This window comes from uncultured Haliea sp., from assembly GCF_963973825.1.
GTDB lineage: Bacteria > Pseudomonadota > Gammaproteobacteria > Pseudomonadales > Halieaceae > Haliea.
The window spans coordinates 1-115,343 of sequence record NZ_CAXBAE010000007.1 but is presented as its reverse complement, the minus strand read 5'-3'; the positions used below and the strand labels follow the sequence as shown (position 1 = coordinate 115,343).

Here is a 115,343-nt window from a genome sequence, read left to right as displayed (position 1 = left end):
TCGTGATCAGGCCGCTGCCATAGACCACGGAGTTGGGCGCCGTTGCCACCGGCAGCATGAAGGCACAGCTGGCGCTCATCGCTGCGGGCACCATGATCAACTCTGGCGGCAGATCCGCCGCCAGCGCCGCAGCCGCAAGCACCGGCATCAGCAGCGTGGTACTCGCTGTGTTGGATGTGGTTTCCGTCATGAAGGTAACCGCAAGGCAGATCAGCAACAGCAACAACCAGACAGGCATGTCGGTCAAGCCGGCTAACGCCTCACCCATGATATCGCTGAGCCCCGAGGCCACAAAACCGCTGGCCAGGCAGATGCCGCCGGAAAACAGCAGCAACACCCCCCACGGAATCGTGCTGGCCCGCTCCCAATCCAGCAGTCGACCGCCACTGCCATTCGGCACCACAAACATCACCACAACCGCCAGCAACGCCACCGAAGCATCGTTCGCCTGGGGCAACCCCAGCCAGGACTGCCATCCGCCGAAGGGCTCACCCCGCGTAATCCAGGCCAGAGCTGTCAGGCCAAACACCGTCAGCACCCGCTTCTCTTCGCTGCGCCAGACCCCCGTGCTCGGCACCTGCACCGCGATCGGGCCGGACAGGTTGCGGGTGAGGGTCAGAGCCATCAGCGGAATCATCAGCACCACCACGGGCACCGCCCAACTCATCCACTGGCTGAAACTGATCGACTGCCCTGTCGTCTGTTCATAGACCTGCATGAAAATGAGGTTGGGCGGCGTCCCGATGGGTGTACCGATTCCGCCCACACTGGCAGCGTAGGCCACACCCAGCAGCAGGGGCACGGCCAGTTCGCGGCGCCGGTCGGTGGCCTCCAGCACGGCCAGCGCAACGGGCAGCAGCATGAGCGTAGTGGCGGTGTTGGAGATCCACATGCTCAGGCTGGCCGCGGCGACCATGAAACCCAGCACCAGCCGTGGGCCGCTGTCCGCCCCGACCAGCCGCACCATGCCCAGGGCAATTCGCCGGTGCGCACCGGAATGCTCCATCGCCTTGGACAGCAGAAAACCGCCCAGCAACAGCAATATCAGGGGAGATCCATAGGCCTGGCCCACTTCGGCGGGCGTCAACACACCCAGCAGAGGCAGCAGCGCAATGGGCAGCAGGGACGTGACCGGTATCGGAACCGGCTCGAATACCCACCACAGCACACACCAGAGTGCCACCATGGATACCACCGCAATGTCCTGACTGTGGCCGGCGCCCTGCAGCAGCAGTGCCAGGCCGACGGACAGCAGTGGCGCTGCCCACAGCAGAAAACGGCGGAAGCGGGTCATGGGCGCTGCAGCAGCGACAGGGGCACACGCAGGATGCGGTCGCCCACGTAGGAACCGATATAAACTGACTGGCCCCGCTGCAGCGCGACGGTGCCGGCGCCCATCGGCGGCCCCGAGCGCTGCAGCAGCGTAGCTGGCTCAAGCGTGACCGGATCCAGCGCAACAATGCTGAACGGCAGTTCGCTGGGTCGCTGGTGCCCCTGTGACAGACTGCGAAAAACCTGCCACAGCGTGCCTTCGTGGGAGGCCACCAGAAGCCGTCCGTCTTCCGCCCAGCTGGCGTTGTCCGGCTTCGGCACGGGCACCTCCGCCAATAGTTCGCCCCCGGGCAATGCGCGGTGCTGCACAAGGTTGCCGAGGTAGACATTGAGGTAAAACGTCTGCTCGTCGGGCGCCAGCAGAATGCCATTGGGGTGTCGCGCACGGGTGGCGGGGAGCGGCGTAAAGCCGGCGTCGCGGGTCCAGCGGTAGACAAACCCGGTATCCCGCCCCAGCGCCGCCAGCAACGCATTGACCAATTGCCAGCGCCGGTCTGCCATGTGCGTGACCAGCAGGCTGCCGTCTGACAGGCCGGCAACGTCGTTGAAATTCGCCGCCGGTGGCCCCTCGGCGCAACCGCGCCAGAGGGCACGCGGGCGATCGCCCGTTGGGTTCTGCAGTTCGAAGAATTCGACGGATTCGCGCTCCGCATGATTCACCACCAGCAGCTGCCAGCGGCCATCCGGGCGGCGACGGATGTCCAGGCCGTGTGCTTCCAGCCGCGATACAGGCCGCAGGCACTGTGGGTCGCCCCACAGCGCATCCGGCGGGGCGGGCACCGGCTCCGGCAGCAGGGAATGCACCGAGTCATCGCGGGTGTCCAGCAGGTACAGGCCGCCCGGCGCCGCCATCTGGCCGAAAATGAGATCGCGACCATTGGGCGCGGGCACCAGGTCTTCCGGCGCGGCGAGCCCGCAGATGGACTGGATACCGTCAACCGGTTCACAGGGGGTGTCGGCCGCCAGGGGCAGGACGGAAAAGCCAAACAGAGCAAGTAGCCACCGCAGGGGGACTTTCTGGAGCATGATTATTTTTCCATGGTTGCTGTTCGCATCCTGCCCAGAGCCGGGCGCTGTGTAAAGGCCAGCTGTGCCCCGTGCACCATGACTAGAGTGAACTCGCCGCAAACAGTACACTGGACACATGACCCCCAGCATCCCAGCTCATCTGGTCGACCCCTTCCAGCGCCGGATCAACTACCTGCGCCTGTCGGTTACCGACCGCTGCGACTTCCGCTGTGTGTACTGCATGGCTGAAGACATGCAGTTCGTACCGCGGGCGCAGGTGCTGTCGCTGGAGGAGCTGTACCGCGTCGCGCAGGCCGCTGTGGGCCTCGGCATCAGCAAAATACGGCTTACCGGGGGGGAGCCGCTGGTGCGGCGCAACATCCTCTGGCTGGCGGAGCAATTGGGGGCACTGCCGGGCCTTGAGACCCTCGCGCTGACCACCAACGGCTCGCAGCTGGCGCGCCTGGCGCAGCCGCTGCAACAGGCCGGTGTCAGCACCCTCAATATCAGCCTGGACAGCCTGCGGCCCCGGCGTTTTCGCGAACTGACCCGGACCGGCGACCTGCACCAGGTTCTGGCGGGCATAGACGCCGCAGTCAGCAGCGGCTTCCAGCGCATCAAACTCAACGCCGTTATCCTCAACGGACGCAACGACGACGAGGCCCTGGACCTGGTGGAGTTTGCCCGCCAGCGCGGCATCGACATCGCTTTCATTGAAGAAATGCCTCTGGGGCGCATCGACGAACACAGCAGGCGTCTGAGCTTCTGCAGCAGTGCAGAACTGCGCCGGCGCATAGCGCAGCGCTATACGTTGGCGGCGCTGGGCGACCCTGCAGGCAACGCCGGGCCGGCCCGCTATTTCAGCATGCCGGACAGCGCAACGCGGGTGGGCTTTATCTCACCCCACAGCAACAACTTCTGCCACCTGTGCAACCGTGTGCGACTCACGGTTGAGGGCCGACTGCTGCTGTGCCTGGGCAATGAACACTCAGTGGATCTGCGCCCGCTGCTGCGTCGACCGGGCAGCACCCGGCAGGAACTCGCCGAGGCGATTGTCGCCGCGCTGGCACTGAAGCCGGAAAAGCATCATTTTACTCACGACGATGAACCGGAGATTCTCCGCTTCATGAATACCACCGGCGGCTGACCGCCCTGACGAGGATACAGCGTGCACACCCAGGACTTTCCGCAACTGGCTTCCATCGAGGCCATAGAGCAGGGTTTCGAATCGTTCGGCTACATCTGCAGCCCGAAAATCGCCACGGCGGTTTACCTTGCCTTTCAGTTGCGCAAGCCCATTCTGGTCGAGGGCCCGCCGGGCGTGGGCAAAACGGAACTGGCGAAAACCACGGCGCTGCTACTGGACGTGCCCTTGATCCGCCTGCAGTGTTATGAGGGGCTCGATGAGGCCAAGGCGCTCTACGAGTGGAAATACGGGAAACAGCTGCTGTACACGCAGATCCTGAAAGAGAAGCTGGGGGATCTGCTCAAGGGAGCCCAGGGGCTGGCGGAGTCCGTGGAACGCCTGCACCAGTTCGGCGACACCTTCTATTCCGAGGAGTTCCTCGAACCCAGGCCGCTGCTCAAGGCCATGCAGCAGGAACGGGGTGCCATACTGCTTATCGACGAGGTGGACAAATCCGACTACGAGTTCGAGTCACTGCTGCTGGAGATTCTCTCCGACTACCAGGTATCCATCCCCGAGATCGGCACCATCCAGGCACAGGTGTCGCCCATGGTGTTCCTCACCAGCAATAACACCCGGGATATCAGTGACGCGCTGAAGCGCCGCTGCCTGCACCTCTATATCCCCTTCCCCAGCGTCGAACTGGAGGAGCGCATTGTCCTCAGCCGCGTGCCGGATATCGATCAGCAGCTGCGCCACCAACTGGTCGAGTTCGTGCATTCCCTGCGCGACCTCGACCTGAAAAAATCCCCCGCCATCTCGGAGACCATCGACTGGGCGCGCAGCCTGCTGCTGTTGCACGCCCGTGAGCTGGATGCGCAGGTCATCCACAGCACCCTGAACGTGCTGCTCAAATTCGAAGACGATATCAATACCGCGGAGTCTGCACTGCGGGACCTGCTGCCGCGTCACGCCCATGGCTGAGGTGGCACCCTCCCAGGCCATGCAGCGCCACCTGGTCAACTTCATCAGCCTGTTGCGCAGTCACGATGTGCGTGTGTCCCCGGCGGAAACGCTGGATGCCATGGACGTCGCAGCGACCCTGGGATACGCCCGACGCGAGCGGCTGCGCGACGGGCTCGCGGCGGCGCTGGCGAAAACGCCGGCAGAGGAGGCGGTTTTTCATCATTGCTTCGCGCGCTTCTTTGATCGCAGCCTCGCCGACTTCGCCCGCACGCGAGAAGAGCGCAGCGCCGAAGAGGACGCCGTGGGCACGGACGCCCTAAGCACGGACGCCGTCAGCACGGACACAACCACAGAGAACCACCGGGCCAGCGTCGAGCAGTTGCTGGACGAGGCTTCCCGCGATGACGCGGCGCTGGCCGAGCTGCTGGCGACACCGCTGCTGCAACAGCTGCGCAACAACGACAGCACCGCACTGAACCTGGCGCTGGGGGAAGCCGCAGCGAGTGTTGGGCTGAGCCAGATCCGCATGTTCACCCAGAAAGGCCAGTTCACCCGGCGCATGCTGGACGCCATGGGCGAGGAGCAACTGCGCCGTACACTCGCCAGGCTGGAGGAACAGGACAGCCCGGCGCTGGAACCGCTGCGCCGCTACCGCGACATCCTGCGCGAACAGGTGCGCGACTACGTCGAGCAACACTACCTGCTGCAGGCAGAGGGCCAGAACGCCCGTTTCATGGACGACCTGCTCAGCCGGACACGGCTGAGCAATCTGGAGCAACGCTACCTGCACCGGGTTCATGAGCTGGTGCAGCGGATGGCGCGCAAGCTCGCCGAGCGCCATGCGCGCAAACGGCGCGTCTACCGACGCGGCAAGCTGGATATGGGGCGGACCCTGCGCCGCGGTATCGCCAACGACGGCATCCTGTTCCATACTCACTGGAAGCGGGTGCAGAAAAACAAGCCGCAGCTGTTGGCGATCTGTGACGTCAGTGGCTCGGTGGCGGCCTATGCGAAATTCCTCCTGCTGTTTCTTTACAGCCTGCAGGATGTGCTGCCCAAGGTGCGCAGCTTCGCGTTCTCCAGCCACCTCGGCGAAGTCAGTGACCTGTTCGCGCAACACCCGGTGGACAAGGCGATTGAACTGGTCAACTGGCGCTACGGGGGCGCGACGGACTACGGCAAGAGCCTGCAGGATTTTGCCCGGCTGGCGCTGGAGGATATCAACAGCAGCACCACCGTTATCGTGCTGGGTGACGCGCGCAACAATGATGGCGACCCACAGCTGGAGATCATGCGCAGCATTTACCAGCGCAGCCGCCGGGTGATCTGGCTGAATCCGGAATCGCGACGGGCCTGGGGCACGGGTGACTCGGAGATGCTGCGCTACCTGAGCGCCTGTCACTTCGCTGCCGAGTGCAACAACCTGACACAGCTGGAACGCATTGTGGATCAACTGCTGAAAATGAATCGGTAGGGCGAACATGAGCTATCACTGCAGGCAGTGCAGTTACCGGGGGAACCGGCTGGATGAGCGCGGCTACTGCCCCGCCTGCGGCTCGCCGGACATTCACATCGGCGGCAGGGCCGCAGTCAAGCCACCGCCCAAACCGCGCAAGCGGCAGCTGGTGCTGGTCATTGCCCTGTGGGTAATATTCGCCGGACTGCTGGCCTACAAGTTGGTGTCCTGACCGCGAGCGAGGCCCTAGAAGACCTGCGGGGGCTCGTCCTCATCGCCGAGGCCTTCCACGCTGAGCTTGAAGCCACCGGCCGGGTCACGGAGCTGCCCTTCTCGGGCAAACTTGATTTTCAGGCGCACGTTGTTCGGTGAATCGGCGTTGCGCAGTGCCTCCTCCTCGGATATCAAGCCCTCCTGGAACAGCTCCAGCAGCGCGCTGTCGAAGGTTTTCATACCCTGATTTTCCGACTTCGCCATCACTTCCTTGATGCCATCGATCTCGCCCTTGAGGATCAGGTCGGCCACCATCGGGGTACCGAGCAGAATCTCGATCGCGGCGCAACGCTTGCCGTCCACGGTGGGTATCAGGCGCTGGGATACAAAGGCCTGCAGGTTCAGGGACAGGTCCATCAGCAGCTGCTGGCGTTTCGCTTCGGGGAAGAAGTTGATAATGCGGTCCAGCGCCTGGTTGGCGTTGTTGGCATGCAGGGTGGAGATACACAGGTGGCCGGTTTCAGCGAAGGCGATGGCGTGCTCCATGGTTTCGCGGTCGCGAATCTCGCCAATCAGGATCACGTCCGGGGCCTGACGCAGGGTGTTTTTCAAGGCGTTATGCCAGCTGCGCGTGTCGACGCCCACCTCGCGCTGGTTGACGATGGATTTCTTGTGGTTGTGCACGTATTCCACCGGGTCTTCGATCGTCACGATGTGGCCGGCACTGTTGCTGTTGCGGTAGTCGATCAGGGCGGCCAGCGAGGTCGACTTGCCCGACCCTGTCGCCCCGACAAACAACACCAGCCCGCGCTTGCGCATGACCACCTCGGTCAGGCTCTCCGGCAGCCGCAGGTCTTTCCAGTGGGGAATCTCCGCCACGATGTTGCGCGCGACGATGCTCACCTCGTTGCGCTGCATGAAGATATTGATGCGAAAGCGACCAAAACCGGGCAGGGAGATTGCCAGGTTCATTTCCAGCTCCTGGGCAAAATCCGCCTGCTGCGTGGCGTCCATCAGCTCCTCGGCTATCGCGCGGATTTCGCCGGGCTTCAGCGTTTCCCGCGCGATCGGGCGAAGCTTGCCCTGGAACTTGGCACAGGGCGGTGCGCCGGTACTCAGGTAGAGGTCCGAACCCTGTTCTTTCGCCAGTATCTTCAGCCATTCCGCAATACGCACGCTACACCACCCCCCGAATATCGCCGCGCGACCGGCAAACAAACCGCCTGTAATAGTGCCCTCCGCTCAGGCACCGTGCCACTCTAGCATCCCCGACGCCCCCAACGAAAACACGCCGTGCGACCCTCGCGCGCGGCCTGAGCGGCTCAGAACCGGTCCTTGACGGTAAACAGGATCTGCGGGCTGCTGACCGTGTCATCGCGTATGAAGGGAAAGGCAATATCCACGTGTACCACCGAGCTTTTTTCCGCCCGACTGGAGTTCAGGCGCAGGCCAAAACCGGCATTGGCGAGCACCCCACCGTTGGCGCCGTTGTCCTCGCCCTCAAACCACGCGCGTCCTACATCCACAAATGCCGCCAGCCCCACCTGGAACAGGCGGAACGGATGCCAGTCGGAGTAGTAACGCTGCTCCAGGTTCCAGACGAAGGCGCGATCACCCACCTGGTAGAACAGGTCGTAACCGCGTAGCCCGTTGTCGCCCCCTAGGGTCAGCTGGCGCTCACCGGTCAGACCCTCTGCCACGTCAACGCGCAGCCGACTGAAGGCAACCCACTGCCGGGATTGCTTGTGGTGGTAGCGGGTCTCACTGCTCCAGAGGAGGTTCTCGAAGCCGCTGCCTTCCACTCCCAGGAAACCGCTGAGACGGGTGTCCAGCTGCCAGAGGCGACGCTCGTCCACCAGCAGCGTATTGCTGTAGCTACCGCGCAGCACAAGCTGGTCGCGACTCGCACCCAGGGCTTCGGCCGACCAGCCCAGCGCCCAGGCGTAGCGCTCGCCGACGTAGACATCCTCGGTGCGGCCCAGGTAGTTGAAGTTGTGCAGTTCGACAAAGCGGTCCTCGGTCGACTCGTAGCCGATGTACGGGTAGCTGTACTCGCGATCCTCCGGCAGGGCGTCCGGTGGCAGAGCGGAGTCACTGAAGTCGAAACTGTGGGTTTCCAGCGTGTAACCGAACAGCCAGCGCCCCACTCGCCCTCGGGTCCTGCTGTCCGGGGCGATCCCGCCAAACACGTTGGCAAACTCGATTTCATGGTCAAACTCGGTTTGCTCATCACCCCGGAACCAGAGGGTCTCCTCAAGCTTGGTGCGGTTCAGGTTGGCTCCCGCCGACCAGCGTTCGTAGACGGAGAAAAACGGCCGCACCAGGCTGACACCCTGTTCGTAGCCGTCGTCGTTGTCGGCCACTGACAGCCGCAGTTGCCAGCGGGAACCGCCGAGGGCCGGATCGAAATAGCGCACAGTGGTTCCCGAACGCTCCTCATCACTGTCGCGCTGTACCACCACCTGCTTGCCGGTGCCGAGGAAGTTGGCGTCGCGAAAGCCGAAGGCAAAGGTGTTTTCACCCCCGCGCCGGGACACTGACAGCATCGGGGTGAAGGTCCAGATATCCCGGGTAATCACCTCGAGGTCAACGGTCTCACCGCACAGCCGCCAGGGCCGCACCCTGGCATCGTAGATAAAACCCAGATTCCGCAGGATGCGCTCGGACTCCGCGACACGCGCTGCGCTGTAGGTCTCCCCCGGCTCCACCAGCAGATGATCCTCAATCACCCACTCCCGTGTCACGCTGTGGAAGTCATTGGCCCAGCGATAGAGCGCGTTGTCCTCCCGCGGGTCCTCAACATCAAAGACGGCGAACCGCTGCTGTCGGATGCTGCCGATGCGGGCACCCTCGGGGATGCCCTCGAGGAAGTCCTCCATGTGAGGCACAGGCTCAAAGCGAAACCGGGCGGAGTCGCTCTGCGTAGGGGCCAGTACGCAGGTCGCTTGCTCCTCGTCGCCGTGAGCGCTCCCGACCTGCACGCACAGCAACCAGCTGCACCAGAACACGGGGCACAGCCTGCGCAGGCGGGTGGCAATGTCGCTGCGACGTTTCATGTACCCAAGATAGCCACAAACCGCGGGCCACGACAATCATCGACCGGGCTTTTCGCGACATCGCAGCACAATCTGTACTCGCCCCCCATTGGCGGCTACACTTTCACCGCCCTGGCGGCGGGACACACTCCCGGCGTGCCCCCAGCCATGACAAGGAGTGCCTCTTGACCCCTCATCTGCTCAGCCAATTACAAGCCCTCAATGGGCCCGGCTATGACGCCCTGCTGCGACGCATCCAACGTGGCCTTGAGAAAGAGAGCCTGCGCATCACGGCCGAGGGTCGGCTCGCCCAGACACCGCACCCCGCCAGCCTGGGTTCGGCACTCACTCACTCATCAATCACCACGGACTACTCCGAAGCGCTGATGGAGTTCATCACGCCGGTGGATACCCGCATTGAACAAACCCTGGATACGCTGGCGGACATCCACAGCTTCACCTACAGCAAGCTGGACGACGAGATGCTCTGGGCGACCAGCATGCCCTGTGTGGTGAACGGCGATGACAGCATTCCGGTGGCCGAGTACGGCAGTGCCAACGTCGCCCGCATGAAAAAAGTCTATCGCTACGGCCTCGGCCACCGCTACGGGCGGCTGATGCAAACCATTGCGGGCATCCACTACAACTTTTCGCTGCCTGCAGAGTTCTGGCAGCGCGCCTGGGATGATGCCGGCAATCCGGGAACCCTGCAGGACTACGTGACTGACCGCTACCTGGGGCTGATCCGCAATTTCCATCGCCATTCCTGGTTGCTGATCTACCTGTTCGGAGCGTCACCCGCCGTGTGCGCCAGCTTTCTGCGCGGCCGCGACAGCCACGGCCTGGAGCCCTTCGACGCCACTGGCCGCACCCTGCATCGCCCCTGGGGCACCGCACTGCGCATGGGCGACCTCGGTTACAACAGCGAAGCGCAGAAAGGCCTCAACGTCTGCTACAACTCGCTGGACAATTACGTTCTGGCGCTGCGCGATGCCATCATGCACCCGCACCCACCCTACCAGGCATTCCCTGCGGGACAGCAGGGCGACTACCAGCAGCTCAACGACAGCCTGCTGCAGATCGAGAACGAGTTCTACAGCACGATCCGCCCGAAGCGGGTGACCCAGCCGGGCGAAGCGCCGCTCGCGGCGCTGCGCCGGGCCGGCATCGAGTACGTCGAAGTACGCTGCATCGACGTCAGCCCGTTCGCGCCGCTGGGCATCGACGCCAGCCAGATCCGCTTTCTGGACACCTTCCTGCTCTACTGCCTGCTGGAAGACAGCCCCGCCTGCGACGACGCAGAGCGCGCCCTGCAGGCGGACAACCTCAGCACCGTGGTCAATCGCGGACGTGAGCCCGGCCTGCGTCTGCGCACTGCGGCGGGCGATGAGACACTGCAGGCGTTGGCCGGCACACTGCTGGGAGACATGGAAGGCATCGCCGACCTGCTCGATGCCGCCCACGGCGGCGACAGCTACCGCGGGGCACTGAACGCGCAACAGGCCAAGGTCGAGGACACCGCACTGACACCCTCCGCGCGCGTACTGCAGGAGATGCGGGACCGTGACCTGCCTTTCTTCCGCCTCGCCATGGCCTACAGCGAACAGTGGGCACGGCACTTCCGGGAGCGGGTGCTGTCAGAGAGCACACAGCAGCGTTTTGAGCAGGAAACACGCGAATCGCTGGCGGCGCAGAGGCGGCTGGAGGCCAGCGACGACCTGAGCTTCGAAGACTACCTGGCACGCTTTTTTGGCCAGTACCGAACACTGTTCTAAACGCCGGCACAGGCCGCAAAAGGAACCTGAAACCATGCTCCACACACTGACCCCACGCCTCGTCTACTTCGGGCTTGCCGCCCTGGCACTGTTCGCCATGCTGTTCGCCTGGTACCTGGAGTACCAGGTGGGGCTGAACCCCTGCCCCCTGTGCATGACCCAGCGCGTGTTCGTGATCGCCGGCGGCGTGGTTGCCCTGCTGGCAGCACTGCACAATCCGCGCGCCTGGGGCCGCCGCGTGTATGGCCTGCTGTGTGCCTTGCTCGCCATCGGTGGCGGTGCGGTGGCGGCACGCCACGTCTGGCTGCAGCACCTGCCGCCCGACCAGGTGCCAGCCTGCGGCCCCAGCCTGGAATACATGCTGGAGACGCTGCCCTTCAAGGACACGCTGAGCATGGTGCTGATGGGCGATGGCAACTGTGCGGAAACCCACTGGACGCTGCTGGGGTTGAGCATCCCCGAGCAGACACTGCTGCTGTTCATCGCCCTCACCGTGATCAGCCTCTGGCAAACACTGCGCCGAGGCTGACCCCGCGGCGTGCTTGCGACCGGCCTCCGCCTGTGCCTATAGTGGCAGCCGAAGTCACCGCCAACGCAAGAGCACGCCGCATGCCGTCACGCAACCAAGATCCCGCTGAACAGTTTCAGGCCGTCGACAGCCTGCTCACCACCTGGCTGGCGGAGCGCCGTGCCGTACTCGCACGCTACACCGCACTGGTGGTCGCCAGCGACGATGTGCCCGGCTCGGCAGCCATCACCCAACGCCAGCGCGACCTCTGCGAACTGCTGGTGGACTACGTGTCAGCCGGACATTTCGAGGTCTACAACGAGTTGCTGCACGAGGCAGAAGCCTTCGGCGACACGGGTGCAGCGCTGGCGACTGCACTGATCGCCGAGATCGCGGACACAACCGACGTCATTCTGGCCTACGAAGAAAAATACGGGAGCGGCGACCAGTACCCGGAAACCATGCTCAGGGACCTGTCGGCGTTGGGGGAACTGCTGGAATCGCGTTTTGTGTTGGAGGACCGGCTGATCGCCGGCCTCCACACCCAACACCGGCGCCAGCTGCAGTCGGCGCCGGAAGAAGCTCGCTAGCGCTTAGCCTTCAGCGCCGTCTGCAGGGGCTTCGGCGTCATCAGCCGCCTTGGTCACCGAGATCAACTCCACCTCAAACACCAGAGCCGCGTTCGGGCCAATCAGGTTGCCTGCACCGCCGGGGCCATAGGCGAGATCAGCTGGAATAAACAGCTTCCACTTGGCGCCGGGTGACATCAGCTGCAGTGCCTCGGTCCAGCCTGCAATCACCTGGCTGACACCAAAGCTGACGGTTTCGCCGCGCTTGTAGGAGGAATCGAACTCGGTGCCGTCCACCAGCGTGCCGCGGTAGTGGACTTCCACCATGTCGTCCGCACTCGGGCTTGCACCTTCACCCGCCTCAATCACTTCGTATTGCAGGCCGGACTCTGTCACCACAACACCTTCACGCTGGGCGTTTTCCGTCAGGAAAGCCTCTGAAGCTGCCAGGTTGGCTTCGCCGGCCGCCGCGATCGCGGCCTGCTGCTCGGCCATGGCGCGCTCCTGGTAGGCCTGCATCTCGGCCTGAATTTCTTCCGGCGTCATGCGCGGCTCGGCACCCTCCATGGCATCGCGCAGACCCGCGCTGAAGGCATCGACATCCATCGGCACACCGTCCGCGGCCATGCGCTGGCCCAGGCCGAAGGCAATACCGTAGCTGAGGCGCTGATTGCTGTCCTCCAGCGTCACGGTGGCGGCAGTGTCTGCAGCTTCGGGCGCAGACTGCTGGTTACAGGCCTGCAAGGTCACGGTCGCGACCAGGGCAAGCGGCAATGCGTATTTCTTCATAATGGGTTCCATGGGTAAGAGAAATGGACGTGCGGAAAAACCGACAGGCGGCAGATCATACTACCGCGGGCCACCTCTATGCCACCCCCGGCCCCGCGAGCAGCCCCGCGAGCCGCTGCACCAGCGCCTCCCGCTCCGCAACCGCACAAGCCCCGGGAGCCATCAGGCACTCCAGCGCGGCGACCAGCGCCACACTCGGAGCCGGGGCTGGCACACAGGCCGCACAGCGCTCATGCCAGGCCCATATGGCCCCCTGCTGCGTCTGCTCGGCCACCAGCTCAAGCGCCTTGACCTGCTGCCGAAGCTCGGCCGCCTGCGGCAGGTCGCGCCACTCGCGACGCAGGGCGCGCAGCGGCTGCACCACCCGCTGATTCCAGGGAGCCACACAGGCCTGCAGCTCCGGCCATTGCGCACTGGGCAGCTGCAACCCGCTGTGTGCCAGCCAGGCCGCATACAGGAGCAGATTCACATCGGTGCCACACCGGTCCTGCGCCTCGATACACGCCTCGGCCACGCCCGGCCGACCGTAGCAGTGCAGGGAGAATGTCCACAACGGATGCGTCATCGCGTCTCCGGCTGGTGAGAGCCTCAGGCTGCGCGTAGAATGCGCGTCCTGATGATCATACTACGCGATATTGAACTGCGGCGGGGCAGCAAACTGTTGCTCGAAGGCGCCGGCGTCACTTTGCAACCGGGGCAAAAACTGGCCCTGATCGGGGCCAATGGCAGCGGCAAATCCAGCCTGTTCGCCATGCTGCTGGGCACACTGCAGGCGGACAGTGGCGATATCGAGGGCATGAACAACCTGCGCCTCGCCCACATGGCGCAGGAAGTGGCCACCACCCATGAAACGGCCGGGCGCTACGTACTGCAGGGGGACACCGAGCTCGCGCACCTGTGCAGCGAACTGGAAAGCGCCGAGCGCACGGGCGACTTCCAGCGCGCAGCGGCCCTGCACACCGCCATGGAAGAGGCCGACGGCTACAGCGCCGACAGCCGCGTGCAGCGACTGCTGCAGGGGTTGGGCTTCGCACCCGATGCCGCAGCGCGCCCGGTCAGCGACTTTTCCGGCGGCTGGCGCATCCGGCTCAATCTGGCCCGCGCGCTCATGACGCCCTCCGATATGCTGCTGCTGGATGAACCCACCAACCACCTGGACCTGGATGCGACCCTGTGGCTGGAACAGTGGCTGCAGGCCTACCCCGGCACCCTGCTGATGATCTCCCACGACCGCGACTTTATCGACGCCACCTGCGAACGCATCCTCAGCATTGAGCACCAGCAATTGCACACCTGGAAGGGCAACTACTCCGACTACGAGCGTCTGCGCGCCGAGATGCTTGCCAACCAGCAGGCCAGCTTCGAGAAGCAGCAGCAACGCATCGCCCACATCGAGGATTTCGTGCGCCGCTTCCGCTACAAGGCGACCAAGGCGCGGCAGGCGCAGAGCCGGCTGAAAGAACTGGAGCGCATGCAGCAGCTGGCGCCTGCACACATCGACTCACCGTTCAATTTCATGTTCCCGCCGGCGGGCAAGAGCAGTGATCCCCTGCTGCGCATTGATGAGGCCGACCTGGGTTACGCCGGTAAACCGGTGCTGCACAGCGTCAACCTGGTGCTGCGCCCTGGTTCACGCATCGGTCTGCTGGGGAAGAACGGCGCGGGCAAATCCACCCTGCTGAAGAGCCTCATCGGTCGCCTGCCGCTGCTGCGGGGCGCACGCCAGGCCGGGGAGCACTGCCGCATCGGCTATTTCGACCAGCAACAGCTGGAAGCGCTGGACCTGCAGGCCAGCGCCGCACTGCATGTGCAGCGCCTGAGTCCGGAGGCACGGGACCAGGACATCCTGAACTTCCTCGGCGGCTTCAACTTCCGCGGCGACAGCGCCACCCAGCCCATCGCGCCCTTCTCCGGCGGCGAAAAGGCCCGCCTGGCCCTGGCTCTGGTGGTCTGGCAGCGCCCCAACCTGCTGGTGCTGGACGAACCCACCAACCACCTTGATCTCGATATGCGCAACGCCATGGAGATGGCGCTGCAAGGGTATGAGGGCGCGTTGATCCTGGTCAGCCACGACCGTCACTTGCTGCGCAATACGGCGGACGAGCTGCTACTGGTGCACGATGGCGTCGTTGAAGAATATGAAGAAGACCTGAGGGCCTACGAGAAGTGGATCCTCGGCAGCTACCGCACTGGCGACAACGCAGCCACCGCAGGAGCCCCGACTGCGCCGGAAGCCTCGGCCAAGGAACGCCGGCAGCAGGCGGCCGCACAGCGCGAGCGGCTGCGGCCACTGCAGCGTGATATCGCTCAGACCGAGAAGGCCATGGCACAGGTGGAACAGGATCTGCTCGCGCTACAGGCACGGCTTGCCGACCCGGCAATGTACGCCGCTGGCAGTACCGCTGAGGTGGCGGATCTGGTCAGACAGGAAGGCGCCCTGAAGGCAGAACAGTCACACCTTGAGGAACGCTGGTTGGCGCAACAGGAAGAGCTGGAGGCGATTACGGCCCCGGGCTGACAGCGTCGAGCTGGCACAGGGCGAGCTTGGCCTCACGCGACAGGCGTTTGATGGCGGCTTCCCGGCGCTGGGCCGTTGCCCGGTCCGCCGCCGGCTCACTCCAGAGCAACTGCACAGGGCGCCGCCCGCGAGTGTAACGGGGCCCACCGCTGCGCTCGCCGTTGTGCTGGGCCAGCCGCCGCCGCATGTCGACGGTGACGCCGGTGTACAGGCTGCCATCGACGCACTGCAACAGGTACACCACCCAGGTCGATTCAGTCGCGATCACGGGGCTCTCAGCCATACACAAGGCATAAGGTCATAACGAAAAACTCCTGAGCGCCGGTTGTGCGCACATTGCCCAATGGTATCATTGCGCCTCATCGACGGGCGGTGAACCGCGGCGGATGTGCTGCCGTACCAACGCCACAGCAACTGGAGAGCACCATGAGCGAAAACATCGTACACGTCAGCGATGCAAGTTTTGACGCCGACGTCCTCAACGCCGACCTGCCGGTACTGGTTGATTTCTGGGCAGAGTGGTGTGGCCCCTGTAAGATGATCGCCCCCGTGCTGGACGAAATCGCCAGCGAATACGCGGGCAAACTCAAGGTCTGCAAAGTGGATGTGGATGCCAACCCTGACATTCCACCGAAATTCGGTATTCGCGGCATCCCGACCCTGATCCTGTTCAAGGGCGGCAGCGCCGAAGCGACCAAGGTCGGCGCCCTGTCCAAGAGCCAGCTCGTGGACTTCATCAAGGAAGTCATCTAGGGCACAGTGGCCTGGCCCGCTCGTCGCGCTGTGCAGGACAGGCGGGCCAAAAATCCTAGACGCCTCCAGCACAGCGTGCTACATTCGGTTTCGTTGCACGGCCCCGTGCCGCGATAATAACTCTGCCACCCAACGATTTAACGCTGCATTCACGTCGCCTCTGGCCGGCCTTCCGGCAGCGCGTTCGTTTGCATTGAACGTCTTCCCCGAACAACAACTCAGCGCTCCTCTATGAATCTAACTGACCTAAAAACCAAATCCACGCAGGAACTGATCGATATTGCGAAAGAGATCGGCCTCGAAAACATGGCCCGGTCCCGCAAACAGGACATCATTTTCGCCATCCTCAAGCGCCACGCCAAAAGTGGCGAGGACATTTCCGGCGATGGCGTTCTGGAAATCCTGCAGGATGGCTTTGGTTTCCTGCGCTCCGCCGACAGCTCCTACCTCGCCGGGCCGGATGACATCTACGTATCGCCGAGCCAGATCCGCCGTTTCAACCTGCGCACGGGTGACAGCATTTCCGGCAAGATACGCCCGCCGAAGGACAGCGAGCGCTACTTCGCGCTGCTCAAGGTCAGTGAGATCAACTTCAATCGCCCGGAGAACGCGAAGCACAAGATTCTTTTCGAGAACCTGACGCCGCTGTTTGCGGACCAGCGACTGAAACTGGAGAAGGGCAACGGCAGCACCGAAGACCTGATTGGTCGCGTCATCGACCTGGTTGCACCCATCGGCAAGGGCCAGCGCGGCCTGCTGGTGGCGCCGCCCAAGGCCGGCAAGACAGTCATCATGCAAAGCATCGCCCAGGCCATCCTGACCAACAACCCCGAGTGCTACATCATCGTGCTGCTGATTGATGAGCGCCCGGAAGAGGTCACCGACATGCAGCGCACCGTGGGTGTGCGCGGCGCCGAAGTGGTTGCCTCCACCTTTGACGAACCGCCCTCGCGGCACGTACAGGTGGCCGATATGGTCATCGAGAAAGCCAAGCGGCTGGTCGAGCACAAACGCGACGTCGTGATCCTGCTGGACTCCATTACCCGTCTGGCGCGAGCCTACAACACGGTGGTGCCGAGTTCCGGCAAGGTCCTCACCGGCGGTGTCGATGCCCATGCCCTGGAGCGCCCCAAGCGGTTCTTTGGCGCGGCACGTAACATCGAAGAGGGCGGCAGCCTGTCGATTATTGCCACCGCGCTGGTCGACACCGGTTCAAAGATGGACGAGGTGATCTACGAAGAGTTCAAGGGCACCGGGAATATGGAGCTGCACCTGGACCGCAAGATCGCCGAAAAGCGGGTCTACCCGGCCATCAACATCCGTCGCTCCGGCACCCGCCGCGAGGAACTCCTTACCGGCGAGGAAGAGCTGCAGCGCATGTGGATTCTGCGCAAGCTGCTGCACAGCATGGAAGATGGCCCGGCGATCGAGTTCCTGCTCGACAAACTCCGCGACACCAAGACCAACGACGAATTCTTCATGTCCATGAAACGCAAATAAAGTTAATGCGGAGCCGGCGTTGGCCGGCTCCGCTGCGCGCTATACTGTCCCCTCGCCCGCAACACCCGCCAGGACAGCCTGTGACCTACAAAGACCTACGCGAATTCATCACAGCGCTTGAACAGCGTGGTGAACTCGTGCGCATCCACCAGGAAATCGACCCGCACCTTGAAATGACTGAAATTGCTGACCGCACGCTGCGCGCGGGTGGCCCTGCACTGTTGTTCGAGGACCCGAAAGGCAGCCGTATTCCGGTGCTCGCCAATCTGTTCGGCACACAGACCCGGGTTGCCCTGGGGATGGGCGCGGAGAATGTACAGGCGCTGCGGGAGATAGGGGAGATACTCGCCTACCTGCGCCAGCCCGACCCGCCCAAAGGACTGCGCGATGCCTGGGAAAAAGCGCCGCTGTTAAAGCAGGTGATGAACATGGGACCAAAGCTGGTTCGCAACGCGCCGTGCCAGTTCCACGCCAAGAGCGGCGACGACGTGGACCTTTACCAGCTTCCCATACAGACCTGCTGGCCCGGCGATGCCGGGCCACTGGTCACCTGGCCCCTGGTGATTACGCGCGGGCCGAACAAGACCCGCCAGAATCTCGGCATCTACCGCATGCAACTCATCGGGCGCAATAAACTGATTCTGCGCTGGCTGTCACACCGCGGCGGTGCACTGGACTACCGCGACTGGCAGCTGCAGAACCCGGGCAGCCGCTACCCCGTCGCCATCGCCCTGGGCGCGGACCCGGCCACCACACTGGGCGCGGTCACGCCGGTCCCGGACAGCCTGTCGGAGTACGCCTTTGCCGGCCTGCTGCGCGGCGCCAAAACCGAACTGACCGAGTGCTACACCGAGGGCTGTCGGAAACACGGGTTGCAGGTGCCGGCCAGCGCCGAATTCATCCTGGAGGGCTATCTGGAGCCCGGGGAAATGGCCGACGAAGGCCCTTTCGGTGACCACACCGGCTACTACAACGAGGTCGAGCGCTTTCCGGTGTTTACCGTGGAAGCCATTACCCACCGCGAAGACCCGATATACCACAGCACCTACACCGGGCGGCCGCCGGACGAACCCGCCATTCTTGGCCTGGCGTTGAATGAGGTGTTCGTGCCGATCCTGCAGAAGCAGTTTCCGGAGATTGTGGATTTCTATCTGCCGCCCGAGGGTTGCTCCTACCGCATGGCGATCGTGACCATGCGCAAGGAATACCCCGGGCACGCCAAACGCGTGATGCTGGGTGTGTGGTCTTTCCTGCGCCAGTTCATGTACACCAAATTTGTTATCGTGACCGATGAGGATGTGAACGCACGCGACTGGCAGGACGTTATCTGGGCCATGACCACGCGTATGGATCCACAGCGCGACAGCGTTTTCATCGACAACACGCCCATCGACTATCTCGACTTTGCCTCACCCGTGGCAGGGCTCGGATCGAAAGTGGGTTTTGATGCCACCAACAAGTGGCCGGGCGAGACCAGCCGTGAATGGGGCACGCCCATCGTCATGAGCAGCGAGGTGAAGGCGCGCGTTGACACCCTCTGGGATGAGCTGGGTATTGAACGCCCCGACGCCGGGCGGCGCTAGGCGCCCGGGCTAGCGCAGGGCCGCGGGGCTGGCGTCGGCCCGTTTCGGTTGCGGCAACAGCGGCAGGCTGGTTTCCCGCAGCAGCAAGCCCTCGCGGAAATACACAGCGCTCTCCCGGTCCTCCCCAAGTGCGGCCAGCAACCGGCCCAACTCCGCGCAGACTTCCGGGGTGCGTCGCTGCCGGTAGCTGCTCTCGAAGTAATCCCGCGCCTTGCCCCACAGCTCGTGCCGGCAGGAAAGTCGCCCCAGCGTCAACAGCAACTGGTAGTCGCGGGGGTGATCCGCCAGCCACGCCTCTGCCTGGGCCAGTTGGCGCCCCGCGTCCGGCAACTCCACGTAGCCGAACAACCGCGCGAGATCGCCGTCCCAATCCTGTTTCAACGCGCGCTGGATCACCTTGGCCGCACCGCTGGCATCCCCCGCGTGGATCAGGTAACCCACGTAGCTGCGCAGCACCACCTTGTCCTGCCGCAGTGCCGCAGGCGTTGCCTGCCAGCGCTGATGCAGTGCCACCGAAGCGGAGTCACCACCCGCCGTCGCGCAGGCCTCCAGCAGCTGCGTGTGTACCCTGCGCTCCAGGTCAAGCAATGCCGCTTCGTCCAGCACGGCGTGTTTGCGCAACTCTGGCAACAATTTGAGCAGCGCATCCCAGTCTTCCAGCCCCCGGTAGGCTTTGTGCAGCAACTTCAGCACGTAGGGATGCCGCCCCGCATTGCGGCGCGCGCGTTCCAGCGTGGCCACCGCCTGTTCGTACTGCCCGCCCTGCAGTTTCAGTTCGGCCTGGGTCAGCTCCACGGCAATACCGGCGTCGGAACCCGCCTGCTCTGCCATGCCCAGGTACTCGCGCATTTTGTCCGCTTCATCCAGCTGGAAACTGGCGCGCGCTGCAATCAGGTAGTTGAGCAGCGGAACCTCGCTGTGCTCGGCGCCGCCCACCAGCTGCCGCCGGGCACGCTCCCAGTTGCCTTCGATGAAATTGATCAAGCCACGGTGCGTCAACCGGGCCGCCCGTCGCGTCTTGCGCTGACCCAACCAGCCGGCAATGGATCGCTGCCCGGAAAACACTTTGCGCAGCAGTGCTATGGCGGCGTACAGCAGCAGTGCGATCAGGGCGAGCAGGACCAGGCCCACCCACAGGCTGGTTTCCACGGTGTACTGCCCATAGGCTATCAGCACATAGCCGGGGTGGTTCTCGATCAGGGCAACCACCCCGACACCGAGCAGGAGGGCGAGCAGCGCCAGTATCAGCAGCCCACGCATGGCTACTGTGCTCCGTCGCGCTGCAGGCGCGGCTCGGTATAGGTTTTCAGCGCAGCCAGCGATGCGGAGATATCCGGCAATGGCACGGCAATCACCTCATCCGCCAGGTCGTCCAGCTCACGCACTGCAGCGGCCGCCGCCGCCTCATCGGCGAGGAAAAACTCCATCAGCCAGCGCCTGGCGCGCTGCAGACTGGCGGTGTAGAGCGCCTGATTACCCGACAGTAACGCCACCTGTGCCTGCTGCAGGAGCATCACCAGGTTCTGGCGCAGCAGTCCCTCCCACTGGGGATCCACCAGCGCCTCGACAGGCACCTCGCGACGGCGCACCACGATATAGTTCGACAGCGTGGACAAGGCCTGTTGGTAGCCCTGCTGCAAACGCTGCTGCCAGGTAGCGGCGGGCGCAGCCTCGTCCTCCCCGGCGCGCTGCGGCAGCTCGAAGATCACCAAACCCGCGACCTGGTCGACCAGCGCGCCGAGGCGCAGGTAGAGACCCTCAAGATCCAGTTCGGGCAGCGCACGCAGGACCGCGAGATCCTCGGCCACGGCACGGCGTACCGGGTGCAGGCCCACGCTGTCCAGTTGCCGCAGGATACCGTCCGCGCTCTGCAGCAGGCGCTGGGCGGAGGCGGTATCGCCGGCCATGATCAGGCGCTGATTGGCCAGACGCAGCAGATACTCGACTTCTGCCAGCAACCAGCTGTCCCGGTCACCACCGCGTAACTGCGCCAGTTCCGCGCGCTGCTCCGCCAGCCGCGCCTCCAGGGCCTCCAGCCGTGAGGTCTGCTCCTGCATCGACTGCGCCTGGCTTTGCAAGCGGGGCTGCAGTGCGTCCAGCCGCTGTTCCAGCGTATCCTGTACATTGCGCTCAAGCGCGCGCAGCTCAGCGCGCAGCGCCGAGTCATCAACAGCCACCGCCTGCGAGGGTGCATCGGCCGCTTCCAGTTCCGCAAGACGCTGCAACAGGGCGGCCTCCCGCGCCTGAGCCTCCCATAAAACCCAGCCTGCGGCAGCTCCCAGGCCCAACGCCACCAGCAGCGCCAACCACGCTACCGCGCCGCCGGAACGCCGGGTAGCAGGCGCGGTCTGCATCGGCGCGGCAGGCTTGTCGGGGGTAGCACCCTGTGCCGCTGCGGTTTCCTCCACCGGCGCCTCGACAGCCGGTGTGGCGGGCGCTTCGGTCAGGTCTTTTTCTTCGCTCACGTGTTCTCTCCCTTAACCAGGGTCCAGCGCTCCAGTGCGCGCAGCATCGCGCCATCAGACGCATTGTCCGCAATCAGGCAATGCCGGAATCCCGCTGCCATCGCCGCATCCGCGACGCGGCGCGAGGGCAACAGCAAGGTGACTGTCTGTAACTTAGTGGTTTCTGCGGGGCTAAGCAACGCCAACATGGTCTCCAGGCCTTCGCCGCTGCTGATGCAGATCAGGTCCACCTGCCACCGAGCCAGCATGGCGGCGAGCTCGCCCGGCGCCATGCGCGGGCGGACACGGCGGTAGCAGGCCAGGGTGTCAACCTGTGCACCGCGACGCTCCAGTTCCACGCGCAGCGTATCGCGCCCGCCCTGACCCTTGACGATCAACACGCGTTGTCCGGCGCAGTCGCGCAGGCCGGGCAGTTCCAGCAACCCTTCGCTGCTCATATTTTCGCCCGGGGTCTGGGCCAGCACATTAAAGGCGGCAAGCGCGCGGGCTGTACCCTCACCCACCGCGTACCAGTGCAGACCGGCGGGCAGTTGCGGCCAGTAGTCCTCGATCACCGGCAGGCTGAAATTCACCGCATTCGCACTGATGAAAATCACGTGCTGCACGCGGTCGAGGTCGAGAATGCGGGCCCGCTCGACTGCCGGGAGTGGCTCTACCGGCTCCAGATCCAGAAACGGCAGGTGATGCGCTGTGAACCCGCGCGCCGTCAGCGCATTGCACAGCCTGTCGCCCTGTCCCGCCGGGCGGGTAACCAGCACCGATCTAGCGCCCATAGACCTCGGCCAGTATGGCGCCCGCGCCCTGCGCCAGGAGATCCTCGGCCACTGCGACTCCCAGCGCCTCGGCCTCAGCAACCGGCGCGCGCCCTTCGGCACGCAGCAGCCGCGCACCATCCGGCTGCCCGACGAGGCCGCGCAGCCACAGTGTTTCACCACCGGATTCGAACTCTGCGTAGCAGGCAATCGGGACCTGGCAGCCACCTTCCAGTCGGCGATTCAACGCGCGCTCCGCGGTCACCCGCTGCGCGGTCGGCGCGTGGTGCAGGGGCTGCAAAAGCGCCAGCAGCTGTTGGTCATCACTGCGCAGCTCGATACCCACCGCACCCTGCCCGCCTGCGGGCAATGAATCCGCCACAGGCATGCGCTGGCGGATCCTATCCGCCATTTCCAGACGCAGCAGGCCGGCAGTTGCCAGGATAATCGCGTCGTACTCGCCGGCGTCAAGCTTGCGCAGGCGGGTGTTGACGTTGCCGCGCAGAAACCGCACCTCGAGGTCCGGGCGCGCGGCGCGCAGCTGACACTCCCGGCGCAGGCTCGAAGTCCCTACCACACTGCCCGGCGGCAGCGCGGCGACGCTGTCGTACTGATTGCTGACAAAGGCATCGCGGGGATCTTCCCGCGCACAGATCACGCCCAGGCAGAGTCCCTCGGGGAACGCCATGGGCACATCCTTCATCGAGTGCACCGCGATATCCGCACTGCCGTCGAGCAGTGCGGTTTCCAGTTCCTTCACGAACAGGCCCTTGCCGCCGACCTTGGCCAGCGGCACATCCAGCAACTGGTCGCCGCGCGAGGTCATGCCCAACAGCTGCACATCAAGGCCGGGGTGCGCATGCTGCAAGGCGTCGCGGACAAATTCAGCCTGCCACAGTGCGAGCGGGCTTTCTCGGGTAGCGATGGTAATGGTGCGGGGCATGAACAACTTCCTGGGGCTCGAACGGCGATGATACCAGCCGCGCCCCGGCGCCGCGACTTCAGCTAGCGTGCGTTCAGCCTTGCTGCAGCCTGGCCTTCACGTCAGCGAGGTGCCGCCGGCTGACCTGTGGCCGCAGCGCCACGCCGTCCAGCTCTACTGACCAGCTACCGCCCGCATCCCGGCGCAGGCGTCGGATGTACCGCCGCGCCACAAGGGCATTGCGATGTACGCGCAGGAAGTCCGTTGCAAACTCCTGCTCCAGATCCTTCAGCGCGTCCTGAATCAGCAGCTCGCGCTCCGGGGCAACCGCCGTCACATACTTCTGCCCGGCAATGAAGCAGCGCACCTCGGCGATGGGCAGGGTCTCCAGGCCCCGGTGCCCCTGGCTGCTGACCTGGGTGCGCCCCGCCGGCTCGCCATCCGAGAGCGCAGCGAGCTGTACGCGGTTGACCCGACCCGCTGTCGCCAGAGCCCGCGCGAGCTCTGTTTCTCGCACCGGCTTCAGTAAATAGGCAACCGCCTGATGACGCAGCGCATCGAGCGCATACTCATCATAGGCCGTACAGAAAATCACTGCGGGGGGCGCGGGCAGCCGATCCAGCGCCGCAGCCACCTCGATGCCGTCCATGCCGGGCATGCGCACATCCAGCAACACCAGCGAAGGGTCCTCGCGTGCCAGCAGTGCCAGGGCATCCTCCCCCGATCCGGCCTCGATGACCTCTGCTTCGGGCCGCAGGCGCTGCAGCAGTCGACGCAGGCGGTCCCGTGCCAGCGGCTCATCATCCACCAGCAGGATTTTCATACCACAGGCCCCGCCGGATAGCGCAGCACGACCTGGAACGCCCCGCTGCCGCCTCGCTGGCGCAGGCTGGCCGCATCGCCGTACAGCGCCTGCAAACGCTGCTCGATGTTGCTCAGGGCCATGCGCTCACCGCGGCTGGGCGCGGGCGGATCCGGCCGTGGATTGTCAATCACCACCTGTACATCGCCTCCATCGCGCTGCACGGAAATCCGGATCACGCCCCCCGCCGGGAGCAGCGATACACCGTGGTACACGGCGTTTTCCACCAGTGGCTGCAGGATCAGACTGGGCATCGGCAGATCGGCAAGCGCCTCGGCAACCTCCCACTCCACCTGCAGGCGATCGCCCAGGCGCAACCGCTCGATACCCAGGTAGAGTTCACAGCGATGCACCTCTTCCGCCACGGTATCCCCGGGGCCAGCCTGGCGCAGGCTGGCGCGGAACAGTTCCGCCAGGTCCTCCACCGCGGTTTCAGCGCGCTCCGGGTGCGAGGCGATCAGGCTGGCAATGCTGTTCAGGGTATTGAACAGAAAGTGCGGGCGGATACGGGCCTGCAGGGAATCGATACGCGCCTGCAGCTCCGAGCGCTCCCGCAGGGTGAGTTGCTGTTGTAGATAGAAGTAGCGCAGCGTGATGCCTGTGACCAGCGCGGCAACCAGCATGTTGCGCAGCACCCACCAGCGATCATCCGCATCCGCCATGAGGCCGGGGTAGAAATGCAGAATCAGCTCGCCGGACAGACCCGTGACGGCGACCACCAGCACGATGCTACCCACCGCGGCCAGCCACAGGCTGTGCCGCGAGAACCAGCCGCGCAGACGGCACAGGGTCACCGCGCTCGCCAGCACCAGCCACTGTACCAGCACCGAACCGGTGGCAAGCACGGTCCATTCAAAACGCGGCAGGCTGCTCACCGCCAGGGTGTACATCAGGACCATCAGCTCCGCCAGCAACACCAGGAAGAGCAACGGCCGCGGCGCGCAGAGATCGGGGATGAAAAACGCACCCGAGGCCTGTGCCCGCGCCGCCCGTTGCTGCTCCCCTGTATCCCGCATGTACACAAACCCCTGTCCACCCGGTGGTATACTTGCACCCAAGGGCGACGGGTACAAGCGCCAGAACCCCAGTCACGGCCCGCCGCAGGCCTTCAACCAGACATGGATCAACATGAGCAAGCAGACAGACACCAACACACTTTGGGGCGGGCGTTTCGCTGAACCCACCGACCAGTTCGTCCAGCGCTTCACCGCCTCCGTGGAGTTTGATCAGCGCATGGCGGCCGAGGACATCCAGGGCTCCCGAGCGCATGCCGATATGCTGTGCGCCGTGGGTGTGCTGTCCGATGCCGAGCGCGGACAGATCCAGAGCGGGCTCGACCAGGTGGCAGCGGAGATCGCAGCCGGCGAGTTCCACTGGTCCATCGAGCGCGAAGACGTGCACATGAACATCGAGGCGCGCCTGACCGAGCTGATTGGCAATACCGGAAAGAAACTGCACACCGGCCGTTCGCGCAACGACCAGGTCGCGACGGATATCCGCCTGCACCTCCGTGCAGCCATCGATGCCATCGGCGCAGAGCTGACGCGCCTGCAGCGGGGCACTATCGGACTGGCAGCCGAGCACTGCACGACCATCATGCCCGGCTTCACCCACCTGCAGACCGCGCAGCCCGTGGTGTTCGGGCACCACCTGCTGGCCTGGAACGAAATGCTGGAACGCGATTATGGCCGGCTTATGGACTGCCGTGCCCGGCTCAACCAGTCTCCGCTGGGGGCGGCTGCACTGGCCGGCACCACCTACCCTATTGACCGCGAGATGACAGCGCGCGCGCTGGGCTTCGATCGGCCGACGGCCAACTCGCTGGATTCCGTCTCGGACCGTGACTTCGCCATCGAATTCTGCAGTTTCGCCGCGCTGCTGATGACGCACCTGTCGCGCATGTCTGAAGAACTTGTGTTGTGGACGTCAGCCCAGTTCAATTTCGTCGAGCTGCCGGACCGTTTCTGCACCGGCTCGTCCATCATGCCGCAGAAAAAGAACCCGGACGTCCCTGAACTGGTGCGCGGCAAGGTCGGCAGGGTCAACGGCCATCTGATCTCCCTGCTCACCCTGATGAAGAGCCAGCCTCTGGCCTACAACAAGGACAATCAGGAGGACAAGGAGCCGCTCTTCGATACCATCGATACCGTACTGGGCAGCCTGCGTGCCTTTGCCGACATGGTGCCTGCCATCCGGCCGCGCGCGGCGCAGATGCGCGAGGCGGCACGCCGCGGGTTTTCCACCGCGACCGATCTCGCAGATTATCTCGTGCGCAAGGGACTGCCCTTCCGCGACGCCCACGAGGTGGTGGGCAAAGCGGTCGCACACGGTGTGGCCAGCGGGGCCGACCTGGCCGAAATGTCGTTGGCTACGCTACAGGGGTTCAGTGGGGAGATCGATGCCGACGTGTTCGACGTGCTGACTCTGGAGGGTTCGGTGGCCGCGCGCGATCACCTGGGGGGCACTGCGCCCCGGCAGGTACAGACGGCCGCAGAGGCCGCGCTGCAGCGGCTGTCAGCCCGCCCGCAGTAAGCCAGGCGGGAGGTGCCGGCGGAGGCGCTGCCAGTCAGGGCACAAAGCGCAGGCTGGCCTGAAAGGTGATATCCGGCGCCGTCTCGACCCGGATATCCTCCATAAACCCGGCTTCCAGCGCCCAGCGGTCCGTCAGCTGCCAGCGCGCACCCACATTCAGCAGCAGGGCGCTGTCGCCCAGAGCCGTCAGATTGCTCTGCAGCGGAGCGGCGTGGGCATCGACCTGCGCCAGCAAGGTGACGCGCTCATGCACGGCCCAGCTCACCCCCATACCGGCAAACCAGAGATTGCGCTCCTGCGCGGCACGCAGCCCCGGAACCTGCCCCGCTCTCAGATAACCCGCCTGCCCAAACAGCTGCCAGACGCTCTGCGGGGGCAAGCCGTCGGCCCGCAACACCAGAAAAACATCCTCCGCGCCACTGCCCAGCAGCTCGCGCTCTTCTCCGGTCGCCAGCTTGTACCCCAATCCGGCGCTCAGGCGCCAGTTCCCCCCAGTGCGCAATGCGCGGTGCAGGCCCAGGGTGACATCACCCGCTCCGGAGACGCTGTCCTGCAGGGCAAACGCCGCCGTCGAGTTCAGATAGCGGAAGTCCAGCTGGTCGCGGGGCACCGCATCACGCCCCCCATCCGGCATTCCCCACAGGCTGTGCCAGCTGTCGATCAGCGCATCCAGCGAGCCGCCGCTGTGGCTCAGCCAGGGCAGCTCCACCTGCAGCTCCCAGCCGGGTGCCAGGCCATAGCGCCACTCGAGGGCGAGGCGGTGGGTTTCACCATCCAGGCGCAGTGCCTCCCCGGTGGCGCTGTCGAACACGGCGTGGCTGGCCATCGCGCCATGCACGGCGAAAGCCATGTCCTGCGCAGGCAGCAGCGCGGCACCGCGCATCGAGGGCAAGCCCAGAAGACCGCTGACCGGTGTCAGGTTCTTGCCGTACAGCGGCTCCACTGCCTGGGCCGCACCGGCCAGGAGCAGCAGGGCAGTCAGGCCGCCAATGGCACAGCGACGCAGGGACACCTTGAGGGAAACACACGCTCGCACGGGCAGGGCCTCAGTAACAAACCCCTGATCCTGCCATGATCCCGCGCGCAATTCGAGCCTTTGCCGAGGCGCCGCCCCCGGGCCTGCCCGCCCCGCGTTGTGCAACGCAGAATCCTGCGTCAATTCGGGTATACTGCGCGCTTTTATGGACGGAACCCCAGCCATGCCCATGACGCGCCCTCACTGGCTGATTGCCCCACTACTGGCCCTGCTGGCCGGCTGCGGGCAGACCGGCCCCCTGCAGTTGCCGCCGCAGGCAGAGGCGCCCGCAACCGCGCCGGTGGCGAGTGCAGTGCTGCCAGCAACGACGGCTCACGCTTCCGCAACCTACTGAGTGCCCACAGAACCATGAGTTTCTTCGAGTTTCGCGCCGGCACCCTGTACGCCGAAGAGGTCGCCGCTGACGCCATAGCCCAGCACCACGGCACGCCCTGCTATGTGTATTCACGGGCCGCCCTGGAAACAGCCCTGCGCGCCTACCAGGGCGCGCTTGCCGACTGGCCGCACCTGATCTGCTACGCCGTCAAAGCCAACTCCAACCTCGCCGTCCTCGATGTGCTGGCCCGCCTCGGTGCGGGCTTTGACATTGTTTCCGTGGGCGAACTGGAGCGGGTGATTGCCGCCGGCGGAGATCCCGCGAAGACCGTATTTTCCGGCGTGGCAAAGACCGCCGCAGAAATGGCCAGGGCTCTGGAGCTGGGCATTCACTGTTTTAACGTTGAATCGGCGGCGGAGCTGGATGTGCTCAACCGCGTCGCCGGACAGATGGGCAGGCAGGCACCGGTGTCGATCCGGGTAAACCCCGATGTGGATGCGCGCACCCACCCCTACATCTCCACCGGTCTGCGGGAAAACAAGTTCGGCCTCGGCGTCGACGAAGCCCTGCCGCTGTACCGGCGCGCCGTCGCGCTGCCGCATATCGATGTGCAGGGGCTGGACTGCCACATCGGCTCACAGCTGACGGAGCTGAGCCCTTTCATTGACGCCCTGCGGCGCCTGTTGCTGCTGGTCGACACACTGGCGGACGAGGGTATTGCCATCCGCCATCTCGACCTCGGTGGCGGCCTCGGCGTGCGCTACCGCGACGAACAGCCCCCCGCCATCGCCGACTACATCGCTGCCATCCGCCGGGAGCTGGGCGAACGCCGGCTGCCCCTGGTGTTCGAGCCCGGCCGCTCCATCGCTGCCAACGCCGGTGTTCTGCTCACCCGGGTGGAATACCTGAAGCAGACACCGGAACACAATTTTGCGCTGGTAGACGCCGGCATGAACGACATGATCCGTCCCGCACTGTACCAGGCGTGGCTGGATATACAGCCCAGTCACGCTGCGGCCGACGGCATCAACGCCACCTGGGACATCGTCGGCCCGGTGTGCGAAACCGGCGACTTCCTCGGCAAGCAACGCACACTGTGCCTGCGGGAGGGCAGCCTGCTGGCCATGTTCGGCGCCGGCGCCTACGGCTTCAGCATGAGTTCCAACTACAACACCCGGCCACGCGCCGCGGAAATCATGGTGGATGGTGACGCGATGCATGTCGTCGGCGCCCGTGAAACCCTTGACGACCTGTTGCGGCGGGAACGCCGTCTGCCCGACTGAGGAGCACCCGCCGATGCTGCTCAAATTCACCAAAATGCACGGTGCAGGGAACGATTTCGTCGTCATCGATTTGATAACCCAGCGCTTTCGCCCCTGCACAGAGGACATCAAGCGCCTCGCCGACCGGCACTTCGGTATCGGCTGTGACCAGGTCCTGCTGGTGGAAACGCCGGACAGTCCGGAGGTGGACTTTCGCTATCGCATTTTCAATGCGGATGGCAGTGAAGTGGAGAATTGCGGCAACGGCGCACGCTGCTTCGCCCGCTTCGTGCGTGACAAGCACCTGACCGGCAAGCGCGTGATCCGCGTGCAGACCGCCGGTGGCGTGCTCGAACTGCGCCTGCGTGACAAGCAGCGGGTGGAAGTCGACATGGGCGCGCCGGTCTTTGAGCCAGCGCGTATTCCACTGCTGGCCGATCACGAGGCACCGAGCTACACCCTGCAGGTGGCGGACCAGCAGCTGGACATCGGCGCGCTGTCGATGGGCAATCCGCACGCGGTGCTGCGTGTGGAAGACGTTGACAGCGCCCCCGTTGCCACACTGGGTCCGGCAATCGAACACCACCCCAGCTTCCCGAAACGCACCAACGCCGGTTTCATGCAGGTGCTCTCGGCAGGGGAAATTCGCCTGCGTGTTCACGAGCGCGGGGCCGGGGAGACCCTGGCCTGCGGTACAGGTGCCTGCGCGGCAGCCGTGTACGGCATGATGCGCGGCTGGTTGCAGGACACCGTGACAGTTCACCTGCCCGGCGGTAAGCTTGAGATTCGCTGGCCCGGCCCCGGCAACCCGGTGACCATGACGGGTCCGACCGCCGTCGTGTTCGAGGGCAGTATCAGAATATGACGCCGGCGCCGCGCGCCGGAAATGTGGAGCACAGACCATGTCAGCCAGAAATGAACAGGCAGTCGCTGCCGAGAGCGCAGCATTGACCGACGACACCGTTCGCGAGTACCTCAAGAACCACAGCGATTTCCTGCAGCGCCACCCTGACATGCTGGATTTTCTACACGTGAACCACGCCTCCGGGAGTGCCGTGTCCCTGGTAGAAAAGCAGGTGAGCGTGCTGCGCGAACGCAATACCGAAATGCGCCAGCGGCTCAACGCCCTCACGGCGAATGCGCGCAGCAACGACAAGCTATACGAGCAAACCCGGCACCTGGTGCTCGCCATGCTGGACGCCGACTCCGTCCCGGCACTGTGCGCCGCCTTCCAGCGCGCCATGCAGGCGGATTTCGGTGTTGAACACGCAAGCATCATCCTGTTCGGTGATGCGACCGCGGCGGATGGTTTACGTGTGGTGCCGGCGGAAAGCGCCCAGTCAGCCATCGGCGCCCTGCTGCGCGGACGCAAAGCCGTCTGCGGCCCACTGCGCCGGGAGGAGCTCGACTTCCTGTTCGAGAACGCCGGCAGCGTGGGATCTGCAGCAGTCATGCCACTTGCCGGAACAGAGGACCTGGGGGTCATCGCGGTGGGCAGTTCCGATGCGCATCACTATACGAGCACCATGGGCACGCTGTTCCTGCAGCATATTGCCGAGGTGATGGTGCGCCTGCTGCCCCGCCTGCAAGCACCGGCACAGGCGTGATGCCGGAGGCCACGCCGCTGCAGGTCGCCTCTGAGGCCTTTATCCGCTACCTGCGCGACGTGCGCCAGTTGTCGCCACACACGGTCAGCAACTACCAGCGCGACCTCGCCGGCCTCCAGCGTTTCTGCGCGGATCGTGGTCGCAGCGATCCGGCCCGGTTGCACGAGTCCGACATACGTGCCTGGGTAAGCCAGCTGCGCCGCCAGGGCCTCGCCAGCAGCAGCATCCAGCGTGCATTGTCGGCGCTGCGCTCCTTCTTCAATTATCTCGGTCGGGAACAGGGTCATACGCGTAACCCGGCCGCCGCGGTACAGGCGCCGCGGCAGCCCAGGCGCCTGCCGCGAGCGCTGGATACCGATCAGGTAAACCGCTACCTGCAATTCAGCGGCGATGACCTGACGGCGCGCCGGGACAGCGCCATGGCGGAGCTCTTCTATTCCTCAGGCCTGCGACTGGCGGAGCTGGCCGCTATCAATCTCGGCGACATAGACCGCCATGAGCAGTTGCTCACCGTCACCGGCAAGGGCCGCAAAACACGCACCGTACCGGTGGGCGCGGTGGCACTGGCGGCACTGGATCGCTGGCTGGAAGTGCGCCCCGCAAGCACCGACCCCGCACTGTTCCTCAGCCGTCGCGGAACGCGCGCCAGCGCGCGCACGATCCAGGATCGGCTGCGCCTGCAAGGCCGGCGGGCAGGCATGTACCAGGACGTACATCCACACATGCTGCGCCACTCGTTTGCCAGCCATATGCTGGAATCCAGCGGCGACCTGCGCGCGGTGCAGGAGTTGCTGGGGCACGCGAACATTGCCACCACCCAGATCTACACCCACCTCGACTTCCAGCATCTGGCCAAGGTCTACGACGCAGCGCATCCGCGTGCCCGGCGCCGCAAGCCCGGCGAGGAATGAGCGCATGCCGCTGCGGGTGATCACCTTCGACCTGGACAACACGCTGTGGGACGTGGAGCCTGCCCTGTTGCGTGCGGAGCAGGCACAGCGGGACTGGCTGCTGCAGCATCGCCCCGGAAGCATCGAGCACCACGACCACGACAGCCTGTGGGAATTCAAGAAGCGGGTCTGGAAGCAGCATCCGGAACTGGTGCATCACGTCAGTCAGATGCGCATACGCACACTGTTTGAGCTGCAGCGCGCGGCGGGCTTCAGCGTCGCAGAGAGCGAGGCCGGCGCCCGCGCGGCGTTCGCCGCCTTTCTGGAAGAGCGGCACAAGGTCGAGCTCTACGCGGAGGCGCTGGACGTGCTGCAGACGCTGGCCAAAACCTACCGACTGGGTGCGCTGACCAACGGCAACGCCGACATCTACAAGACCGATGCGGCGGAATACTTCGATTTTGCCTTTCTGGCAGAAGAGATCGGTGCCAGCAAGCCTGCGCCGGACATGTTTCACGCCGCACTGGCGGCGACCGGTGCCGCCGCGGAAGAGATTGTGCATGTGGGCGACAACCCCGAACACGACATACTCGGGGCACAGCGGGTGGGCCTGCGCACTGTCTGGGTGAACCTGGCAGGTGACGCCTGGCAGCCTGAGAGCTATCGCGCCGACGAGGAGGTCACGGCGCTGCGCGACCTGCCCGCGGCCATCGCCCGCCTCAACGGCAAGCCTTGACAGGAAGAACCCCGGGGGACTCGGGTTTAGATCGCGTTTTCGCCCGTCTCGCCGGTGCGAATACGGATGACCTGTTCCATCTCGGTGACAAAGATCTTGCCGTCTCCGATCTTGCCGGTATTGGCTGCCTGAATGATGGCATCAATGGTCGAAGCCAGCTGGGACTCACCGACGGCGATCTCCAGTTTCAGCTTGGGCAGGAAGTCCACCACGTACTCGGCGCCCCGGTACAGCTCGGTGTGGCCGCGCTGACGACCAAAGCCCTTGACCTCTGTCACAGTAATCCCCTGAACACCTATTTCCGCCAGTGCGGCACGGACGTCGTCCATCTTGAACGGTTTGATGATGGCAGTGACCAGTTTCATGCAGGCATCTCCGAATTTCAGCGAAGCCCGCAGTATACGCCATAGAATCGCCGGTGGGCACAGCCCCTCATGCCATTCCGCTGCCCTGCAACCAACGCCGCCAGCCACCGTGGTGCGTGATGTCCTCCGCTGCCGTCAATACACCCTGCGGTTCGCAGATGAAACCACTGACCCAGCTGCCGTCCGCCAGCTCCACTTTGCCGATCCCCAGCGGTGCGGGGATGCCGGCAACGAAGCTCCCCAGTTCGGCAGTCGGGATGGACCACACCTCCACCTCGATGTCGCGCCCCTGCGCTTCGTCACGCACCATGCCCGGGCGCAGGGGAGGCCCCCCGGCCAGCAGGTAGAGTCGGTAGCAGGCGGCGCTCTGCGTGCGGGTCAGCAGGGTGGCGCCGCGCTCACGGAGCTGCCAGTTCAGGGGCAGGCCATCGAGATGCGCACCGCAGACCGCAATCTTCGTGTGCGTCGTGTCAGCCACTGCCGGCGCCCTGCTGCCGCTCGCGGCCACCTGCAGGGCACCCAGTGGCAACGGCAGCAGGGCACGCAGGCGATTGGCCATCGACAGCAATGCGCGGTCACTGAAAGCGCTGCCTGCCAGGGTCACACCAAAGGGGCGCCCGCCCGGCGTAAAGGCCGTGGGCACCGCCACCGCTGCCATGTCCAGCAGGTTCATGAAATTGGTGTAATAGCCGAGTTGGGCGTTGTACAGCACCGGCTCGGCGAGCAGGTCGGCAATACTGAACAGACGTCCCGCCGTGGGTGTGAGCAGGCAGTCGAGGCCCGCCAGCGCCGCCTCGCACTGCTGGCGCAGGGCCGCCAGCCGGTACTGGGCCTGGAACAGTGCCGTTGCTTGCAGCGTCTCACCCTGTGCCACGATACGCCGAACCACCGGATGGATGGCTTCGGGGTTCGCGGCGAGCATGGATTCACAGGCGATGTAACGCTCCGCCACCCAGGGGCCGTCATACAGCAGACGCGCCGCCTGGTCGAAAGGCGTGTAGTCCACCGGCACCAGTTCCACCCCCGCGTCAGCCAGCGCTGCCAGGGTATGCCGGTAGGCCGCTGCATAGTCACTGTCACCAAAGAATTTCAGATGCTCTTCGCCGAGCACGCCCATTTTCAGCGGCCCCGTGCGCAGTCCGTAGTGGCGTGCGCTATTGGCGAAGACGTTGCGGCGGCTGAAGGCATCCTCCTGGTCGAACCCTTCCGCGCAGCTCAACACCCGGTCTGCGTCATCGGTATCCAGCGCAAACAGGCTGATGCAATCCAGGCTGCGGCAGGCGGGCACCAGGCCGCGGGAGGACAGGAGGCCGCGGGTGGGCTTCACGCCCACCAGGTTATTGAAGCAGGCCGGCACGCGGCCCGAGCCCGCCGTGTCAGTGCCGAGACTGAAACTCGCGAGACCCAGCGCCACAGCCACTGCCGAGCCTGAGCTGGAGCCGCCGGAGATGTATTCCGGGTCGAAGGCATTGTGACAGGCGCCGTAGGGCGAGCGGGTGCCGTTGAGCCCGGTCGCGAACTGGTCCAGATTGGTCTTGCCCACCGGAATCGCACCCGCATCCAGCAGTTGCTGCACCACCCGTGCAGACTGCGACGGCGTGTAGGCGAACTCGGGACAGCCCGCCGTGGTGGGAATACCGGCGAGGTCGATATTGTCCTTGATGGCGAAGGGCACGCCCCACAGTGGGTGGGTCGCCGGGTCGCGATCGGCGAGAGCCTCCAGCCAGCCTGCCTGCTCTTGCGCACTGAGCACATGAATCCAGATATTGTGCCCGGCATACTCGCCGGCACGCTGGCGAATGTTCTCCATCACGGACGCCGGCGTCAGTTCACCGTCCGCGTAGGCCGCCTGTAATCCCGCGATGGTCATAGTGTGGCTCATGATGCAGCTCCTGCGCTGTTCTTCGAGTCCTCAAGCACCACCAGTGCCTGCCCCGCGGCGACGCGACCGCCGGCGGTCGGCAACACCTGGGTGACCGTGCCATCGCAGGGGGCAGATACGGCAATCTCCATCTTCATCGATTCCAGCACCAGCAGCGCATCGCCGCGGCCCACGGTATCCCCCACCTGCACGCGCAGCTGCCAGACACTGCCGGAAACGGGGCTGTCCACGACGGTGGCGCTGTCGGGCCAGCTCTGCTCTTCCACAGCCGGGGGCTGCTCTTCTTCAGCGAAGTTGAACTGCCCGCTGGCGTGCCACTGCGCCAGCTCTGCCGCGAAGGCCTGTTGACGGCGGCTACGGAAGTCGTCGATGGCCCCTGCATGGTCGGCCAGCAGCTGCTCGTAGTCGGCCAGTGAGAACTGGCTCTGCTCAATGGTCAGCGGATAGCGCCCCTGCGGGAAGTCACGACGGATTTGCTGCAGCTCGTCGTGACTGACTTCATAAAAGCGAATCTGGTCGAAGAAACGCAGCAGCCAGGGCTCCTCGAAGGCGTCGGTACGTCGATAGCGGTTCCACATCTGCAGGGTGCGCCCGACGAACTGGTAGCCTCCCGGGCCCTCCATGCCATACACGCAGAGATAGGAACCCCCGATACCCACGGAGTTTTCTGCCGTCCAGGTGCGCGCGGGATTGTACTTGGTGGTGACCAGGCGGTGCCGGGGGTCTACCGGCGTAGCCACCGGCGCCCCGAGATAGACATCACCCAGCCCCATCACCAGGTACGCGGCCTCAAATACAATGCGCTTGACGGCCTCGATGTCTTCGAGCCCGTTGATGCGGCGAATGAATTCCAGGTTACTCGGGCACCAGGGGGCATTCTTTCGCACGGACTGCGTGTATTTTTCGATGGCGAGCCGGCAGGCCTCATCATCCCAGGACAGCGGCAGGTGCACGATGCGTGAGGGCACGCTGAGTTGCGCCAGTTGCGTGGCCAGCTCGCGCTCGCCGCGCTCGAGGTGCGCAAGCAGGGCATCGTGGCCCAGCACCTGGCTGTCGTAGTGAATCTGCAGCGAGCGGATCCCCGGGATCAACTCGCGCAGCCCCGGCAGCGAGTATTGCTGCAACCACTGCATGAGTGCATGGGCCCGGAAGCGCAGCCGAATATCGAGTTCCTGCTCGCCGTACTCGACCAGCAGAAAGTGGTCTCCCGCGCTGCGGCAGACAATCTCGTCACCGAAGGTCTCCGCGGGGAAGCGCGCCAGCACCGGCGACAGCGGTGCCGCCGGCTGCCACTCACAGGCAACCGGTGCAAGCGCGGCAATGGCCTCACTCTGGGCGGCCTCGAGCGCCACCGCCTGGGGCAGCGACACAGGCACAAAGCGCAGCGTGTCGCCAGCCCGCAGCTGCCCGAGCTTCCACAGATCCGCGGTAATCACCGTCGCCGGGCACACGAACCCTCCCAGTGAGGGGCCATCCGGGCCGAGAATAACGGGCATATCACCGGTGAAATCCACCGTGCCGAAGGCGTAGCCATTGTCGTGAATGTTGGAGGGGTGCAGGCCTGCCTCACCACCGTCGGCACGGGCCCACTGCGGTTTCGGGCCAATCAGGCGCACACCCGTGCGGCTGGAGTTGTAGTGAACCTCCCAGTCGGTGGCAAAGAATGTGGCGATGTCGTCATCCGTGAAGAAATCAGGGGCGCCGTGGGGGCCGTAAATTACCCTCAGCTGCCACTGCCGGTGGATGTCGGGCTGCAGTGCAGTGGGAAGCCGCTGCGCTGCCGCGGGGAGCGCAGGCTCCTCACTCAGGTGCAGCACGTCACCGGCCCTCAGCGCACGGCCGTTGTGGCCGCCGAACTGGCCGAGTGTGAAGGTGGAGCGCGAACCGAGATACGCCGGGCACTGAAAACCGCCGCGTACCGCGAGGTACGCGCGCGCCCCGGCTTCACGCACCCGTCCCAGTTGCAGTGTCTGGCCCGCGCGCACGGCAACCACCTCCCACGGAAAGACGGGTTGCTCATCGAGGGTGGCCTCGATCGCCGCGCCGGCAATCACCATTTGCGTATCGACAGCGAAGCGCAACAGCGGGCCCTGCAGGGTAATCTCCAGAGCGCTGGCATCGGCCTCGTTGTTCAGCAGGCGGTTCGCGAGGCGGAACGAGTAGCTGTCGAAAGGGCCGGAAGGCGGCACGCCAACATCCCAGTGCCCCTGCCGACCCGGGTAGTCCTGCAGTGTGGTCTGTGTTCCGCCCTGCAGCACATCAACCCGCGCCGGGCGATGACTGAAGCGGTTCAGGTAGCGGGTGGTCACCTGTCCCTGCAGCAGCGTGGCATCGCGGCTCAGGGCCCGCAGGTAACCGAGATTGGTCTCACTGCCGTAGAGTTCGATCTCGTCGAGGGTGCGCTGCAGCTTCTGCAGTGCCGCGCTGCGGTCGGCGGCGTGCACAATCACCTTGGCCAGCATTGGATCAAAGAAGGGAGGCACCTCAACGCCGGACTCAATCCAGTGGTCAATGCGCACCCCGTCGCCGGAGGGAAAACTGACGTGGCTCAGCAGGCCCGCGCAGGGCTGAAAGTCCAGCGACGGGTCCTCGGCGTAGACGCGCACCTGCACGGCGTGACCCCGTGGCCGCAGGGCGACGCGCTCGGCATCCAGGTCGGGAGCAGTGCCGGCAGCAATGCGCAGCATCCATTCCACCAGGTCTACGCCATACACTTCTTCCGTCACGCCGTGCTCAACCTGCAGCCGCGTATTGACCTCGAGAAAATAAAACGCTGCCGTGTCGGCATCGTAGATGAACTCCACGGTGCCGGCGTTGCGGTAGCCTATGCTCGACAACAGGCGTTCAGCGGTACTGTGCAGAGCGGTACGGGTCGCGTCCTCCAGATTGGGGGCGGGGCATTCTTCAACCACTTTCTGGTTGCGTCGCTGGCTTGAACAGTCACGCTCCCCGAGCGCCAGCGCCCTGCCCTGGCCGTCTCCCACCACCTGCACTTCAATGTGCCGGGCACGGCCGATGAATTTCTCCAGGAACACGCTGTCGTCAGCGAAGTTGTTGGCGCCCAGCCGACGCACAGAATCAAACGCACCGGCCAGCTCTGCTGCATCGTGGCAAAGCTGCATGCCTATGCCGCCACCGCCAGCCGTGCTCTTCAGCATCACCGGATAGCCAATACGCAGCGCCTCTGCTTCCGCCGCCGCCAGCGTGTCGAGCAACCCGGAACCCGGCAACAGTGGAACACCCGCGGCCTCCGCCAGGTCCCGGGCCCGGTGCTTGAGCCCAAAGGCCTGCATCTGCTCAGGTGTCGGCCCGATAAAGGCGATGCCCGCCGCTTCGCAGCGCCTGACGAATTCAGCGTTTTCGCTGAGAAAACCGTAGCCCGGATGAATGGCCTGCGCGCCGCTCTCGCGCGCCACCTCGAGAATGCGCTCCATGTTGAGGTAGGTCTCGGCGGCACCCCCCTCCCCCAGGCAGAAAGCCTGGTCCGCCTGTCGCACATGCAGGCTGTCGGCATCGCAGTCTGCATATACCGCCACAGAGCGGATATCCATTCGACGCAGGGTGCGCAGGATGCGGGTGGCGATCGCCCCCCTGTTGGCTACAAGTACAGTGTCAAACATCGTCAAACCTGGCGCGGGTCGTCCCGTCTCATCGTTGCCGGCTATGGTCGTCCACAGCCGGGGTTATCTGATTCAGCGATCCCAGACCAACACCTCAACCGGCGTTGGATTAAAACCATTGCAGGGATTGTTCAGTTGGGGGCAATTGGAAATCAGCACCAGCACATCCATCAGCGCCGTCAATTCGACATATTTGCCCGGCGCGGAAATACCGTCCTCAAAGGTCAGGCCGCCCTCCGCGGTGACTGGCACGTTCATGAAAAAGTTGATGTTGTGGCCGATATCACGCTTGTGCAGGCCATACTCGGGGTGTTCGGCAATCGCCAGCATCCAGCTGTCGCGACAGGAGTGCATGCAGCGTTTCTCAAGGTCGTAGCGCACCGTATTGCTCTCACTGGCGCAGGCGCCGCCCAGGGTGTCGTGACGACCACAGGTGTCCGCGACAATTTCCAGCATGGGACGGTTGCGGCTGGAACGCAGTATGGACCCCGCGCTCAGGTACACATTGCCCTGTTCGCGCAGGGTATCGGTCGCGCTGTAGCGCTCGGCGCTGTCCTCTGCGTTGAAGAACAGGGTATCAGCGGCCTGATTGCCCTCGAGATCCAGAATACGCAGTGTCTGGCCCGCGTTCAGCCGACCCAGGTAATAGTCGCCGGCGGGCACGGTGGTGCGGGAATGCGCCTCATCGGGGCGCCGTACACTTTCAGTCAACATGGTGGACTCCTCAGCCTCCCAGGTGATACAGCAGGTTGTTGTGGAAGCCGCGCCGGTTCTCATCGCAATGATTCAGGCAGATGTCGTCCTCAGCCACCGGAGCCGCCTTGCCCAGTGCGATATGCACGGGGCTACGCGGATAGGACGGCGCGCGATGCAGTGGATGGGGGCAGGCGTGGAGCAGTACCAGCGTGTCCATCTCAAAGCGCAGGGTGACGTGGCTGCCGGCCGCGCTATGCCCCTCCACCCGACGCAGATTCCCGTCCTCGTCGGTGGAAACACGGCTGAACCAGTTGATATTGGCGGCCATATCCGCCGCACCGAGCCCATACTTGGCGAGTTCGACAAGAAACGCATCGTGGCCATTCTGGTGCCAGTCGTTGCGATCGCCCTGGTAATCGCGGCCGCCCCACTGTTGCGCGACATGTTCGGCACGGGAATTGCCGCATACCGTCTCATGCCACCCCAGGGAGTCCTCCACAATGGAGGCAAAAATGCGGCCCATATCCGAATACAGGCAATGCCCCCGGGTGAGCTTGAAGGTGTGCTGGCATTTAAGCGTGTCGGGTGCGTTGTAGCGCTCCTGCAGGTTTTCGGGGTTGTAAAACAGCATCCCCAGATTGGCGTCGCCGCGGCTGTCGGTAAGCCGCATTGCTGTCCCCCTGCGCAGGCGCAGTGACCAGTGGCCACCGGGAGCGATTTCGGTTTCATACTCGCAAGCGTTCATGATGTCATTCCGTTTCTGTTGCCGTGCGCGCCAGGTCGCGATCAATGTCAGACAGGGTGTCCCGGTCAATCTTGCCTACCGGCAAGTCGTAGGTGATGGTCGCGCCATAGGCGTCGGGTGCCTGGGGATCGTGTCGTGTCTTGTCGAATACCCAGAGCCGGGTACCCAGGTAGAAACCCTCCTTGAGATCGTGGGTGACCATGAACACCGTGAGCCGGTACTGGCGCCAGAGGCGCAGCACGAGGTCGTGCATGTCGGCCCGGATACCGGGGTCCAGGGCACCGAACGGCTCGTCGAGAAGGAGAATACCGGGGCGGCCAAGCAGCGCCTGGGCGATGGCGAGACGCTGGCGCATGCCACCGGAGAGCTCGGCGGGATACTGCCCCTGCGCGTGGGACAGACCCACTTCCTCGAGCAGGGCCAGGGCCTCCTCCCGCGCCGCGCGGCGCGCGCTGCCAAACAGTGCGCCGGTAAGATTGCGGCGGGAGAAACCGCGAGCAGCCATCACGTTCTGCAAAACCGTCATATGCGGGAACACGGAGTACTGCTGGAACACGATGCCCCGGTCCGGGCCCGGTTCGCCGGGTACGGGCTTGCCGTGCAGCAGTAACTCACCGCTGCTGACGGGCTCGGTGCCCAGCAGCATGTTCAGGAAGGTGCTTTTACCGCATCCCGAGGTGCCCACCAGGGTGATGAACTCTCCTTCCTCAACCCGCAGGTTGACGCGCTCCAGCACCACTTTGTCACCGTACTTCTTCCACAGATTGCGCGCTTCAATCATCAGTGGGCCCCCTGGTGATGCCACGGAAACAGGCGACGGCTGAGGGCTGCCAGCAGCGCATCAATCACAAACGCCAGCAGGGTGATCCAGGCTACATAGGGCAGGATAACGTCCATCGCCATGTAGCGGCGCACCAGAAAGATGCGATAGCCCAGGCCCTCGGTCGCGGCAATCGCTTCGGCGGCAATGAGAAACAGCCAGCCGGCGCCCAGCGAAAGACGCACTGCGTCGACCAGTCGCGGCATCAGCTGCGGTAACAGCACCCGGCAGATGATCTGACTGGTATTCGCTCCCAGAGTTTGCGCCTTGACCAGCTGCTCCGAGGGTATCTCCTGCGTGCGCCGCTGTATGTCGCGGGCAATGAACGGTGTGATGCCAATGGCGATCAAGGCCACCTTCGACAATTCACCCAGACCAAACACGATGAACAGGACGGGAAGAATCGCCAGCGGGGGAATCAGCGACACCACGGTCAGCAGGGGACTCGCCGTCGCTGCCACCAGCGGCAGGGCACCGGTGAACAATCCCAGTGCAAGGCCGATCACCGCCGCGATCACCACCCCCAGCCCAAGCCGGGTAAGGCTGCTCAGCGTGTCCTCCCAGAGCAGGTAGTCACCGCTGCGCTTGCTCGGCTCGAAGGCCATGCGCTGTATGGCATCGCCGATCTGCGCGAAGCTGGGCAGCAGTTTGTCTGCGGGGTTTTCCGCCAATCGGGCATCCGAAGCCAGCATGTACAGCAGCACCAGTGCCACAAAAGGCAACAGGGTAAGCAGCACGCGCAGCATCGGCGCAGGTGTCTGGTTAATCAGGCGTTTCATGATCAATCCTTGATGGGGTGGAGCACGGGAGAGCAACGCTCCCGTGCCCTGCCGTGGGCCTAGAGTTCGCCGTCCAGGGCCATTTGCATGTAGGTCGGATCAAAACGCAGCTTGATGTTATTGCTATCACCGTAGACGCCCGCGGGTGTCTCCACACCGATGAACGTGGCACCAGGCGCGCCCTCACCCAGCAAGCCGTGTTTGTGCGAGAACTCCGCCACCGTCTGCATGGTGGCCTTCACCTGCTCGCTGTTGGTCAGGGCCAGCGCTTCCGCCGGGGTGTAGAACATTTCGGTGCTGGCCAGTTGCGACTCAAAACCTGCAAGGTCGGTACCGGACAGTTCCGCCAGGAAGGTCTTGGCGGCGGTCGCGCGCTCATCGCCACCGTTCATGTGTGCCATGATTTCGTACCACGCCCCGGTCAGCGCCTTGCCCAGCGCCGGGTAGGCCGCCAGCGTCTCGGTGTTGATGATCAACAGGTCGATCACCTCGCCGGGGATCTGGGAGGAGTCGAATACGAGGTGGCTGTCTGGCATGGCGGCCACTTCACTCAACAGGGGATTCCAGGTCGCGACTGCCGTCACACCGGGTGTCGCATAGACCGCCACCATATCGGCGTCCGAGGTGTTCACCACCTGGACATCGCGCTCGGTAAGACCCACGCTTTCCAGGCCGCGGGCCAGCAGATAGTGGGACACGCTTAGCTCGACCAGATTCACGGTCTGCCCCTTGATGTCCGCCATTGAGTCCTTGCCTTTGAGCACGATACCGTCATTGCCGTTGGAAAAGTCGCCGACGATCAGCGCCGTGCTGTCCACACCGCCCGCCGCCGGAATGGTCAGCGCATCCATGTTCGTCATGGTGCAGGCATCGAACTCGCCCATGCTGTACTGGTTGATGGATTCGATGTAGTCGTTGATCTGCACCACTTCGATATTGATGCCGTATTTGTCGGCCCACTTCTTCACGATGCCCTGTTCGGCACCGTAGGCCCAGGGTACCCAGCCGACGTAGATCGACCAGCAGATCTTGAAGCTGTCGCGGGCCGATGCCGTTGACGACAACATCACAAGGAGCAGGAATAGGGTAAATCGCTTCATGGTGTACCTCTCAGTCGGGTTGGGTCGGTTGATCACAGAGTACCCCCGGCATTTCGCCTTCAGTTCTCCCGGGCTTTTATCCCGCCGTGTAACCCTTCACCGAAAGGTCGAGTGCTCTCGGACCAGTCACCACCGGTACAGTGGTCGGAACCCTAGCGCTCTATTGGTTTTCATGTCACGTCATGTCAGGAGTACGGACAGGTAAGGCAAAGCAGGAACCATGCCAGAACCGTCAATCCCGCCGACAGCGGCCACACTGCGACCCTGAGCGCGGTACGCTGCACCGGAAAATGCACCAAATGCATGCCCTGCGCCATTCTGGTGCATCGCGCCAGGGCGCCCGGGCTGGCGGACGGAGTGACCCCGAACGCCGCTCGCCGCCACCGCCGCGACCTGCACCAAAAAGGACGCGGGATGCACACCTCGCGGTGCATCGCCCCGCGACACACCCGAGTCAATCTTTACCGATCCGGTATTTTTTATTATTTTTCAATAGGTTGTGATTATACATACATCTTGGCATGGAAGTTGCTCCTCGGTATAGAGCACGCTATCCAGGATCAGATCATGCAATTACGCACCTTTAAAACCCTGTGGGGCCACACAGGCAGCATCGACCAGGGCGCCCTGCTCGCCCGCACTGCAGGGTGTGCCGGCTTAGAGGCGCCGGCAATACACAGCGCGCCCGGGCACCTCGAGCAACTCGCCAGTGCGCTGCAGACACATGAGCTGGAGTGGATCCAGGAAATCTGCACCGCGGGCTCCTACGTTCCCCGGCGAGACGCCAGCGTCAGCGAACACCTCGAGGACCTGGAGGCACAGATTGTGCTGGGCAAACCTCTCGCGCCACGCTTTATCAACGTGATGGGCGGCTGCGATGCCTGGCCCGTTCAGGACAGCGTGGACTTCTTCAGGGCGGCCATGGATATCGCCGACCGGCACGATGTGCTCTGCTCCTTCGAGACACACCGTGGACGCAGCTTCTATTGCCCCTGGAACACTGTGGCGATTCTGCAGGCGCTGCCGGCACTGAAAATCACCTGTGACTTCAGCCATTGGGTGGTCGTCTGCGAACGCCTGATGGACAGTGAGTGGGACGCCGTCACCCTGGCCGCGCAACACGCACACCACATTCACGGGCGCATCGGTTATGACCAGGGGCCCCAGGTGCCCCACCCCGGCGCACCCGAGTATGCCGACGCACTGGCCAGTCACCAGCGCTGCTGGGAGGCCATCTGGCAGGCGCAGCAGGCGCGGGGCTACAGCGAAACAACACTGACGCCGGAATTCGGGCCCGATGGCTATCTGCACCACCTGCCGTTTACCAACGCCCCCATCGCAGACCTCTGGGAACTCAACCGCTGGATTGGCGCCGAGGAGCAAAGGCACTTCGCGCGCTGGTCGCATGCCAACGCCACCAAGGAGGCCCGTCATGCGTGACGCTCTCAAACTGCGCGACCCCGCGGGCGCGCACTACACGCTGCTGGTGCTCGCCTATATTGCACTGACCTATACAGGCGGCTGGGCGGCGCTGTTCCAGCCCAGTGCGGCGGTCAACGCGCTGGGCGTTGTCGTGCTGGCACACAGCATGCTGATCGCCGCCTACCTGCTGCACGATTGCGGACACAACGCGGTGTTCATGTCGGCGAAGACCAACGCGGCACTGGGCAAGGTTCTCAACTGGATAACCGGCAGCTGCTACGGGCGCTTTGAGGATATCCGCTACAAGCACATGCGCCACCATGTCGACAACTACGACCCCGTGGTGTGGGACTACCGCAGCTTCCTGAAACGCCACCCCGGCCTCGCGAGGCTGGTGCATGCCGCGGAATGGGCCTACATACCCGCCGTTGAAATCATGATGCACACCATGCTGGTCCTCGCACCCTGGGTGATCGAGTCCAAACGCGCTCAACGCGGTCGTGTGCTGCGCGTATTGCTGGTTCGTGGTGCACTGCTCGGGCTGGTACTGTTCATCAGCCCCGTTGCCTTCCTGCTGTACGCGCTGGCGCAGCTGTTGCTGCTCACTGCCCTGCGCTTCATGGATTGCTACCAGCACAACTACGAGGTGATCTTTAATCTCGACGACCCGGATACAGTGTTTCCCCACAAGGGTGATGCCAAGTACGAACAGCGCAACACCTACAGCAACCTCCTGTCACACCGCTTTCCCGCCATCAACCTGCTGGTGCTCAATTTCTGCTATCACAATGCACACCACGAGAAGCCCACGCTGGGCTGGTACCGCCTGCCAGAGCTGCATCGCAGCATGCAGCCCGACGTCGAGGCACAGACACTGGGTTTTGTGCCGCAGGCGCGTGCCTTTCACAAACACCGGGTGGCACGCATTTACGCTGAAGAATACGGCGCCGATGAGGTAAAGACCTCACTCAACGAGGGGCGCGCGGTCGGTGTCGACGCGCTCAGCTTCCTGACGGCGTTCTAGATCGCGATGCATCAGGCCAACCCGCTATTCAGTTCCGCCCGCAGAGTCGCTGCCGTCGCCGGCTCCCGAACTGTGCTGGGCATTCTGGGCTGGGCGCTGTTCATCGGCGGCTGGTGGCTTGCCGCGCATGCCGAGATCGCGCCACCGCGCCTGTTTCCCGGGCCGGAAAAAGTGTTTACCAGTTTGTATGAATTACTGGTGGAGAAGGATTTTGCCAGCGATATCTGGGCGAGCGTGAAGCGCATTCTGCTCAGTTTCGGCATCGCCGTGGCGATTGCCCTGCCGCTGGGTCTGCTGATGGGCGCCTACCGTCCCATCGATCGCGTACTGGGCCCGGTAGCCAGCGCCTTCCGCTACCTGCCGGCACCGGCGTTCATCCCACTGTTACTGATGTGGCTGGGCACCGGGGACGAGCAGAAAATCGCCCTGTTGGTGATCGGCGTGCTGTTTTTCCTCATCATCATGCTCGCCGACGTTACCCGCCAGGTGCCCAGGGTATACATCGAAACCGCCCGCACCCTCGGCCTGCGCGCGCCCCAGATTCTGCTTTCGGTCACGTTCAGGGCCAGCCTGCCAGGCTATCTGGATGTGCTGCGACAGATGCTGGCGGTGAGCTGGACGTATCTGGTAATCGCCGAAATCGTCGCCGCCACCGATGGCATTGGCGCCATGATGATGCGCGCCAAGCGCTTTGTGCATATTGACGACATCATGGCCGGCATTCTGGTCATCGGCCTGCTCGGCCTGCTTTTTGACGCACTGTTCAAACTGCTGCATCGCACTGCGTTTCGTTACCTCGAGTCCCACTAGCAGCACTCAACCGCAAAGGAGCACCACTATGCGCTATATTCGATCCGGTATTGCCATCCTGGCCCTGGCCCTGGGGTCGGCCACCCAGGCCGCTGACCCCGTGAAACTCTCACTCTTTTCCTGGCCCGGCTACGGGTTCTGGTTTATCGCCAAGGAGAAGGGCCTGACCGAGGGGTTGGAGCTCGACATCAGCATCATCGAGGATCCCTACCAGAGCTTCGCCCTGATGACGGCGGGGGAACTCCACGCCACCTCAAGCACCGCGGAGTATGGTCCCATTGCGGCCGACAAGGACGTTGGCATCAAGCTGGTGACCTACACCAATCCGTCCTACGGCACGGATAAAATCATCCTCGCACCCGGCATCACCAGCGCGGAGCAGCTCAAAGGCCAGACAGTCGCAGTGCTGGAGGGTGGCCTGACACAGATCTTCATGGCTGAATGGCTCACCGACAACGGCGTGGGAATCAATGAAGTCACCTTCACCAACCTGATCATGGACGATGCCGTGGGCGCGATGGTGGGCGGCACCGCGGCCGCCGCGGAATTCTGGGAACCCTTTGGCTCCCAGGTGCTTGAAGCCATGCCAGGCGCCACGGTGGCAGCAGACTCCACCGAGGAAAAGTACATCACCACGGCGCTGCTGGGCGACGCCCTCTACATGAGCACGGCCTTCCTGGAGCAGCGGCCTGAAGACGCGGCCAAACTCACCCGGGCCTACTTCAACGCCGTGGATTTCTGGAAGACAAACACCGCGGAAGCCAACCAGATCATCGCAGATGGCCTGCAGTTCACGGTGGCGGACGTCGAGCAGGTGCTGGGCAGCACGGGCGACATTCTCAAGGGCGGTATCTTCGTCTTCGACCGCGACCAGGCCGCGATCTTCATGGGCCTGAAAGACGGTGAACTGCCCCTCGGAATTGCCGCCGACGGCATGCAGAACCACTGGGATATCACCACGGACTGGTGGTTGAAGTTTGGCTTCATCGACAAGGCCATGCCGATGGCGGCCGGGGTCGACACGACGCCGCTGGCGGCAGCGCTGAACAAATGACCGCAGGCACACACAGCGGACTTACCGTCTCGGGCGTCAGCAAGCGTTTTCTGCTGCGCTCGGGACAAACCCTGACCGCGCTGGACAACATCAACTTCGAACTGCCAAAAACCGGGGTCGGGGTGTTACTGGGACCGTCCGGTTGCGGTAAATCCACCTTGCTGCGGATTATTGCCGGCCTGGAGACACAGGATGAAGGCGACATCACCGTGGATGGCAGCACCGTCCTCGGGCCCGGTATAGACCGCGGCATGGTCTTCCAGAACTACAGCTCCTTTCCCTGGCTGACCGTAGAGGAAAACGTCGCGTTCGGCCTGAAAGCCCGGGGCGAGGCGCTCAGCCTGCGCGAGGGGGTGGTTCCGTATTTCATCAAGGCAGTCAAGCTGGATGGCTTCGAACGCGCCTACCCCCACCAGCTCTCGGGCGGCATGCAGCAACGCGTCGCCATCGCCCGCAGCCTGGCCAGTAATCCGTCACTGCTGTTGATGGATGAACCCTTCGGCGCACTGGACCCGGAAACACGCTGGCAGATGCAGAGCCTGCTGTTGGAAATTGTCCATCAGGAACGTACCACTGTGCTGATGGTGTCCCACGACATCGAGGAAGCGCTGTATCTGGGTGACGTGGTGTTTTTTATGGGCACGCGGCCCGGGCGCCTGCTGGAGACCATCCGTCCCGGCCTGGAGAAGAGCAGCACCGATCGCGATGCCATACTGGATTTCGATGAATACCGCTTTCTTGAGCGAAAAATTCGGCAGATGATGCGTGCGCAGTCACTGGACTGTGCGTAGCAGGCGCAGAAACTCACCGACAAAGAAGTCGAGATTGTTATCCAGGTCGGTGATGCCGGAATCGAACAGCCAGCTCTGGGTCAGTCCCATCAGGTAAGCATACATGGACAGCGCCACCGTGCGGCTCGCAACACCTCCCTGAACGCCCTGCTCCCGACGGTAGCGCTCCACCCAGGCCGCAAAGGTCGCAATCAGGGAGGCCGTCAATGCGCGTTCGCGCGCCAGTGTTTTTGATACCGCCTCGGTAAACTCGGTCTTGTTGAGAAAGATCTCGAATGACTGCCGAAAATAATGATCATCCAACAGCATACGCAGCCACTGGCGAGAGAAGTCCGCTGCGGCCGCGAGCGGGTCGCTGGCCTCGTGGTGCAGCGCAACCAGCCGCTCCAGCGGCAGCTGTGAGTAGGCGAGGATTTCTTCAAACAACTCTTCTTTGCTGGCGAAATGCCAGTAGATGGGCCCGCGGGAGCACCCTGCCTCCTCCGCAATCAGTCGCAGGGTGGTGCCGCTGTAGCCTCGTTGGCCAAAGAGTTTGAGCGCCGCATCCACCAGGCTCTGCCGGGTTTTCGCTGCATCCTCCTTGGTTCGCCTCATGATCCGACCCGAGCAATGGAAAACCTACAGTGTAGGGACGCGACCGGCAAAGGCAAGTCGCGACCCCCGGTGGTAACGGTTAACCGAAGAGTCGCAGATAGCGCGCCACTTCCCAGTCCGATACGATGTTGTGGTAACTGTCCCATTCCGCCCGCTTGAAGTCGACAAAGGCCTTGTGCATCGCGGGGCCCAGCACCTGATAGGCCAGTTCATCAGCGGCGATAGCCTCTGTCGCCTCGGCGAGGGTCTTCGGCAGACACTGAATGCCGGCCTTGGCGATTTCCGCATCACTGTAATGGTACATGTTCTCCCGGTGCGGCTGACCGGGGTCAATACCCTGCTCTATGCCCTCCAACCCTGCGGCGAGCATCAGGGCCGCACCGAGATAGGGATTGCAGGCGATATCCGGCGCCCGGCACTCGACCCGTGCACCGGCACTGGGAATACGCAACATATTGGTGCGATTGTTATTGCCGTAACAGCAGAACACCGGTGCCCAGGTGGAGCCGGACATGCTGCCCTGACGCACCAGCCGCTTGTAACTGTTCACGGTGGGCGCGACCACCGCGCTGATGGCCTTGGCGTGGCGCAACACGCCCCCGATAAACTGGTAGGCGAGCTCGGAGACACCGCAGTCGTAGCGATCGGCATCCGGGCTCACTGCGAACAGATTCTGCCCGGTGTCCACACTCGCCAGGGACATGTTGTAATGGGCGCCACTGCCCGTGCGGTCAGCGAAGGGTTTGGGCATGAAACTGGCGAAGGCACCATGCTTGCGCGCAATTTCGTTGGCCAGCAAGCGGAAATACACCAGGCGATCAGCCATGGTCAGCGCATCCGCGTAATTGAAGTCGATCTCGAACTGGCCGTTGGCATCTTCGTGATCGAAGGAATAAACGCCCCAACCCATGTCAGTCAGTGCCTGTACCAACTCGTCGATAATCACGATGTTATCCATCATGCTGGGGATGTCGTAACAAGGCTTGCCCAGGGTATCGCGCTCACTGAAAGGCACCGGGCGCCCGTCAGCCCCCTTGCGCAGGATGAAAAACTCGGTTTCTATCCCCAGGTTGAAGGTAAACCCCATGGCGGCGGCTTTCGCCAGCTGACGCTTGAGAATCGTGCGGGAGCAGGCCTCGAAGGGTTCTCCCTGCAGATACAGGTCGCTGGCAAACCAGGCCAGCTCCGGGTTCCACTGGCACTGCTGCATGGACGCCATGTCGGGCATGGCAGCCACTTCATCATCGGCAATGTCCTGTGGCACGCCGTCGAGGGCCGCGCCGGTAAACAGCTCCGAGCCGGCAAACATCTGCTTGAAATGGCCGACAGGCACAAACTTGCCCTTGCTGGCGCCGTGAATATCCACGTAGCTCGCCATACCGTATTTAATACCCTGTTCCAGACAACGCTGTTTCAACTGTTCAATGTTCATGACTGCTCCATAAGCGGGAATGTTTCTTGCTAGTCAGAAGCATCCAAGAAACATGCCAGAATGCATGTTTAAATTGTTCGACCTGAACCCGGAGTCAAGTCATTGAAAAACAAGCTGTATTGGCAGGAAAACGAACATGCGCTGGGGGACCTTGTGCTGGAAAGCGGCACGGTGCTGCGCAATGCCCGCCTGCGCTACCACCAATTTGGTGCGCTGAACGCACCAAAAGACAACCTCGTGTTGCTGCCCACCTACTACGGCGGCGTTGCCGCCAGCAACCGTGCCTGGGTGGATGACCCCGACAGCCCACTCGGCAGCGGTGACTACTGCGTGGTCATTCCCTGCCTGTTTGGTGCCGGGGAGTCCAGTTCGCCCAGCAACACGCCAGCGCCACAGTCCGGACCGGACTTCCCACAGGTGAGCATCGGCGACAACGTGCGTGCACAACAGCTGCTGCTACAGGCGCGCTTTGGGGGTGCCAATCCCCGGCTGGTGATGGGCTGGTCGATGGGGGGAATGCAGGCACTGCACTGGCACAGGGCCCGCGGCAACGCCGTTGGCAGCGTGCTCGCCGTCTGTGCCACCATCGGCTGTTACCCACACAACCGGGTTTTTCTCGACGGTGTGGCGGCGGCCCTCACGGCGGATGCGGCCTTTGCCGACGGTCACTACCGCACACCGCCGGTCCGCGGCCTTGGCGCATTTGCCACAGTCTATGCCGGCTGGGCCTACAGTCAGGCTTTCTTCAGCAACGCGCGCTACCGCGAATTGGGTTTTGCCGATATCGGGGACGTACTGGACTACTGGAGAGAGGATCACCTGCAGCAGGACGCCAACAACCTGTTGCTGCAACTGCGCACCTGGCAGCAGGCTCCGCTGCCGACGGCTGACGCCGATGATGCGCAGCCGGGCTGCCCCGGCATCCTCATGCCCTGCAGCACTGATCTCTATTTCACGGCCGAGGACGCCGCGCACGATGCGACGGTCCTGGGGATGGAGTGTCGGGTGATCGAATCGGAATTTGGCCATGTCGCCGGTGGCCCTGGGCGCGTGGCCGCCGCAAGCCGCCAGATCTTCGCCGCTGCGGCCGAGCTGCTCGCCGCCAGCGCCTGAGCGCAACGCAAAAAGCGGCCATAAAAAAGGGGGCCCGAAGGCCCCCAAACACGCATTGCATCAATGCGCCCGCAAGCTGTTGCTCACTTCTGTGCCACAAACTCCGGATAGGCTTCCATACCACATTCGGAGAGGTCGACACCTTCGTACTCTTCCTCTTCGCTGACACGCACACCCATGACCGCCTTGAGGATGGCCCAGGTGATCAGGCTGGCGCCGAAGACCCAGACAAAGATCACCAGGGTGCCGACGAGCTGACCCATGAAGGTGGCATCGGGGTCAGACAGCAGGACCGCGAAGATACCCCAGATACCGACGACGCCGTGCACGGAGATGGCGCCGACCGGATCGTCGATTTTCACTTTGTCCATGGCAACGATGCTGAACACAACGATCACACCACCAATCGCACCGATGATCATCGCCAGCATCGGCGTGGGATCTGCGGGCTCAGCCGTAATCGCTACCAGGCCAGCCAGCGCACCGTTCAAGGCCATGGTCAGGTCGGCTTTACCGAAGATCAGGCGTGACAGCAGCAGGGCCGCAATCAGACCACCGGCAGCCGCAGCGTTGGTGTTCAGGAACACGTTGGCCACTTCGTTGGCCACGGCAATGCCACCCAGCTTGAGCGTGGAGCCGCCGTTGAAGCCGAACCAGCCCATCCAGAGGATGAAGGTACCCAGCGTGGCCAGCGGCATGTTGGCGCCCGGAATGGCCTTGACGGAACCGTCAGCAGCGTATTTACCCTTGCGCGGACCGAGCAGCAGAACACCCGCAAGCGCCGCAGCCGCACCAGCAAGGTGCACGATACCGGAGCCGGCGTAGTCGCTGTAGGACAGCTCACCGATGAACGGAACCGCCTTGCCACCCCAGGTCCAGCCGCCCTCGATGGGGTAGATGAAGCCGGTCATGACAACGGCAAAGGCCAGGAACGCCCACAGTTTCATGCGTTCGGCAACTGCACCGGACACAATCGACATGGCCGTGGCGACAAACACCACCTGGAAGAAGAAGTCGGATGCGCCGGAGTACACCGAGTCGCCACCGAAACCGGCTTCCGCGGAGTCCGCCAGCACCGCTGCCACCGCCGCATCATCCATCTGCGCCACGGTGGTCACACCGGACAGGAAGAAGCCGCCGTCGTACATGAACTGGTAACCGCAGATCAGGTACATGGTGCACGCAATGGCGTACAGGGCCACGTTCTTGGTCAGGATTTCCGTCGTGTTCTTGGCGCGCACCAGGCCCGCCTCCAACATCGCGAAGCCGGCCGCCATCCACATCACGAGGGCGCCGCACACCAGGAAATAAAAGGTGTCCATCGCGTACTGTAATTCAAATATCTGGTTTTCCATGGGAATCACTCTCGTAGTTAGTCTCGGTGGATTTAGATGGCGTCTTCGCCGGTCTCGCCGGTACGAATACGAATCACCTGCTCCAGCGTGGACACGAACACCTTGCCGTCACCGATCTTGCCGGTGTTGGCGGCCCGGGTGATGGCTTCGATGGTCTTGTCAGCCAGCCCTTCGGCAACAGCCACTTCAATCTTCACCTTGGGCAGGAAGTCCACGACATACTCCGCACCCCGGTACAACTCGGTGTGCCCCTTCTGGCGCCCGAAGCCCTTCACCTCGGTGACGGTGATGCCCTGCACACCGATCTCGGAAAGTGCCTCGCGCACGTCGTCCAGTTTGAATGGCTTGACGATAGCCGTTATTAATTTCATGTCAGTCTCCAGGTATCAGCAGGGCGCCCCGCAGGGCGCCGTAGGTTTCAGTCCCGAAACGCTTAGAGGCTCTTCGAGATGGAGAACACGATGCGATCATCCGCAGCGTCCACATCGTCAAGATCCGTTCCGATCAGGGCCAGCGCGAAGTCCAGCTCCATGGCGCTGTAACCGAAGGTCACGCCGTAATCCGTGTAGCTGTCGGCGCCATCTTCCCAGTAGTCGTCCTGGTCGGTGTCGGTGAAGCCGATGTTGAAGTCGACGGTGAGAACGTCGGTCAGGCTCAGGGAGTAGCCGGCGGAGTAGTACATGTACTCGGGGCCGCCGTCACCAAACTCGTCTGAGTACACAAAGCCAACGCTGAAGTCGGCGTAGCTCAGGCCCAGGGCGTATTCGATGTAGTCGAGGGAAGACTCACCCTCGTAATCGAAGTAGAAGAAGCCCACGTCGTAGCCGAAGCCGCCGTCGGTTTCACCGGCGTAGCCGAAGTAATAATCCATCTCGGTGGTAGCACCACCGAAGGCGACGTTGGAGGCCCAGATGCCGGCGTACAGGCCGGAATCACCCGACCAGTCGAAGCCGCCCTGGATGGCGCCTTTCTCGTCAGTCTGCGAGATACCGCGGAACACGTAATCCGTGGCGAGGGTCACGTTGCCGGAGATCTCTGCCTGGGCAGAAACAGCGCCTGCGAACAGGACGGCGGCGACAGAAGCGGGAAGCAGTTTTTTGTGCAGCATGTGTGGTTCTCCTTGGTTTGGCAGTCAAAAAAAATCTGTGCCAGGCACGGAACTTTTTTGCTCTGCATAATTCGCGTTTGCACCCCGGTCTTTGCAGGTGCTGTGCCAACCAGAAAAAAAACCATTATTTACAAAGCGTTAAGGGATTTTGGGGCTCGCTGCACGCGATTTCCGCCAGGGGTCAACGGCAGCGACGCGCACCATTAGGATGCACCGCACCCTATTGGTGCACCAAGATGATCTGTGCGCCGTTTTGCAATTCCTCTACACTGCGACCTGTCCTGTCTGGCAGAGGAAATGCGCATTATGGCCCTGAAACCACCGCCGATCAGTGAAGTACTGCAGCAGATGTCGGCCCTGGTCGGCAGTCCGGGCCTGCGCGCGGAAGTCGACAGGGGCGCGCGCGCCCTGGCGCAGTCCGCATTGGGCAAACTGGACGTTGTCAGCCGCGAGGAGTTTGACGCGCAGGCCGCGATACTGGCCCGCACCCGGGCCAGGGTCGCCGAGTTGGAAGCTGAACTGGAGGCCCTGACGCGAGAGTTCGAGTCGCTGAAACCCCAAACCTGACCTCTCCACTCACCGGAGAGGCTCTGTGCTCAAGGATGAGCCATGGAACTGTCTGTTGTTTACAGCCGCGCTGCAGTAGGCATTGAAGCCCCCCTGGTCCAGGTGGAAACCCACCTGGGCAACGGGCTGCCGGCTTTCCAGATTGTCGGACTACCGGAAACCGCTGTCCGGGAGAGCCGCGACCGGGTGCGTTGTGCACTGCAACAAGCCCATTTCGAGTTTCCGGATCGCCGTATTACCGTGAACCTTGCGCCGGCTGACCTGCCCAAGGAGGGTGGGCGCTTCGATCTGCCCATCGCGCTGGGTATTCTTGCGGCTTCCGGGCAGTTGCCAGCGGCTGCTCTGACCGCCCACGAATTTATTGGAGAGCTGGCCCTGACCGGTGCCGTGCGCCCGGTGCCGGGCATCATCCCTGCTGCGCTTGCCTGCAGCGCGGCAGATCGCGCCCTGGTCACCCCGGCGGCGAGTGCTGCGCTGGCCGCCGCCGTCCCCGGGAGCCGTATCATCGCCGCAGAGGACCTGCTCACGCTGTGTGCCCACCTCAACGGCCGCCACAGACTGTCAGTACAGGAACACGAGCCACAGCCGCAACCGGCGATGCCCTACCCCGACCTGGCGGACGTCGCCGGGCAGGCGCTGGCGCGGCGCGCGCTCGAAATAGCGGCCTCTGGCAATCACAATCTGCTCCTGGTGGGGCCACCCGGTACGGGAAAAACCCTGTTGGCGAGCCGTTTACCCGGCCTCCTGCCTCCGCCGGACACGCAGGAGGCCCTAACCTGCGCGGCCCTGCACAGCTTTCACGACAGCACCAGCGTGGAACACCTCTGGCGGCGGCCCTTTCGCCACCCGCACCACAGTGCCAGCGCCGCGGCACTCATTGGCGGCGGCGCGCGACCACGGCCGGGCGAGGCCAGCCTTGCCCATGGCGGTGTTCTGTTTCTCGACGAACTGCCGGAATTCAGCCGCCAGGCGCTGGAAATGCTGCGCGAGCCCCTGGAGGCCGGCGCCGTCACGCTGTCCCGCGCTGCACACAAATTCACCTATCCCGCGCGGTTTCAACTGATCGGGGCAATGAACCCCTGCCCCTGCGGCTACTATGGCGACCCGGAGCACAGCTGCCGCTGCACCAGCGAGCACATCCAGCGCTACCGGCACCGACTGTCAGGTCCACTGCTCGACCGTATCGATCTGCATGTCAGCATGCAACGACTGCCGGCGCGCCTACTGCTGGAAACACAAGCGAAAGGGGAATCGTCAGCCGCCGTGCGGGAACGTGTGCTGGCGGCCCGACAACGGCAGCAGGCACGCCAGGGGTGCAACAACGCCGCGCTGTCGGCACAGGCTCTGGCGACACAGTGCGTGATGCGGCCCGCAGCACGCCAACAGCTCGAGCAAGCGGCCGATGCGCTGCAGCTTTCGGGGCGAGGCCTGCACCGCAGCCTGCGCGTGGCGCAGACACTGGCGGATATGGAGGGTGCCGACTGTATCGACCTGCAGCACGTCACCGAGGCACTCGCCTTCCGCGAGCCCATGCCGTTGCCGTGAGCGGGGCCCTCCTGCCCTGCGCTCGCTCAGGCGCCGCCTGGCGCTGGCCCCATGAATTTACTTTGCACAATACGGAAGCGGTTGCTGACAAACGCCAGATCCGCGAGGCAGGCGTTACCTGCCGGGTTCAGGCCGGTGACATGAAAGTCTGAGTAGGCGGCGGCAAAATTGATCGGCATGCCGGTGAGGTTGCAGGCCACGGACGCGCCCGCAGCGTGATAGGCGTCCACAGCCTCGGCGAGGAATGCCGGGTCCGTCGAGTACACATGGGAGGTGATCGCACCACAGTCGCGGGCATTGCCGGTGGCATCCTGCAGACAGGCGTGCGCATCGGCATTGGCAATGATGAACGACACCGGCCCGAACACCTCTTCCCGGTACCAGTCACGATCCGCCTCGGTGGCAGCAATGACCAGCGGCGTCGCCGTACGTGCGGCCGGGTACCCCGGGTTTGCATAGGGGGCCGAGTCGCGCAGGATGCGCTGCTGCGCTTTGGCCAGCCCGCGATAGCGATCGACATTGGCTTGCACCGCCGGGTCAAACAACGTGCCACAGAGCGTCGCTGCAGCGCGCGGGTCGGCCAACCAGCCGTCCACCGCATCACAGATTGCAGCAGCAACCTCGGCGTGCGGTATGGAGTGACCGGCCACGCGCACCCCCGTGGCCGGTATGTGAATATTCTGCACGCTGGTGCACATCTGGGCCGAGGCCTGGCAGAGGGAGTGGGCGATGGCCCGCGCCGTTGCCGCCAGGTCATCGGTAGACTCCAGCACCACCGAATTGCAGCCCGCGGTTTCCGTGTACACCTGCTTCCCCGGGCAGTTCTGCTCCAGCCAGCTGCCGAAACGCGGACTTCCGGTAAAGTCGATAATGGCGGTGTCCGGATGCTGGATCAGCGGCAGGGTGGCGGGTTCGGCGCGGGTATCCGCCGCCAGCGTCACCAGATTGGGATCGAAACCCGCCTCTGCCAGCACCTCGCGGCAGACACGTGCCACCATGGCGACCGGCAGCGTTGCAGCCGGGTGGGGCTTCAACACCACCGGGTTACCCGTGGCCAGGGATGCGCACAGAGCCGGGTAGGTATTCCACAGCGGAAACGTGGCACAACAGATCACCACACCCACGCCGCGGGGCACCAGACGGTAGCGCTTGCTGAGGCTGGCGACACCGTCGCGACCGAACTGTCGCTCCCAGTACGCAGTGGCCGGCACATCCTGCATGGCCTTGTGGGCGTAGGCCAAAGCCTCCAGACCGCGGTCCAGCGCATTGGCGCCGCTGCCCGCAAATGCCATGACATAGGACTGGCCTGAGGTGTGCATGGTGGCATGCGCATTTTCAAACAGCTGTTCGCCGCAGCGCTGCAAGATTTCCAGGCACACGCCCACGCGCGCTTCAGGCGTCGCTGCCGCCCAGGCGGGGCGCGCGGCGTTGATCGCGGGGAACAGCGCGGCAGGGTCCACCCTGGGATAACGCACGCCCAGCGGCTCGCCGGTGTAGGGAGACACCTCCTCACCCACCCGGCCCGCCTCAGCCGGCTGTGACAGCGGGAAATCCTTGCCCAGCAGGGCCTCGAAACGCGCCTGACCAGCGGCAGGCTTTTCCTCTCCGTGGATCTTGCTGCTGGGGTTTTCCGGCCAGCCACTCCAGGCATAGCGGTGGGCGCAGGCATCCAGCGCCTTGGTCAGCAGATCCTGGTGTTTGGCGAACAGGGCACTCATCGGGCTCTCCCTCGGCAGTGACAGTATGACCGGGCACACTGCCACAACAAGGTCTGTTTATGCAAGCAAATGCCTAGGCTGGCTCCCCGGGCCCTATGGTGAAGTCCACATGATGCGCGCTCAGTTCTTCTCCGCAGTGGTTGCAGACCACCTCACCGTGCAGACTCTCGCCACAGAGCGTATGCGTGAGACACATCGGCCGCCCCGCCCCGTTCGGGTCGCACCAGCGGTCTCCCCATTGCAGCAAGGTCAGAAAATAGGGAAACAGGTCCCATCCCATGGCGGTGAGTTCGTAGCCGTGGCGCAGGGGCCTCTGCTGGTAGGGCCGCGTGACAAACACACCCCGCTGCACCAGAAAGCGCATGCGGTCGGACAGAATGTTGGTCGCCACCGGTAATTCCTGGTGGAACTCATCGAAACGCTGCAAGCCATGAAAAGCCAGGGCAATGACATTCGCCGTCCAGCGGTCACCGACCAGGTCGATCAGGTTGCGATACACGCTGTGTTCGCCGGGAACGTCGCTCGCCGACAGGGAAGAGCGCCGGCGCACCTTCTTGTCGCGCACATCGCGGGTGGCACCGGGGCCCGGGTGGTAGGTGACATCGCGGCCGTGTACGTCCTTCCGGCAGGTGCTGCAGCGCAGGCGCGGCTGTAGGACGTTACCGCAGGTGCGGTGACGCAGGTGCACCCGACCCGCCGTCGGCGGCGGAAAATAGCGCTCCTCCCACGCCACCGCCATCAGCGACATCTGGTACATGTCGACAGACTTGCGCGTGAGGTGATACACGGGGTGACGGGAACCGCCGGGGGCGACCCGCTTGCGCAGGCAATCCTGCGCCTGCAGCCACTTCAGACGATTGGACAACACGCCACGGGAAACCCCCGTCGCCTCCAGCATCCCGCTGAAGGTGTTGATGCCCCAGAAGACCTCCTGAATGATCAGCAGGCACCACTTGTCCCCTATCTGGTCGAGGGCCCGGTTGATGGAGCTGGCTCGGGTTCTCAATTTGTCCATACAAGGACACGAGTGGTTGGGGCGGTAACAGGCTGCGGCGTCATGAGGGCATCATAGGTGAAAGCGACGCGAGCCTCTACTCGCGTCAACAACACGGGCTGAACGTGCATGCATCGGGCGGGCCGCGGCGTGCAGTGCCGCGGCCGCCCCCTGCTCAGAAGCTCTTGGTCAGCGTGACGCCCGCTGTACGCGGCGGCATGTAGTACTCTGACGTGACGCCGGTGGGGTCGACGATGCGGCTGCTCACCTGCAGCTCGTCGTTCAGGTTCTTGCCCCACACATCGATGGCCAGGGAGCCATCGGCGCTGGTCCAGCTGACGCTGGCATCCAGCAGTTCAGTCGCCGCCTGGCGCTCCACGGGACGATTCTGCGGGCCGGTAAAGTAATCGTCTTTCCAGCTGTAGCTGACCCCGAAGTCCAGCGCCGACCCACCGGAAAGATTCACACGGTAGTTGGCCGTGGTTGTCAGCGCGGCATCTGGCGCGAAGGGCAGGTCGCGGCCAGCCAGGTCGAGCCCGTTGGAGTTGGTAAACTCCTCGAAGGTCGCGTCACTCCAGTTGTAGCTGGCGTTCAGCGTCAGGTTCTCGATCGGCACCAGGTCAATCGATGCCTCCACGCCCTTGGACTCCGCCTGAGCATTCAGCAGCACCAGCAGGAAGCGGCTGTTCAGCTCGAAGACCTGCAGGTCTTCGTAGTCCATATCGTAGTAGGAGAGGTTGAACTGCAGGCGCCGGTCCCACCAGGAGGACTTCAGGCCCACTTCCACGTTCTGCACCACTTCGGGATCAACCGCTTCGGTGGCGACACTCGGCCGGTTGGTCTGGGACTGGAAAGCACCGCTTTTGAAGCCCTCTGAATACGTCGCATAGAGCATCAGGTCGTCGGTGGGACGGTAGGCCAGCGACAGCTTGTGGGTCACCTCCGACCAGGAATCCTCCGCTGACACCGGCGCCGGGAAGGACGGCAATATCAGGGGCACGCCCGACGGGGTGGTACCCAGCAGGTCGATGGAGTTCTGGGTGATTTCCTTCTCGTCTTCTGCCCAGCGCACACCGTAGGTCAGGGTCAGCTGGTCGGTAAAGGCCCAGTCGGCCTGACCGTAGACCGCGTAGCTGGTCGTGGTGTTATCCTGGGTGAACAGCACATCGCCGATTCCGGCGAGGCCGAGTCCCTGCAGGGGCGTGCTGTACTGGGTGTAGAACTCCTCGCCCCGTTCCACATCCTCCTCCATGAAGAACACGCCCGCCAGCCAGCTCACCCGCTCGGTGTTACCGGCGAGGCGAAACTCCTGGGAAAACTGTGAGGCGTCTTCCTCGGCCCCGTTGATCACGTTGCCCGGCGTGGTAAAGAAACCGGGTGGCAGCGGCACACCGGGAGGCGACGGTGCCGCCAGATTGTTCAGCGGCAGGCTGGTGAGGTCATCCACCCAGTTGTACTCACTGGAGCGCCAGGCGGTGATGGAGGTGAGGCTGGCCCAGTCGAGGTCGGCCTCGAGGCGCGCCATGACCCCGTTCACCTCCCGTTTTTGCGAGGTGTCGAACTGGCTCGCACAATGCCGTTCATCGGCCATGTAGTCTTCCGACATGTTGAGCTCCCAGAAGGGGCCCAGACCGGCGATGGCATTGTCGATATTCTGGATGTGGCGGCAGGGACCCGCGGTTTCGTCGCGGGCGTAATCCGCGCTCAGCAGCAGGTCCACCCGCTCCGTCAGGTCGAACATCAACTGGCCGCGCACGTTGACCGAGCGCGCGTCGTCGCGGCGCTCGCCCGCGTCATCGGCGCCGATGCTGGGGCCGATAATCGGGCTCTGGGACAGATTGCCGAGTGTCGCGATCTCGCCCGGGGTGATCACGTTGCGCCCGTAGCCGTCACGGTCGCGGTAGGAGTACACGATCTTGCCGGCCACGCTGTCCGTCAGGCCGCCACTGGCGAGCCCCTGGAAATGGCGCAGCTGGTCGGTACCGGTCGAGACGCGCACGCGAACCTCGGTCTCCTGGCTGGGCCGCGAGGTCACGATATTGATGGCACCGCCGTTGGTGTTCTTGCCGTACAGGGTGCCCTGCGGACCGCGCAGGATCTCTATGCGTTCGAGGTCGAACAAATCGAAGCCGACACCGCCGGTGCGACCGATATAGACCTCATCCAGGAACACCCCCACCGCCGGGTCACTGCCTGCGGAGTCCGAGCTGTTGCCGATCCCGCGGATGTAGATGCGCGGCTCACCAATGCTGAACTGGTTGTAGGTCAGCCCCGGCGTGCGGAACGCAATATCGTTGAGGCCGCTGATTTTGCCCACCTCGATATCGTTACCCGCCAGCGCCGCCACGGACAGCGGCACATCCTGGATACTCTGTTCCCGCTTCTCGGCGGTTACCAGCACCTCTTCGAGCTGTTGTTGTGCCTGCGCCAGCAGCGGCAGGGCAAAGGGCACGGCAGCCAGTGTGTGAATTGCAATGCGGAGTCTGGAGTGGGTCATGGGAGCCTCGTACGCTGTTATGGTTATGGGGCGGGGCGGCCCGCCTTGTTACTTGCATTAACGAACTTAGTGTATCTCAACGCTGCCGGAATACAAGATCCCGGCAGCGGACGAGCCGGTCACGCCGGCCACATGTCCTCACCCCGCGCCCAGGTGGCGTGGAAGCCGTAAGGCACCCGATGCGGCATGCGCACGCGGGCAATGGGGCCGGGCTCGATGTCGCGCGCATCGAACACCAGGCAGTCGGATTGCCAGGTTGTGCTGTCGGTGACCAGGGTAATGACGTAGCCATCGTCCTCCGCCGTGCCTGCGGTGGCGCCGCGGCGCGGCGCAAACACCGCCTCACTCCCAAACACGCCCGGGCCGTAGCTCCACTGCCAGCGCTTGCCGGTGTCGTTGTCGTATTTGACCAGGCCGGTAAAGCGCAGGGTGAGGCCGCCCTCATGGTGCAGCGGAATCCGCTGGTGGTAGGCGAAGCGGCTCTCGCGACCGTGGTAAAGGGGATTGGTCTTGTTGAACTCGGTGTTGAGATCATCGATAGGCCCTTCCCGCACTTCGCCCGTGCGCAGATTGAAGCGCCAGCGATAGTTGTTGGCCTCCAACCGCATGTAGGCGAGCATCGATGCCAGCTCGCCCTCACCCGGCTTGGTTTCGGGCATCGGGTTGGTGGAGCGACAGCCATCCATGATCACCCAGTCACCCGCTTCCCAGGCGTTGCTGGTGTGCAGGATATAGCAGGGCTCACACTCGAACCAGCGCACCTCATGGCCGGCGCCGTAGCGCGGAATCAGCCCGAAGCGCGTGGGGATATCCCGATGGAAGGTGAGCACCCGGTAGCCGTGCCGGCGCAGCACGTTCATATCGTGGAAGAACGGCAGGTCGTGCAGGATCGTGTAGTGCGTGGTGAAGCCGATGTCGTGGGGCAGGCGCGGGCCCGGCAGGTCAATGGCGACTTCGTGTTTCAGCTTGCCATTGGGGTCGGCCACACCGTAGGTCATGTAAGGCGGCTGATCGCCGTAGTCGAAGAACAGCAGTTCGCCCGTTGCCAGGTCCACTTTCGAGTGGGCCGACATGCGGCGCTGCGCGCGGCCCTCGAGATCGTAGTAGCCCTTGGTACCGAGGGTGTGTGCATCCAGGCGGTAGGGATGCCCGGCGTTGTACCAGAGGCTCATCAGGTCGCCGTTGTAGATGAAGATATCGGTGTTCGAGGTGTCCTTGATACCGAAGGGCGACAGCGAGTAGTCGAAGGGCCCCATCACGCCGGGGGATATGGAGTGGCCATCGGCGCGTTCCCCCTGCAGGGCCAGGGTATCCACGTAGCGGTTGCGATAGGCGGCCTGCCCGTCGCGGAAGTACACCCCGTGGACCATGCCGTCCCCATCAAAGGGGTGATAGCGGTTCTTCGGCTCGAATACCGGGTTCGGACCATTGCGGAAATACGCCCCCTCCAGGTCTGCCGGCAATTCGCCTTCCACCGCAAGGCCCGAGACATCAAGCTCATCGGTGGTCGGTGCGTACACGCCGTGCAGGTAGGGGTTGTCGAGCCCGTAAATCCAGGACGGCGCATCCGCGAACTGGGTGACGCCCCCGATGCACTGCTCTACTGACGGATATTCGGTGAATTTGCTGAGGCTTTGCATAGGGTTCCCCCTGACGTCTGGCAGGCGGGATACCCCCGCTGCACGTGGATTTCGATTGATTATAGGTACGAAGTATTTTTATGCAAGTTTAAATTCCTGCGCCCTTGCAGCGCCCCCAACGCTTGGCTAGACTAAAAGTCTATTTATAAAAGTAACAAGGCCATGACATCTAACGCAGCGCCCGGCGGGCAAGCGACACTGGCTGGCAAGGTGGCCATCGTGACCGGTGCCGGCAAGGGTTTGGGGCGCGCCTATGCGCTGGATCTGGCGCAGCGGGGCGCGCGGGTGGTTGTCAACAATCGGCGCCACCGCGGCGACAGCGAGCACAGCGCCGACGCCGTGGTGCATGAGATCGCCGCCCGGGGCGGCAGCGCCGTCGCCGATTACAGTGACGCGGCAGACCCGCGCTGTGGCGAACATCTGCTGGCCACGGCCCTGCAACACTACGGTCGACTGGACATGGTCATCGCCAACGCCGGCGTGTCCGAGGCGTCCTCCTTTCACAAGCAAAGCCTGGACGAGTTCCGCCGCATCATCGATATCAACCTGATGGGCACCGCCTCGCTGCTGCATCCGACCTTCCGCCATCTGTATCAGCAGCGTGGCGGCGCCATCGTAGTCAGCAGCTCCGCCGCGGGCCTGCACGGTGAGCACGGTCTGCCCGCGTACTCCGCCTCCAAGGCGGGAGTGATCGGCCTGTGTCGCGCCCTGGCGCTGGAGGGGGCGCCCCATGGCGTGAGGGTGAACACAATTGCACCCTTCGCCGACACCGCCATGACCCGCAGCAGCCTGCCATCCGAGCTGGCCAGTCAACTGCCGGCAGAAGCCGTGGCGAAGGTGGTGGCCTGGCTGGCGAGTGATGACTGTACCCTCAACGGGGAGGTTGTGGTCGCGGGCGGTGGCCGCATGGCTCGGGCACGCAACCTGCTCAGCGCCCCGGCGGCGCCGGACGACACGCCGCAGGCCCTGGCGGCCGCCTGGGCCACACTCACTGCCACACCGCCGGCGCAGGATTACGACTCCGCCGTCGCCCTGTTTCTCGACTTTGCCGGAGACCTTGCCCGATGATGGATTTACTTACCCTGTTCAGCGCGACGGCAGCGGTCGCCCTGGCCTGCGCGCTGGCGCTGTGGCTGGCCAGCATCCCCCTGCGGGACGTCAGCATTATCGACATGTTCTTCGCCCTGATCATGGTTGCCATCACGCTGACGGCCTTTACCCTGGCCGCCGAACGACACACCCTGCAATGGCTGTTGCTGGCTATGGTTTCAGTCTGGGCGCTGCGCATCACTGCCTACCTGATCGGGCGCAACTGGGGTCACGGTGAAGACCCGCGCTACACCAAACTGCGCAGCTGGGTAAACGACGAACGCGCCTTTCTCTGGCTCAGCCTGCGCCAGGTGTTCCTGCTGCAAGCCGTTGTGCTCTGGCTCGCCTCGCTGCCGGTGCAGGTGGGCATGCACAGCGGCGGCGCCGCAGGCTGGCTCGCAGTGCTGGGCAGCGTCGTCTGGCTGGTGGGGCTGGTCACCGAGACCGTGGCCGACGCCCAGTTGAGGCACTTTCGCGCGCAAGCGGAAAACCGCGGCACCGTTCTCTGTACGGGGTTGTGGCGCTACTCCAGGCACCCCAATTATTTCGGCGAACTCTGCGTGTGGTGGGGCATCTGGCTGGTCGCCTGTGAAGCGCCGCTGGGTTGGCTCACCGTTATCGGCCCGCTGGCCTACAGCTATCTGGTGGTCAACGTGACCGGGCAGAAAACCCTGGACAAGAAACTGGCACGGGAGAAGCCCGGCTACGCGGAGTACATGGCCCGCACCAGCGGACTGGTTCCCTGGCCGCCCAAACGGGCCCCGTGAGGGGCGGTTGCAGCACGCGGAGGCCGCGCGTTGGATACCCACATGTCTTGTCCCCCGGCAGATTCGTGACTACCATGGTGGTCTTTTAATACAAGTAACCTCGGATACGCTCTATGCCCCGCGCTCTCGATCAGCTCAGAATCCCCGTCTTCCAGGCGCCCATGTTCCTGCAATCCGGCCCGGACATGGTCATTGCCAGCTGCCGCGCCGGTATCGTCGGCAGCTTTCCCTCGGTGAACGCCCGCAGCACGGAAGAGCTGGAGCGCTGGCTGCAGGAGATCACGGCGGCCACTGGCGGCGAGGATGACGGCCCCTGGGCCATCAACCTGATGATGCACCGCTCCAACACCCGGCGCTTTGACGACCTGGAACTGGCACTGAAGTACAAGGCACCACTGGTCATTTCCGCACTCGGTAGCCCGCGCGATGCCATCGAAGCGGTGCACAGCTACGGCGGCAAGATCTTCGCGGATGTGATCGACACCCGCTTCGCCGCCAAGGCAGTAGACGCCGGTGTCGATGGCCTGGTACTGGTAGCCGCCGGCGCAGGCGGCCATACCGGGCAGCAGGCGGGCTTCGCCTTTGTCGAGGAGGTGCGCCAGTTCTGGGAGGGGGATATCGTGCTCGGTGGCGGCATCTCCAGCGGACGCGGTGTGCGCGCCGCACAGGTGCTGGGCGCCAACTACGCCTACATGGGCACGCGGTTTATTGCCACCCAGGAGAGCATGGCGGACCCCGCCTACAAGCAGATGGTGGTGGACGCCACCGGTGCCGATATCGTCTGCTCCGATGCCCTGACGGGAGTGAAGGCGAACTGGCTGCGCGCCAGTCTGGTCGCTGCAGGCTACGACCCTGCCAACATGCCTGACGGCGCAAAAATCGATATCGCCGCCTCCACCAGCGATGCCAAGCGCTGGCGGGACGTCTGGTCGGCGGGCCAGGGGGTGGGGGCCATCCGTGATATTCTGCCGATTGCCGATCTGGTCAACCGGCTGGACCGGGAATACCGCGCTGCCTGCGAGGGATAACACATGCAAACCAGTCCACAATCACGCATCCGGGCACTGACCGAGGCCGGCTACTGGGGTGACGAGACCCTGCACGACATCCTCGCCGCACAGGCGGCCCGGGTGCCGCAACGCACGGCCCTGATTGACCAGCCCAACAAGGCCGAGCTGACCGGGCTGCCGGCCAGACGCCTCTGCTTTGCCGAACTGGAGGCACTCAGCGACCAACTGGCGGCGCAGCTGCTCGCCCTGGGACTGCGCCAAGACGACCGCATTCTGGTGCAGCTGCCGAACATTGCCGAGCTGGTCATCACCTACTACGCGGCCAGCAAGTTAGGGGTGGTGGTCTCGCCGCTGCCCATACAGTACGGCGGCCACGAGCTGACTGGTTTTGCCCACAGCCTGCAACCCGCGGCCATCCTCACACTCGGGGAGTTCCGCGATCAGGACCTCGCGGCACGCGCACGGGCCGCACTGCCCCAGCTGCCCGTCTGGCGTTTCGGGGCCGAACTCGACCTCGATGGGGCAACGCCCGACGGGGACCTCGCCGCGTTGCGCGCACACCGCGAACAGCATCCGGCGGACGCCAATGATATCCTCACCGTGGTCTGGACCTCGGGCACCACCGGTACGCCAAAAGGTGTGCCGCGCTCCCACAACATGTGGCGGGCGATGGCGCGCAACACCATGGCGGCGGGGAACTACCAGCAGGGCGAAACACTGCTGGTACCTTTTCCGCTGGTCAATATGGCCGCGCTGGGCGGGTTCCTGTTCCCCGCCATCATCAACGCCTGCCCGCTGGTGCTGCACCAGCCCATGGACCCACCCATGTTCCTGTGCCAGATCCAGGAGGAACGGGTCAATTTCACCATTGCGCCACCCGCCCTGCTCAACCGCCTCGCGCAGCAACCGGCCCTGTGGCAGCAATGCGATTTCAGTGCGATCCGCGCCTTCGGCTCGGGCTCAGTGCCACTCTCTCCGGCCATGATCCAGGTTATCGAGGGGGAGTACGGCAAACAGATCATCAACTTCTATGGCTCCAATGAGGGGATCAGCCTGTTCTCCACGCCGGAAGTGGCCGCCACACCCGAGTACCGGGCCAGCCTGTTCCCGCGTTTCGGCGCCCGCAACATGCCCTGGCAGGGCCATTCCCACGAGTCAATCACCACCCGCGTGATCGACCCGGCGTCCGGTGCGGAAATTACCGAACCGGGTGTGCCGGGAGAGCTGTGTATCGGCGGCCCCGCCGTGTTTGACGGCTACCTGGGGCACAGCGGCGAGGGCGTGTTCACCGAGGATGGCCTGTTTCGCACCGGTGACCTGGTGGAAATTGCCGGCGAGCCCCCCAATTACTACCGCATCGTCGGCCGCTGCAAGGACATCATCAACCGCGGCGGCATGAAGATTTCTCCCGCAGAGCTGGATACCTTGCTGGAGGGTTTTCCCGGGCTCGCCGAGGCTGCGGTCTGCGGTTATCCGGACGCGGACCTGGAAGAAAAAATCTGCGCCTGCATCGTGCCGCTGGAGGGCAGCGACCCGCCGGAACTGGCAACCCTGTGCAGCTGGCTGCTGGAGAAAGGCGTGGCGAAATTCAAGCTGCCAGAACGGCTGGAAGTCTTCGATGCACTGCCCCGCAATCCGGTCGGCAAGGTGGTGCGCGGTGAATTGCAGGCACTGGTGGCACAACGAGGAACCCGAGCATGAACCACGTGTATATTCTGGGCGGCACGCAAACGGATTTCAGCCGCAACTGGGCCCGTGAAGGCCTGGAGATCTACGACATGTTCGCCGAGGCGCTGGACGGCGCCATCGCGGATGCCGGCATCGAGCCCGCGCAGATCGAAGTGGGCCATGTGGGTAATTTCGTCGGCGAGCTGTTCACCGGCCAGGGCCTGATCAACGGCTTTTTCGGCCAGCTGCACCCGGAACTGGCGGCCATCCCCACCTCGCGCCACGAGGCGGCCTGCGCTTCGGGCTCCATCGCCATGCTCAGCGCCATGCGCGATATCGAGGCCGGACACTACGACATCGCCTGTGTGCTGGGCCTGGAATTCATGCGCAATGTGAACGGCAAGACCGGCGCGGAGTATCTGGGGGCAGCCGCCTGGCAGGGGCACGAGGCCACGGACTGCGACTACCCCTGGCCGCACATGTTTGACCGCATCACGCGGGAATACCAGCAGCGCCACGGCATTCGCGGCGAGCATCTGGCGCGCATCGCCGAGATCAACTTCGGCAACGCCAAATCCAACCCCAATGCCCAGACCCGCGCGTGGCAGTTCCCGCCGGGCTGCTTCAGCGACGACGACGAACTCAACCCGGTCATCGAAGGCCGTGTGCGCAAAATGGATTGCGGGCAAATTACCGATGGTGCCGCCTGCGTCATTCTCGCCAGTGAGCGCGCCGCGCGCGAGCACGCCGCCAAACGGGGCCTGAAGCTGGCCGACATACCGCGCATCAAGGGCTGGGGACACCGCTCCGCGCCCATCCTGCTGGAGCGCAAGCTGCAACTCAGCGCCGGCATGCCGCTGCTGTTCCCCCATGTACAGACCATGATGGAGGACGCGCTGCGCCGCGCTGGCTTTGCGCAGATCACCGACCTCGATGCCCTGGAGACACACGACTGCTTCTCGGTCACCGAATACATGGCGATAGACCACAGCGGACTCACCGCCCCGGGGGAAAGCTGGAAGGCCGTGGAAGACGGCCGCATCACCCGCGACGGGAGCTTTCCCATCAACCCCAGTGGCGGCCTGATCGGCCTCGGCCATCCGGTGGGTGCTACCGGCGTGCGCATGGCGCTGGACTGCGCCCTGCAGGTAAGCGGACGGGCTGGCGGCTACCAACTGCCGCACGCCGAGAACATGGCCACGTTCAATCTCGGTGGCAGCGCCACCACCTGTGTCAGCCTGATTATTGGAGTGGGGGCATGAAAGACGCGCTGATCTACGACGCCCTGCGCAGCCCGCGCGGCCGCGCCAAAGAGGGCGCCAGCCTGAACTCGCTCACCCCCCAGGCGCTGCTCAAGCAGCTTTATGCCGCGCTGGTGTCCCGTACCGGGCTGGCGCCGGGCGAGGTTGCCGATGTCATTCTGGGCTGCGTCACCCAGGCGGGCGAACAGGCCGGCAATATCGCCAAGAACTCCACGCTGTATGCAGGCTGGCCCGGCTCGGTGCCCGGGCTTACGGTGAACCGGTACTGCTCCTCCGGCATTGACGCCATGGCTCTGGCCGCCCTCAAAGTGGCCGCCGGGCAGGCCGAAGTCACGGTTGCCGGCGGTGTGGAAATGATGTCGCGTGTGCCCATGCTTTCAGACCAGGCCCGCGTGTTCACCGATCCGCAGTTCGCCGCCCAGTGCCGCATGCTGATGATGGGTAACGGGGCGGACCTCATTGCCACACTGCACGGTATCAGCCGCGCCGACGCCGACGCTGTCGCCCTTGCCAGTCAGCAGCGGGCCGCCCGCGCCCGCGAGCAGGGGTGGTTCACCTCCATGGTGCCCATCACACTGGAAGATGGCAGCGTAGTGAGCGCCGACGAATGCATCCGCGCCTCCACCACGGTGCAGCAGCTGGCGGAGATGCCCGCCGTCTTCGCCAAAGCCGGCGCCGCCGGCGTAGATGCTTTCCAGCTGGCCGGGCACCCGCAGCTGAGCGCGGTTGAGCATATCCACACCGCCGGCAATTCACCCGCCATGGCCGACGGCGCGGCACTGGTACTGATTGCCGACGAAACCTGGGGGCAACGCAACGGCCGCCGGCCGCGGGCGCGCATCGTCGCCTCGGTCACTGTCAATGCCGACCCCTTGCAGGTACTCAGCGGCTGTGTAGAGGCCACGCGATCGCTGCTCGCCCAGCAGGGCCTGAGTGCGGCGGATATCGACCTGTTCGAGATTCACGAGGCGTTTGCTGCAGTCAGCGTGGTTGCGATGCGCGAGCTGGGGATTGCCGATGACAAACTGAACGTCAACGGCGGCGTGATTGCCCTGGGCCACCCGATGGGTGCCACAGGCGCCATCATGGCGGGCACCCTGCTGGATGAACTGGAGCGGCGCGACCTGCAGTGGGGCGTGGTGTCCGCCGCCGGGGCAGCGGGCACCGGCAGTGCCCTCCTGCTGCAGCGCCTGCCCTAGCCGGCAAGGGCGCGACGGCCCACTACCCAGCGCCCACGACACCGCCGTCCTCACGCGTAATCACCAGGGTTGCCGAGCGCGGCATCGCAGGGCCTCCATCTGGCCAGTAGCTTTGCAGTCTACCGTGGGCAAAGTCTTCGGCGCCGGTTGATGCGCCCGGGTGCTGCACGTTCACGAACAGTGTGGTGCCATCGGCTGTGCCGACACAGCCGGTGATCTCGGCGCCGCGCGGCCCAACCAGGAAACGCCTGACTTCGCCGGTATCCGGGTCGGCGGCCAGCAGCGCGTTGTTGCCGAAGGAAGACCAGCCTCGTGTGTTGAGGTCCTCGTCTGAAATGTCCGTCTGGATCCACAGGCGCCGGTCGCGGTCGAACCACAGACCGTCCGGGTTGGAGAAGCGGTTGTCCAGCGTCAGCGGGTCTCCCTGGAGATTGCGGCCCTGGCGCTCGTCGCCGGCGAGCAGGAACAGCTCCCACTCGAAGGCGGTTGCGGTGTGATCATCGTCCGCCTCCCGCCATCGCACGATCTGGCCATGCCGGTTGTGGGCGCGGGGATTGACGGAATCGGTCTGCTGCGGCGTGCGCTGCTTGTTCTTGGTCAGGCTGAAATACAGCTGGCCGTTTTCCGGGTCCAGCGCTCCCCATTCCGGGCGATCCATCGGCGTTGCGCCGGCGAGGTCTGCTGCCCCGCGGGCATTGAGCAGGATATCGGCGAGCGAGGCAAAGCCCTGCACGGCTGTCAGACCGTTCTTTCCCGGTGCCAGCGCCAGCCACTCGCCGCTGCCGTCACTGGCAAACTTCGCCGCATACAGGGTGCCCTCGTCGAGCAGCGAGCCGTCCGCCAAGGCGGCGTGGTAAGGGCGACTGGACACAAACTTGTAGATGTACTCGAAGCGGGCGTCATCGCCGGAATAAAGCACCACGGGGCGGCCCTCCACGGCGGGCGCGAAGATGACACCCTCATGGGCAAAGCGCCCGAGGTGGGTGCGCTTGACCGGCTCACTCTGCGGATCGAAGGGGTCGATTTCCACGACCCAGCCAAAGGCATGCGGCTCATTGCGAAAATCCTCCTCCGCCGACTCGCCGCGGCGACTGGCATCAAAACGTGCGAATTGGCCGGGGTCCTCTTCTGCGTTGCCGGCGGCCAGATGCCAGCGCCAGCTGTCCATCGGCTCTACACCGTAGCGCGTGAGCGTTACCGGTGCCGGACCTCTGTCGCGCACAAAGTAGTCGCGCCAGTTTTCCTCACAGGCCAGGTAGGTGCCCCAGGGGGTCACACCGTGTGCACAGTTGTTCAGCGTGCCGCGGGCCCGGGTGCCGTCACGGCTCCACGCCGTGCGCATCCGCGGATCTCCGCGCAGTGGCCCGCTGATCTGCATGGGGGTGGCCGCCGTGATGCGGCGGTTGCGGGCATCGCGCTGCAGCTGCCACAGGCCCTGCGCATCGCGCCGGATACGTGCCACACTCACCCCGTGCGCATGGATCTCTTTCAATACCTGATCGGGATCGCGGCTGCCGTCTGCCCGCAGGGGCACATCGTGGACAGCGAGCGCCAGCCCGGCGGACCCGGCGTGCAGGAACCGCGGCTCGGCATACTCATGGTTGATGACCAGCAGGCCATCGGTGTCGCTGCCCTGCAGCGGGAAGAAGTGCATGCCATCGTGGTGCGAACCCACCTGCTGGGCCTGCTCCGCGGCGCCATTGCGGGCCGAGAAAGCCGGGTAGTCGCCACACAGGGGCTCCCCCCAGGGCAGGATGACCTGCACCCGGTACCCGGGGGGCAGTTCCACCGCATCGCGACTGCTGACCGGCACCGCGGCAAACCCGAGACGCGAAGACACCCCCTGCCCCGCGCCTGCGCCAAACGCAGACGCCACGCGGGGGTTCAACAGACCGCCCATCACAGCGCTCAACGCAAACCCCAGCCCCCCGCGCAGAACATCCCTGCGCTGGTAGCGAGCACTTACTACCTGCTGGAAGTCCGGCTGAGCCGGGGGCTCCCGCAACGGCTCTGCATTGGCAACGAATGACGGGTCGGCGGGACCGGGGATCAGATCATCAGGCATGGTGACTCCAGCGGGTGTAAAGGCGGCGCAGGGCAGTGTGCGCTGCGACCGGAAACCCGGAGTATGAACAAAGTCCTGCGCCGCGGGAAACCCGGCGCCCACTCGCAGCAGCGGATGATGGAAAAATCCTGCTACACTGCGCGGCCGATTGAGGCCGACCGACAGACATTTCCGTGACCCAGCTCAACCCCCGCCAGCGCGAGGCTGTGCGCTACATTGATGGCCCGCTGCTGGTACTCGCCGGCGCAGGCAGCGGCAAGACCAGCGTGATCACACGCAAGATCGCCTACCTGGTGCAGGACTGCGGTATTCGTGCCGATCGCATCGCGGCAGTAACCTTCACCAACAAGGCGGCGCGGGAAATGAAAGAGCGCGTCAGCAGCCTGCTCGGCCCACAGGCCTGTGAGGGGCTCACGGTCAGCACCTTTCACCAGCTGGGCCTGAAGATTATCCGCGAGGAGCGCAAGGCGCTGGCCATGAAGGCCGGCTTCTCGATATTTGATGGCGAAGACAGCCGCAAGCTCATCCATGATCTGCTCATCCAGGAGCACGGCGCCGAAGGGGACCAGGCCGGCCTCATCCAGCAGCGCATCTCCAACTGGAAGAACGACCGCATATTGCCCGAAGCAGCGCTGGCGCAGGCGACCTCGCCGGCAGAGATGCTCTTTGCGCAGGCCTACCAGCGCTACCGGCGTGCCCTGAAGGCTTTCAATGCGCTGGACTTCGATGACCTCATCCTGCTGCCCACCATCCTCTTCGAGCACCAGCCGGACATTCTGGAAAAATGGCAGAACCGGCTGCACTACCTGCTGGTGGACGAGTACCAGGACACCAACGCCAGCCAGTACCTGCTGGTACGCCAACTGGTGGGCCTGCGCGGCGGGCTGACCGTGGTCGGCGACGACGACCAGTCAATCTACGCCTGGCGCGGCGCTCGCCCGGAGAATCTGGCACAGCTGCAGGCGGATTTCCGCGGCCTGAAGCTGGTCAAGCTGGAGCAGAACTACCGCTCCACCGCCCGCATTCTCAAGGCCGCCAACACGCTCATCGCCAACAATGCGCACGTGTTCGAGAAACAGCTGTGGAGTGAGCTCGGCGCCGGTGAACCCCTGCGCGTGCTGCGCTGCGCCGATGAGCAGCAGGAAGTGGACCAGGTGGTTGCAGAGATCCTCGACCACAAACTGCGCAAGCGCACCCGCTTCGGCGATTACGCGGTCCTCTACCGGGGTAACCACCAGTCGCGGCTGCTGGAGCTCGCCCTGCAACAGCAGCAGGTGCCCTACCACCTGAGCGGTGGCACCTCCTTCTTCGCCCGCAATGAGGTCAAGGACATCATGGCCTACCTGCGCCTGCTGGTGAACGAAAACGACGACAACGCCTTCCTGCGCATTGCCAACGTTCCGCGGCGCAAGCTGGGACCCTCCACCCTGGAGGCACTCGGCACCTGCGCCACGCAGCATCGCTGCAGCCTGAGCCAGGCCCTGCAGCACATCGAGGCCGGTGCATTGCCCGATGCCGGGCTCAAACGGCTGCGGGAATTCAACCAGTGGCTGGGTGTGCTGCGCCGGCGCAGCGCCGGCGGCGACGGCATCGGCGCTATCCGCCAGCTGGTGCGGGATATCGATTACGCCGACTGGTTGCTGCAGATCAGCTCCAGCGAGGATGTGGCGGAGCGCCGCATGGGCAACGTCACTTTCCTGATCGACAGCCTGGAGCGGGTGACGCGCGACGAGGACATCGGCCTGGATGAGGCCGTCAGCCGCCTGCTGCTGCGCGACCTGCTGGAGCAGCAGGAGGAGGAAAAAGCGGGACCAGACAGCGTGCAGCTGATGACCCTGCACGCCTCCAAGGGGCTGGAGTTCCCCCACGTATTCATTATCGGCATGGAGGAGAACCTGCTGCCGCACCGGGTCAGCATCGAGGAGGACAATATTGCCGAAGAACGGCGTCTGGCCTACGTGGGTATTACCCGGGCACGGGAAACACTGACCATGACGCTGGCGCTGAAACGCCGCCAATATGGCGAGCAGCTGACCTGTGAGCCCAGCCGCTTCCTTGCCGAGCTACCGGCGGAGGACCTGCAGTGGCAGGGCGGCGACGCCGACACCGCGCAAGCCAATGAACAGCGCGCCACGGAGACCCTGAGCAGCCTGAAATCGCTGTTTGCCTGACGTCGCCTCAGCGCGCGCGGCGCACCGCGCGCGGACTTGCTCGCCTGGGACTAGACTTCAGCACCCAGCACACGCCCGAGCATGGTATTGCCCTCGATGGTGGTGCGGTTGATGACGCGACGCACCCCGGGTTTGGTCCCTGTGGCGCAGTGCATGATGCGCCAGTTGTCCCAGAGCACCAGATCGCCCTCTTCCCATTTGTGAAAGTAATGGAACTCCGGCTTGCGCGTGTGCGCCACCAGCATCTCGAGCAGCTCAATGGCTTCATCGTTGGACAGACCGAACTGCTGCGGAGTGATCACCCGGTCGAGGAACTGCTCAACAATGCCCAACACCTTGCGACCGGTTACGGGATGGTTGTGTGCGGCCGGGTAGACCGCGTCGGGGAAATCCGGGAAGCCGATATCTGATGGCTTCCGTGGGCTGTAGGGGCCGGGCTCGTACCCTTCGAGGTCAACATAGCGCATGTGGCGCCGCTGCATGCTGAAACTGTAGGCCACTTCCAGCTTGTCCAGCAGCGCCCTGGTGTCGTCATCCAGTGCATCGTAGGCCGCAGCGAGGTCGCCAAAGCCGGTCAGGCCGTCTTCTTCAGCCACTGTCACCGCCGTCAGCAGTGCGCCGTGGTTGGGCTTGCCGGTGTAGTGCAGGTCGATGTGCCAGTCCAGGCGGCCGACAATCTTTTCGCCCTTGTAGAACGCCGTGGAGTACTGGTCCTTGTCACCGCCATTTTCCAGCACAAAAAGCTCCGGATTGGCCTCCGATGTCTTTGCCTTGAGCGGATGCATCTCCAGCGGGCCGAAGGTGCGGCTGAAAGCGATCTGGCTCTCCGGTGTAACCTTCTGGCCGCGGATGAGCAGCACCCCGTATTCATACCACAGGGCTTTCAACTCCCTGGCCAGCGCCTCGGAAACGGGCTCGTTGATGTTCACGCCGCTGATCTCGGCGCCGATGTTGGCAAGCGGTTTTACAGTCAGGCTCATGGTCAATTCCTAATCCAGAATGCTGGGGTCCAGGCGCAGCTCGCGACGCGCCATGGCTTCAAAACAGAAGGGGAAACCGTTGCCGTCGGTGATGCTCACTTTCTCCACCACCTCGTTGCTCAGGGGCTCGGCGCCACCCAGCAGCTCTACCTCGTAGGCGCGCTTGCAGCGCCACTCGAGGGTGATCACGCGCAGATGCGCCTGGCGCAGGTCCTTGCCCACCACCAGTGCGCCGTGATTGGCCAGCAGTGCCCACTTGGAATCGCCCAGCGCTTCGGCAGCAGACAGTGTGGTTGCCTCGTCTTCGAAGGTGCCGGTGTACTCGTTGTACACCGGCAGTTCCAGGCCGCAGTGTGCGCCGGTCTGGTCGTAGATCGGCGGCGTGCGCTGCAGGTTGGCCCAGATACCGCTCCAGTGCGTGTGGTTGTGGATCACCACGTTCACATCGGGTCGCAGGTCATGCAGTTGCAGGTGCAGGCCGATGGCCGGGGTAATGTTCCACTCGCCATCAATAATGTTGCCTTTGGCATCCAGCGTCATGATGTCGCTGGCCGTCAACTCGTCCCACGCCAGTTCCCAGGGGTTGGTCAGTATGGTGCCATCACTCTGGCGCAGGGTGATGTGCCCGGCGATATGCTCGTTCCAGCCTTCCCGAAACAGCATGCGGCAGGTCAGCGCCACCTGCGCCTTGGCGCTCATCTCGGGCAGCAGCGGACGCCTGCCGGGCTGCGGTGCAAAGCGATCCAGCATGGCCTTGTTCAAGCCGTCATATTTATTCATAGCGACACTCCGTCATCTGGCGGTTTAGCGAACCTGGGGTCATCAACAACTGGTCTGGCGCAAGCGGCCTCTGGCAATGCAGACTGCGCGGGCCGGGTTTATGCAATGATAGTAGATAGGCCCGGCGCTGCCGGCATGGCGAATATGGCCAGTTGCATGGCCGATCACGCCATTGCCGCGTCAGGCGAACAACCTGGCCCTGAATTCACTGGGGGAAAGGCCGGTCCACTTCTTGAATGCGCGGTGAAAGCCGGAGCTGTCGGCGTAACCCAGCAGGTGGGCTATGTGGGTGATGCTCAGGCGCGGATGGCTGAGGTAGCGTCGGGCGTGTATCTCACGCACCTGGTCGACCAGATGCTGGTACTGCCAGCCCTGGGCCTGCAGCTTGCGACTCAGGGTGCGTACGCTGCAGTGCAACAGTGCGGCGCACTCTTCCAGCCCGGGCGGCTCTGCCGGGTTCTCCACGATAATCTGCCAGACACGCCAGGCCATATCGCCACGACTGCGGCTGATGCTGGTTTCCTCGCAGAGCCTGGCGTACAGCGCCGCACTCTGTGGGCTCGCGTGGGGCAACGGCTGATCGAGGATATCCGCGGCAAAAAACAGCTGAGTGGCGGCGCTGTCGAACTGTATGGGCGCATTGAAAACCGCCGCGTATTCGGCATGGTGTGTCGGCGCCGGGTAATCGAGCTTCAGTGCCGTAACCGGAAGCGCACGGCCCAGCACCCAGCGCGAAGTGGTGACGATGGCCGCCAGCAACTCCTCCACCACCAGTAACCGCAGGTCGCCCAGGCTATCCTGGGCATGAATCTGGTAGCAGCCCTGCCCTTCAATTTCGCTGAATGCGGTCACCAGCTGGAACCCCGAAAAGCGCCCGGGGTAATTCTGAAAGCGCAGGCCGTGGGCAATGGACTCCCTCAGCGTGGCGCTGCTCATCATCAGGTAGGCCAGCTGGTCGAGGGTGGCCATCGAGCGGTGCAGGCCCAGTTGCAGGCCCAGCGACCTGCCCGGAAAGCTCGCCTGGGCGTCGCGCAACACACCGTGGTGGCTCGCCTCGCTGATACGGGTTTCAGGACGGTGCAGCTGATCGACGCGGATACCGTGCGTGCGCGCCAGTGCGGCCGCGTCCATACCCAGGCCCGCCAGGTAATCCAGCAGCCAGGCCATATAGCGTGCGTCAGTGTTGATACCCTGCCCACCCCTGTTGCCGAGAGCGCCAGTATAAGTGGCGCTGCAGGTGGCGACCAGCGCGACCGCTACGCGTTTGTATCAGCGCGGCCTATGCCGAGACGCTGTTTAACACGCTCCCGCAGGCCCTGCACAATCGCGTAAAAACCGGGAATGAAGAACGTGCCGACCAGCAGGGCCGCCAGCATACCGCCAAACACCGTGATGCCGAGCGAGCGCTGGCCGAAAGCGCCGGCACCGGTAGCGAACACCAGCGGCAGAATACCCAGGATGAAGGACACCGCAGTCATGCACACCGCCCGGAATCGCAGCCGACCTGCCTCGGCCGCCGCCTCGATGATGCCCCGGCCGCTGTCCTCGCGCAGCTGGCGGGCAAACTCCACGATGAGGATCGCGTTCTTCGCCGCCATGGCGATCAGCAGCACCAGCCCGATCTGCGCATACAGGTTCAGCGCCTGCCCGGTGAGCAGCAGGGCGAGAATGGCACCGCCGATCGCCATCGGCACCACCAGGATAATGGCGACGGGCACCGACCAGCTTTCATACTGCGCGACCAGGAACAGGTAGACAAACACCAGCGCAAGGACGAAACCGAGTACCGCCGTATTGCCGGCTTGCTGCTGCTGGAAGGCGGCGCCGGTCCAGGCCACGCGATAACCATCGGGCAACGTGTCCGCAACCGATTCGAAGGCCCGCATGCCGTCGCCGCTGCTGAAGCCCGGAGCCACATTCCCGCGCACGGTGGCGGCGCGGTACAGGTTGTAGCGTTGCGTGACATCCGGCCCCAGGGTGAGGTTGCTGCGCACCAGTGTACTCAGGGGGACCATCTCCCCGCTGCCTGACTTCAGGTAGAAATGCTCCAGGCCCTCCAGGTCGGCACGGAAGGGCGCATCGGCCTGCATGGTCACCTGGTAGGTCTGGCCGAACTTGTTGAAATCGTTGATATACAGGGAGCCCAGCTGCGCCTGCAGGGTCAGGAACACCTCACTCAACGGTACGCCGAGGTTCTTGGCTTTCACCCGGTCAACGTCAATAAAGTACTGTGGCACGTTGGCGCGGAAGGTGCTGAAGACGCTGGCCAGTGCCGGGTGCGCGTTGCTTTCCACGATGAAATTGTTCAATACAGCGGCCAGCTCGGCGGGGCCGCGGGACAGGGTGTCCTGCAGCATCAACTCCAGGCCACCTACAGCGCCCATGCCGGGGATGGCAGGCGGTGCAATCGCCACCACCTGCGCCTCGGGCACCTGCAGGAAGGCCTGCCGGTTGATGCGCTGCGCTACATTGAACACCAACTCCTCCGCCTGCTGCCGATCGTCCCAGTGCCGGAGCACGACGAACAGGGTGGCGGCGTTGCTCGCCATGGCGCCGGTGAGGATGGAAAATCCGGTCACTTCGGTGACACTCTGCACCGCTGCGTCGGTGGCGATGATGTCCGACACCTTGCGCACCGCATCCCGGGTGCGCAGCAGCGAGGCGGCATCCGGCAGCTGGATATTCACCAGCAGCGCGCCCTTGTCCTCATCCGGCACCAGCGCGGTCGGCGTGGCGATCACGCCCACAGCCAGCGCAGCCATCCAGGCGAGAAAAACCAGCCCAACCACCACCAGTTTGCGCAGCACCCAGTCCACGCCACGGGTGTAACCGCCGGTGACACGGGCAAATGCCGCGAGGAATATCCGGTACCATCCGGCGTCGCGCTGCCCGCCACGCTTGAGCAGCAGGGCGCAGAGCGCCGGACTCAGGGTCAGCGCGTTGACGGATGAAAACACCACCGCGACACAGATGGTCACCCCGAACTGACGGTACATCTCACCGGTGATGCCGGGCAGTGCCGCGACGGGCAGAAAGACCGCCAGCAGCACCAGCGTTGTCGCAACGATGGCGCCACCCACCTCGCGCATGGTCTGCAGGGCAGCATCGCGTGGCTCCAGGTCCGGATCCTCGCGCAGGTGACGGTCACAGTTCTCGATCACCAGAATGGCATCATCGACCACCACCCCGATGGCCAGAATGAGTGCAAACAGCGTCATGGTGTTGATCGACATGCCCAGCAGAAAGAGCACGGCCAGCGATGAGACCAGAGACACCGGAATGGTCACCGCGGGCACCAGGGTGGCCCGCAGGCTGCCGAGGAAGAGGAAGGTGATGAGCACCACCAGCAGCACCGCCACCAGCAGGGACTGCAACACCTGCGCCACGGCCGTCGACACATAGCGCGTAGTGTCATAGTTGATCTGGTAGGCCATGCCTGCGGGGAAGCCCTGCGCGAGGTCCGCCACCAGGGTATCCACCGTCTCGCCGACCTCCAGCGCATTGGCATCCGAGGCCAGGTAGAGCGCCACGTTGACCGCGGGACGTCCACCAATTTCACCGTAGAAACCGTAGGTCGACTGGCCCAGTTCCACCCGCGCCACATCGCGCAGGTAAATCGCCGAGCCATCCGGCCGGGCGCGCAGCACGATGCCTTCGAATTCCGCCACATCCTGCAGGCGGCCCTTCACCCGCAGGGTAAATTCGGTCTCCATGCGCTGGTCAAAGGGCGGGCCACCTATTTTGCCCGCCGCGACCTGCACGTTCTGCTCGCGCAGCGCCGCCTGGATGTCCGTCACCGACAGGCCGCGATTGGCCATCTTGTCCGGGTCCAGCCACAGGCGCATGGCATAGTCCGCCTGACCCATCACATCTGCGCCGGAAATTCCCGGCACCCGGCTGAGGGCACCGGCTACATTGATCTTCACGTAGTTGGAAAGAAACTTGTAATCCAGCGACTCGTCCGGCGAGGTGAAGCTGATGATCTTCAGCATGTCCGGGGCGCGTTCCGCAATCTTCAGCCCGCGCGCCGTCACCTCCGCCGGCAGTGAGGGCTCTGCCAGCTTGACCCGGTTCTGCACGCGCACCAGGGCCATGTCGGCATCGGTGCCGATGGCAAAGGTAATGGTGAGGGAATAGCTGCCGTCGTTGGCGCTCTTGGAGGACATGTACAGCATATCCTCCACGCCATTCACCGCGTCCTCAATGGGCGCACCCACCGCCATCTCGACCACCTCGGCGGCGGCACCCGGATACACGGCCGACACCACGATGTTGGGCGGAGCGATCGGGGGATACTCGTTGATCGGCAGAAATCGCAGGGCCAGGCTGCCGAGCAAGGTAAGCACAATGGATATCACCAGCGCAAACTTGGGGCGCCGGATGAAAAACGCGCTGAACATCAGTTGCCCTCGTCGGCGGTGGCGCCCACCGTCGCGGTGATCACCACCGGCATGCCCGGGCGCACCTGCTGCAGGCCGCGCACGATGACGCGGTCACCCGCTGCCAACCCGTCCGTCACCAGCACCATGTCGTCAACCCGCTCACCGAGTTGCAGGTTATTGCGCTGCACGGTGTTCTGGTCCGACACCACCAGCACAAACGCACCCTGCTGGTCCGCCTGCACTGCGGCGAGGGGCACGAACAGCCCCTCTTCCAGCGCCGTGTCCTGCAGGGTGACGCGCACATACTGCCCGGGCACCAGCAGGCCATAGGGGTTGGGAATGCGGGCGCGGGCCTCCATGGTGCCGGTGGTTGCGTCAATGCGGTTGCCGAAGTAGTCAATCTGCCCCACTTCGGGGTATTCCAGACCATCGGCAAGCTCCAGGGTCACCTCGACGCCCTGCAGGTCATCCACCGAGGGATTCGCGGTTACCCGCTGGCTGATCTGGTCAATGTAGGTGGCTTCCGATACCTGGAACAGCGCCTCGATAGGGTCGATGCTGACCAGCGTAGTGAGATCGCCGCTACTCGGACCCACCAGATCGCCGGGGCTTACCTGGCTGCGCCCGATGCGACCGCTGATCGGCGCTTTAATGGTGGTAAACCCGAGGTTGACCTCCGCGGCCTTCACCTGCGCCTGGGCCGCCTCGATACGGGCATCGGCATCCAGCTTCAGTGCCGTAAGATTGTCCATCTCCACCTGGGAAATTGCACCTTTCGGCAGCAACTCCAGGCCGCGCCGATAGTTGCGCTCGGCATTGTTCTGGTTGGCTTTCGCCGCAGCGAGGTCTGCCCGGGCTATGGCCAGCGCCGCAGCATACTCCGCAGGGTCGATCACATAGAGCACGTCACCCGCCTCTACCTGCTCCCCCTCAACAAAACGGCGCTCCTGCAGGTAACCGCTGACACTGGCACGGATGGTCACATCATCGCGGGCAACCAGGCGCCCCACATACACCGAGCGCGCCTGGTAGGGCTCTATCCGGACTGTGTCCACCACCACACCCACCGGCGGAGGCGGTGGTGCGGGCTCGGAGCAGGCAATCAGCGTGAGCACGCTGAATGCGGCCGTTGCGCGAATCACTAACGTCATGCCTGACACGCCAAGCCCCCCGATGTTGTCGACAAGCCACTGTAACAGAGCCCGGGGGGCGGGGAAAAACAGATGGCACCAGAGACTGCCAGGCACAAAAAAACCGCCCGGCCGTAGCGGGGCGGTTTTTCACAACACTCGAGCTTACTGGCTCTTCTCGACCATGAAATCGACCGCAGCCATCACTTCCTCATCGGAGCAGCTCATGCAACCGCCCTTGGCGATCATGCCGGTGCCCGGAATGCCGTTGATGCCGTGGTCATGCAGCACATCCATACCCTTGGCAATGCGCTCCGCCCAGACCGTGGCGTCGCCCACTACCGGGGCCCCGCCGGCGCCGGTCATATGGCAGGCCATGCAGGCCGCGTTGTAGACTTCCTCGCCCGAGCGAGCGACCGCGGCTGCACCCGCCGCTGCGGCGCCGGCGCAGGTGGCGTCACCCTGCAGACACACTTCACCCATCGGCTTGATGCGCTCTTCAATGGCAGCCCTCTGGCTGTCCGAAAGCTCGATAGCACCTGCCGCCATGGCTGCACACAGTGCCACTACACTCACTACAAATCGGCTCATCACAACAGAGTCCTCTGGTTACTGGCCGCGCATTATAGCCAGTTATGCGCCGCGGGAAAACTCGCCATTGCGGGCCGCTGGCACGGGCGCGGGGTTTGCCCGTACCATAGCTGCAAACATCCGCACACAACCCGGAGCACCCGCATGAAACTCTACACCTACGACCCAGCCCCCAACCCACGCCGCCTGCAGCTGTTCCTCGACTACAAGGGCATAAAGCTGGACACGGTCCAGATCGACATGATGAAACAGGCCCAGTTCGAGGAGAGCTTCCGCAAGGTCAACCCGATGTGTACCGTCCCGGCACTGGCACTGGATGATGGCACGGTGCTCACCGAGGTCATCGGCACCTGCGTCTATCTTGAAGCGCTCTATCCCGAAAAGCCGCTGCTGGGTACCACCGCATTGGAGAAAGCCCAAGTGATCAGCTGGAACCACCGCCTCTTCAACAGCATGTTCCACGCGATTGCCGAAGTGTTCCGCAACGGCAATCCCGCCTTCGCCGACCGTGCCCTGCCGGGGCCGATGAAGGTGGCGCAAATTCCGGCCCTGGTTGACCGCGGCAAACAACGCCTGGAAGCCGGCTGGCGCATGGTGGACCGCGCGCTGGCGAAAAGTCCCTTCCTTGCCGGCGAGCATTTCTCACTCGCGGACATCGACCTGCTGGTATGCGTCGAGTTTGCCGGCTGGATCAAGGCCGCCGTGCCCGATGAGTGCAGCCACATCCACGCCTGGCTACCGCGCGCCAAGGCGGCCCTTGAGGCAGCCGCTGGCGAGCAGTGAACCGCGCTGGCGCCGGGGCCCGGAGCCTGTCGGCGCCCAGCTCACTGCCCCCATTTGCCTGCGGCGGGGCTGTGCAAATTCGGTTATAACAGCACCATGCAGACAGTCACCCCGCCAACCCGAACCCTGTGCGGCGCGCTCCTCGCAAGCATGCTGGCCCTGGCGGCATGCGGTGAGGCGCCGGCGGATGCCGCATTGTCGGACTACGTGCAGCGGCTGGAGCGCACTCTGGGGCAGACGGCACCCCAACCCCAACTGCCCACCCTGCCGAGGCTTCCTGCGCGCGGTGAGCTGAAGCTTGCGCTGGAAAGTGGCAACCTGGGCACGCTCGACTTTCTCGCCCTCACAGGCTGCGCCGTGCAGGTCACCATCGGCAAACGCAACAGCAGCCTGGGCATTATGTCCAGCGACTCCCAGCGCCTGCTGCTGGAGCTGGAGTTCCTGCAATTGGCGCCCGACTGTATCGCCTACCAGCGCAGCCAGGGAGAAGCCGCACTGGCCGAGCTTCTGGAAGACGCCCATGCACAGAAGCGGCAACAGCTGCCGGCGCTGATCTTCAATGCCACCCTGGGTGGCCCCGAATATCGCGCCCTGTGGCGACCGCCGGACCATCTGCGAACGTACCCGGCGAATACCAGCAGCGCGCCGCTGACCGCGCTGTCCAGCATCAATGCCAGCGTCCGGCGCTGGCTCGCTGGCGACTACCGCGCCGACAATATGGCGTTCGAGCTGCAGCTCAGTGAGATCGCGCTGGGGGATGGCGGCGCCCTGCTCCGCGCCCAGGCACTTCAGGCTGGCTGGCTGCAGGCCGGGGATGCCTTACTGGCGCAGCAACGCGCGGCGGGGCCCCTGTGCAGCGAGCGCATTCGCCCGGCGGCGGCGGATACACTGGGCAACGTGATCGAGAAGTTTTTTGTCGGTGAGGTACAGCCCTGGTCCGCGGACCTCGGCCGCCGCCAACACGAACTCCTGCCGCTGGTGCAGGCGCTCGAACAGGAGATCGATTCCGCCCTGCCCCCCGCCTATCGCGACTGGCAGCGCCAGCGAGACACCAGGCTGACAGACTGGGCAGAGGCGCCGAAACGCCATGTGGCAGCGCTGCAGGCCACCCTTGAACCCTGCGGCGGCCTGGGTCAGCGAGCCGGTTGATACCCGGCCTCGGCCGGATAATCAGCGGGAAACTCTGCCGCGCTCAGGGAGTCCAACAGGTATGGCAGACACCATTCACGCACCACAACACCCAGGGGTACCCCGTGACAAAACGACTGAACATCTTCAAAGCCGCCTGCGCAGGCAGTCTCGCGCTGCTACTGGCAGCCTGTGCCAGCGGCCCACCGAAGCCGGATGTTGACTACAACCCGAGCTATGACTTCAGCGAGGTGCGCAGCGTCGCGTTCCTTGAAGACTCCGGCACCGTGGCGGGGGACAACCCGCTGCAGCTCAGCGATATGCAGAAGGAGCGCATCGACACGGCCATTCGCCACGCCCTGTCACTGAAAGGTATCGCGCTGGTGGAAGATCCTGCGGATGCCGACATGCTGGTCAGCTGGCACCTGCTCACCCAGTTCAAGACGGATGTACAGACCTACGACCGCCCCGGCTACATGGGCATGTACTACGGCTACAATCGCTACAGCCTGTACAACTGCTGGTCCTGCATGGGCATGTCCACCGAGGTCAGCGTACGCGATTACACCGAGGGCACCTTCATCGTGGATATGATCGATCCGGCCATGAAGCGCTCCGTGTGGCGCGGCGTCACCCACTCGCGCCTGACCGGCAAACAGCTGCAGGACCAGTCGCGCTACAACGAGGCAGCGGAGGTCATTTTCGCGGCCTTCCCCCCGGGCCCGGAAGCTGCCGGCGACCAGTAGCCGGCCGCTGGGGATGCCCGCACCCGGCAGAGCACCGGCTTTTCGTCTATTGAGCGCCGTGAGCGCCTTTGCTATAGTCCGCTCCCCCCAAGCGGGGTGCGGGCTGCGGCACCAGCCACCCGCAACCGCCGTTTTCCGCCCGTAGCTCAGCTGGATAGAGCGCTGCCCTCCGGAGGCAGAGGTCAGAGGTTCGAATCCTCTCGGGCGGGCCACCAACTTGTGGTGGCTCTCCCCAATTAGCGCCATGGAACCGCCGTTTACATTGACCTTGTCGCGATCGAGGCTGAGGTTGAGGCGACGAATGAACTTCCCGGCAACCACCTCCGTCGATAATATATGCTTCAGCCTTCAGCCATGCGTCATGTCTTCAGGTTTGATTAAAACATGGGGCCGGTTACGGGTTCACGGGGAGCGTACTGTGGTCACTCAAGCGTCACGGTAATTCGGGACTCTGCGTTCGGCGAAGGCGGCCATGCCCTCGCGCGCGTCCACGGTCTGGCTGCAGAGAATCTGGTTGCGATCTTCCACCGCGATCGCCGCCTCCAGAGACCCAATATCGATATTGATGTTCAGGGCCTCCTTGGATAGACGTAACCCCAACGGGGAATTGGTAAGCATCAGTTCCAGATCTTCCTGAATCGCCGCCTCAAGCTGCCCGGGCTCCACAACCTGCGATACCAGCCCTACCGCCAGCGAACGCTGCGCATTGATGAACTTGCCGGTGAGAATCAGCTCCGCTGCCAGGGACGCCCCCACCAGGCGAGGCAGGAAGTAGGATGAACCCATGTCGCAGCCCCCCAACCCTATCCGTATGTAGGCACAATTCATCTTCGCCGAGGTGTCGGCAACACGGATATCCGAAGCCAGTGCAAGGGAGAACCCGCCGCCGCAGGCCGCGCCATTTATCAGGGAGATTATGGGCTGCGGGCATCGCCGCATGGCGATGTAGATCTCCGCAATCGAGCGCTGGAACGCGAGGCCCTGTTGCACAGTGCCCAGATCCTGCGTTTCGTCGGCCTTGAGATCCAGCCCGGCACAGAATGCGCGGCCTGCGCCTCTCAACACGACGATCCTGCGCTCAGGGCGCGTGGCAAGCCCACGGAAGTAGTCTCTCAACTCGGTGACCATCGCGGGATTCAACGCATTCAGTGCTTTCGGGCGATTAAGGGTCACCCAGTCGACTGCGCCCTTTTCTTCTATGATCAGATTTGCGGGTTCGCCTGTGTGCATGACGTCACTCTCCAGCTTCGACTCTGTTTTATCGACGGTGATTAATTCTGTAGACGGCCGGCACTCATAACGTCTCCCCTACGCTTCTCCAGCGCAGTTTTACTCACCGTCTCCGCGTGTTCGCGACTTACTTTGTCCTCGTAAACAAGCCCTTCATCCAGGCCGTGGTTCAACGAATAGTCGATAAGATGCTGCACCGCTTTCAGGGTGGCATGATCTGCAGCCTGGATCTCCCTTGCGAGTTCAAGCGCGTGCGGCATCAGCTCATCTGCCTTCAACACACGGTTTACCAGGCCCCACCTCTCTGCCGTTTCGGCATCCAGGTATTTGCCAGTGAAGCTCAGCTCCCTGGCCCTCGAGGCGCCTATCAGCCTCGCGAGACGCTGGCTGAGACCCCAGCCCGGCACCACACCCATTCTTACATGGGTGTCTGCAAAACGGGCGTGCTCAGAAGCGATCAGGATGTCGCACATGAGGGCGATCTCGAAAGCGCCCGTGACGGCGAAGCCGTTGATGGCGCCAATGAGCGGCTTGCCTAGATGACGGATGGCATCATGCATCTCCGATCCGTTAGCGGCCCCGGATTGCAGCCCGGTTTGCGCCAACTCCTTGAGATCCAGTCCTGCGGAAAAGGCGCGACCCGCACCGGTGAGAATGACTACATCGGTGGCCGGGTCGCTGGCGAGCCTTGTGAACTCCCGCGCTATCGCTGCGCGTAACTCCAGCGATAGCGCGTTCAATTGCTCCGGCCTGTTGAGGGTGAGCGTGGTCACCCCGTTGTCTGTATGACTGAGTAGTACACCCATCACTTTTCTCCGCGTGAGTAGCCGACTGAACGCACTTACCGGGCAGCCATGCGAATCGCGCCATCCAGGCGGATACATTCGCCATTCAAGTAGTCATTTTCCGCGATGTGCAGCGCCAAAGCGGCTATTTCAGCCGGTTCACCCAGGCGCTTGGGATATTCCACCTGATCACCCAGCGCCTTGACCATCTCTGGTCCATCGCCTTCGACGCAGTATACGCAGCCTGACCAATCTGGCCATCATGGGCGGCCACCGAGGCAGCATTGACTATACAGCCATGACCGCCATCATTGTTGAACGCTGGCACAGGGCGTCGTTGCTGACGCGCCAACGCCTGTACCGGCCGGAAACGTTTCCCGTCTGTGTGAGCGTGTAACCAAATGTATATTTTTCTGGGCGGTTGCATCATGGACGCGCTCCCGCATCCACCTCAGACTCAGGGGCTATCCGCACAGGTCCGAGCGTTGGTGACCGTCTGCCAAAGGAGAATAGCATGCGTCAATTTACTGAAGAGCAAATCATGTTCCGCGATGCCTATCGCAAGTTTCTTGAAACGGAGATAGCGCCCCATGTTGAGAAATGGCGCGAACAGGGCATCGTAGACCGCGAAGCATTCGAGAAAGCGGGTGCACACGGTTTTCTGATGATCTGGCCTGATGAGCGATATGGCGGGCTCGGTGACCGGGATTTTCGCTACGAGCAGATCATTATTGAAGAGAGTGCCCGTGCGGGTACCGGAGAGTGGTTCAACACGCTCCACAGCCGCCTGGTAGGCCCCTACTTCGACCATTTCGGCACCGATGAACAAAAGCAGCGGTGGCTACCTGACTGTGTCTCCGGCAAGAAAATTCTCGCCATTGCCATGACCGAACCGGATGCGGGCAGCGATCTGGCTGGCATGCGCACCACCCTCCTGCCGGACGGTGACGACTACGTTCTGAACGGGTCGAAGACGTACATTTCAAACGGCATCAACGCTGACCTGGTGATTGTCGCCGGCAAGTCAGATCCGGAGAACAACCCCCATGCGATGACACTGTGTGTTGTCGAGCGTGGCATGGAAGGCTTCGAGCGCGGACGCAACCTCGACAAAATGGGCATGAAAGCCCAGGACACCGCGGAGCTGTTCTTCAACAATGTCAGAATCCCCAAAGAGAACGTTCTGGGCGAAGTCGGTCACGGCTTCTTTTACCTGATGCAGGGGCTCGCTGAGGAGCGATTGATTGGTGCGGTTGGCTCCGCCATCAATGCCCGGCGCGCGTTCGACCTGACCAGGAACTTCGTCATGGAGCGCAAGGTGTTTGGCAAGCCGCTCTCCAACATGCAGAACACCCAGTTCAAAATGGCCGAAATGGACGCGGAGATTGACCTTGTGCAAACCTATGTTGACCACTGTGTCGCAGAGCACAACGAAGGTCGACTGAGCGTCAATATGGCGGCGAAGGCAAAGCTGCAGGCCACCGAAATAGAGTGGCGCATGCTGGACCTGGGGGTGCAGTTGCACGGCGGCTCGGGCTATATGAAGGAATACCCGATCTGCACCATGTTTACCGATGCACGCATCAATCGCATTCTGGCCGGTAGCTCCGAGATCATGAAGTTGATCATTGGTCGGGATATCTTCTCCGAGCGCTACAGCAGCCTGTTGGACTGAGTATCAATGCGCGCAGCAATCAATTTGGCCCACGGTTACCGTGGTGACGCGTGGTGAGGAAGTGAGCCTGCACCTCGAACACTGGACAGGCCGTTTGAAGCGGTGGCAGAGGTCGCGGTGATCGGTATACCAAATGAGCCGCTCGGCGAGGCGTTGATGGCATTGGTTGTTCTCAAACCCGACCCAGCTTGCAGCAGAGTCATCAGCCCATCAAGGGATCAAAAACAATGAACTTCGATATTCCAGAAGATATTCGCGATTTCCTGAACGAGCTCGACACATTCATCGACGACCAGATCAAGCCACTCGAGCAGGCGGACGACAACATTCGTTTCTTTGATCACCGCCGAGAGGACGCGCGAACCGATTGGGAACGAGACGGTCTCCCCAACGAGGAATGGGAAGAATTACTGCACAAAGCCAAGCAATTGGCGATCGCCGCGGGCATTTACAGCTACCCCTTTCCCGCGGAGCACGGTGGCCGCGACGGCAGCAACCTCGGTATGGCTATTATACGCGAGCACCTGGCGGCCAAAGGCCTGGGCTTGCACAACGACCTGCAGAATGAGCATTCGATTGTGGGCAATAATGTGGGCCTGCTGCTGATGCTTGAGTACGGCACCGAGGCACAGAAAGCAGAGTGGCTGGACGGCCTGAAAAATGCCACACGCGGCTTTGCGTTCGGGATTACCGAGCCCGCACACGGCTCGGATGCCACCTGGATGGAAACCGGGGCGGTCAGGGACGGTGATCACTGGGTGATCAATGGTGAGAAAACCTGGAATACCGGTGTGCACACGGCACACAGCGATATGATCATGGCCAGGACGTCCGGGAACCCCGGGGATGGCAGCGGGATCACGGCATTCCTCGTACCCATGGATACGCCCGGACTCAAGGTTGAAGAGTATCTGTGGACCTTCAACATGCCCTCCGATCATGCCCGCGTTTCGCTGACCGACGTGCGGGTGCCCGACGCGGCCATCTTTGGTGGTGAGGGCAAGGGGCTGCAGGTCGTTCAACACTTCTTCAATGAAAACCGTATTCGCCAGGCCGCCTCAAGCCTGGGTGCCGCACAGTACTGCGTCAACGAAGCAGTGAAGCACGCACGGGAAAGAAAACCCTTCGGCAAACCGCTGGCAAGCAATCAGGCGATTCAGTTCCCGCTTGTCGACCTGCAAGCGCGTTGCGAAATGTTGCGAGCGCTCATTCACAAGACGGCGTGGCTCATGGACCGCGATGGCGCATTTTCCGTGTCCGACAAAGTATCCATCTGCAACTACCAGGCCAACCGACTCTGCTGTGAAGCCGCCGATACCGCGATGCAGGTTCACGGTGGCATGGGGTATTCCCGCTACAAACCGTTTGAACATATCTACCGCCACCACCGCCGCTACCGCATCACCGAAGGCGCAGATGAAATCCAGATGCGTCGCGTGGCGGGTTATCTGTTCGGTTTCATGAAACAGGACAAACCGAAGGGCGTCAGCTGATCTCGGCGTAGCCCCTCACGTTCAATACGTTGGAAAAGGAAGTCGCGGCGTACTGCACAGGCCGACACCGCACAGGGCTGGACTGGTCCCCTCAAACAATGGTGTTGCAAATAATAACCATTCGCATTAAATTGCAGTGGCGAACCTTTCATGGAGCCCTCAAATGCGATTACGTTTCCTGTGCAGCAATCACCGTGACTGGCTGGCGTCGAATGCGGTCGCCGCCCTCAATTCCTGGCAGCGCAGCCACGATCACGCCACCGCTTTACTCGCTGAGCAGGAATCGACGAAAGCCTTGAATTATGCCGGCTGTGCACTTGAAGCCGCCGAGCTACTTCTCTTCAACCACGCCCGACAGTCCGGGGATGATATCGCCCGGTTTACGCAATCGGCGCTGTTGTTGTGCACCTCGCTGATCCAGTCCGGCGAAGCCCGACTGGCCTGCGGCGTGATTGGCGGCACGATAGCGCGCCTGGAAGAGCTGCTGTTGAGTGGTGTGGAGCGACGAGCGGTCCTTGAGGGCTGCCAGCGACTGCTGGAGGTCGGCGACCAGTTCAGTCGACCTGACGCCAATGACCAGCAACCGTACTCCGGGCCGGTAGCCGATGCCGCACCGAGACACCGCGTGCATTGAATGAGTGCCGCCGAATGGCCAATAACCTCGAGCCTCGATAGGCACCCAACTGGGGATGCCCCCCAGGAATGGGTGCAGATCGAGATACCGCGGCAGGTGCTCGCCCGGCTGCTGCACCACCGGAGCCTGTTCGCGGAAGAGCTCAGGACGCTCAACAGGGAATCCTGCCTCGCGACCCAGACGGCACTCAAGATCTGCCTGACGCAACACGGCAGGTAAGCAAGCGGATGCTCCATGAGCCAAACGCGGCCGGTCGATAACCGCCTGCATCGGGCTCGCGCATACATCGCTTTTTTCTGATTACAAAGCTATAAACTTCGACTTTACCTTACAGTTGGGGAGGGTATCCTAGCCCGGCCTTTCAAAGGCGCCCAACAGACCCGGAGCACAGGATATGCACACCACACCAGACAAGGCTCACCAAGACGTGACAACCCGGCCATCGCGTGGCCAGCGCTTCACGACATGGATACAGGAGCCCTTCGGCTCCGTGATGTTCGCATCGGTTGCAACCATCAGTTCCTTCGGCTTTGTACTCTCCGGCATGTGGGCAATCCAGACTACTCTCAATTAGTCACAACTCTGCGAAGCTCCCCTCTTCCCGGCATTTTTCCGCGAGCGATCACTCTTATTCTACGACCGAAAACCGGTCCGCGATGCGTCAGGTTGCTGCAGTAAAACACTTGGGAAATCGCACTGCCAGTTGATGCCAGCGAGATGCTAACTGCTGCCTTTGTGCTGCTTGAACGCCTTGGACTGGATACCGTGCTTTTTCAGCAACGTCTGCAGGTGGGAGCGGTTCAGGTCCAGTTTCTTGGCCAGGTCTACAACCCGGCCTTTGGTATCCCGAAGGCCGTTCTCCAGATAGCGCTTTTCCGCGGCATCGCTGGCAAGGCGCTTCACGTCAGCCAACGAGCCGGTATAGCTATCCGGTTGCGCTACCTGTGCCGAGCTGGGGGTGCGGATATTTTTCGGTAGATGCTCGATCTCGGCAACCTCGTCTGCCAGACAGGACAGGCGGTAGACCAGATTGCGTAGTTCCCGTATGTTCCCGGGATAATGATAACCGAGCAAAAACTGGTGCAGGTTTTCGGAGAGCTTCACGGGCGGCCGACCCAACTGCTCAGAGGCCTCGGAGAAGAAAAAGTCACAAAGCAGCGGGATCTCATCGCGCCGCTCGCGCAGTGGCGGCAAACTCGCGTGAATCACACCCAGACGATAGAACAAATCCTCTCGAAAAGCGCCCTCTTCCGACATTTGGGCCAGGTTGCGATTGGTTGCCGCGACGACGCGCGTATCCACCGCGGTCACTTCATCCGAACCCACACGCTGAATCTCATGGGCCTGGAGCACGCGCAGCAGCTTTACCTGACCCTGCATGGGTAGCTCACCGACTTCATCGAGGAATATCGTTCCGCCATTCGCAGCTTCAAAGCGGCCTTTACGGTCGCTGGTAGCTCCCGTGAATGCGCCCTTCTTGTGACCGAACAGTTCCGATTCAATCAGGTTCTCGGGTATGGCTCCACAGTTGATGGAAACAAATGGCTTATCGGCCCTGGTACTGTTGGCGTGAATAACCTTGGCAAACAGCTCCTTGCCCGTGCCACTTTCGCCGTCGATGAGTATGGGCAGCATCGTCGGCGCTGCCTTGCGGACAATCTCCAGGGCCTCAAGCAGGCCAGGGCTTTCTCCAAGAACACCCTCGAAGCCCAGTTCATCGTAACTTGAGCGCTTGCTGGCCGCACCGGTCATCTCGACGGTTTTCTGTGTGGTGGCCCTCTCCAGGCGCTCGGTCCGTGACGCCAGCAGAATATCCGCCCGCAACGCATTGAAGTCCTCCAACAATGCGCCGATTTCCTGTTTATCAAGATAGGTCGCCAACCGCAGGCGTGAACGGAGAATCTCGACTTTCTCGATCAATCCACCATGACTTGCAGGCGTCTGGGATTTAAAACTGAACTGTTTCATACAGTGATCTGCTTCTGCACCAATTGATAATACATTCCTTTTGCTGCAATCAGTTCGTCGTGCGTGCCGCTTTCAGCGATTGCACCGTTGTACAAGACCAGGATTTTATCGGCGCGCATGATGGTGCTCAGGCGGTGTGCTATAACCAGTGCGGTACGCCCCTCCAATATGCCATCCATATTGCTCAGGATATTGCTCTCGGATTCTGTATCAAGGGAGGATGTCGCTTCGTCAAGTATCAGGATGCGTGGATCGCGGTACAGCGCCCTGGCAATACACAGCCGCTGGACCTGCCCCCCGGACAATCCTGTACCGCGCTCCCCCACTTCCTGCTCGTATCCCCGGGGCAGATTACTGATGAAGCCGTGCGCATCCGCCAATTCGGCGGCGTCGACGATGCGCCGCTTGTCAGGGTCTTCATCGCCCATGGCAATGTTTTCTGCAATCGTGCCCTGAAACAGCAGGTTACTTTGCATGACGTAGCCAAGTTGCGCGCGGTAGCGCTGGGTTTCGATGAGATTCAGGTCGTAGCCGTCAACCAGAATCTTCCCCTCGGTCGGCGGGTAGAAACCCACCAGAAGCTTGGCAAGCGTGGACTTTCCGGAGCCACTTTTGCCGACCAACGCCACCAGCTCACCCTGCTTTATCTCCAGATTGATGTCTTCCAGCACGTAGTTCGTATCATTGCCACCGTAGCGGAAGTAGACATTCTTGAAGCTCACATCGCCTTGCAGGTGCGGCAGCACAATACGCGAGCCCATTTCCTCAGGCTTCTGCTCGGGCTCAAGATCGAGCACATCCCCGAGGCGCTCCATCGCAATGCCCGCAGCGTGTAACTCATCCCACAGACTGACCAGCTGCATCAATGGCGTCATCACCGAACTTGACAGCATGTTGAAGGCAATGAGTTGCCCCACACTCAGCTCTTGCGCGATCACCATGTTGGCACCGATGTAGAGGATCGCTACCGTCGCAGCGATGTTGAGCAGCTGGCTGCCGAACGCCACAAACAACTGAAACCCCTGGGCATCGTACTGAACATTCAGGGCATTGGCGTACTTTCGCTCCCAGTTGAGGCGCATCTGGCGCTCTATGCCCATGGCCTTGACTGACTCAGCTGCACTAACGGTCTCCATCAAAAGCCCTTCGGCTTCGGTGGACGTCTCGAATATCTTGCGGCTGTAGTCTTTCATGCGCGGTGTGACCAGCACCGTCAGCACGAATATGGGAATAACCAGAGCCAACATTATCAACGTCAGCTTGACGTTATAGAGGAACATAACGGTCAAATACACGAAGACCATCATGACGTTCAGCACCGTGCCTACAGTCTGCCCGGTAAGGAAGTCACGAATGGTCTGGTTCTCCTGGAACCGGGCAATCACATCGCCGGTCCGGCGATTGGCAAAGAATGCCACCGGCAACGCCAGCGCGTGTTGGAAAAAACCGGACATCATGGCGAAGTCCATACTTCGCGTCATGAACGCCGCGAGATAGCCTCGCATGATCGTGGTCAACTGGGCAAACAGCTGACTCAGCACCAGGCCCACAGTGAGCATCAGCAACAGCTGGGTGTTCTCGTGCACGATTACCTTGTCGAGAATATTCTGGGTAATGATCGGTGGCGCCAGCCCCAGCAACTGAATGACCAACGCAGCGAGAAAAAGGTGCACGACCGTGGATCGATGTGGCGTCAGGTAGCCTACAAACCGCTTCCAGGGTGACTCCTGGGCTGGCGCATTCGATTCGATATTGGTTGGTTTGAAAAGCAGACACGTTCCCGTCCAACCCTTCTCGAACTCTTCAATGGTCAGCTTGCGAAACCCCGGGCCCGGGTCAGCCACCCAGACGTGCTGGCTCGATATGCCGTAGACCACAACAAAATGGTAGCCCTCCCAGTGCGCGATCAGCGGAAAGTCGAAACTCTTCATCGCGCCCAGCGTGGACTGCACGCCGCGAGTACTGAAACCCAGTGCCTCAGCGGCCTTGGCCACGCTGTCCAGCGAAGCCCCTTCCCGAGAGACATTTACCAGATCACGCAGCTTACCCAGACCCATGGGTACACCGAAATATTTGCAGACCATGGCGAGACACGCGGCACCACAATCCATTTCCTCCGCCTGCTGCACAAGCGGAAAGCGCTCCAGCACACGCTGACCAAAGCCCGCCTTGGACTCAACATCCAGGCTGAACTGGGAGCCCCGCTTTTCGCGGAGTTGTTTCTGACGCGTCAACTCCCGATCAAGAAACCGGATGCGGTCTTCAATGGCTGGACGCAGCCTGGGGTTGTGCTCCAGTATCGCGCGAACAGTGTCCTCGGGAATGATGAGCAGCGTCAGGTCGGTTTCGGCCAGGGCTGAGGCCTGCTGCTCCTGACGCAACAGGCAGGCCTTTTCGCCAAAGATCTCCCCTTGCGCCAGGGTCGCCAGCGGATACTCGACATCCTTCTCCCGCCTCACCAGGCGAACCCGACCCTGCCGAATAACGTAGAGTCGACGATCACTGCTCGAATCCTGCGTGATCACTTCGGTGCCCGCGGCCACGCTTTTGATCCCTACACTGGCGACCAATCGTTTCAGCTCGTCCGCATCGACCGCGTTACCCAGCTCGAAAAACTGGCTGACCACACCGCCCGCTGCTCGAATCGCGGCGTGGCTGCTCATGAAGTCCTCGGCCTCGGCATTCTCCTTGAATACCGCGGCGAATGCGGAGGACGGAATCCGTGCGATCTCCGTCGCCGAAGACGCTCGACAGGAAAACTCGTAGCGAACGTTCCGCAATGCGCCTAGCTCGCCGAGAACATCCCCGGATTTGCGCACGCCGATGCTGGCTTCCTTGCCACCTGCTTCCTTGAAGAGTCGAACACGCCCCTGCACGACAACGAGCAGACCCTGCGTCTGGTCGCCCTCCGCGACAACGCCATCCCCGAGCTCGTAGTGCGTCACACTCGCTGCCCTGGCCAGCGCCAGGCGTTGCTCAGCGCTTAGCGCAGACAGGAAATCGATCTGCGCCAGCACCTCGGCAAGAGACGCCACATCGGCCTCGGTCATACTCTTTTCACTGGTCACACCGGCCCTCCGCAGGCTGTTCGCAGGATCGCACCTACACTTCTACCCTGAAATCACGGGCAGCAGTTTCCAGCCACTCGTTGTAGAGCAGGTTGCTGACTGCATCGCGTGTTGTCTTGTCCAGCACAGCGTCGTATTTGGCGGTGACCGAAAATATCTCAAAGGTGTTCTCGGTATCGGCCTCAAAGGGGCCGAGAACCTCACCGACCGAGGCGTTGAACAGTTTCGCTTCCAGCGCTGGATTGAGTGCTCCACGCATGACCTTGCCTACACGCCCACCATCTGTCGCGGATTCCGCAGTGGAGTGCTCCGCCGCAATTTCATCGAAACTGTCCGGATCCTCGCCGAGCAGCGAGACAATCTCACGGGCCTTGCCCTCTCCGGTTACCACCAGGTGGCTGAGCTCGACTGCATCGAACTGCGGCGCATGCAGGGAAAAATACTCATTGATAGCGGCATCACTGCAGATATCTTCGCGCATTTTCTCCGCCAGCAGGGCGTCCTCCAGAAAGGCCTCATATTGCTCAAGTGAAAGCGACGCATCGTCGAGAAATGCATTGGCCTCTTTGGCCCGATGCAGGCCGAGCGCACGCCGGTGCTGATCTGCCCGGTTTTGTAGCTCTTCGGGGCTGGCCGTGAGGCCGCGTTTGCGTGCGGCTGTTGCCGCGAGCTTTTCCTTGATGATGTCCTGGACAACATGGGGGAAGCGACCAGAGAGCTTGAGCCAGCCCACCAAATCATCACTTGTCAGCGTATTTCCATCTATACGAACGATATCCATGGTTTTCCTCTCTTCAAGATAATTACTGCTTGGGTTGCCTGAACTGCCATTTACTACACTCTGATTGGTGACGAAACACCGCGCCTTGTTACCTGATGCTCCTAAAGGGCTCCAGCGCCAGATCAATCACCCGACGCTTGCGCACGACAATCTCAGCCGCCGCACCCATGCCATAGCGCAGCAACACCTCTCCATTTGCGGTTTCAATGGATTCGCGCTCAAGTTGAATCTTGCCCTCGTAAGTGGGTGGAGCGCCCTCCCCGCCCTGCTTCACCGCTGGCGATATGTAATCCAGCCTGCCTTCTACCGAGCCATAGGTCTGATAGGGGAAAGCATTGAATTTGATTTTCACGCTCTGGCCTACCTGCAGAAATCCGCGCTCACTCTCGGGTATCTGGACTTGCAATATGCGCTGGGTATCGGCGGGCGCGATATTCACCAGAGGCTTTGATGACTGGACTTTGTCTCCGCGCTGCGTGAGGGGCACCTCGGTGACAACACCGCTTATCGGCGCGTGTATCTTCAAGAAGTTGTTCTCATCGAAATTCTTGAAGCTGACCCGCTCAGCCGCGTCTGCAGCGATGCGCGCGCTACGCAGCTGGAATTCGACTTTTGCCTGCTCCTGTTCCATATCACGTAGCAGCGTTTCATACTGTACACGCTGTTCCGCGAGTTCCTGCGACGCGTTTGCCACGTTACTGTCGGCTTCAGAGATTGCGCGGTTGAGCTCATATTCAAGAGACGACAGACGCGCCTGTGCAGCACCCGTTTTCGCCTGGGCATCAAGGTAAGCGTTAACCTTTTGCTGCACCTGGGTTTGTGACACGCCGCCACCACCCTCCATGCTGGCAAGCCGCTCGTACTGGGTTTTCTCCTCCTCCGCAGCCGCTTCGGTGCGTCGCGCCTGCTCCAGCGCAGTTCGCGCCTCATCCAGCTTGGCACGCTGTGCTCCCGCCAGCTTGAACAGGCCTTCTTCAAGTTTCTTGTCCGTCTCTTTTTGCAGGAAATCGAGCTTGGCCTTCATCGCCTCAGCCTTGCGCTGCTGCAATGCCAGCTTGGCAGGAAGGCGCTCATACTCCAGTTCAGCCTGATCCAGACGCAATTTGGACTCCAGTGCTTTCGATGCAGAGTCGATTGCACTGCGGGCGTTGATCCGCGCGATGATGTCGCCTTCCTGAACCGGAACCCCCGGTGACACATAAACATCCACCAGCTCGCCATCGATGGGGGCATAGACACGTCGAATGTCCGCTTCCGGTACCAGCACCCCCTGCGCTGTCACCACCACATCTGCTTGCGCAAAAAAAGCCCAGATGAAGGCCAGCAACAGCACAACAACGATCAGGATATTGGTGAGTTTGATCAGACGAGACGGTTCGGAAACCAGGATCGCGATCCCTTCCAGACTATGGTCTCGCAGCGCATCTGCTAGCCGAAGTGAGCGTTGTGGTTTTGTGATCACTTTGACTCCTTCGCCGGAGCGGGCAATAGAGCAGTCTTGTCGTCAACCGCTGCAGAACCGAGTACCGCACTCAAGTCCTCAATTGCTGCGCGCTGGCGCTCGGCTTCAGAAACTACAGCTGCGTTAAGCGCGTTCACCGTGCCGGAGGGAACGGATCCCAGCAGACCGAGGATCTGCGCCGCGTCCTGCAACTTTGAGTGCGCCTCGGTGAGGCGGCCCGCTTGCTCCCGATAGCGCTGGGAAATTTCGGATTCGAGCCGCAAAGCGCCACTGATGCCACCTCCCGTCTGGTACTCCTGCCAGATTTCCTCTGCAGCCGCATACAATTCGCTCACCCGTTGCTCTGCAAACTCCTGTTCGTTGCTGAAGTCTGACTGCAACGCATCGAACATGAACTTGTCACGCTGCGGGTCAATCCGCGTATAGAACTCCAGCAAAGAACTCTGATAATCCGCCGTCTGATACAGGTCCGGTAGCCGCAGAAACTCAGCGCGTAGTTGCCGCCGCGCTACGAGCAGGTTTTGTGCCTCCTGGCCCCACGGGCCCTGCGCCAGCTTCTCCAGGATCTCCAACGCCGCCGCCAGCTCTCCCGCCTGCCACTGCCGATCAGCCAGGGCGTAGTCCGAGGCTAGCGCCTGCAGCTCATCCAGTGCCGGCAGTTCTGACGCGACAAGCTCGGCAAAGTACTCAGTACTGAAGCTCGCAGCCTGCCGTTCCCGCATGTAATCCCTCAATGAATTTGCGGCGTACGCAGCTTTAAGCCTCAGGTAGGCGCGGACATCGGCGCGCCAGTCCGCGACTCCGCCGACTCTCGGATAGTCGCGCTGCAACGAGTCCAGCGCCGTCAACGCCGCAGCACCCGTTTGCGGATCGAGAGGCTGCAACACCTGATCGCGAACGGCAGTCATTGCGTCGAGCAACACCGACGCATCGCTCTTCAAGGCCCGCAGTTGGCTCAGGGCATCGGTGCGAACAGGCTCGAAAACCGGATGAGCCCTGGCGAGTTCCTCAAGCAGACGCAAGTTGTCGTCGCTGTGCGCTTCCCAGCGTTCGAGCAGCACACCCATGGGATGATCGCCCTCGCTGAGCTGGATTGACGCAGCGGCATCCCGCTCCGATGTATAGCGCTGTAGATCCCCAAGCCAGTGCAGCAAGGGCAGTACGCCCTCATCACCCTGACTCGGTGCCAGACTTTGCGCCGTGCTTAGCACCTCCTCAGCCGCCTGATAGTCGCCGCTGAGCATGGCCTGCGACCAAACCGGCACGACGAAGCCTGTCAAGGCGTCATCCGCCAATCGTTGCGCTGCTTCGTCCTCCGGGTTCTCTGCGAGGTAGCCCTCCACGAGCCGCAATGCAGGCTCGTACTGCTGCTCTTCCAGCAGTTCGGTAACCGTTGCCATGCGGTCGTCAGCGAGCAGCCAGGCTGCCAACCCACCCAGCAGCAGTACAGCGACCAGAGCCACCAGACCAAGGCGGAGCTCTCTGCTCAGGGGCAATTGCTCCCAGGCCGCGATCGAGGTGTCGCGCAACGAACCAAATACCGACTTGAAACGCTCAATGTGACTTTGCTCGGCGGCTGGCGGGCGCCCCTCCTCCGCGGATTCCTCGTCTTCCGGTTTGTCGCAGTACACATCGAGAAAAGATGCCGCTTTCGACACCAGAATGGTGCCCTCGGGCACGGTGCGCCGGGTAGCCGCCGAACTGCCGTCCTCCACCGGCACTGACTCCAAAACCACCTTGAAGCTGAACAGCTCATGGCCGAACTGTAGTGTGTCGTCGGTATTCAGTTGCTCCGCCGAGCCGTCCAATCGTCTGCCATTGAGCAGCGTGCCATTCGTACTACCCAGATCCTCGATAAATAAATCCGCGCCTTTCGCATAGATGTGCGCGTGGCGGCGGGACACAAAATTCGACTCCGAAGCAAACTGCTGCACGTACACCGCAAAGTGCCCTGTCGACTTCGACACCAGGAACGGAAACACCGATACCGCAATCGGGTTAAGCCCTTTCCCGGAACGGACCGGCAGCAACAACAGCCGGGGACGCGTCGAAGGCGCCAGTATCTGTGTACGCTCACTCTCATCGCTGCTTGCACCGAGTGAGCCCGCGGACTCTTCAGCACGCTCTTCTGCCGGGGCCAGCGCTGCCTCAAAGCATAGATCCTTGCCAAAACACAGCACATCGCCTGCCGCCACAGCCACAGGGTCCAACCCGACCGCTTGGCCATTGTGCAGGGTGCCCGTCGCGCTGTTCAAATCGACCACATACAGGGTGTTTCCATCGAGAAACAGTCGTGCATGGCGCTCGTCAAGCTGTAACCGAAACTCTTCCGGGTAGGAATCAAACGGAGCATCTCCCAGACCAACCGGCAGCAACAGTCCACGCAATTCGACGTCAGCGTAGCCATCGCCGAACAGGGGTTTCAACCATGCCTTCATAAATCCCGCCCCTGATTGTTACGATTTTTCACGACTCCCCCAGCGTTAGCATGGCATCGCTCCAGCCCCCACCCATGGCTTTATACAGATCGACCGTGTCGACAAGAATCTGCTGGTGGTTCTGCAGCAATGACTGATTTGAATTCAACAGACGTCGTTCTGACTCCAGCACTTCCAGCTGAGTCACGATACCGACTTCCAACTGCGCTCGGGTCTGCCGCGCCACTACGCGCAGATGTTCAACCTCTTCTTCCAGTTCGCGCTTTTGCAGCTGCCGGCTACCGAGATTCACCAACGCATTCTCCACCTCCTGGAAGGCCAGAATCACCGTCTTCCTGTACTGCTCCTCACTCACCCTGGCCGAGGCTTCCCGCGACTTGACCTGTGCTTTCAGTTTGGGATCGAATATCGGGATATTTATCGAGGGCCCTATGCCGAAGGTGAGAGACTTCACGAGGGCGGAAAGAGAGGTACTCGCGAGGTTGCCACCGCCTCCGGCGTTGGCGGTAAGACTTATAGAAGGTAGCCGGGCCAACTCGGCCTCACCCACCAACTCATACGATTCCAGCACACGATACTGCGCGGCCACGATATCCGGTCTGCGGGCCAGCAGGTCTGACGGCAGCCCACCCGGGATGTCCATTAATTTTACAGTCTCGCGCAACGGAGCGACCGGCACATCGATACTGCCTGCCGGTTTTCCGAGCAAAGTCGCCACCGCATTTTCCGCGATTTCGCGCTCACGCTGCAGGTCAAGAAGGCGGCGTTTCAGGGTATTCAGCTCCGCCTTTTGCCGCAGCACCGGGGTGTTGGAACCAACACCTTCCCGGTGCTGATTTTCATAGATCGTGTAAATGCGCTGAGCGGCGGCAATCGAACTCTGCTGCAGGTCGATTTGCTCGTCGAGACTGCGGATCAGAAAATAAGTTGTGGCAACACGCGACACCGTCGTGAGATACGTGGCGCGCCAGTCCGCCTCTCCGGCTTGATAGGCAGCTTTGCGCGCGCTCACCCCTTTTTCCAACTTGCCCCAGATATCAATTTCCCAACCGAGTTCGGCGCTGGTGCTGTAGCTGTTGGAAGTCTCCATGTTCCCGGTCATCGGGTTGCGCGCACCTTGTACAGTAGCACCAACGCCAGCGGAGACTGTGGGCAAACGCCCCGCTTCGACCTGCCCCAGCGCTGCACCCGCCTCACCTACCCGAGCCACGGCAATACGCAGATCCAAATTGCCATCGATGCTCTCCGCCACCAGGCCATCGAGGTACGCATCAGAAAATCCGTGCCACCATTGCGGCTGGATAGTCTCCCGCGCCGAGGTCCTCACGCCGTCTGGTGTGGACCACCGGGCCGGTGTTTCGATTTCCGGGAGTTTTAGTTCACCACTTCCTCCACCACCCGCAGCACACGCCATCAGGCAGCCTGCCACAAGGCTGACCGCCGCGGCACGAGCGCACCTGCGGTGCCGCTTGTAGAAACTCAAATGCTGCATATCATTTCCCCCCCTCACACGCCCAGCCAGCGCCTAGCAAATCCAGCGAAAGCGAAGCGTCATCGGGCCATGCTGATGGCTTTCAGGCTTGCTCCCTCCAAGAAATAGAAAGCAAAACCCGGGCCAACCTGTTAAATGCTGGGAAAAAAAACACTCGGGGCGGTGATTCGAACACACAAACGCATAAAATCTGGCGAGGCTAAACAGAGAATCCACCTCCTCATCGCAGACGTGCTCTACCTGTGCCTAAACAGCGGGGGCAACTGCCTGCTTATTGTTCTTTTATTTCAAACTTTTTTATTTATTTGTAGGTCTTTAGCAAACAAAAAGTCCAACACCTGACCTTAGTATACATCTCCTCCCGGAAACGGCACGGATTGTTTGCACACCCGCGCCTGACATACTGGACGCTCCACGCCTTGGAATGCCGCAGAATTCCCCACAGGGGCTCACCGCCGAGGCGCGCCCCACCCAAGGTACGCCCGGGCAAGCGCAGGGCCCACGCTTTGCAAAAAGTTGTGAGGGTCACAACATGTACTTAATTTAGTCTCCACGAGTCACACAGTTTCGCCGGGCCTAGCGCGCGCTACAACGCACGCGCACTCAAAAGCGGTAGTTTTTTTTCAAAGAAAAACAGAACCTTGGATTTTTTTCCGCAATATCGCAGTAGAGCTGGCACCTTTTCTGCTATGACTTCCTGACATAGCCGATTCAATACCGGGATATTCACTATGAGACGTTTGAACTTCTGCCTCCTTGCCGCCTGCGCCGCCCTTGTGCTGGCCTGCTCGGACAAACCTGCTACTGCGGGGATGGGGCCCTTGACCCCGATCATCCAGGAAACAGACGACGGTGGCTGGCGTGTACGCAATGCCGAAGGCGCCATCACGCTGACCAACACGACGGAGCCTGGCGCCATCCGCTACTACTACGTGAACGCCGACGCCGCCGAGGAAGGCCGCAGAGAAGTAGCTGTGGATGTCACGCTGCTGCACTCCGAAGCGGGCTCGCAGGCAGGGTTGCTCTATGGGTTTCAGGAGAACCCGAAGTCCTACTTCCTCTTCACGGTACGGGGCGACGGCATGGCAAGCCTGCATGCCATGGACAGCAGCGGTTTCCATGAGAAGACAGCTTTCTCCCTGAGTACATCGGTAACAGAGACAGTCACCCTCGGCATTGTCGAACGGGGAAACGAAATCGTGCTGCTGGTGAACGGTGAGGAAAAAGCCAGTCTGGGCAATGACAGGCTTGGTCGTGGCGCCGTCGGTATTGTTGCCGGCCACCTGGGTAGCTATCGCTTTGACAACTTTGCGATCCAGCCTGTCCGCAGCGCGGCCGGCCAGGCGGTTCACGCCCGGCCCGATACGCCCATAAATGAGTTGGCCAACAAAGGGTTGCAGGCTAGCCAAGCAACAAACAACAACCGTACGGGACAACCGGCGCCTATCAAGTACTTTGTGACGATGGATGCCAAAACCGGCATGCCCAGCAGCCGTATTCCGCTGCCGGCTGACTGGACGCAACTCAGCAACAACAGGGAGTTTACCTATGAGGGCCCGAACAACATCCGGGTCAGCGCTACCAGTGGCGCCACCTTTCAATTCACCAACAATCCGGATATGGCACAGATGTTCCAAATGCAGGGCACAAGCAATCAGCCCCCCATGTCCATAGAAGCGATCACGCAACGGTTCTTCATGCCAATCGCACAGCAGACCGGCAGAACGCTGACCAGAACCTATGAACTTCCGCAACTGGCGCGCAAATCTCTAAGCGACAGTTCGCAGTACTACAGCGCCATGCCGCAGCAACTTGACGCCAAATCGTATGCACTGGAGTGGACTGACAAGCAAGGGATATCTTACGTTTCCGTGGTCAACATCAACATCGCCTATAGCCAGCCCTCCTCGTACTGGATTCTCATGTCGCAATACCTGGAAGCTCCACACGAGCATTTCCCGGCGGCACGGGATGCCCTGATCAACGGCCTCATCAACGCGCAGACCAATCCGCAGTGGCTGGCACTCAGAAACCAGCAGGACAGACAGCGGTCAGAGGTCAGCAGCAGGCAGCATGCCGCACGCATGAACTCACTACGTGCCGCGGGCAATGCCGCCGCGAATACGGGGAGAATCTACAGCGAAATCTCTGACATCAACCATCAGGGCTATATGAACCGCGACCAGATGAACAGTGCAGGACACCAGCGCACCGTCAACGCCATTGGCGAACGAACCGTCATTGCCAATCCGGAAACCGGCGAGCGCTACAATGTCCAAAGCGGCAGTAATCAATACTGGGTAAACCAAAATGACCGCTACCTGGGAAGTGACAACCCCAACTACGATCCGCGCCTGGACCCCAGCATGAACCAGCAGGAGTGGATCGAGTATGAAGAAGTCCAGTAGGGGCAGTGGGCAGCGGCTCGGGAAGATCGGGAGAGAGGATCGGTGACCACATTAGACACAGCTGGATTCAGCCACGTAGGCGCCCGGCGTCACAACGAAGACGCACTGCTGCTGTGTGACGACCTGGGGCTGTATGCAGTAGCCGATGGCGTCGGTGGCCTGCACGGCGGTGAAGTTGCCAGTCGCATCGTTTGCGACACGCTGGAAGCGGGTTTGCGTGCGGGCCTTTCGCTGAGCGCGGCAATGGATCGGGCGCATGCAGAAGTGCTGAGCGCAGCCGCCCGCGGCGAAGGCGTTCCCGGCTCTGCCTCTACCGCTGTCGCGGTAACCTTGGATAAGGCTCGCCTGCAGCTCGCCTGGGTAGGCGACAGTCGCGCTTATGTCTGGGATGGCGAGCTTCAGCTGCTCAGCAAAGACCACTCTCTGGTGCAGACCCTGGTGGACACTGCCCAACTGGACTTTGCCGAGATCGAGCATCACCCGCAGAAGAACGTTATCAGCCAAGCACTGGGAAGCCGCAGCGGCACGCCGGTTACCGCATACAAGGAAGGCTCATTGAAAACCCCCTGTGTGCTGATGCTGTGCAGCGACGGGGTCAGCGGCGAACTCTCCGAGCGCAGGTTAATCGACACTCTCGCTTCCGGAGAAAGCGCAGAGGCCTGTGCGAGATCGCTAGTTGAAGCTGCGGTCGGTGGCGGAGGGCAGGACAACGCGAGCTGCATCATCATACGTGTGCCGAAAATGGGCCTGCCTCTCGCAACCGAGTCAACGCTGGCGTTCATGCGCTATGGCGCAGACAACCGCTGGCACCTGGCAGAGACAGTTGCAGGCGGCGACACCCAGATGAACCCCAAAGTGGCAGACCACACCCAGACACTGGCACTCCCCGCGAAGGCGGAGCAGCCCCCAGCCGTGAAGAAAAAACTCAGCCTGTTACGCATAGTCACGGGCACCACTTTCAGCGTGATGCTCGTGGTCGGGCTGATATACGCACTCGAGCGAACCACCGCGCTACAGTCCATACTGGCCCTGATCGCACACGATTAAGTCGCCACGCGCCCCTGCAGCGGCAACATCAACTGGCTAATCGAACGGCCAGTGGAAAACGACCGCGAAATGAAAGCCATCATCCTGCAGATCGTTGCTCCCGGCGGTGGTGACGTCATCTTCATCAATACGTTTGCCGTAGTACAGGCTCGCATTGAGGTATTCCTTCGGCTGCCAGCGCAACCCGAGGCCCACACTACTCAGCACTGCGGCACTGCTGGTAGACAAATTATCGTCTTCGTCCCAGCTGCGGCCATAATCGACAAATGGAACCGCGGTCAGATTCCAACGGCTGTAACCGGCGTCGTTGACGAAAATGGGAACACGCCACTCCAGAGAGGCGGCGATACCGTTATCCCGTACCAACTGATTCTCGCGGAAGCCACGCACAGAATACACACCGCCGATGGCAAGCTTTTCCACGGACAACAAGGGGTCAAATGCTTCCTGCCATACGCCACTGAAGACAATCTGGCTGTTGCGAAAGGGAAGGCGGCGTGCGTACTGCACCTGCGTGAGCAGCACAGTGAAGTCGCTTTCCGGAATTTCCGCACCCGTATCAAATTGTACTCGCGGCGCGCCGTCGGGAATCATGGTGGCACCAAAAAGGTCGAGGCCGTAGCGCAGCGTTGCCCGCATGGCCAGTACCTGGAATTCGCCGCGTTCAATCCACTCGCCGCCAATACTTGCATTGGTGGCGGCTATCTCGCCATTGCGAGCGCCCAGGGAAAACGAAAACGGCCGGCCCAGCAGTGACGTGTCCGAGGCACTGTGACCGAGACCTGCTATGAGCGTAACGTAGCGATCCACACTATTGATCAGGGGATGACTAACGGAAACTGCCCACGTCTCGGTGTCGCTATCAATATCGAGCTCATCAAAGGGTGCTTCCACCACTTCCGACTTGCCCTGCTGATACTCGACTTTGAGACGGGTATCCCAGCTGTTAAGGGGCAGTTCATACGCCAGATACGCATCCTGCAAACCCTCGCTTGCGCTTACCGCCAGCGCAAGCCGGTCTGCGCGGTTGGTCAGGTTTAAATGCTCCAGCGTCAGCAGTGCACGTTCAGCACCCACGCTGGGAGAGCGGTAATTGTCCAGCGACATGCCCAAACGCAATGGATTCTCCTCGCGGATACGCAAGCGCAGGTCTGCGGCGCCCTGCGTCAGCCCGGGCACCAACACCCCGTTCACTTGGCGAATAAGCGGGTTGAGCTCCAGCATGCGAAGGCTGCTCTGGAGGTCGTCCAGATTGAGCGGACTTGCGACATGCCGGCGTAACCGCGATTCGATATAGACTGGCGAGAGCCGCTCGTTCTCAAGGATCTGCACCTCCTGAAGCTCACCTTCAATGGCGCGCAAGATCAGCACCCCCGGCGCGAGGTCACCTTCCGGCAATACCACCCCTGAATTAACATAGCCCCGATTGAAATACGCCAGTGACAAGCGTCGCAGCAATTCCTGAATATTTTCGGAGGACAAGTCCCGGTTCTCGAACGGCTCCACGATTACATCCAGCTCTTCTGCTGAAAAAACGCTATTGCCCTTCACCTCTATCGTCGTGACGGCGAGAGGCGACAGGACTGTCGTCGCTGCACGCCCGTCGTCCTGCAGCGTAGGCGATGGCAGCACCTGGGGAGTCGGCACGCTCGACCTCGGCTCGAAATCCGGCTCAAAACCCGGTTCATCAAACCCGTCGCTACCGCTGGAGAACCCCCGCTCAATGTTCGGCCCAAGCCCCGATCCTACACCCCCCGGCTGCGCAAGCACCTGGAAAGTGAGTACGACAGAAACGGCACCCAAAAGCACCCGGCGAAGCCCACTTTTCACCGTCCGCTGCGCGCACACAGTAGTAACGACTAATTGCATTCCGATCCCCAATTCCGAGTCAGTGCAAGCTCCACGCCAGAAGCGGACGCTCGATCCAAATGTAAGGAGGCATCGCCATGTTCCATGCCGCTGGGTACAAATGGGCTCGCCAGGTAGTCGTCATCCGTCTCCGGCACCATGCTGTGACCGGTAATGACCAGACTGCTACCAGCGCCCGTATTCGTCGCACAGCGGTCCTGAATGAGGTTGGTTGCGTCGAGAATCGCGACATCCAGCTCGGTCACCGCGGCACTGATGTCCTGTTCCGGTGAATTTATCTCCAGACTTCCTTCTTCACCCAATGTTGAGGTGACCTGAAATACCGACCGTGCATCACGCAGAAACGAGGCGGCATTGATATTGATGAGGCCACCGTTCCCGGCGTTGGCACTGGCTGTGAGCCCGCTATTGCGCACGAGCACCAGATCGGCCGGTGCGGCGGGATTACCCAGAGTGATCGAACCGCCATTGCCGTCGGCATCGGACGAAGCAGAGCTGGCGGTAATAAACACGATACCCCCAGAACTCGGGTCGCTGTCCAGGTAGATATCGCGGCCAAAGATATTGATATCGCCACCACCTGCATTATCGGAAGTACCCTCAATTCTCGCCCGACGGAGCTGCACTTCATCTGCGGAAAGTAAAATGGTGCCAGCGTTACCGCTGCCCACGGCCGATGTCTGCACAAATCCGCCGCCGTCGAAACGCAGCAGATCACCGGCCACGATACTCACGTCTCCGGCATCGTTGACGCCTTGCGAGTTAGTCAGTAATTCGGTGTCTCCGCCATCAATACTCACGCTTCCCGCGCTGGAAACCAGGATGCTGCCACTACCCCCGTCACCGGTGCTGGCTGACTGTACGGAAACATTTTCCAGTGTAAGCGCCGTACCCGCGCTCATCCGTACCTGGCCCGCCGGCGCGAGGCCACCGGTGCTGCTCTGTAGAAAGCTGTCGCGAACTCCCAGCTCTTCACTGGCGTCCAAAGTGATCTGACCGGGTGAGCTGTTGACGTCGTTCGCGCGGGTGGCCGTACTGAAGGTAGCATTCTCGATGCTGATGGACCTGCCCGTCGCACTTATCACGCCGGCTGCGCCCTGATCGGCAGCAATGCTCCCAACCTCAACAGCCGACAGGGACAACGCGCCTTCTGCCTGTATATCTACTCGACCGGCGTCTCCCACGCCAAGCGAAGAGGAAGAAAGCGTCGTGGGGCTGGGGGCAGAAACAGTGATATCGCCACCTCGCAACACTACGCCACCCGCCATCCCTGTGCCGACGGTTGAGCTGGTTATCGCGTGCTCACCGCTAACAATGAGCGCGTCCTCCGCGACAATTGACACGTTTGCGCCTGTTCCAGCCGTGGCCGTGAAACTGGAGATGCTGCTGGCGTTCGCGGCACCCTGGGTCTGCTCCAGCCGTACGCTGCGGCCTTGCAGGGAAATCTCCCCGCCCGATCCGTCGGCACTCTCTGCGCCCAGCACATTGCTGCTGATATCAAACTGGCCACGCAGCGTGAGGTCACCCACGGCCCCAACGAGAATAGCACCGCCGTCCTGTTCGCCCCCGGTTCCGGTGCTGATAACCGCGCGTTCTGTATCCGTCGTGAGCGCGATATCCCCTTCCGACAGTAACGCAATGGCGGCGCCCACGCCCTGCACGTTGAATCCGCCGAGCAAGGACGTGTTGTGCAGGTAGAGACCTCCCGAACCGGACTGCAGGCTGATCAGGCCCGGTGCCGCGAAGCTCGACCCGCTGGAAAACATATCAGAGAACTCCGCGCTGATCCGGTTGCCAAACAAGAGCAGGTCACCGGCGTCGCCCGAACCATCGGCGATACTCGCGATAAAGACCCTGCTGTCCCTCGCGCCTCGCAACGACACGTCGCCCGTAGCCAGCACGACAATATCGCCCGCACGCCCTGCCCCGATGCTTCTGGTTTGAATCTGCCCCCCCTGCAACAGGAATTCTGCCATGGGCAGCGATGCACTACCGCCAAAAATAATGTTGCCAGAGTTTCCCGTTGCCGCACCGAGGTCCAGCACACGACTGGAAACGAGACCACCAATCTGCTGGTAGCTGCCCGTATCAATGCGGATGGTGCCGGCATTCGCCAGCGTTGCCGTGGCGGTTTGCAGCACACTGCCGCGCAGTTGCATGCTGGACAGCGCGCGCAGGGAGAAGTCCGTCGGCTGCAGCAATGGGAAGGTGCTGATGAAGGAATTCTGGATCAGCAGCCGATCTGCGAGTAGTGCAAAACGGGAAACCGGGGCTACAGCATTATCCGAAAACAGCAGGTTGCTGTTTTCAATGGTTATGTCAGCGAGCGTGGCATTCTCGGCCGCGCTCAAGGCGTAGCCGGCAGACGTATCGACCGCAAGAGCGCCGCCCGGTGCGAGCGCGGCGAGCCCAAGATTGAAGGCCTGGAATTGCGAGCTGTCAGCAGGTGCCAACGGTCTGCCCGGATCTACTGCAGCGGAAATATCACCGGCCACCGTCACTCCGGCAAAGTCCGGATCGGCACTGGTCCCCACCAGCGTCATGTTGGAAAGCAACAGCGGCGTGTTCGTGCCATCAACGTCGCTCACCGCCAGCAAAATGCCCCGTGGCGTGACCGCGGAGGGCAGATCCTGATGGTCGAGAAAACCAAACCCTGCTGGGTTTGCTATCGACAACTCCGAGCTTATGGTCGTTTCGTGTGAATAAAAACTGTCGCCGTTGTCAAAACCCAGCCGATTCGCGGTGGAGAATACGAATGTGCTCTGGGGGTCAAAGGCGGCTCCATCGCCGATGAAAATGCCATTGGGGTTTATCATCCACAACGCGGCTGAGGTCGGTGACAGAGTTCCGCCAGAGGAGCGGCGCACCTGCAGGGCTCCAGATATTTCTGTCGGCTGAACGCCTGTCACTCTGGCAATGATATGCTGTATGTTCGTCGCGCTGTGGGTGAAAGTCGCCGCCTCACCGGAGGAGAGACTGAAACTGGAGAAACTGTGAAACAGGTTATTCCCGGCCACTTCGCCGTCAGGCTGACCAATCTCGAAGATACCGGCGCGGGTAGCGCCCTCGATGTTGGAACCAACGGCGCCATCAAAAACAGCCGCTCCCTGGGCGTTGGATAGCCATAGGCATTGAGCGGTGAGCAGCGCCGTAATCAACCGCGATTGTCGTACTGTTCTGGCCACGTTCATTTTCCTCATAGTCGCACCTCTGCTACCGTCAGGCACTTGTTCACAACCAGTTCCCGATGAGCAGGAAAGGAGCCCACTTGCTCGGATGTTGATTGGAGGGATCGTTGATCAATTTCACCTGCGCCTCGCGCAGCCCCTGCGCCTTGGAGACGTTGCCTGACGCGAGTTGCGCGTAGAACTCACTGACAACTTCGACGGTTGCCTTGTCGTCGACCTCCCACAATGTCGCCAGCGCACTTCTTGCACCGGCCTTCAATGCAACACCAGCCAGGCCCAGTGCCGCACGATCGTCGCCCGCAGCTGTTTCACAGGCACTCAGCACCAGCAGTTCGAGCGTGCCACTGGCTGCAGCACGGGACTGAATCGTTCTGCCGAGATCAGTAATCAAGAACTTGTCGTCATAGGTCAGGAGGAAAGAGTCATCATAGCTGCTGCCGAACTGTCCATGCGTAGCAAAGTGCACGATGCTGTACTCGCCGTTGGCAAGCTCCGACCTGACCTCGGGCAAGGTAAAGGCCTGATTCTGCAGAACATTCGCGGAGAGACTTTCGCGCAGCGTGCGCAGTTCCCGATCAACGCTGGGGAGGGCAGCAAACCCCTGCACAGACTCCGACAATCCACCCGCCAATGTGCGATACGATTCTCCGGAAAACGGCTTGGGATCCAGCAGAGTCAGGCCGGGTGTGGTAGCCAATGCGTAGTGTTCAACCAGAAAGCTATCGCCATCGTGAAGGGCGGCGAGAGGAATTGTCCGTAACGCCCCATCCGGAACTACCACCAGCGTCGCGATGCCGTGCATTTCCAGCACCGACACCAGGGGCTTTATCAGCCAGTCATAGAGCTGCCGGCCATGCGCCAGATACCCATCGGTACCGTTGTCGACTTCAAGGTTCAGCCGAAAGTCACGTATGCGAGCGATCAAGCGTGAGCGCTCGACAGGCACTGTGATCTGGTGGATGCCGCTGGCCGTCGTCAAGAGTAGTTCCAGTCGCGTAGCCAGCACTACGGGGTACAGAACCGCCGCATTCCCGGCCAATTGGTCGAGCACCACGCTCTCGTCACCCACACATTGTTCATCGAAGTAATCCTGCACCTCCGCCAGCTTCAGCTCCTCCAGTGCGAAACGCGCATCGCGCAGCAGTTTCTGCTTCTCATCCGCCTCTGCTTCGATCGCGCTTTGCGTCAGGAGCGCATCGGCATAACTGTAGTAAAGAGGCTGTACAACGTCTGTGAAGGTATCCGGATCCAGTGACTCGAGGTTACTGCGTAGCGTGCGCAGCGATGCGACAGCTCTGGCGTAGGCATCGAGAGAATCCCGGGTATTGCCCAATTCGCCAAAGGAGCGAGCCAGCACCCATTCCCAACGATACTCCAGACCATCTACCTGCACCTGGTTCGCGTACTGAAGTGCCCGCTGGGCATAGATGACCGCCGCATCGTACTGGCGGTCATCAGCGTAGAGTTCAGCGATGTAACCGTTCAGCATAGAGCGTGTGCGTGGTTTTACATCCTGCATTTCTCCCGCTCGCTGCAGCTGCTCCAGGGCCGCCAGACGGTAGGACGCATCGGCACCGAACTCGTTCACCGCCTTGCGGTACAGAGATGCCAAGGCCATGCGCGCGCGACCCGGTGCATCGATCGGCAGCTGGTCGAGCGCATCTGCGATTTGTCGCGCTGTTACCAGAGCGTCCTCTACACGCCCGTCATCAAGCATGGCGCGCGCGCTGTTGACTCTATAAATTACGCGAGAAGAGTCGTCCGGAGCGAGTTCCGCTGCAGCCCGAAAGCCCTCGATCGCCGCACGGTGGTCGCCCTCACGCTGCATAATGAGTGCCTCGTCGTTGCGCAATTGGCCAAGCAACGCGGGTGGCAGCGAGCCCTCCCATTCCAGTGCTCGCGCAATCGCGGCCGACGCCTGCCGCGTGGCCCCCTCGCGGTAGTACAACAGCGCACGCTGCCGCTGTGCCTGCGCAACCTGTGCCGGCACGGCAGCGGACAGGCTCCCGAAATAGTCCTGTAATGCCGTGAGCTCGTTATCGGCACGTGCCAGTGAGCCGAGCCGGCGAAGGAGGTCAATACGCAGCAGACGCGCATCAATCTCTCCCGGCGACAACGCTCCTTCCAGTTGTCGGGACAGCAGGTTTTGGTCCTGATCAAGCATTGCCAGCGCCGCGCGCAATTCGCCAGCAGCACTCAGTGCCATCGCCTGACGCAGGTCGCCACCGGTTGCGCTGGCTGACACTGTGGTGAACACGAGTAGACACGCCACACAGAAACCACGCGGTCGACGCCCCCGGAAAATTCGCTTAATGTTCTGCATACGGCCCCATTGCGAGTAATGCCTGTTCAGGTTGAAGTATAGGACGCATGTACAACCTGGTAGAAAATACCGAGCCGTACGGCTGTTTTTTTCCACAGCAGTGCTTTTCGTCGTTCATATTGGGTCCTGCAGGTAGTTGCGGGCCTGCGGATGGCCGAGCTGTGCCGCGGCAAGGAAGTATTCCCGAGCACGCGCTGTGTCAGGCTCGCTCAAATGAAGTCCTGCGTCGTAGATCCTGCCCAAATTGAATAGCGCATTCCGGTCGCCCTGCTCGCCCGCCAGGGTAAACAAGCGGAGGCTTTCATCGATATCACGACCCAATAACCGGCCGTCAAACAGGTGATTCGCCAGCAGCGTTTGCGAAAGAAAGAAGCCTTGCTCGGCGGATTTCTCGAGGATACGCAGTGCCGCGCGCCGCTGTGCATCGGTCTGCGCCAACGCAAGCAGTAGCGTTGCTTGTTGATACAAACCCAGTGGAGAGCCCTGTCTCGCGGCACTTTCCGCGTAACGCAGCGCGGTCTCCTTGTCTTTCCCCACAACCCAGCCGGTGTCATACAGCTCGCCCAAAACCGACATGGCTCGTGCGGAGCCCGACGCCGCCTGTTGCTGCAACTCTTCAATTGCGGCCATGTCACCCGTCGATTTCACCCGCAAGATATCGGCAAAGATACTGCGCGGATACGCAGCAATAAATTCTTTCTCTGCACCGAGCAAGCCCAGGTTGACAGCATCGTAGAAAGCAAAGAATTCATCGGGTTCAGGCAGCATGAGGCTCAATGCGGACGCGGAAGACATTGTCGATGCCGTGGCGGAGGATCGCTCTGAAGCAGGGGTGCGTTCTGACCCGGCGCCGTCGCCAACACTACCCACCTCATCCTCCAGTGCAGCCGCATCGAGACCCACCGGCTCACTCTGCTCGCGAACCGCCACCTCGGAATTCAGCGTTTCCTCCCTCTCTGCGGCGGTACTGGTAAGCGCCTCCGTCTGCAGCGCAACTGGCGAGTCCCCTGCCGGTACGGCCGCCACCGGTTCATCACCGCGCAGTGCATACCATCCCCCTGCGGCGGACAGGCAGAGCAGCACAAGCGCTCCGATCCCGGCAGCACGCTGCCGTCGCGGCCCTTCGGCGATAGAAACTTGCGCGCTCCTTTCCTGCGGGCTCACCCCGGGGGCCGCCATGATTGCGGTGGCGTCGAAGGCGCTACCGGCAACGACGGGAGGCGGTCCGGTCGGAAGGTTGTCCAGCGCAATGAGTAAATCCTCGCAGCTGGCAAAGCGTTGATCCCTCTCATAGGCCAGCATGCGGTCGAGCAAGGCCTGCAGATGTCGCCAGTGCCCCGGCAACTGTGGCAATTTGTGCTCGAACCGCTGTATGGCGATCTCGGTCAAGTTGCGCCCGCTAAAGGGTGCATCGCCACTCAACATTTGAAACAGCATAACGCCAAGACTGTAAATGTCTGTACGCGCATCGAGCTTATGACCCAAAGATTGCTCGGGGCTCATGTATTTGGGCGAACCGATGACCGATTGCACCCGGGTGATCTGCGTGACGTCCTCGGAGTCCTCCGCTGCACGCGCGATACCAAAGTCTGTGAGCACTGCGGTGTCCGCATCCCGGAACAGAACATTGTCCGGTTTAACGTCCCGGTGGATAAAACCCTTCTTGTGCGCATAACCCAACGCGCTCGCCAGCTGGCGTGTAATATTCAGGGCAATCTGTTCCTGAATGGGCCCGACCATCCGGCTGCGCAAGTCACCTTCCGCAAGAATTTCCATTGCCAGATAGAGCAACCCTTTATGCTCCCCGACATCGTAGACAGGTACGATGTGCGGATGCGACAACATGCCAACAATTCGCGCCTCACGCAGAAAGCGCTTGCCGAACTCTTCGTTCGCCGCGAGCTCCTGTGCGATGATCTTGAGCGCCACGGGGCGCTCGAAGCCGCGCTGAATGGCCAGATACACCCGGGCCATACCCCCTTCACCAAGGAGGTGTTCGATGGTATACCCGGGAATTTCAGGTAAAACGTCTGTCATGACGGCTGCGCTGTAGTGGCCCGACCCCTCAATCGACGAGCACCTCCAACCGTCTATTCAGTCGATGATCGGCTTCCGGCAAGCTCTCCCCCCGGTATTTTGGCCTCCCCTCTCCCGCGCCTTCCACGCGCAAGCGGCCAGCCAGGGTGGGAAAGTTCTGCACCAACTCATCGCGGGCAGCCTGCGCGCGACGTTCAGAGAGGTTCATATTATGCTCCCAACTGCCACGGACATCGGTGTGCCCGACAAGAGTAAAGGCACGCCCATCAAAATTTTCACTGGCCAACACCTTGCCTAGCTCCATGATGTTCTCACTGGTCAGCGCATCCATCTCAGTACTGTCAAGCTTGTAGTTGATGGGAATGCGCACCCGCGTCTTCTCCGCATCACCCCCGGCCAGTCCGCTGGAGGTCAGGCTATCCGTCGAGAGCAATCCAAACTCCTGGCTGGACAGGCTGCGTTTGATGGAATCGCTTGAGATCGGCGTGTCGATCAGGCTGTGATCAAGCTGCCTGGCGTTCTCTCGCATCCAGGACGGAGGGTTAGAGTGTCGTTCAATGGCGCGGTCCAGGGTGGCCAAAGCTTCGAAGCGTTGGCCGTTGAGCGCCAGCACCTGACCGTAACGTGCGAGAGATACGGCGGCTTCATCTTGGGTGGCGGCATGCACGACCGCTTGCTCATAGGCATGCAGCGATTCTTCCAACTTGCGTTCCCTCTGGAAGGCGGTGCCCATCAGGTGCCAAGCGGCATAGGAGTCGCAGGCCTCAACGGACTTGTTCAACCACGCTGTTGCCTTCTCGAAGTCCTGTTGCGCGCCAGCCTTGCGGGCAAGATCGTAATAGCGCTTGCCGTCAGCACAGGGAATCGCGGCATCAGCCGTCTGGGCAGCGAGAGCCGCCACCATTCCCGCTGCTGCTATCAGATTGCTCGATCTCTTGAACATGGTGTCCTCCTTCGCCTACTCATGATCTCAGGAAGCTGATGAAGTTGTTGTGTTGCGTATCAAACGAGGCGCCGCGCGAGGCCCACGATGATTGCAACGTGGATACAAACGGGTTGTAGTAGTAGCTGTAGGCTGGTTGGTACAACCAGTACCAGCCACCGGTCACTGTTGCGAGGGCTTGCTTGTCGAGGTCGCGACTGTCTTCCAGGTCGTTGATTGTGATATGGGCCATGAGAACTCTCCTTGAATACGTCGTCGTGCGTTATCAGGTTGCGATGTTTTTCGCCGTGCTGGCGATCCTGTGTTAGCTTAAGCAGAAACAGTGCCAACTTTTAATAACCACTCATAGAAATTCATAAGCACCTGATATTGTTGATAATAAACTTTTATTCAGCGCCTTTGGCGAGCAGATCCGGCAGTCCATCGCAGCTATTTGTTTGAGCTTTCCCAACATGCTTGGCGAATTAGTCAGCGAATAAGGAACACTAGGGCCTGCGAGCAAATCGCGGGCACAAAAAAAACCCGCCACTGGGGCGGGTTGGGTTTTGCGCTGCGCCTCAGGAGCGCAG

Annotated in this window: 94 protein-coding genes, 1 tRNA gene, 1 pseudogene and 1 riboswitch (1 of these 97 running past the window's edge); of the genes and pseudogenes, 42 read left to right on the top strand and 54 right to left on the bottom strand. The window is 62.5% G+C overall.

Features of this window, described 5'->3' with window-relative positions; genetic code table 11:
• Both AACZ17_RS10125 and AACZ17_RS10120 read right to left on the bottom strand, forming a co-directional pair.
• Window positions 1–1,294, bottom strand: partial view of an SLC13 family permease gene (locus AACZ17_RS10125; RefSeq protein WP_290742282.1) — the 5' portion only. 86 nt of this gene lie to the left of the window's left edge; 1,294 of the gene's 1,380 nt are visible here — the first part of the coding sequence; it begins with the start codon at window positions 1,292–1,294; its stop codon lies off the left edge, out of view.
• Entirely contained in the window at window positions 1,291–2,358 is a 1,068-nt protein-coding gene (locus tag AACZ17_RS10120; protein ID WP_290742285.1) for an SMP-30/gluconolactonase/LRE family protein, read from the bottom strand. Before AACZ17_RS10120 ends, AACZ17_RS10125 begins: the two co-directional genes overlap by 4 nt.
• 118 nt (window positions 2,359–2,476) lie before the next feature.
• On the opposite strand from AACZ17_RS10120, the gene moaA reads away from it, so the two are divergent.
• From moaA to AACZ17_RS10100, 4 genes are read left to right on the top strand one after another with little or no spacing between them, the layout of a single operon-like run.
• The gene (gene moaA / locus AACZ17_RS10115) at window positions 2,477–3,487 is read left to right on the top strand and encodes a GTP 3',8-cyclase MoaA (RefSeq protein WP_290742288.1); all 1,011 of its coding nucleotides are present in this window, start codon (window positions 2,477–2,479) and stop codon (window positions 3,485–3,487) included.
• A 21-nt stretch (window positions 3,488–3,508) separates the two neighbouring features.
• Window positions 3,509–4,450, top strand: coding sequence for a MoxR family ATPase (locus AACZ17_RS10110; RefSeq protein ID WP_290742291.1), 942 nt, complete (start codon window positions 3,509–3,511; stop codon window positions 4,448–4,450).
• Window positions 4,443–5,906 (top strand): VWA domain-containing protein, encoded by a 1,464-nt coding sequence (locus AACZ17_RS10105; protein ID WP_290742295.1) that lies wholly within the window; start codon window positions 4,443–4,445, stop codon window positions 5,904–5,906. The genes AACZ17_RS10110 and AACZ17_RS10105 overlap by 8 nt, the downstream gene beginning before the upstream one ends.
• A gap of 7 nt (window positions 5,907–5,913) precedes the next feature.
• Window positions 5,914–6,120 (top strand): hypothetical protein, encoded by a 207-nt coding sequence (locus AACZ17_RS10100; protein WP_290742298.1) that lies wholly within the window; start codon window positions 5,914–5,916, stop codon window positions 6,118–6,120.
• 14 nt (window positions 6,121–6,134) lie between these two features.
• Here the strand turns inward: AACZ17_RS10100 and AACZ17_RS10095 are convergent, their stop codons facing one another.
• Window positions 6,135–7,277 carry a PilT/PilU family type 4a pilus ATPase gene (locus AACZ17_RS10095; protein ID WP_290742301.1) on the bottom strand — a complete coding sequence of 381 codons (1,143 nt, stop codon included), beginning with the start codon at window positions 7,275–7,277 and terminating at the stop codon, window positions 6,135–6,137.
• Window positions 7,278–7,423: 146 nt separating this feature from the next.
• Window positions 7,424–9,157, bottom strand: a complete 1,734-nt coding sequence (locus AACZ17_RS10090) for a ShlB/FhaC/HecB family hemolysin secretion/activation protein (RefSeq protein ID WP_290742305.1) — start codon at window positions 9,155–9,157, stop codon at window positions 7,424–7,426.
• 164 nt (window positions 9,158–9,321) lie between these two features.
• On the opposite strand from AACZ17_RS10090, the gene gshA reads away from it, so the two are divergent.
• The 3 genes from gshA (at window position 9,322) to AACZ17_RS10075 (ending at window position 12,009) form a co-directional block, all read left to right on the top strand.
• Window positions 9,322–10,911: a glutamate--cysteine ligase gene (gene gshA, locus AACZ17_RS10085; protein ID WP_290742308.1), complete on the top strand. Its 1,590-nt coding sequence runs from the start codon at window positions 9,322–9,324 to the stop codon at window positions 10,909–10,911.
• A 34-nt stretch (window positions 10,912–10,945) separates the two neighbouring features.
• Complete coding sequence (locus AACZ17_RS10080; RefSeq protein WP_290742311.1) at window positions 10,946–11,440, top strand: disulfide bond formation protein B; 495 nt, start codon at window positions 10,946–10,948, stop codon at window positions 11,438–11,440.
• Window positions 11,441–11,520: 80 nt separating this feature from the next.
• The gene (locus tag AACZ17_RS10075; protein ID WP_290742314.1) at window positions 11,521–12,009 is read left to right on the top strand and encodes an Rsd/AlgQ family anti-sigma factor; all 489 of its coding nucleotides are present in this window, start codon (window positions 11,521–11,523) and stop codon (window positions 12,007–12,009) included.
• A 3-nt stretch (window positions 12,010–12,012) separates the two neighbouring features.
• Here AACZ17_RS10075 and AACZ17_RS10070 read toward each other — a convergent pair whose 3' ends face one another.
• Entirely contained in the window at window positions 12,013–12,777 is a 765-nt protein-coding gene (locus AACZ17_RS10070; RefSeq protein WP_290742318.1) for an FKBP-type peptidyl-prolyl cis-trans isomerase, read from the bottom strand.
• A 76-nt stretch (window positions 12,778–12,853) separates the two neighbouring features.
• Complete coding sequence (locus AACZ17_RS10065; protein WP_290742321.1) at window positions 12,854–13,342, bottom strand: TIGR02444 family protein; 489 nt, start codon at window positions 13,340–13,342, stop codon at window positions 12,854–12,856.
• A gap of 51 nt (window positions 13,343–13,393) precedes the next feature.
• On the opposite strand from AACZ17_RS10065, the gene AACZ17_RS10060 reads away from it, so the two are divergent.
• Window positions 13,394–15,295, top strand: a complete 1,902-nt coding sequence (locus AACZ17_RS10060) for an ATP-binding cassette domain-containing protein (protein ID WP_290742324.1) — start codon at window positions 13,394–13,396, stop codon at window positions 15,293–15,295.
• Here AACZ17_RS10060 and AACZ17_RS10055 read toward each other — a convergent pair.
• Window positions 15,279–15,560: a GIY-YIG nuclease family protein gene (locus AACZ17_RS10055; protein WP_290742568.1), complete on the bottom strand. Its 282-nt coding sequence runs from the start codon at window positions 15,558–15,560 to the stop codon at window positions 15,279–15,281. The genes AACZ17_RS10060 and AACZ17_RS10055 overlap by 17 nt on opposite strands.
• Window positions 15,561–15,721: 161 nt before the next feature.
• Here AACZ17_RS10055 and trxA point away from each other — a divergent pair, with 161 nt between their 5' ends.
• The 3 genes from trxA to ubiD all read left to right on the top strand — a co-directional run bounded on the left by trxA (window position 15,722) and on the right by ubiD (window position 19,131).
• Window positions 15,722–16,048 (top strand): thioredoxin TrxA, encoded by a 327-nt coding sequence (gene trxA / locus AACZ17_RS10050; RefSeq protein ID WP_290742327.1) that lies wholly within the window; start codon window positions 15,722–15,724, stop codon window positions 16,046–16,048.
• 231 nt (window positions 16,049–16,279) lie between these two features.
• The gene (gene rho, locus AACZ17_RS10045; protein WP_290742330.1) at window positions 16,280–17,548 is read left to right on the top strand and encodes a transcription termination factor Rho; all 1,269 of its coding nucleotides are present in this window, start codon (window positions 16,280–16,282) and stop codon (window positions 17,546–17,548) included.
• Window positions 17,549–17,628: 80 nt separating this feature from the next.
• Window positions 17,629–19,131, top strand: a complete 1,503-nt coding sequence (gene ubiD / locus AACZ17_RS10040) for a 4-hydroxy-3-polyprenylbenzoate decarboxylase (protein ID WP_290742332.1) — start codon at window positions 17,629–17,631, stop codon at window positions 19,129–19,131.
• Window positions 19,132–19,140: 9 nt separating this feature from the next.
• On the opposite strand, the gene AACZ17_RS10035 is transcribed toward ubiD, so the two are convergent.
• The 6 genes from AACZ17_RS10035 to AACZ17_RS10010 all read right to left on the bottom strand — a co-directional run bounded on the left by AACZ17_RS10035 (window position 19,141) and on the right by AACZ17_RS10010 (window position 25,148).
• Window positions 19,141–20,391, bottom strand: coding sequence for a heme biosynthesis HemY N-terminal domain-containing protein (locus AACZ17_RS10035; RefSeq protein ID WP_290742335.1), 1,251 nt, complete (start codon window positions 20,389–20,391; stop codon window positions 19,141–19,143).
• Between the two features lie 2 nt (window positions 20,392–20,393).
• Window positions 20,394–21,596, bottom strand: a complete 1,203-nt coding sequence (locus AACZ17_RS10030) for a uroporphyrinogen-III C-methyltransferase (RefSeq protein WP_290742338.1) — start codon at window positions 21,594–21,596, stop codon at window positions 20,394–20,396.
• Window positions 21,593–22,369 carry a uroporphyrinogen-III synthase gene (locus tag AACZ17_RS10025; RefSeq protein WP_290742342.1) on the bottom strand — a complete coding sequence of 259 codons (777 nt, stop codon included), beginning with the start codon at window positions 22,367–22,369 and terminating at the stop codon, window positions 21,593–21,595. Before AACZ17_RS10025 ends, AACZ17_RS10030 begins: the two co-directional genes overlap by 4 nt.
• Window positions 22,359–23,291 carry a hydroxymethylbilane synthase gene (hemC, locus tag AACZ17_RS10020; protein WP_290742345.1) on the bottom strand — a complete coding sequence of 311 codons (933 nt, stop codon included), beginning with the start codon at window positions 23,289–23,291 and terminating at the stop codon, window positions 22,359–22,361. The genes AACZ17_RS10025 and hemC overlap by 11 nt, the downstream gene beginning before the upstream one ends.
• Before the next feature lie 73 nt (window positions 23,292–23,364).
• The gene (locus AACZ17_RS10015; protein ID WP_290742348.1) at window positions 23,365–24,093 is read right to left on the bottom strand and encodes a LytTR family DNA-binding domain-containing protein; all 729 of its coding nucleotides are present in this window, start codon (window positions 24,091–24,093) and stop codon (window positions 23,365–23,367) included.
• Window positions 24,090–25,148: a histidine kinase gene (locus AACZ17_RS10010; protein WP_290742351.1), complete on the bottom strand. Its 1,059-nt coding sequence runs from the start codon at window positions 25,146–25,148 to the stop codon at window positions 24,090–24,092. Before AACZ17_RS10010 ends, AACZ17_RS10015 begins: the two co-directional genes overlap by 4 nt.
• Window positions 25,149–25,260: 112 nt before the next feature.
• Here AACZ17_RS10010 and argH point away from each other — a divergent pair, with 112 nt between their 5' ends.
• A complete protein-coding gene (argH, locus tag AACZ17_RS10005) occupies window positions 25,261–26,664 on the top strand; it encodes an argininosuccinate lyase (protein ID WP_290742571.1) in 1,404 nt (467 codons plus the stop codon).
• 34 nt (window positions 26,665–26,698) lie between these two features.
• Here argH and AACZ17_RS10000 read toward each other — a convergent pair whose 3' ends face one another.
• Window positions 26,699–27,700 carry a DUF3187 family protein gene (locus AACZ17_RS10000; RefSeq protein WP_290742354.1) on the bottom strand — a complete coding sequence of 334 codons (1,002 nt, stop codon included), beginning with the start codon at window positions 27,698–27,700 and terminating at the stop codon, window positions 26,699–26,701.
• Window positions 27,701–27,863: 163 nt separating this feature from the next.
• Between AACZ17_RS10000 and AACZ17_RS09995 the strand changes: the two genes are divergently transcribed.
• From AACZ17_RS09995 to AACZ17_RS09970, 6 genes are read left to right on the top strand one after another with little or no spacing between them, the layout of a single operon-like run.
• A complete protein-coding gene (locus tag AACZ17_RS09995) occupies window positions 27,864–28,034 on the top strand; it encodes a lipoprotein (protein ID WP_290742357.1) in 171 nt (56 codons plus the stop codon).
• Window positions 28,035–28,048: 14 nt separating this feature from the next.
• Window positions 28,049–29,299 (top strand): diaminopimelate decarboxylase, encoded by a 1,251-nt coding sequence (gene lysA, locus AACZ17_RS09990; protein ID WP_290742360.1) that lies wholly within the window; start codon window positions 28,049–28,051, stop codon window positions 29,297–29,299.
• A 13-nt stretch (window positions 29,300–29,312) separates the two neighbouring features.
• Window positions 29,313–30,143, top strand: a complete 831-nt coding sequence (gene dapF / locus AACZ17_RS09985) for a diaminopimelate epimerase (RefSeq protein ID WP_290742363.1) — start codon at window positions 29,313–29,315, stop codon at window positions 30,141–30,143.
• Between the two features lie 37 nt (window positions 30,144–30,180).
• Window positions 30,181–30,885 carry a DUF484 family protein gene (locus tag AACZ17_RS09980; protein ID WP_290742366.1) on the top strand — a complete coding sequence of 235 codons (705 nt, stop codon included), beginning with the start codon at window positions 30,181–30,183 and terminating at the stop codon, window positions 30,883–30,885.
• Window positions 30,885–31,796: a tyrosine recombinase XerC gene (gene xerC / locus AACZ17_RS09975; RefSeq protein WP_290742369.1), complete on the top strand. Its 912-nt coding sequence runs from the start codon at window positions 30,885–30,887 to the stop codon at window positions 31,794–31,796. The genes AACZ17_RS09980 and xerC overlap by 1 nt, the downstream gene beginning before the upstream one ends.
• 4 nt (window positions 31,797–31,800) lie before the next feature.
• A complete protein-coding gene (locus AACZ17_RS09970) occupies window positions 31,801–32,511 on the top strand; it encodes an HAD family hydrolase (RefSeq protein ID WP_290742372.1) in 711 nt (236 codons plus the stop codon).
• Between the two features lie 26 nt (window positions 32,512–32,537).
• On the opposite strand, the gene AACZ17_RS09965 is transcribed toward AACZ17_RS09970, so the two are convergent.
• The 8 genes from AACZ17_RS09965 to AACZ17_RS09930 form a co-directional block, all read right to left on the bottom strand.
• Window positions 32,538–32,876, bottom strand: a complete 339-nt coding sequence (locus AACZ17_RS09965; protein WP_290742375.1) for a P-II family nitrogen regulator — start codon at window positions 32,874–32,876, stop codon at window positions 32,538–32,540.
• 67 nt (window positions 32,877–32,943) lie between these two features.
• Entirely contained in the window at window positions 32,944–34,758 is a 1,815-nt protein-coding gene (gene atzF, locus AACZ17_RS09960) for an allophanate hydrolase (protein ID WP_290742378.1), read from the bottom strand.
• The gene (gene uca / locus AACZ17_RS09955) at window positions 34,755–38,378 is read right to left on the bottom strand and encodes an urea carboxylase (protein ID WP_290742381.1); all 3,624 of its coding nucleotides are present in this window, start codon (window positions 38,376–38,378) and stop codon (window positions 34,755–34,757) included. Before uca ends, atzF begins: the two co-directional genes overlap by 4 nt.
• A 72-nt stretch (window positions 38,379–38,450) precedes the next feature.
• A complete protein-coding gene (locus tag AACZ17_RS09950) occupies window positions 38,451–39,092 on the bottom strand; it encodes an urea amidolyase associated protein UAAP2 (protein WP_290742384.1) in 642 nt (213 codons plus the stop codon).
• Between the two features lie 10 nt (window positions 39,093–39,102).
• Window positions 39,103–39,819, bottom strand: coding sequence for an urea amidolyase associated protein UAAP1 (locus tag AACZ17_RS09945; protein WP_290742387.1), 717 nt, complete (start codon window positions 39,817–39,819; stop codon window positions 39,103–39,105).
• Window positions 39,820–39,823: 4 nt separating this feature from the next.
• Complete coding sequence (locus AACZ17_RS09940; protein WP_290742390.1) at window positions 39,824–40,600, bottom strand: ABC transporter ATP-binding protein; 777 nt, start codon at window positions 40,598–40,600, stop codon at window positions 39,824–39,826.
• Window positions 40,600–41,418 (bottom strand): ABC transporter permease subunit, encoded by an 819-nt coding sequence (locus AACZ17_RS09935; protein ID WP_290742393.1) that lies wholly within the window; start codon window positions 41,416–41,418, stop codon window positions 40,600–40,602. The genes AACZ17_RS09940 and AACZ17_RS09935 overlap by 1 nt, the downstream gene beginning before the upstream one ends.
• A 59-nt stretch (window positions 41,419–41,477) precedes the next feature.
• Window positions 41,478–42,518, bottom strand: a complete 1,041-nt coding sequence (locus AACZ17_RS09930) for a putative urea ABC transporter substrate-binding protein (protein WP_290742396.1) — start codon at window positions 42,516–42,518, stop codon at window positions 41,478–41,480.
• A gap of 63 nt (window positions 42,519–42,581) precedes the next feature.
• A riboswitch (guanidine-I (ykkC/yxkD leader) is annotated at window positions 42,582–42,685 on the bottom strand.
• Between the two features lie 400 nt (window positions 42,686–43,085).
• On the opposite strand from AACZ17_RS09930, the gene AACZ17_RS09925 reads away from it, so the two are divergent.
• From AACZ17_RS09925 to AACZ17_RS09905, 5 genes are all read left to right on the top strand, one after another.
• Window positions 43,086–43,958, top strand: a complete 873-nt coding sequence (locus tag AACZ17_RS09925; RefSeq protein WP_290742398.1) for a sugar phosphate isomerase/epimerase — start codon at window positions 43,086–43,088, stop codon at window positions 43,956–43,958.
• Window positions 43,951–44,964: a fatty acid desaturase gene (locus tag AACZ17_RS09920; protein WP_290742401.1), complete on the top strand. Its 1,014-nt coding sequence runs from the start codon at window positions 43,951–43,953 to the stop codon at window positions 44,962–44,964. The genes AACZ17_RS09925 and AACZ17_RS09920 overlap by 8 nt, the downstream gene beginning before the upstream one ends.
• 72 nt (window positions 44,965–45,036) lie before the next feature.
• Window positions 45,037–45,774: an ABC transporter permease gene (locus AACZ17_RS09915; RefSeq protein ID WP_290742404.1), complete on the top strand. Its 738-nt coding sequence runs from the start codon at window positions 45,037–45,039 to the stop codon at window positions 45,772–45,774.
• Between the two features lie 28 nt (window positions 45,775–45,802).
• Window positions 45,803–46,828, top strand: coding sequence for an ABC transporter substrate-binding protein (locus AACZ17_RS09910; RefSeq protein WP_290742407.1), 1,026 nt, complete (start codon window positions 45,803–45,805; stop codon window positions 46,826–46,828).
• A complete protein-coding gene (locus tag AACZ17_RS09905; RefSeq protein ID WP_290742410.1) occupies window positions 46,825–47,619 on the top strand; it encodes an ABC transporter ATP-binding protein in 795 nt (264 codons plus the stop codon). The genes AACZ17_RS09910 and AACZ17_RS09905 overlap by 4 nt, the downstream gene beginning before the upstream one ends.
• Here the strand turns inward: AACZ17_RS09905 and AACZ17_RS09900 are convergent.
• Entirely contained in the window at window positions 47,602–48,213 is a 612-nt protein-coding gene (locus tag AACZ17_RS09900; RefSeq protein WP_290742413.1) for a TetR family transcriptional regulator, read from the bottom strand. The two genes, AACZ17_RS09905 and AACZ17_RS09900, sit on opposite strands and share 18 nt — an antisense overlap.
• 79 nt (window positions 48,214–48,292) lie before the next feature.
• Complete coding sequence (gene glnT / locus AACZ17_RS09895; protein WP_290742416.1) at window positions 48,293–49,645, bottom strand: type III glutamate--ammonia ligase; 1,353 nt, start codon at window positions 49,643–49,645, stop codon at window positions 48,293–48,295.
• Between the two features lie 102 nt (window positions 49,646–49,747).
• Between glnT and AACZ17_RS09890 the strand changes: the two genes are divergently transcribed.
• Complete coding sequence (locus AACZ17_RS09890; protein WP_290742419.1) at window positions 49,748–50,758, top strand: alpha/beta fold hydrolase; 1,011 nt, start codon at window positions 49,748–49,750, stop codon at window positions 50,756–50,758.
• An 83-nt stretch (window positions 50,759–50,841) separates the two neighbouring features.
• On the opposite strand, the gene AACZ17_RS09885 is transcribed toward AACZ17_RS09890, so the two are convergent.
• From AACZ17_RS09885 to AACZ17_RS09875, 3 genes are all read right to left on the bottom strand, one after another.
• A complete protein-coding gene (locus tag AACZ17_RS09885; protein ID WP_290742422.1) occupies window positions 50,842–52,113 on the bottom strand; it encodes an ammonium transporter in 1,272 nt (423 codons plus the stop codon).
• A gap of 32 nt (window positions 52,114–52,145) precedes the next feature.
• The gene (gene glnK, locus AACZ17_RS09880) at window positions 52,146–52,484 is read right to left on the bottom strand and encodes a P-II family nitrogen regulator (RefSeq protein WP_290742425.1); all 339 of its coding nucleotides are present in this window, start codon (window positions 52,482–52,484) and stop codon (window positions 52,146–52,148) included.
• A 62-nt stretch (window positions 52,485–52,546) separates the two neighbouring features.
• Window positions 52,547–53,221 carry a TorF family putative porin gene (locus AACZ17_RS09875; protein ID WP_290742428.1) on the bottom strand — a complete coding sequence of 225 codons (675 nt, stop codon included), beginning with the start codon at window positions 53,219–53,221 and terminating at the stop codon, window positions 52,547–52,549.
• A 306-nt stretch (window positions 53,222–53,527) separates the two neighbouring features.
• Between AACZ17_RS09875 and AACZ17_RS09870 the strand changes: the two genes are divergently transcribed.
• Together AACZ17_RS09870 and AACZ17_RS09865 are read left to right on the top strand one after the other, a co-directional pair.
• Window positions 53,528–53,788 carry an accessory factor UbiK family protein gene (locus tag AACZ17_RS09870; protein WP_290742431.1) on the top strand — a complete coding sequence of 87 codons (261 nt, stop codon included), beginning with the start codon at window positions 53,528–53,530 and terminating at the stop codon, window positions 53,786–53,788.
• A 42-nt stretch (window positions 53,789–53,830) separates the two neighbouring features.
• Window positions 53,831–55,333: a YifB family Mg chelatase-like AAA ATPase gene (locus AACZ17_RS09865; protein ID WP_290742434.1), complete on the top strand. Its 1,503-nt coding sequence runs from the start codon at window positions 53,831–53,833 to the stop codon at window positions 55,331–55,333.
• A gap of 26 nt (window positions 55,334–55,359) precedes the next feature.
• Here the strand turns inward: AACZ17_RS09865 and paaN are convergent, their stop codons facing one another.
• The 4 genes from paaN to AACZ17_RS09845 all read right to left on the bottom strand — a co-directional run bounded on the left by paaN (window position 55,360) and on the right by AACZ17_RS09845 (window position 62,182).
• Window positions 55,360–57,051 carry a phenylacetic acid degradation protein PaaN gene (gene paaN / locus AACZ17_RS09860; RefSeq protein ID WP_290742437.1) on the bottom strand — a complete coding sequence of 564 codons (1,692 nt, stop codon included), beginning with the start codon at window positions 57,049–57,051 and terminating at the stop codon, window positions 55,360–55,362.
• Window positions 57,052–57,124: 73 nt separating this feature from the next.
• Window positions 57,125–58,066 (bottom strand): winged helix-turn-helix transcriptional regulator, encoded by a 942-nt coding sequence (locus AACZ17_RS09855; RefSeq protein ID WP_290742440.1) that lies wholly within the window; start codon window positions 58,064–58,066, stop codon window positions 57,125–57,127.
• A gap of 154 nt (window positions 58,067–58,220) precedes the next feature.
• Complete coding sequence (locus AACZ17_RS09850) at window positions 58,221–60,542, bottom strand: TonB-dependent receptor (RefSeq protein ID WP_290742442.1); 2,322 nt, start codon at window positions 60,540–60,542, stop codon at window positions 58,221–58,223.
• Between the two features lie 119 nt (window positions 60,543–60,661).
• The gene (locus AACZ17_RS09845; RefSeq protein WP_290742445.1) at window positions 60,662–62,182 is read right to left on the bottom strand and encodes a carotenoid oxygenase family protein; all 1,521 of its coding nucleotides are present in this window, start codon (window positions 62,180–62,182) and stop codon (window positions 60,662–60,664) included.
• A gap of 162 nt (window positions 62,183–62,344) precedes the next feature.
• Between AACZ17_RS09845 and AACZ17_RS09840 the strand changes: the two genes are divergently transcribed.
• The 6 genes from AACZ17_RS09840 to AACZ17_RS09815 all read left to right on the top strand — a co-directional run bounded on the left by AACZ17_RS09840 (window position 62,345) and on the right by AACZ17_RS09815 (window position 69,177).
• Window positions 62,345–63,250: an SDR family NAD(P)-dependent oxidoreductase gene (locus AACZ17_RS09840; RefSeq protein ID WP_290742448.1), complete on the top strand. Its 906-nt coding sequence runs from the start codon at window positions 62,345–62,347 to the stop codon at window positions 63,248–63,250.
• The gene (locus tag AACZ17_RS09835) at window positions 63,247–64,038 is read left to right on the top strand and encodes a DUF1295 domain-containing protein (protein ID WP_290742451.1); all 792 of its coding nucleotides are present in this window, start codon (window positions 63,247–63,249) and stop codon (window positions 64,036–64,038) included. The genes AACZ17_RS09840 and AACZ17_RS09835 overlap by 4 nt, the downstream gene beginning before the upstream one ends.
• A 113-nt stretch (window positions 64,039–64,151) precedes the next feature.
• Window positions 64,152–65,066, top strand: coding sequence for a nitronate monooxygenase (locus AACZ17_RS09830; RefSeq protein WP_290742453.1), 915 nt, complete (start codon window positions 64,152–64,154; stop codon window positions 65,064–65,066).
• Window positions 65,067–65,069: 3 nt separating this feature from the next.
• Window positions 65,070–66,749, top strand: a complete 1,680-nt coding sequence (locus tag AACZ17_RS09825) for a class I adenylate-forming enzyme family protein (protein WP_290742456.1) — start codon at window positions 65,070–65,072, stop codon at window positions 66,747–66,749.
• Window positions 66,746–67,978, top strand: a complete 1,233-nt coding sequence (locus AACZ17_RS09820; RefSeq protein ID WP_290742459.1) for an acetyl-CoA acetyltransferase — start codon at window positions 66,746–66,748, stop codon at window positions 67,976–67,978. The genes AACZ17_RS09825 and AACZ17_RS09820 overlap by 4 nt, the downstream gene beginning before the upstream one ends.
• On the top strand, window positions 67,975–69,177 hold the full coding sequence (locus tag AACZ17_RS09815; protein WP_290742462.1) for an acetyl-CoA C-acyltransferase: 1,203 nt from the start codon (window positions 67,975–67,977) through the stop codon (window positions 69,175–69,177). Before AACZ17_RS09820 ends, AACZ17_RS09815 begins: the two co-directional genes overlap by 4 nt.
• 22 nt (window positions 69,178–69,199) lie before the next feature.
• On the opposite strand, the gene AACZ17_RS09810 is transcribed toward AACZ17_RS09815, so the two are convergent.
• Window positions 69,200–71,242, bottom strand: a complete 2,043-nt coding sequence (locus AACZ17_RS09810; protein ID WP_290742465.1) for a PhoX family phosphatase — start codon at window positions 71,240–71,242, stop codon at window positions 69,200–69,202.
• Window positions 71,243–71,415: 173 nt separating this feature from the next.
• Here AACZ17_RS09810 and AACZ17_RS09805 point away from each other — a divergent pair, with 173 nt between their 5' ends.
• Window positions 71,416–73,413, top strand: coding sequence for a UvrD-helicase domain-containing protein (locus tag AACZ17_RS09805; RefSeq protein ID WP_290742468.1), 1,998 nt, complete (start codon window positions 71,416–71,418; stop codon window positions 73,411–73,413).
• A gap of 50 nt (window positions 73,414–73,463) precedes the next feature.
• Here the strand turns inward: AACZ17_RS09805 and AACZ17_RS09800 are convergent, their stop codons facing one another.
• The 6 genes from AACZ17_RS09800 to AACZ17_RS09775 all read right to left on the bottom strand — a co-directional run bounded on the left by AACZ17_RS09800 (window position 73,464) and on the right by AACZ17_RS09775 (window position 81,276).
• Window positions 73,464–74,393, bottom strand: coding sequence for a TauD/TfdA family dioxygenase (locus AACZ17_RS09800; protein ID WP_290742471.1), 930 nt, complete (start codon window positions 74,391–74,393; stop codon window positions 73,464–73,466).
• Between the two features lie 9 nt (window positions 74,394–74,402).
• Entirely contained in the window at window positions 74,403–75,173 is a 771-nt protein-coding gene (locus AACZ17_RS09795) for a class II aldolase/adducin family protein (RefSeq protein WP_290742474.1), read from the bottom strand.
• Between the two features lie 180 nt (window positions 75,174–75,353).
• Window positions 75,354–76,340, bottom strand: a complete 987-nt coding sequence (locus tag AACZ17_RS09790) for an AraC family transcriptional regulator (protein ID WP_290742477.1) — start codon at window positions 76,338–76,340, stop codon at window positions 75,354–75,356.
• Window positions 76,341–76,429: 89 nt separating this feature from the next.
• Window positions 76,430–79,573, bottom strand: coding sequence for a multidrug efflux RND transporter permease subunit (locus tag AACZ17_RS09785; RefSeq protein WP_290742480.1), 3,144 nt, complete (start codon window positions 79,571–79,573; stop codon window positions 76,430–76,432).
• On the bottom strand, window positions 79,573–80,706 hold the full coding sequence (locus AACZ17_RS09780) for an efflux RND transporter periplasmic adaptor subunit (RefSeq protein ID WP_290742483.1): 1,134 nt from the start codon (window positions 80,704–80,706) through the stop codon (window positions 79,573–79,575). The genes AACZ17_RS09785 and AACZ17_RS09780 overlap by 1 nt, the downstream gene beginning before the upstream one ends.
• A 144-nt stretch (window positions 80,707–80,850) precedes the next feature.
• Window positions 80,851–81,276, bottom strand: a complete 426-nt coding sequence (locus tag AACZ17_RS09775) for a c-type cytochrome (RefSeq protein WP_290742486.1) — start codon at window positions 81,274–81,276, stop codon at window positions 80,851–80,853.
• A gap of 144 nt (window positions 81,277–81,420) precedes the next feature.
• Between AACZ17_RS09775 and AACZ17_RS09770 the strand changes: the two genes are divergently transcribed.
• The 4 genes from AACZ17_RS09770 to AACZ17_RS09755 all read left to right on the top strand — a co-directional run bounded on the left by AACZ17_RS09770 (window position 81,421) and on the right by AACZ17_RS09755 (window position 84,145).
• Window positions 81,421–82,059 carry a glutathione S-transferase family protein gene (locus AACZ17_RS09770; protein ID WP_290742490.1) on the top strand — a complete coding sequence of 213 codons (639 nt, stop codon included), beginning with the start codon at window positions 81,421–81,423 and terminating at the stop codon, window positions 82,057–82,059.
• Window positions 82,060–82,155: 96 nt separating this feature from the next.
• The gene (locus AACZ17_RS09765; RefSeq protein WP_290742492.1) at window positions 82,156–83,208 is read left to right on the top strand and encodes a DUF3080 family protein; all 1,053 of its coding nucleotides are present in this window, start codon (window positions 82,156–82,158) and stop codon (window positions 83,206–83,208) included.
• A gap of 104 nt (window positions 83,209–83,312) precedes the next feature.
• On the top strand, window positions 83,313–83,933 hold the full coding sequence (locus AACZ17_RS09760; RefSeq protein WP_290742496.1) for a DUF4136 domain-containing protein: 621 nt from the start codon (window positions 83,313–83,315) through the stop codon (window positions 83,931–83,933).
• A 135-nt stretch (window positions 83,934–84,068) separates the two neighbouring features.
• A tRNA-Arg gene (locus AACZ17_RS09755) sits at window positions 84,069–84,145 on the top strand.
• A 214-nt stretch (window positions 84,146–84,359) separates the two neighbouring features.
• Here AACZ17_RS09755 and AACZ17_RS09750 read toward each other — a convergent pair.
• The 3 genes and pseudogenes from AACZ17_RS09750 to AACZ17_RS09740 all read right to left on the bottom strand — a co-directional run.
• Window positions 84,360–85,163, bottom strand: a complete 804-nt coding sequence (locus AACZ17_RS09750) for an enoyl-CoA hydratase-related protein (protein ID WP_290742499.1) — start codon at window positions 85,161–85,163, stop codon at window positions 84,360–84,362.
• Between the two features lie 41 nt (window positions 85,164–85,204).
• Window positions 85,205–85,969 carry an enoyl-CoA hydratase gene (locus AACZ17_RS09745; RefSeq protein WP_290742501.1) on the bottom strand — a complete coding sequence of 255 codons (765 nt, stop codon included), beginning with the start codon at window positions 85,967–85,969 and terminating at the stop codon, window positions 85,205–85,207.
• A gap of 35 nt (window positions 85,970–86,004) precedes the next feature.
• Window positions 86,005–86,246 (bottom strand): annotated as a pseudogene (locus AACZ17_RS09740) (3-hydroxyacyl-CoA dehydrogenase); the annotation flags it as partial.
• A 216-nt stretch (window positions 86,247–86,462) separates the two neighbouring features.
• Here AACZ17_RS09740 and AACZ17_RS09735 point away from each other — a divergent pair.
• The 3 genes from AACZ17_RS09735 to AACZ17_RS09725 all read left to right on the top strand — a co-directional run bounded on the left by AACZ17_RS09735 (window position 86,463) and on the right by AACZ17_RS09725 (window position 89,750).
• Complete coding sequence (locus tag AACZ17_RS09735) at window positions 86,463–87,623, top strand: acyl-CoA dehydrogenase family protein (protein ID WP_290742507.1); 1,161 nt, start codon at window positions 86,463–86,465, stop codon at window positions 87,621–87,623.
• 227 nt (window positions 87,624–87,850) lie between these two features.
• Entirely contained in the window at window positions 87,851–89,116 is a 1,266-nt protein-coding gene (locus AACZ17_RS09730) for an acyl-CoA dehydrogenase family protein (RefSeq protein WP_290742510.1), read from the top strand.
• Between the two features lie 163 nt (window positions 89,117–89,279).
• A complete protein-coding gene (locus AACZ17_RS09725) occupies window positions 89,280–89,750 on the top strand; it encodes a hypothetical protein (protein ID WP_290742513.1) in 471 nt (156 codons plus the stop codon).
• A 720-nt stretch (window positions 89,751–90,470) separates the two neighbouring features.
• On the opposite strand, the gene AACZ17_RS09720 is transcribed toward AACZ17_RS09725, so the two are convergent.
• The 6 genes from AACZ17_RS09720 to AACZ17_RS09695 form a co-directional block, all read right to left on the bottom strand.
• Window positions 90,471–91,718 carry a sigma-54 dependent transcriptional regulator gene (locus tag AACZ17_RS09720; RefSeq protein ID WP_290742516.1) on the bottom strand — a complete coding sequence of 416 codons (1,248 nt, stop codon included), beginning with the start codon at window positions 91,716–91,718 and terminating at the stop codon, window positions 90,471–90,473.
• Entirely contained in the window at window positions 91,715–94,786 is a 3,072-nt protein-coding gene (locus tag AACZ17_RS09715; protein WP_290742519.1) for a peptidase domain-containing ABC transporter, read from the bottom strand. The genes AACZ17_RS09720 and AACZ17_RS09715 overlap by 4 nt, the downstream gene beginning before the upstream one ends.
• A gap of 34 nt (window positions 94,787–94,820) precedes the next feature.
• Window positions 94,821–95,567 (bottom strand): peptidylprolyl isomerase, encoded by a 747-nt coding sequence (locus tag AACZ17_RS09710; protein ID WP_290742523.1) that lies wholly within the window; start codon window positions 95,565–95,567, stop codon window positions 94,821–94,823.
• 88 nt (window positions 95,568–95,655) lie between these two features.
• Window positions 95,656–97,029, bottom strand: coding sequence for an HlyD family efflux transporter periplasmic adaptor subunit (locus tag AACZ17_RS09705; RefSeq protein ID WP_290742526.1), 1,374 nt, complete (start codon window positions 97,027–97,029; stop codon window positions 95,656–95,658).
• Complete coding sequence (locus AACZ17_RS09700) at window positions 97,026–99,467, bottom strand: FHA domain-containing protein (protein WP_290742529.1); 2,442 nt, start codon at window positions 99,465–99,467, stop codon at window positions 97,026–97,028. Before AACZ17_RS09700 ends, AACZ17_RS09705 begins: the two co-directional genes overlap by 4 nt.
• Window positions 99,468–99,495: 28 nt before the next feature.
• Window positions 99,496–100,959, bottom strand: coding sequence for a TolC family protein (locus tag AACZ17_RS09695; RefSeq protein WP_290742532.1), 1,464 nt, complete (start codon window positions 100,957–100,959; stop codon window positions 99,496–99,498).
• Window positions 100,960–101,690: 731 nt separating this feature from the next.
• On the opposite strand from AACZ17_RS09695, the gene AACZ17_RS09690 reads away from it, so the two are divergent.
• Complete coding sequence (locus tag AACZ17_RS09690; protein WP_290742535.1) at window positions 101,691–103,367, top strand: hypothetical protein; 1,677 nt, start codon at window positions 101,691–101,693, stop codon at window positions 103,365–103,367.
• Between the two features lie 42 nt (window positions 103,368–103,409).
• Complete coding sequence (locus AACZ17_RS09685) at window positions 103,410–104,414, top strand: protein phosphatase 2C domain-containing protein (protein ID WP_290742538.1); 1,005 nt, start codon at window positions 103,410–103,412, stop codon at window positions 104,412–104,414.
• Window positions 104,415–104,450: 36 nt separating this feature from the next.
• Here AACZ17_RS09685 and AACZ17_RS09680 read toward each other — a convergent pair whose 3' ends face one another.
• From AACZ17_RS09680 to AACZ17_RS09650, 7 genes are all read right to left on the bottom strand, one after another.
• Window positions 104,451–106,283, bottom strand: coding sequence for a ShlB/FhaC/HecB family hemolysin secretion/activation protein (locus AACZ17_RS09680; protein ID WP_290742541.1), 1,833 nt, complete (start codon window positions 106,281–106,283; stop codon window positions 104,451–104,453).
• Window positions 106,274–109,483 carry a filamentous hemagglutinin N-terminal domain-containing protein gene (locus AACZ17_RS09675; protein WP_339638221.1) on the bottom strand — a complete coding sequence of 1,070 codons (3,210 nt, stop codon included), beginning with the start codon at window positions 109,481–109,483 and terminating at the stop codon, window positions 106,274–106,276. The genes AACZ17_RS09680 and AACZ17_RS09675 overlap by 10 nt, the downstream gene beginning before the upstream one ends.
• Window positions 109,484–109,514: 31 nt before the next feature.
• On the bottom strand, window positions 109,515–111,728 hold the full coding sequence (locus tag AACZ17_RS09670; protein WP_290742547.1) for a CHAT domain-containing protein: 2,214 nt from the start codon (window positions 111,726–111,728) through the stop codon (window positions 109,515–109,517).
• A 180-nt stretch (window positions 111,729–111,908) separates the two neighbouring features.
• The gene (locus tag AACZ17_RS09665) at window positions 111,909–113,831 is read right to left on the bottom strand and encodes a serine/threonine-protein kinase (RefSeq protein ID WP_290742550.1); all 1,923 of its coding nucleotides are present in this window, start codon (window positions 113,829–113,831) and stop codon (window positions 111,909–111,911) included.
• 28 nt (window positions 113,832–113,859) lie between these two features.
• On the bottom strand, window positions 113,860–114,774 hold the full coding sequence (locus tag AACZ17_RS09660; protein WP_290742554.1) for an OmpA family protein: 915 nt from the start codon (window positions 114,772–114,774) through the stop codon (window positions 113,860–113,862).
• A 19-nt stretch (window positions 114,775–114,793) separates the two neighbouring features.
• Window positions 114,794–115,006 (bottom strand): hypothetical protein, encoded by a 213-nt coding sequence (locus AACZ17_RS09655; RefSeq protein ID WP_290742556.1) that lies wholly within the window; start codon window positions 115,004–115,006, stop codon window positions 114,794–114,796.
• Window positions 115,007–115,117: 111 nt separating this feature from the next.
• A partial coding sequence (locus AACZ17_RS09650) for a hypothetical protein (protein WP_339638217.1) occupies window positions 115,118–115,343 on the bottom strand: 226 nt, incomplete at its 5' end.

Excerpts from the sequence above, each read along its gene's own strand:
- AACZ17_RS09735 (WP_290742507.1), top strand. The coding sequence starts at position 86,463 with ATGCGTCAATTTACTGAAGAGCAAATCATGTTCCGCGATGCCTATCGC.
- xerC (WP_290742369.1), top strand. The coding sequence starts at position 30,885 with ATGCCGGAGGCCACGCCGCTGCAGGTCGCCTCTGAGGCCTTTATCCGC.
- uca (WP_290742381.1), bottom strand. The coding sequence starts at position 38,378 with ATGTTTGACACTGTACTTGTAGCCAACAGGGGGGCGATCGCCACCCGC.
- AACZ17_RS09970 (WP_290742372.1), top strand. The coding sequence starts at position 31,801 with ATGCCGCTGCGGGTGATCACCTTCGACCTGGACAACACGCTGTGGGAC.
- AACZ17_RS09830 (WP_290742453.1), top strand. The coding sequence starts at position 64,152 with ATGCCCCGCGCTCTCGATCAGCTCAGAATCCCCGTCTTCCAGGCGCCC.
- AACZ17_RS09780 (WP_290742483.1), bottom strand. The coding sequence starts at position 80,706 with ATGACGTTAGTGATTCGCGCAACGGCCGCATTCAGCGTGCTCACGCTG.
- AACZ17_RS09950 (WP_290742384.1), bottom strand. The coding sequence starts at position 39,092 with ATGTTGACTGAAAGTGTACGGCGCCCCGATGAGGCGCATTCCCGCACC.
- AACZ17_RS09770 (WP_290742490.1), top strand. The coding sequence starts at position 81,421 with ATGAAACTCTACACCTACGACCCAGCCCCCAACCCACGCCGCCTGCAG.
- paaN (WP_290742437.1), bottom strand. The coding sequence starts at position 57,051 with ATGAGTGCCCTGTTCGCCAAACACCAGGATCTGCTGACCAAGGCGCTG.
- AACZ17_RS10065 (WP_290742321.1), bottom strand. The coding sequence starts at position 13,342 with ATGACGCATCCGTTGTGGACATTCTCCCTGCACTGCTACGGTCGGCCG.
- AACZ17_RS09710 (WP_290742523.1), bottom strand. The coding sequence starts at position 95,567 with ATGGATATCGTTCGTATAGATGGAAATACGCTGACAAGTGATGATTTG.
- AACZ17_RS09725 (WP_290742513.1), top strand. The coding sequence starts at position 89,280 with ATGCGATTACGTTTCCTGTGCAGCAATCACCGTGACTGGCTGGCGTCG.
- trxA (WP_290742327.1), top strand. The coding sequence starts at position 15,722 with ATGAGCGAAAACATCGTACACGTCAGCGATGCAAGTTTTGACGCCGAC.
- AACZ17_RS09795 (WP_290742474.1), bottom strand. The coding sequence starts at position 75,173 with ATGAATAAATATGACGGCTTGAACAAGGCCATGCTGGATCGCTTTGCA.
- argH (WP_290742571.1), top strand. The coding sequence starts at position 25,261 with ATGAGCAAGCAGACAGACACCAACACACTTTGGGGCGGGCGTTTCGCT.
- moaA (WP_290742288.1), top strand. The coding sequence starts at position 2,477 with ATGACCCCCAGCATCCCAGCTCATCTGGTCGACCCCTTCCAGCGCCGG.
- AACZ17_RS09765 (WP_290742492.1), top strand. The coding sequence starts at position 82,156 with ATGCAGACAGTCACCCCGCCAACCCGAACCCTGTGCGGCGCGCTCCTC.
- AACZ17_RS10070 (WP_290742318.1), bottom strand. The coding sequence starts at position 12,777 with ATGAAGAAATACGCATTGCCGCTTGCCCTGGTCGCGACCGTGACCTTG.
- AACZ17_RS09900 (WP_290742413.1), bottom strand. The coding sequence starts at position 48,213 with ATGAGGCGAACCAAGGAGGATGCAGCGAAAACCCGGCAGAGCCTGGTG.
- AACZ17_RS09810 (WP_290742465.1), bottom strand. The coding sequence starts at position 71,242 with ATGCCTGATGATCTGATCCCCGGTCCCGCCGACCCGTCATTCGTTGCC.
- AACZ17_RS09865 (WP_290742434.1), top strand. The coding sequence starts at position 53,831 with ATGGAACTGTCTGTTGTTTACAGCCGCGCTGCAGTAGGCATTGAAGCC.
- AACZ17_RS09730 (WP_290742510.1), top strand. The coding sequence starts at position 87,851 with ATGAACTTCGATATTCCAGAAGATATTCGCGATTTCCTGAACGAGCTC.
- AACZ17_RS10090 (WP_290742305.1), bottom strand. The coding sequence starts at position 9,157 with ATGAAACGTCGCAGCGACATTGCCACCCGCCTGCGCAGGCTGTGCCCC.
- AACZ17_RS10075 (WP_290742314.1), top strand. The coding sequence starts at position 11,521 with ATGCCGTCACGCAACCAAGATCCCGCTGAACAGTTTCAGGCCGTCGAC.
- AACZ17_RS09870 (WP_290742431.1), top strand. The coding sequence starts at position 53,528 with ATGGCCCTGAAACCACCGCCGATCAGTGAAGTACTGCAGCAGATGTCG.
- AACZ17_RS09885 (WP_290742422.1), bottom strand. The coding sequence starts at position 52,113 with ATGGAAAACCAGATATTTGAATTACAGTACGCGATGGACACCTTTTAT.
- AACZ17_RS09655 (WP_290742556.1), bottom strand. The coding sequence starts at position 115,006 with ATGGCCCATATCACAATCAACGACCTGGAAGACAGTCGCGACCTCGAC.
- AACZ17_RS09700 (WP_290742529.1), bottom strand. The coding sequence starts at position 99,467 with ATGAAGGCATGGTTGAAACCCCTGTTCGGCGATGGCTACGCTGACGTC.
- AACZ17_RS10015 (WP_290742348.1), bottom strand. The coding sequence starts at position 24,093 with ATGAAAATCCTGCTGGTGGATGATGAGCCGCTGGCACGGGACCGCCTG.
- AACZ17_RS09850 (WP_290742442.1), bottom strand. The coding sequence starts at position 60,542 with ATGACCCACTCCAGACTCCGCATTGCAATTCACACACTGGCTGCCGTG.
- AACZ17_RS09945 (WP_290742387.1), bottom strand. The coding sequence starts at position 39,819 with ATGAACGCTTGCGAGTATGAAACCGAAATCGCTCCCGGTGGCCACTGG.
- AACZ17_RS09965 (WP_290742375.1), bottom strand. The coding sequence starts at position 32,876 with ATGAAACTGGTCACTGCCATCATCAAACCGTTCAAGATGGACGACGTC.
- AACZ17_RS09845 (WP_290742445.1), bottom strand. The coding sequence starts at position 62,182 with ATGCAAAGCCTCAGCAAATTCACCGAATATCCGTCAGTAGAGCAGTGC.
- AACZ17_RS09935 (WP_290742393.1), bottom strand. The coding sequence starts at position 41,418 with ATGAAACGCCTGATTAACCAGACACCTGCGCCGATGCTGCGCGTGCTG.
- glnT (WP_290742416.1), bottom strand. The coding sequence starts at position 49,645 with ATGAACATTGAACAGTTGAAACAGCGTTGTCTGGAACAGGGTATTAAA.
- AACZ17_RS10105 (WP_290742295.1), top strand. The coding sequence starts at position 4,443 with ATGGCTGAGGTGGCACCCTCCCAGGCCATGCAGCGCCACCTGGTCAAC.
- AACZ17_RS09775 (WP_290742486.1), bottom strand. The coding sequence starts at position 81,276 with ATGAGCCGATTTGTAGTGAGTGTAGTGGCACTGTGTGCAGCCATGGCG.
- atzF (WP_290742378.1), bottom strand. The coding sequence starts at position 34,758 with ATGAGCCACACTATGACCATCGCGGGATTACAGGCGGCCTACGCGGAC.
- AACZ17_RS10080 (WP_290742311.1), top strand. The coding sequence starts at position 10,946 with ATGCTCCACACACTGACCCCACGCCTCGTCTACTTCGGGCTTGCCGCC.
- AACZ17_RS09745 (WP_290742501.1), bottom strand. The coding sequence starts at position 85,969 with ATGGGTGTACTACTCAGTCATACAGACAACGGGGTGACCACGCTCACC.
- AACZ17_RS10060 (WP_290742324.1), top strand. The coding sequence starts at position 13,394 with ATGATCATACTACGCGATATTGAACTGCGGCGGGGCAGCAAACTGTTG.
- AACZ17_RS09920 (WP_290742401.1), top strand. The coding sequence starts at position 43,951 with ATGCGTGACGCTCTCAAACTGCGCGACCCCGCGGGCGCGCACTACACG.
- AACZ17_RS09995 (WP_290742357.1), top strand. The coding sequence starts at position 27,864 with ATGCCCATGACGCGCCCTCACTGGCTGATTGCCCCACTACTGGCCCTG.
- AACZ17_RS09905 (WP_290742410.1), top strand. The coding sequence starts at position 46,825 with ATGACCGCAGGCACACACAGCGGACTTACCGTCTCGGGCGTCAGCAAG.
- AACZ17_RS09750 (WP_290742499.1), bottom strand. The coding sequence starts at position 85,163 with ATGCACACAGGCGAACCCGCAAATCTGATCATAGAAGAAAAGGGCGCA.
- AACZ17_RS09820 (WP_290742459.1), top strand. The coding sequence starts at position 66,746 with ATGAACCACGTGTATATTCTGGGCGGCACGCAAACGGATTTCAGCCGC.
- AACZ17_RS09665 (WP_290742550.1), bottom strand. The coding sequence starts at position 113,831 with ATGACAGACGTTTTACCTGAAATTCCCGGGTATACCATCGAACACCTC.
- AACZ17_RS09675 (WP_339638221.1), bottom strand. The coding sequence starts at position 109,483 with ATGAGGAAAATGAACGTGGCCAGAACAGTACGACAATCGCGGTTGATT.
- AACZ17_RS09720 (WP_290742516.1), bottom strand. The coding sequence starts at position 91,718 with ATGAAACAGTTCAGTTTTAAATCCCAGACGCCTGCAAGTCATGGTGGA.
- glnK (WP_290742425.1), bottom strand. The coding sequence starts at position 52,484 with ATGAAATTAATAACGGCTATCGTCAAGCCATTCAAACTGGACGACGTG.
- AACZ17_RS10035 (WP_290742335.1), bottom strand. The coding sequence starts at position 20,391 with ATGCGTGGGCTGCTGATACTGGCGCTGCTCGCCCTCCTGCTCGGTGTC.
- AACZ17_RS09825 (WP_290742456.1), top strand. The coding sequence starts at position 65,070 with ATGCAAACCAGTCCACAATCACGCATCCGGGCACTGACCGAGGCCGGC.
- AACZ17_RS09785 (WP_290742480.1), bottom strand. The coding sequence starts at position 79,573 with ATGTTCAGCGCGTTTTTCATCCGGCGCCCCAAGTTTGCGCTGGTGATA.
- AACZ17_RS09925 (WP_290742398.1), top strand. The coding sequence starts at position 43,086 with ATGCAATTACGCACCTTTAAAACCCTGTGGGGCCACACAGGCAGCATC.
- AACZ17_RS09910 (WP_290742407.1), top strand. The coding sequence starts at position 45,803 with ATGCGCTATATTCGATCCGGTATTGCCATCCTGGCCCTGGCCCTGGGG.
- lysA (WP_290742360.1), top strand. The coding sequence starts at position 28,049 with ATGAGTTTCTTCGAGTTTCGCGCCGGCACCCTGTACGCCGAAGAGGTC.
- AACZ17_RS09835 (WP_290742451.1), top strand. The coding sequence starts at position 63,247 with ATGATGGATTTACTTACCCTGTTCAGCGCGACGGCAGCGGTCGCCCTG.
- AACZ17_RS09840 (WP_290742448.1), top strand. The coding sequence starts at position 62,345 with ATGACATCTAACGCAGCGCCCGGCGGGCAAGCGACACTGGCTGGCAAG.
- AACZ17_RS09980 (WP_290742366.1), top strand. The coding sequence starts at position 30,181 with ATGTCAGCCAGAAATGAACAGGCAGTCGCTGCCGAGAGCGCAGCATTG.
- dapF (WP_290742363.1), top strand. The coding sequence starts at position 29,313 with ATGCTGCTCAAATTCACCAAAATGCACGGTGCAGGGAACGATTTCGTC.
- AACZ17_RS09940 (WP_290742390.1), bottom strand. The coding sequence starts at position 40,600 with ATGATTGAAGCGCGCAATCTGTGGAAGAAGTACGGTGACAAAGTGGTG.
- AACZ17_RS10025 (WP_290742342.1), bottom strand. The coding sequence starts at position 22,369 with ATGGGCGCTAGATCGGTGCTGGTTACCCGCCCGGCGGGACAGGGCGAC.
- AACZ17_RS09930 (WP_290742396.1), bottom strand. The coding sequence starts at position 42,518 with ATGAAGCGATTTACCCTATTCCTGCTCCTTGTGATGTTGTCGTCAACG.
- AACZ17_RS09790 (WP_290742477.1), bottom strand. The coding sequence starts at position 76,340 with ATGGCCTGGCTGCTGGATTACCTGGCGGGCCTGGGTATGGACGCGGCC.
- AACZ17_RS10120 (WP_290742285.1), bottom strand. The coding sequence starts at position 2,358 with ATGCTCCAGAAAGTCCCCCTGCGGTGGCTACTTGCTCTGTTTGGCTTT.
- hemC (WP_290742345.1), bottom strand. The coding sequence starts at position 23,291 with ATGCCCCGCACCATTACCATCGCTACCCGAGAAAGCCCGCTCGCACTG.
- AACZ17_RS10010 (WP_290742351.1), bottom strand. The coding sequence starts at position 25,148 with ATGCGGGATACAGGGGAGCAGCAACGGGCGGCGCGGGCACAGGCCTCG.
- rho (WP_290742330.1), top strand. The coding sequence starts at position 16,280 with ATGAATCTAACTGACCTAAAAACCAAATCCACGCAGGAACTGATCGAT.
- AACZ17_RS09695 (WP_290742532.1), bottom strand. The coding sequence starts at position 100,959 with ATGCAGCATTTGAGTTTCTACAAGCGGCACCGCAGGTGCGCTCGTGCC.
- AACZ17_RS09815 (WP_290742462.1), top strand. The coding sequence starts at position 67,975 with ATGAAAGACGCGCTGATCTACGACGCCCTGCGCAGCCCGCGCGGCCGC.
- AACZ17_RS09800 (WP_290742471.1), bottom strand. The coding sequence starts at position 74,393 with ATGAGCCTGACTGTAAAACCGCTTGCCAACATCGGCGCCGAGATCAGC.
- AACZ17_RS10100 (WP_290742298.1), top strand. The coding sequence starts at position 5,914 with ATGAGCTATCACTGCAGGCAGTGCAGTTACCGGGGGAACCGGCTGGAT.
- AACZ17_RS09660 (WP_290742554.1), bottom strand. The coding sequence starts at position 114,774 with ATGTTCAAGAGATCGAGCAATCTGATAGCAGCAGCGGGAATGGTGGCG.
- AACZ17_RS09680 (WP_290742541.1), bottom strand. The coding sequence starts at position 106,283 with ATGCAATTAGTCGTTACTACTGTGTGCGCGCAGCGGACGGTGAAAAGT.
- AACZ17_RS09875 (WP_290742428.1), bottom strand. The coding sequence starts at position 53,221 with ATGCTGCACAAAAAACTGCTTCCCGCTTCTGTCGCCGCCGTCCTGTTC.
- AACZ17_RS09855 (WP_290742440.1), bottom strand. The coding sequence starts at position 58,066 with ATGGACAAATTGAGAACCCGAGCCAGCTCCATCAACCGGGCCCTCGAC.
- AACZ17_RS09690 (WP_290742535.1), top strand. The coding sequence starts at position 101,691 with ATGAGACGTTTGAACTTCTGCCTCCTTGCCGCCTGCGCCGCCCTTGTG.